The organism is Microtetraspora glauca (assembly GCF_040656155.1).
Taxonomy (GTDB): Bacteria; Actinomycetota; Actinomycetes; order Streptosporangiales; family Streptosporangiaceae; genus Microtetraspora; species Microtetraspora glauca.
On record NZ_JBFALK010000015.1, the window covers coordinates 56,255 to 164,823 of the forward strand.

At 69.9% G+C, this 108,569-nt stretch carries 125 protein-coding genes, 1 pseudogene and 1 riboswitch (2 of these 127 running past the window's edge); of the genes and pseudogenes, 62 read left to right on the forward strand and 64 right to left on the reverse strand.

All coding sequences use genetic code 11. The features are described 5' to 3' along the window. Window positions 1–278, reverse strand: the 5' end (the start) of a protein-coding gene (locus tag AB0I59_RS25950) for a sensor histidine kinase (RefSeq protein WP_358136838.1). Its footprint begins 1,006 nt before the window's first position; only the first 278 of its 1,284 coding nucleotides appear in the window; it begins with the start codon at window positions 276–278; its stop codon lies beyond the left edge, outside the window. A 136-nt stretch (window positions 279–414) separates the two neighbouring features. Between AB0I59_RS25950 and AB0I59_RS25955 the strand changes: the two genes are divergently transcribed. Genes AB0I59_RS25955 through AB0I59_RS25965 form a run of 3 tightly spaced genes read left to right on the forward strand, consistent with a single transcriptional unit; the run spans window position 415 to window position 3,724 of the window. Further along, a complete protein-coding gene (locus AB0I59_RS25955) occupies window positions 415–1,383 on the forward strand; it encodes an ATP-binding cassette domain-containing protein (protein WP_358136841.1) in 969 nt (322 codons plus the stop codon). Next, the gene (locus tag AB0I59_RS25960; RefSeq protein WP_358136844.1) at window positions 1,380–2,951 is read left to right on the forward strand and encodes an ABC transporter permease subunit; all 1,572 of its coding nucleotides are present in this window, start codon (window positions 1,380–1,382) and stop codon (window positions 2,949–2,951) included. Before AB0I59_RS25955 ends, AB0I59_RS25960 begins: the two co-directional genes overlap by 4 nt. Further along, window positions 2,948–3,724, forward strand: a complete 777-nt coding sequence (locus AB0I59_RS25965; protein WP_061254376.1) for an ABC-2 transporter permease — start codon at window positions 2,948–2,950, stop codon at window positions 3,722–3,724. The genes AB0I59_RS25960 and AB0I59_RS25965 overlap by 4 nt, the downstream gene beginning before the upstream one ends. 100 nt (window positions 3,725–3,824) lie before the next feature. Here AB0I59_RS25965 and AB0I59_RS25970 read toward each other — a convergent pair whose 3' ends face one another. From AB0I59_RS25970 to AB0I59_RS25980, 3 genes are all read right to left on the reverse strand, one after another. Further along, entirely contained in the window at window positions 3,825–4,253 is a 429-nt protein-coding gene (locus AB0I59_RS25970) for a DUF6069 family protein (protein WP_358136847.1), read from the reverse strand. 370 nt (window positions 4,254–4,623) lie between these two features. Beyond that, window positions 4,624–5,739, reverse strand: coding sequence for a sensor histidine kinase (locus tag AB0I59_RS25975; protein WP_358136850.1), 1,116 nt, complete (start codon window positions 5,737–5,739; stop codon window positions 4,624–4,626). Beyond that, on the reverse strand, window positions 5,736–5,900 hold the full coding sequence (locus tag AB0I59_RS25980) for a helix-turn-helix domain-containing protein (RefSeq protein ID WP_435831072.1): 165 nt from the start codon (window positions 5,898–5,900) through the stop codon (window positions 5,736–5,738). Before AB0I59_RS25980 ends, AB0I59_RS25975 begins: the two co-directional genes overlap by 4 nt. Before the next feature lie 139 nt (window positions 5,901–6,039). On the opposite strand from AB0I59_RS25980, the gene AB0I59_RS25985 reads away from it, so the two are divergent. From AB0I59_RS25985 to AB0I59_RS26000, 4 genes are all read left to right on the forward strand, one after another. Then, complete coding sequence (locus AB0I59_RS25985) at window positions 6,040–7,557, forward strand: DUF1349 domain-containing protein (RefSeq protein ID WP_358136853.1); 1,518 nt, start codon at window positions 6,040–6,042, stop codon at window positions 7,555–7,557. A 157-nt stretch (window positions 7,558–7,714) separates the two neighbouring features. Beyond that, on the forward strand, window positions 7,715–8,074 hold the full coding sequence (locus AB0I59_RS25990) for a hypothetical protein (RefSeq protein WP_358136855.1): 360 nt from the start codon (window positions 7,715–7,717) through the stop codon (window positions 8,072–8,074). A 73-nt stretch (window positions 8,075–8,147) separates the two neighbouring features. Continuing rightward, a complete protein-coding gene (locus tag AB0I59_RS25995; protein ID WP_358136858.1) occupies window positions 8,148–9,413 on the forward strand; it encodes a sensor histidine kinase in 1,266 nt (421 codons plus the stop codon). Continuing rightward, entirely contained in the window at window positions 9,410–10,057 is a 648-nt protein-coding gene (locus AB0I59_RS26000; protein WP_358136861.1) for a response regulator, read from the forward strand. Before AB0I59_RS25995 ends, AB0I59_RS26000 begins: the two co-directional genes overlap by 4 nt. Before the next feature lie 18 nt (window positions 10,058–10,075). On the opposite strand, the gene AB0I59_RS26005 is transcribed toward AB0I59_RS26000, so the two are convergent. Next, window positions 10,076–10,675, reverse strand: a complete 600-nt coding sequence (locus AB0I59_RS26005; protein WP_358136864.1) for a TetR/AcrR family transcriptional regulator — start codon at window positions 10,673–10,675, stop codon at window positions 10,076–10,078. 77 nt (window positions 10,676–10,752) lie between these two features. Here AB0I59_RS26005 and AB0I59_RS26010 point away from each other — a divergent pair, with 77 nt between their 5' ends. From AB0I59_RS26010 to AB0I59_RS26020, 3 genes are read left to right on the forward strand one after another with little or no spacing between them, the layout of a single operon-like run. Continuing rightward, on the forward strand, window positions 10,753–10,896 hold the full coding sequence (locus tag AB0I59_RS26010; RefSeq protein WP_358136867.1) for a hypothetical protein: 144 nt from the start codon (window positions 10,753–10,755) through the stop codon (window positions 10,894–10,896). Then, the gene (locus tag AB0I59_RS26015) at window positions 10,893–12,017 is read left to right on the forward strand and encodes a YbfB/YjiJ family MFS transporter (RefSeq protein ID WP_358136870.1); all 1,125 of its coding nucleotides are present in this window, start codon (window positions 10,893–10,895) and stop codon (window positions 12,015–12,017) included. The genes AB0I59_RS26010 and AB0I59_RS26015 overlap by 4 nt, the downstream gene beginning before the upstream one ends. 48 nt (window positions 12,018–12,065) lie before the next feature. After that, window positions 12,066–12,731 (forward strand): alpha/beta fold hydrolase, encoded by a 666-nt coding sequence (locus tag AB0I59_RS26020; protein ID WP_358136873.1) that lies wholly within the window; start codon window positions 12,066–12,068, stop codon window positions 12,729–12,731. A 74-nt stretch (window positions 12,732–12,805) separates the two neighbouring features. Here AB0I59_RS26020 and AB0I59_RS26025 read toward each other — a convergent pair whose 3' ends face one another. After that, window positions 12,806–13,405, reverse strand: a complete 600-nt coding sequence (locus AB0I59_RS26025) for a TetR/AcrR family transcriptional regulator (RefSeq protein WP_061254398.1) — start codon at window positions 13,403–13,405, stop codon at window positions 12,806–12,808. Between the two features lie 78 nt (window positions 13,406–13,483). Here AB0I59_RS26025 and AB0I59_RS26030 point away from each other — a divergent pair, with 78 nt between their 5' ends. Next, complete coding sequence (locus tag AB0I59_RS26030; RefSeq protein WP_061254401.1) at window positions 13,484–13,969, forward strand: FBP domain-containing protein; 486 nt, start codon at window positions 13,484–13,486, stop codon at window positions 13,967–13,969. 48 nt (window positions 13,970–14,017) lie between these two features. Here AB0I59_RS26030 and AB0I59_RS26035 read toward each other — a convergent pair whose 3' ends face one another. After that, window positions 14,018–14,929: an SDR family oxidoreductase gene (locus AB0I59_RS26035; RefSeq protein ID WP_358136877.1), complete on the reverse strand. Its 912-nt coding sequence runs from the start codon at window positions 14,927–14,929 to the stop codon at window positions 14,018–14,020. Further along, window positions 14,926–15,537 carry a TetR/AcrR family transcriptional regulator gene (locus tag AB0I59_RS26040; RefSeq protein WP_061254788.1) on the reverse strand — a complete coding sequence of 204 codons (612 nt, stop codon included), beginning with the start codon at window positions 15,535–15,537 and terminating at the stop codon, window positions 14,926–14,928. Before AB0I59_RS26040 ends, AB0I59_RS26035 begins: the two co-directional genes overlap by 4 nt. A gap of 209 nt (window positions 15,538–15,746) precedes the next feature. Between AB0I59_RS26040 and AB0I59_RS26045 the strand changes: the two genes are divergently transcribed. Next, window positions 15,747–15,908: a zinc-binding dehydrogenase gene (locus AB0I59_RS26045; RefSeq protein ID WP_435831074.1), complete on the forward strand. Its 162-nt coding sequence runs from the start codon at window positions 15,747–15,749 to the stop codon at window positions 15,906–15,908. Between the two features lie 141 nt (window positions 15,909–16,049). On the opposite strand, the gene AB0I59_RS26050 is transcribed toward AB0I59_RS26045, so the two are convergent. From AB0I59_RS26050 to AB0I59_RS26060, 3 genes are all read right to left on the reverse strand, one after another. Continuing rightward, entirely contained in the window at window positions 16,050–17,249 is a 1,200-nt protein-coding gene (locus tag AB0I59_RS26050) for a hypothetical protein (RefSeq protein ID WP_358136879.1), read from the reverse strand. Beyond that, a complete protein-coding gene (locus AB0I59_RS26055) occupies window positions 17,246–17,773 on the reverse strand; it encodes a SigE family RNA polymerase sigma factor (protein ID WP_358136882.1) in 528 nt (175 codons plus the stop codon). The genes AB0I59_RS26050 and AB0I59_RS26055 overlap by 4 nt, the downstream gene beginning before the upstream one ends. 199 nt (window positions 17,774–17,972) lie before the next feature. After that, complete coding sequence (locus AB0I59_RS26060; RefSeq protein WP_061254408.1) at window positions 17,973–18,665, reverse strand: TetR/AcrR family transcriptional regulator; 693 nt, start codon at window positions 18,663–18,665, stop codon at window positions 17,973–17,975. A 53-nt stretch (window positions 18,666–18,718) separates the two neighbouring features. On the opposite strand from AB0I59_RS26060, the gene AB0I59_RS26065 reads away from it, so the two are divergent. Continuing rightward, window positions 18,719–19,879: an FAD-dependent oxidoreductase gene (locus AB0I59_RS26065; protein WP_358136884.1), complete on the forward strand. Its 1,161-nt coding sequence runs from the start codon at window positions 18,719–18,721 to the stop codon at window positions 19,877–19,879. A gap of 164 nt (window positions 19,880–20,043) precedes the next feature. Here AB0I59_RS26065 and AB0I59_RS26070 read toward each other — a convergent pair whose 3' ends face one another. After that, complete coding sequence (locus tag AB0I59_RS26070; RefSeq protein WP_358136887.1) at window positions 20,044–20,760, reverse strand: penicillin-binding transpeptidase domain-containing protein; 717 nt, start codon at window positions 20,758–20,760, stop codon at window positions 20,044–20,046. A gap of 125 nt (window positions 20,761–20,885) precedes the next feature. On the opposite strand from AB0I59_RS26070, the gene AB0I59_RS26075 reads away from it, so the two are divergent. Next, window positions 20,886–21,125: a hypothetical protein gene (locus AB0I59_RS26075; RefSeq protein ID WP_358136889.1), complete on the forward strand. Its 240-nt coding sequence runs from the start codon at window positions 20,886–20,888 to the stop codon at window positions 21,123–21,125. An 80-nt stretch (window positions 21,126–21,205) separates the two neighbouring features. On the opposite strand, the gene AB0I59_RS26080 is transcribed toward AB0I59_RS26075, so the two are convergent. The 5 genes from AB0I59_RS26080 to trpB form a co-directional block, all read right to left on the reverse strand. Continuing rightward, on the reverse strand, window positions 21,206–21,541 hold the full coding sequence (locus AB0I59_RS26080; RefSeq protein ID WP_358136892.1) for a transglycosylase domain-containing protein: 336 nt from the start codon (window positions 21,539–21,541) through the stop codon (window positions 21,206–21,208). Continuing rightward, window positions 21,541–21,795 (reverse strand): serine hydrolase family protein, encoded by a 255-nt coding sequence (locus tag AB0I59_RS26085; RefSeq protein WP_358136894.1) that lies wholly within the window; start codon window positions 21,793–21,795, stop codon window positions 21,541–21,543. The genes AB0I59_RS26080 and AB0I59_RS26085 overlap by 1 nt, the downstream gene beginning before the upstream one ends. A 340-nt stretch (window positions 21,796–22,135) precedes the next feature. Beyond that, window positions 22,136–22,891: a GntR family transcriptional regulator gene (locus AB0I59_RS26090; RefSeq protein ID WP_358136897.1), complete on the reverse strand. Its 756-nt coding sequence runs from the start codon at window positions 22,889–22,891 to the stop codon at window positions 22,136–22,138. Window positions 22,892–22,900: 9 nt separating this feature from the next. Then, window positions 22,901–23,698 carry a tryptophan synthase subunit alpha gene (trpA, locus tag AB0I59_RS26095; protein ID WP_358136899.1) on the reverse strand — a complete coding sequence of 266 codons (798 nt, stop codon included), beginning with the start codon at window positions 23,696–23,698 and terminating at the stop codon, window positions 22,901–22,903. Beyond that, a complete protein-coding gene (gene trpB / locus AB0I59_RS26100) occupies window positions 23,695–24,852 on the reverse strand; it encodes a tryptophan synthase subunit beta (protein ID WP_358136901.1) in 1,158 nt (385 codons plus the stop codon). The genes trpA and trpB overlap by 4 nt, the downstream gene beginning before the upstream one ends. A gap of 309 nt (window positions 24,853–25,161) precedes the next feature. On the opposite strand from trpB, the gene AB0I59_RS26105 reads away from it, so the two are divergent. From AB0I59_RS26105 to AB0I59_RS26115, 3 genes are all read left to right on the forward strand, one after another. Beyond that, the gene (locus AB0I59_RS26105) at window positions 25,162–25,842 is read left to right on the forward strand and encodes a hypothetical protein (RefSeq protein WP_358136903.1); all 681 of its coding nucleotides are present in this window, start codon (window positions 25,162–25,164) and stop codon (window positions 25,840–25,842) included. A gap of 103 nt (window positions 25,843–25,945) precedes the next feature. Next, window positions 25,946–26,383 carry a glutaredoxin domain-containing protein gene (locus AB0I59_RS26110; RefSeq protein WP_061254427.1) on the forward strand — a complete coding sequence of 146 codons (438 nt, stop codon included), beginning with the start codon at window positions 25,946–25,948 and terminating at the stop codon, window positions 26,381–26,383. Window positions 26,384–26,468: 85 nt separating this feature from the next. Then, a complete protein-coding gene (locus tag AB0I59_RS26115; protein ID WP_082776712.1) occupies window positions 26,469–26,876 on the forward strand; it encodes a tyrosine-type recombinase/integrase in 408 nt (135 codons plus the stop codon). Here AB0I59_RS26115 and AB0I59_RS26120 read toward each other — a convergent pair. From AB0I59_RS26120 to AB0I59_RS26130, 3 genes are read right to left on the reverse strand one after another with little or no spacing between them, the layout of a single operon-like run. After that, complete coding sequence (locus tag AB0I59_RS26120) at window positions 26,774–27,151, reverse strand: GntR family transcriptional regulator (RefSeq protein WP_061254428.1); 378 nt, start codon at window positions 27,149–27,151, stop codon at window positions 26,774–26,776. The genes AB0I59_RS26115 and AB0I59_RS26120 overlap by 103 nt on opposite strands. Then, window positions 27,148–27,963 carry a hypothetical protein gene (locus AB0I59_RS26125; RefSeq protein WP_061254430.1) on the reverse strand — a complete coding sequence of 272 codons (816 nt, stop codon included), beginning with the start codon at window positions 27,961–27,963 and terminating at the stop codon, window positions 27,148–27,150. The genes AB0I59_RS26120 and AB0I59_RS26125 overlap by 4 nt, the downstream gene beginning before the upstream one ends. Further along, a complete protein-coding gene (locus tag AB0I59_RS26130) occupies window positions 27,960–28,325 on the reverse strand; it encodes a Tn3 family transposase (protein ID WP_358136906.1) in 366 nt (121 codons plus the stop codon). Before AB0I59_RS26130 ends, AB0I59_RS26125 begins: the two co-directional genes overlap by 4 nt. Before the next feature lie 155 nt (window positions 28,326–28,480). Between AB0I59_RS26130 and AB0I59_RS26135 the strand changes: the two genes are divergently transcribed. From AB0I59_RS26135 to AB0I59_RS26150, 4 genes are all read left to right on the forward strand, one after another. Next, a complete protein-coding gene (locus AB0I59_RS26135) occupies window positions 28,481–28,858 on the forward strand; it encodes a DUF2089 domain-containing protein (RefSeq protein WP_228640279.1) in 378 nt (125 codons plus the stop codon). An 83-nt stretch (window positions 28,859–28,941) separates the two neighbouring features. Then, a complete protein-coding gene (locus AB0I59_RS26140; RefSeq protein ID WP_358136908.1) occupies window positions 28,942–29,115 on the forward strand; it encodes a hypothetical protein in 174 nt (57 codons plus the stop codon). 11 nt (window positions 29,116–29,126) lie between these two features. Continuing rightward, complete coding sequence (locus AB0I59_RS26145; RefSeq protein ID WP_061254439.1) at window positions 29,127–29,549, forward strand: SHOCT-like domain-containing protein; 423 nt, start codon at window positions 29,127–29,129, stop codon at window positions 29,547–29,549. A 625-nt stretch (window positions 29,550–30,174) separates the two neighbouring features. Beyond that, window positions 30,175–30,327: a hypothetical protein gene (locus AB0I59_RS26150; RefSeq protein WP_358136910.1), complete on the forward strand. Its 153-nt coding sequence runs from the start codon at window positions 30,175–30,177 to the stop codon at window positions 30,325–30,327. A 113-nt stretch (window positions 30,328–30,440) separates the two neighbouring features. Here the strand turns inward: AB0I59_RS26150 and AB0I59_RS26155 are convergent, their stop codons facing one another. After that, the gene (locus AB0I59_RS26155; RefSeq protein WP_061254441.1) at window positions 30,441–30,878 is read right to left on the reverse strand and encodes a VOC family protein; all 438 of its coding nucleotides are present in this window, start codon (window positions 30,876–30,878) and stop codon (window positions 30,441–30,443) included. A gap of 251 nt (window positions 30,879–31,129) precedes the next feature. Between AB0I59_RS26155 and AB0I59_RS26160 the strand changes: the two genes are divergently transcribed. Further along, a complete protein-coding gene (locus AB0I59_RS26160; RefSeq protein WP_358136912.1) occupies window positions 31,130–31,345 on the forward strand; it encodes a recombinase family protein in 216 nt (71 codons plus the stop codon). Window positions 31,346–31,566: 221 nt separating this feature from the next. Here the strand turns inward: AB0I59_RS26160 and AB0I59_RS26165 are convergent, their stop codons facing one another. Continuing rightward, window positions 31,567–31,743 carry a Tn3 family transposase gene (locus AB0I59_RS26165; protein ID WP_358137228.1) on the reverse strand — a complete coding sequence of 59 codons (177 nt, stop codon included), beginning with the start codon at window positions 31,741–31,743 and terminating at the stop codon, window positions 31,567–31,569. Between the two features lie 132 nt (window positions 31,744–31,875). Between AB0I59_RS26165 and AB0I59_RS26170 the strand changes: the two genes are divergently transcribed. The 4 genes from AB0I59_RS26170 to AB0I59_RS26185 all read left to right on the forward strand — a co-directional run bounded on the left by AB0I59_RS26170 (window position 31,876) and on the right by AB0I59_RS26185 (window position 34,108). Then, window positions 31,876–32,019, forward strand: a complete 144-nt coding sequence (locus tag AB0I59_RS26170) for a hypothetical protein (RefSeq protein WP_358136915.1) — start codon at window positions 31,876–31,878, stop codon at window positions 32,017–32,019. Beyond that, window positions 32,016–32,339, forward strand: coding sequence for a hypothetical protein (locus AB0I59_RS26175; protein WP_358136918.1), 324 nt, complete (start codon window positions 32,016–32,018; stop codon window positions 32,337–32,339). Before AB0I59_RS26170 ends, AB0I59_RS26175 begins: the two co-directional genes overlap by 4 nt. A 100-nt stretch (window positions 32,340–32,439) precedes the next feature. Next, window positions 32,440–33,240 carry a hypothetical protein gene (locus AB0I59_RS26180; RefSeq protein WP_358136921.1) on the forward strand — a complete coding sequence of 267 codons (801 nt, stop codon included), beginning with the start codon at window positions 32,440–32,442 and terminating at the stop codon, window positions 33,238–33,240. Further along, complete coding sequence (locus AB0I59_RS26185) at window positions 33,230–34,108, forward strand: AraC family transcriptional regulator (protein ID WP_358136924.1); 879 nt, start codon at window positions 33,230–33,232, stop codon at window positions 34,106–34,108. The genes AB0I59_RS26180 and AB0I59_RS26185 overlap by 11 nt, the downstream gene beginning before the upstream one ends. Window positions 34,109–34,115: 7 nt before the next feature. Here AB0I59_RS26185 and AB0I59_RS26190 read toward each other — a convergent pair whose 3' ends face one another. Genes AB0I59_RS26190 through AB0I59_RS26220 form a run of 7 tightly spaced genes read right to left on the reverse strand, consistent with a single transcriptional unit; the run spans window position 34,116 to window position 40,672 of the window. After that, complete coding sequence (locus AB0I59_RS26190) at window positions 34,116–36,173, reverse strand: xanthine dehydrogenase family protein molybdopterin-binding subunit (RefSeq protein ID WP_358136926.1); 2,058 nt, start codon at window positions 36,171–36,173, stop codon at window positions 34,116–34,118. Next, window positions 36,170–37,120 carry an FAD binding domain-containing protein gene (locus AB0I59_RS26195; RefSeq protein ID WP_358136929.1) on the reverse strand — a complete coding sequence of 317 codons (951 nt, stop codon included), beginning with the start codon at window positions 37,118–37,120 and terminating at the stop codon, window positions 36,170–36,172. Before AB0I59_RS26195 ends, AB0I59_RS26190 begins: the two co-directional genes overlap by 4 nt. Further along, window positions 37,117–37,626, reverse strand: coding sequence for a 2Fe-2S iron-sulfur cluster-binding protein (locus AB0I59_RS26200; protein ID WP_358136931.1), 510 nt, complete (start codon window positions 37,624–37,626; stop codon window positions 37,117–37,119). Before AB0I59_RS26200 ends, AB0I59_RS26195 begins: the two co-directional genes overlap by 4 nt. A gap of 34 nt (window positions 37,627–37,660) precedes the next feature. Further along, window positions 37,661–38,854, reverse strand: a complete 1,194-nt coding sequence (locus AB0I59_RS26205; RefSeq protein ID WP_358136934.1) for a low temperature requirement protein A — start codon at window positions 38,852–38,854, stop codon at window positions 37,661–37,663. Then, the gene (locus tag AB0I59_RS26210) at window positions 38,851–39,432 is read right to left on the reverse strand and encodes a class I SAM-dependent methyltransferase (RefSeq protein WP_358136937.1); all 582 of its coding nucleotides are present in this window, start codon (window positions 39,430–39,432) and stop codon (window positions 38,851–38,853) included. Before AB0I59_RS26210 ends, AB0I59_RS26205 begins: the two co-directional genes overlap by 4 nt. Next, the gene (locus tag AB0I59_RS26215; RefSeq protein WP_358136939.1) at window positions 39,429–40,370 is read right to left on the reverse strand and encodes an alpha/beta hydrolase fold domain-containing protein; all 942 of its coding nucleotides are present in this window, start codon (window positions 40,368–40,370) and stop codon (window positions 39,429–39,431) included. Before AB0I59_RS26215 ends, AB0I59_RS26210 begins: the two co-directional genes overlap by 4 nt. Then, window positions 40,367–40,672, reverse strand: a complete 306-nt coding sequence (locus tag AB0I59_RS26220; protein ID WP_358136941.1) for a putative quinol monooxygenase — start codon at window positions 40,670–40,672, stop codon at window positions 40,367–40,369. The genes AB0I59_RS26215 and AB0I59_RS26220 overlap by 4 nt, the downstream gene beginning before the upstream one ends. Window positions 40,673–40,820: 148 nt before the next feature. Between AB0I59_RS26220 and AB0I59_RS26225 the strand changes: the two genes are divergently transcribed. Next, window positions 40,821–41,390, forward strand: coding sequence for a ferritin-like domain-containing protein (locus AB0I59_RS26225; RefSeq protein ID WP_358136944.1), 570 nt, complete (start codon window positions 40,821–40,823; stop codon window positions 41,388–41,390). Here AB0I59_RS26225 and AB0I59_RS26230 read toward each other — a convergent pair. The 4 genes from AB0I59_RS26230 to AB0I59_RS26245 form a co-directional block, all read right to left on the reverse strand. Further along, window positions 41,353–44,088: an AAA family ATPase gene (locus tag AB0I59_RS26230; protein ID WP_358136947.1), complete on the reverse strand. Its 2,736-nt coding sequence runs from the start codon at window positions 44,086–44,088 to the stop codon at window positions 41,353–41,355. The two genes, AB0I59_RS26225 and AB0I59_RS26230, sit on opposite strands and share 38 nt — an antisense overlap. Window positions 44,089–44,728: 640 nt before the next feature. Further along, a complete protein-coding gene (locus AB0I59_RS26235) occupies window positions 44,729–45,070 on the reverse strand; it encodes a DUF4158 domain-containing protein (RefSeq protein WP_358136949.1) in 342 nt (113 codons plus the stop codon). Window positions 45,071–45,195: 125 nt separating this feature from the next. Next, the gene (locus tag AB0I59_RS26240) at window positions 45,196–45,639 is read right to left on the reverse strand and encodes a DUF4158 domain-containing protein (protein WP_358136952.1); all 444 of its coding nucleotides are present in this window, start codon (window positions 45,637–45,639) and stop codon (window positions 45,196–45,198) included. Further along, on the reverse strand, window positions 45,639–45,797 hold the full coding sequence (locus tag AB0I59_RS26245; RefSeq protein ID WP_358136954.1) for a hypothetical protein: 159 nt from the start codon (window positions 45,795–45,797) through the stop codon (window positions 45,639–45,641). The genes AB0I59_RS26240 and AB0I59_RS26245 overlap by 1 nt, the downstream gene beginning before the upstream one ends. A gap of 329 nt (window positions 45,798–46,126) precedes the next feature. Here AB0I59_RS26245 and AB0I59_RS26250 point away from each other — a divergent pair, with 329 nt between their 5' ends. After that, a complete protein-coding gene (locus AB0I59_RS26250; RefSeq protein WP_061254450.1) occupies window positions 46,127–46,384 on the forward strand; it encodes a Tn3 family transposase in 258 nt (85 codons plus the stop codon). 161 nt (window positions 46,385–46,545) lie between these two features. On the opposite strand, the gene AB0I59_RS26255 is transcribed toward AB0I59_RS26250, so the two are convergent. Continuing rightward, window positions 46,546–47,367 carry an MBL fold metallo-hydrolase gene (locus AB0I59_RS26255; protein WP_358136957.1) on the reverse strand — a complete coding sequence of 274 codons (822 nt, stop codon included), beginning with the start codon at window positions 47,365–47,367 and terminating at the stop codon, window positions 46,546–46,548. Next, window positions 47,361–47,993, reverse strand: coding sequence for a dihydrofolate reductase family protein (locus tag AB0I59_RS26260; RefSeq protein WP_358136959.1), 633 nt, complete (start codon window positions 47,991–47,993; stop codon window positions 47,361–47,363). Before AB0I59_RS26260 ends, AB0I59_RS26255 begins: the two co-directional genes overlap by 7 nt. Window positions 47,994–48,032: 39 nt before the next feature. On the opposite strand from AB0I59_RS26260, the gene AB0I59_RS26265 reads away from it, so the two are divergent. Then, window positions 48,033–48,563, forward strand: a complete 531-nt coding sequence (locus AB0I59_RS26265) for a winged helix-turn-helix transcriptional regulator (protein ID WP_061254456.1) — start codon at window positions 48,033–48,035, stop codon at window positions 48,561–48,563. A gap of 348 nt (window positions 48,564–48,911) precedes the next feature. On the opposite strand, the gene AB0I59_RS26270 is transcribed toward AB0I59_RS26265, so the two are convergent. Continuing rightward, a complete protein-coding gene (locus AB0I59_RS26270) occupies window positions 48,912–49,577 on the reverse strand; it encodes a DUF4097 family beta strand repeat-containing protein (protein ID WP_358136961.1) in 666 nt (221 codons plus the stop codon). A gap of 238 nt (window positions 49,578–49,815) precedes the next feature. Here AB0I59_RS26270 and AB0I59_RS42140 point away from each other — a divergent pair, with 238 nt between their 5' ends. Beyond that, on the forward strand, window positions 49,816–50,571 hold the full coding sequence (locus AB0I59_RS42140) for a helix-turn-helix domain-containing protein (protein ID WP_061254461.1): 756 nt from the start codon (window positions 49,816–49,818) through the stop codon (window positions 50,569–50,571). A 261-nt stretch (window positions 50,572–50,832) separates the two neighbouring features. Here the strand turns inward: AB0I59_RS42140 and AB0I59_RS26285 are convergent, their stop codons facing one another. Further along, window positions 50,833–51,090, reverse strand: a complete 258-nt coding sequence (locus AB0I59_RS26285) for an alpha/beta hydrolase family protein (protein ID WP_358136964.1) — start codon at window positions 51,088–51,090, stop codon at window positions 50,833–50,835. Window positions 51,091–51,569: 479 nt separating this feature from the next. Here AB0I59_RS26285 and AB0I59_RS26290 point away from each other — a divergent pair, with 479 nt between their 5' ends. The 4 genes from AB0I59_RS26290 to AB0I59_RS26305 all read left to right on the forward strand — a co-directional run bounded on the left by AB0I59_RS26290 (window position 51,570) and on the right by AB0I59_RS26305 (window position 57,381). Continuing rightward, window positions 51,570–52,274, forward strand: coding sequence for an alpha/beta fold hydrolase (locus AB0I59_RS26290; RefSeq protein WP_358136966.1), 705 nt, complete (start codon window positions 51,570–51,572; stop codon window positions 52,272–52,274). Window positions 52,275–52,356: 82 nt separating this feature from the next. Beyond that, window positions 52,357–55,131: an ATP-binding protein gene (locus tag AB0I59_RS26295; protein WP_358136969.1), complete on the forward strand. Its 2,775-nt coding sequence runs from the start codon at window positions 52,357–52,359 to the stop codon at window positions 55,129–55,131. A gap of 246 nt (window positions 55,132–55,377) precedes the next feature. Continuing rightward, entirely contained in the window at window positions 55,378–55,827 is a 450-nt protein-coding gene (locus AB0I59_RS26300) for a cupin domain-containing protein (protein WP_358136971.1), read from the forward strand. A 210-nt stretch (window positions 55,828–56,037) separates the two neighbouring features. Beyond that, window positions 56,038–57,381 carry a hypothetical protein gene (locus AB0I59_RS26305; protein WP_358136974.1) on the forward strand — a complete coding sequence of 448 codons (1,344 nt, stop codon included), beginning with the start codon at window positions 56,038–56,040 and terminating at the stop codon, window positions 57,379–57,381. Between the two features lie 90 nt (window positions 57,382–57,471). On the opposite strand, the gene AB0I59_RS26310 is transcribed toward AB0I59_RS26305, so the two are convergent. From AB0I59_RS26310 to AB0I59_RS26325, 4 genes are all read right to left on the reverse strand, one after another. Then, a complete protein-coding gene (locus AB0I59_RS26310) occupies window positions 57,472–57,711 on the reverse strand; it encodes a Tn3 family transposase (protein WP_061254473.1) in 240 nt (79 codons plus the stop codon). A gap of 220 nt (window positions 57,712–57,931) precedes the next feature. After that, window positions 57,932–58,366 (reverse strand): dihydrofolate reductase family protein, encoded by a 435-nt coding sequence (locus tag AB0I59_RS26315; RefSeq protein ID WP_358136977.1) that lies wholly within the window; start codon window positions 58,364–58,366, stop codon window positions 57,932–57,934. A gap of 33 nt (window positions 58,367–58,399) precedes the next feature. Further along, entirely contained in the window at window positions 58,400–58,594 is a 195-nt protein-coding gene (locus AB0I59_RS26320) for a dihydrofolate reductase family protein (protein WP_358136979.1), read from the reverse strand. A gap of 619 nt (window positions 58,595–59,213) precedes the next feature. Beyond that, window positions 59,214–59,801, reverse strand: a complete 588-nt coding sequence (locus AB0I59_RS26325; RefSeq protein WP_358136982.1) for a TetR/AcrR family transcriptional regulator — start codon at window positions 59,799–59,801, stop codon at window positions 59,214–59,216. Between the two features lie 111 nt (window positions 59,802–59,912). Between AB0I59_RS26325 and AB0I59_RS26330 the strand changes: the two genes are divergently transcribed. The 5 genes from AB0I59_RS26330 (at window position 59,913) to AB0I59_RS26350 (ending at window position 63,706) form a co-directional block, all read left to right on the forward strand. Next, window positions 59,913–61,673, forward strand: coding sequence for a glycoside hydrolase family 20 protein (locus AB0I59_RS26330; protein WP_061254477.1), 1,761 nt, complete (start codon window positions 59,913–59,915; stop codon window positions 61,671–61,673). A gap of 167 nt (window positions 61,674–61,840) precedes the next feature. Then, window positions 61,841–63,007, forward strand: coding sequence for an ROK family transcriptional regulator (locus tag AB0I59_RS26335; protein WP_061254479.1), 1,167 nt, complete (start codon window positions 61,841–61,843; stop codon window positions 63,005–63,007). A 78-nt stretch (window positions 63,008–63,085) separates the two neighbouring features. Further along, the gene (locus AB0I59_RS26340; RefSeq protein WP_358136985.1) at window positions 63,086–63,466 is read left to right on the forward strand and encodes a recombinase family protein; all 381 of its coding nucleotides are present in this window, start codon (window positions 63,086–63,088) and stop codon (window positions 63,464–63,466) included. Further along, a complete protein-coding gene (locus AB0I59_RS26345; protein ID WP_358136988.1) occupies window positions 63,357–63,581 on the forward strand; it encodes a recombinase family protein in 225 nt (74 codons plus the stop codon). Before AB0I59_RS26340 ends, AB0I59_RS26345 begins: the two co-directional genes overlap by 110 nt. Then, window positions 63,515–63,706: a hypothetical protein gene (locus AB0I59_RS26350; RefSeq protein WP_358137250.1), complete on the forward strand. Its 192-nt coding sequence runs from the start codon at window positions 63,515–63,517 to the stop codon at window positions 63,704–63,706. Before AB0I59_RS26345 ends, AB0I59_RS26350 begins: the two co-directional genes overlap by 67 nt. A gap of 65 nt (window positions 63,707–63,771) precedes the next feature. On the opposite strand, the gene AB0I59_RS26355 is transcribed toward AB0I59_RS26350, so the two are convergent. The 3 genes from AB0I59_RS26355 to AB0I59_RS26365 are packed head-to-tail and all read right to left on the reverse strand — an operon-like array spanning window position 63,772 to window position 66,718. Further along, the gene (locus AB0I59_RS26355; RefSeq protein WP_061254480.1) at window positions 63,772–64,986 is read right to left on the reverse strand and encodes a Tn3 family transposase; all 1,215 of its coding nucleotides are present in this window, start codon (window positions 64,984–64,986) and stop codon (window positions 63,772–63,774) included. After that, window positions 64,905–65,933, reverse strand: a complete 1,029-nt coding sequence (locus AB0I59_RS26360; protein ID WP_061254482.1) for a Tn3 family transposase — start codon at window positions 65,931–65,933, stop codon at window positions 64,905–64,907. The genes AB0I59_RS26355 and AB0I59_RS26360 overlap by 82 nt, the downstream gene beginning before the upstream one ends. An 8-nt stretch (window positions 65,934–65,941) precedes the next feature. Then, complete coding sequence (locus tag AB0I59_RS26365) at window positions 65,942–66,718, reverse strand: DUF4158 domain-containing protein (RefSeq protein ID WP_061254483.1); 777 nt, start codon at window positions 66,716–66,718, stop codon at window positions 65,942–65,944. 224 nt (window positions 66,719–66,942) lie between these two features. Between AB0I59_RS26365 and AB0I59_RS26370 the strand changes: the two genes are divergently transcribed. Beyond that, window positions 66,943–68,427, forward strand: a complete 1,485-nt coding sequence (locus tag AB0I59_RS26370) for an MFS transporter (protein ID WP_061254485.1) — start codon at window positions 66,943–66,945, stop codon at window positions 68,425–68,427. A 118-nt stretch (window positions 68,428–68,545) separates the two neighbouring features. Here AB0I59_RS26370 and AB0I59_RS26375 read toward each other — a convergent pair whose 3' ends face one another. Beyond that, entirely contained in the window at window positions 68,546–69,031 is a 486-nt protein-coding gene (locus AB0I59_RS26375; RefSeq protein ID WP_061254487.1) for a ricin-type beta-trefoil lectin domain protein, read from the reverse strand. A gap of 149 nt (window positions 69,032–69,180) precedes the next feature. On the opposite strand from AB0I59_RS26375, the gene AB0I59_RS26380 reads away from it, so the two are divergent. Beyond that, complete coding sequence (locus AB0I59_RS26380) at window positions 69,181–70,065, forward strand: GNAT family N-acetyltransferase (RefSeq protein WP_082776714.1); 885 nt, start codon at window positions 69,181–69,183, stop codon at window positions 70,063–70,065. A gap of 36 nt (window positions 70,066–70,101) precedes the next feature. Beyond that, window positions 70,102–70,389, forward strand: coding sequence for a hypothetical protein (locus AB0I59_RS26385; RefSeq protein WP_061254489.1), 288 nt, complete (start codon window positions 70,102–70,104; stop codon window positions 70,387–70,389). 146 nt (window positions 70,390–70,535) lie between these two features. On the opposite strand, the gene AB0I59_RS26390 is transcribed toward AB0I59_RS26385, so the two are convergent. From AB0I59_RS26390 to AB0I59_RS26405, 4 genes are all read right to left on the reverse strand, one after another. Beyond that, complete coding sequence (locus tag AB0I59_RS26390; RefSeq protein ID WP_358136994.1) at window positions 70,536–71,132, reverse strand: SAM-dependent methyltransferase; 597 nt, start codon at window positions 71,130–71,132, stop codon at window positions 70,536–70,538. A gap of 348 nt (window positions 71,133–71,480) precedes the next feature. Beyond that, window positions 71,481–72,407, reverse strand: coding sequence for an NACHT domain-containing protein (locus AB0I59_RS26395; protein ID WP_358136997.1), 927 nt, complete (start codon window positions 72,405–72,407; stop codon window positions 71,481–71,483). 231 nt (window positions 72,408–72,638) lie between these two features. Then, window positions 72,639–72,974 (reverse strand): hypothetical protein, encoded by a 336-nt coding sequence (locus AB0I59_RS26400; protein WP_061254494.1) that lies wholly within the window; start codon window positions 72,972–72,974, stop codon window positions 72,639–72,641. A gap of 226 nt (window positions 72,975–73,200) precedes the next feature. Beyond that, window positions 73,201–73,431 (reverse strand): hypothetical protein, encoded by a 231-nt coding sequence (locus AB0I59_RS26405; protein WP_061254496.1) that lies wholly within the window; start codon window positions 73,429–73,431, stop codon window positions 73,201–73,203. Window positions 73,432–73,610: 179 nt separating this feature from the next. Here AB0I59_RS26405 and AB0I59_RS26410 point away from each other — a divergent pair, with 179 nt between their 5' ends. After that, complete coding sequence (locus AB0I59_RS26410; RefSeq protein WP_358137001.1) at window positions 73,611–74,855, forward strand: sensor histidine kinase; 1,245 nt, start codon at window positions 73,611–73,613, stop codon at window positions 74,853–74,855. Then, window positions 74,852–75,535 carry a response regulator transcription factor gene (locus AB0I59_RS26415; RefSeq protein WP_061254791.1) on the forward strand — a complete coding sequence of 228 codons (684 nt, stop codon included), beginning with the start codon at window positions 74,852–74,854 and terminating at the stop codon, window positions 75,533–75,535. Before AB0I59_RS26410 ends, AB0I59_RS26415 begins: the two co-directional genes overlap by 4 nt. 18 nt (window positions 75,536–75,553) lie before the next feature. Here the strand turns inward: AB0I59_RS26415 and AB0I59_RS26420 are convergent, their stop codons facing one another. The 4 genes from AB0I59_RS26420 to AB0I59_RS26435 form a co-directional block, all read right to left on the reverse strand. Continuing rightward, window positions 75,554–76,837: an MFS transporter gene (locus AB0I59_RS26420; protein WP_061254499.1), complete on the reverse strand. Its 1,284-nt coding sequence runs from the start codon at window positions 76,835–76,837 to the stop codon at window positions 75,554–75,556. A 167-nt stretch (window positions 76,838–77,004) separates the two neighbouring features. Continuing rightward, window positions 77,005–77,301 carry a hypothetical protein gene (locus tag AB0I59_RS26425; RefSeq protein ID WP_061254501.1) on the reverse strand — a complete coding sequence of 99 codons (297 nt, stop codon included), beginning with the start codon at window positions 77,299–77,301 and terminating at the stop codon, window positions 77,005–77,007. 161 nt (window positions 77,302–77,462) lie between these two features. Further along, window positions 77,463–78,116, reverse strand: a complete 654-nt coding sequence (locus tag AB0I59_RS26430; RefSeq protein WP_358137004.1) for a CHAP domain-containing protein — start codon at window positions 78,114–78,116, stop codon at window positions 77,463–77,465. 14 nt (window positions 78,117–78,130) lie between these two features. Continuing rightward, window positions 78,131–78,268: riboswitch (cyclic di-AMP (ydaO/yuaA leader) on the reverse strand. Between the two features lie 592 nt (window positions 78,269–78,860). Next, window positions 78,861–79,784 carry a quinone oxidoreductase family protein gene (locus AB0I59_RS26435; protein WP_358137230.1) on the reverse strand — a complete coding sequence of 308 codons (924 nt, stop codon included), beginning with the start codon at window positions 79,782–79,784 and terminating at the stop codon, window positions 78,861–78,863. Between the two features lie 112 nt (window positions 79,785–79,896). Between AB0I59_RS26435 and AB0I59_RS26440 the strand changes: the two genes are divergently transcribed. After that, window positions 79,897–80,340, forward strand: coding sequence for a MarR family winged helix-turn-helix transcriptional regulator (locus AB0I59_RS26440; protein WP_061254507.1), 444 nt, complete (start codon window positions 79,897–79,899; stop codon window positions 80,338–80,340). 276 nt (window positions 80,341–80,616) lie between these two features. Here AB0I59_RS26440 and AB0I59_RS26445 read toward each other — a convergent pair whose 3' ends face one another. Further along, window positions 80,617–81,024, reverse strand: coding sequence for a cupin domain-containing protein (locus tag AB0I59_RS26445; RefSeq protein ID WP_358137007.1), 408 nt, complete (start codon window positions 81,022–81,024; stop codon window positions 80,617–80,619). Between the two features lie 51 nt (window positions 81,025–81,075). Between AB0I59_RS26445 and AB0I59_RS26450 the strand changes: the two genes are divergently transcribed. Further along, the gene (locus tag AB0I59_RS26450) at window positions 81,076–82,092 is read left to right on the forward strand and encodes a helix-turn-helix domain-containing protein (protein ID WP_358137010.1); all 1,017 of its coding nucleotides are present in this window, start codon (window positions 81,076–81,078) and stop codon (window positions 82,090–82,092) included. Here the strand turns inward: AB0I59_RS26450 and AB0I59_RS26455 are convergent. Then, window positions 82,032–82,333, reverse strand: a pseudogene (locus tag AB0I59_RS26455) (epoxide hydrolase N-terminal domain-containing protein). The gene AB0I59_RS26450 and the pseudogene AB0I59_RS26455 sit on opposite strands and share 61 nt — an antisense overlap. Window positions 82,334–83,344: 1,011 nt before the next feature. Between AB0I59_RS26455 and AB0I59_RS26460 the strand changes: the two are divergent. The 8 genes from AB0I59_RS26460 (at window position 83,345) to AB0I59_RS26495 (ending at window position 91,907) form a co-directional block, all read left to right on the forward strand. Continuing rightward, window positions 83,345–83,857: a TlpA disulfide reductase family protein gene (locus AB0I59_RS26460; RefSeq protein ID WP_358137013.1), complete on the forward strand. Its 513-nt coding sequence runs from the start codon at window positions 83,345–83,347 to the stop codon at window positions 83,855–83,857. Between the two features lie 42 nt (window positions 83,858–83,899). Further along, window positions 83,900–84,292 carry a S26 family signal peptidase gene (locus AB0I59_RS26465; RefSeq protein WP_358137233.1) on the forward strand — a complete coding sequence of 131 codons (393 nt, stop codon included), beginning with the start codon at window positions 83,900–83,902 and terminating at the stop codon, window positions 84,290–84,292. Beyond that, window positions 84,285–84,803: a MauE/DoxX family redox-associated membrane protein gene (locus tag AB0I59_RS26470; RefSeq protein ID WP_358137016.1), complete on the forward strand. Its 519-nt coding sequence runs from the start codon at window positions 84,285–84,287 to the stop codon at window positions 84,801–84,803. The genes AB0I59_RS26465 and AB0I59_RS26470 overlap by 8 nt, the downstream gene beginning before the upstream one ends. A gap of 68 nt (window positions 84,804–84,871) precedes the next feature. Then, window positions 84,872–86,680 carry an ABC transporter ATP-binding protein gene (locus tag AB0I59_RS26475; RefSeq protein WP_358137019.1) on the forward strand — a complete coding sequence of 603 codons (1,809 nt, stop codon included), beginning with the start codon at window positions 84,872–84,874 and terminating at the stop codon, window positions 86,678–86,680. Between the two features lie 582 nt (window positions 86,681–87,262). Then, window positions 87,263–89,494 (forward strand): MMPL family transporter, encoded by a 2,232-nt coding sequence (locus AB0I59_RS26480; protein WP_358137021.1) that lies wholly within the window; start codon window positions 87,263–87,265, stop codon window positions 89,492–89,494. Between the two features lie 111 nt (window positions 89,495–89,605). Continuing rightward, a complete protein-coding gene (locus tag AB0I59_RS26485; protein ID WP_358137023.1) occupies window positions 89,606–90,781 on the forward strand; it encodes a sensor histidine kinase in 1,176 nt (391 codons plus the stop codon). Between the two features lie 15 nt (window positions 90,782–90,796). Next, window positions 90,797–91,480 (forward strand): response regulator transcription factor, encoded by a 684-nt coding sequence (locus AB0I59_RS26490; RefSeq protein WP_358137026.1) that lies wholly within the window; start codon window positions 90,797–90,799, stop codon window positions 91,478–91,480. 208 nt (window positions 91,481–91,688) lie between these two features. Next, window positions 91,689–91,907 carry a hypothetical protein gene (locus AB0I59_RS26495; RefSeq protein WP_358137029.1) on the forward strand — a complete coding sequence of 73 codons (219 nt, stop codon included), beginning with the start codon at window positions 91,689–91,691 and terminating at the stop codon, window positions 91,905–91,907. Between the two features lie 74 nt (window positions 91,908–91,981). Here the strand turns inward: AB0I59_RS26495 and AB0I59_RS26500 are convergent, their stop codons facing one another. The 3 genes from AB0I59_RS26500 to AB0I59_RS26510 all read right to left on the reverse strand — a co-directional run bounded on the left by AB0I59_RS26500 (window position 91,982) and on the right by AB0I59_RS26510 (window position 94,225). Continuing rightward, window positions 91,982–92,281 (reverse strand): hypothetical protein, encoded by a 300-nt coding sequence (locus AB0I59_RS26500; protein ID WP_061254520.1) that lies wholly within the window; start codon window positions 92,279–92,281, stop codon window positions 91,982–91,984. A gap of 93 nt (window positions 92,282–92,374) precedes the next feature. Continuing rightward, the gene (locus AB0I59_RS26505; RefSeq protein ID WP_358137032.1) at window positions 92,375–93,721 is read right to left on the reverse strand and encodes a serine hydrolase domain-containing protein; all 1,347 of its coding nucleotides are present in this window, start codon (window positions 93,719–93,721) and stop codon (window positions 92,375–92,377) included. Between the two features lie 171 nt (window positions 93,722–93,892). Continuing rightward, window positions 93,893–94,225: an ArsR/SmtB family transcription factor gene (locus AB0I59_RS26510; protein ID WP_358137034.1), complete on the reverse strand. Its 333-nt coding sequence runs from the start codon at window positions 94,223–94,225 to the stop codon at window positions 93,893–93,895. 99 nt (window positions 94,226–94,324) lie between these two features. Between AB0I59_RS26510 and AB0I59_RS26515 the strand changes: the two genes are divergently transcribed. Beyond that, complete coding sequence (locus AB0I59_RS26515) at window positions 94,325–95,221, forward strand: LLM class F420-dependent oxidoreductase (RefSeq protein ID WP_061254525.1); 897 nt, start codon at window positions 94,325–94,327, stop codon at window positions 95,219–95,221. A gap of 162 nt (window positions 95,222–95,383) precedes the next feature. Here AB0I59_RS26515 and AB0I59_RS26520 read toward each other — a convergent pair whose 3' ends face one another. Together AB0I59_RS26520 and AB0I59_RS26525 are read right to left on the reverse strand one after the other, a co-directional pair. Continuing rightward, on the reverse strand, window positions 95,384–95,839 hold the full coding sequence (locus AB0I59_RS26520) for a response regulator transcription factor (RefSeq protein WP_358137037.1): 456 nt from the start codon (window positions 95,837–95,839) through the stop codon (window positions 95,384–95,386). Beyond that, window positions 95,836–96,783 (reverse strand): sensor histidine kinase, encoded by a 948-nt coding sequence (locus AB0I59_RS26525; protein WP_358137040.1) that lies wholly within the window; start codon window positions 96,781–96,783, stop codon window positions 95,836–95,838. The genes AB0I59_RS26520 and AB0I59_RS26525 overlap by 4 nt, the downstream gene beginning before the upstream one ends. Window positions 96,784–96,830: 47 nt before the next feature. On the opposite strand from AB0I59_RS26525, the gene AB0I59_RS26530 reads away from it, so the two are divergent. The 3 genes from AB0I59_RS26530 to recD2 are packed head-to-tail and all read left to right on the forward strand — an operon-like array spanning window position 96,831 to window position 101,224. Further along, the gene (locus AB0I59_RS26530) at window positions 96,831–97,691 is read left to right on the forward strand and encodes an alpha/beta hydrolase (protein ID WP_061254532.1); all 861 of its coding nucleotides are present in this window, start codon (window positions 96,831–96,833) and stop codon (window positions 97,689–97,691) included. After that, complete coding sequence (locus AB0I59_RS26535) at window positions 97,681–98,937, forward strand: acyltransferase family protein (protein WP_358137043.1); 1,257 nt, start codon at window positions 97,681–97,683, stop codon at window positions 98,935–98,937. The genes AB0I59_RS26530 and AB0I59_RS26535 overlap by 11 nt, the downstream gene beginning before the upstream one ends. A gap of 58 nt (window positions 98,938–98,995) precedes the next feature. Then, window positions 98,996–101,224: an SF1B family DNA helicase RecD2 gene (gene recD2 / locus AB0I59_RS26540; RefSeq protein WP_435831078.1), complete on the forward strand. Its 2,229-nt coding sequence runs from the start codon at window positions 98,996–98,998 to the stop codon at window positions 101,222–101,224. 47 nt (window positions 101,225–101,271) lie between these two features. Here recD2 and AB0I59_RS26545 read toward each other — a convergent pair whose 3' ends face one another. Further along, window positions 101,272–102,027 (reverse strand): ArsR/SmtB family transcription factor, encoded by a 756-nt coding sequence (locus AB0I59_RS26545; RefSeq protein ID WP_061254536.1) that lies wholly within the window; start codon window positions 102,025–102,027, stop codon window positions 101,272–101,274. 204 nt (window positions 102,028–102,231) lie between these two features. On the opposite strand from AB0I59_RS26545, the gene AB0I59_RS26550 reads away from it, so the two are divergent. Beyond that, window positions 102,232–103,497, forward strand: coding sequence for a L,D-transpeptidase (locus AB0I59_RS26550; RefSeq protein WP_358137050.1), 1,266 nt, complete (start codon window positions 102,232–102,234; stop codon window positions 103,495–103,497). A gap of 224 nt (window positions 103,498–103,721) precedes the next feature. Further along, window positions 103,722–103,985 (forward strand): hypothetical protein, encoded by a 264-nt coding sequence (locus AB0I59_RS26555; protein ID WP_358137053.1) that lies wholly within the window; start codon window positions 103,722–103,724, stop codon window positions 103,983–103,985. Between the two features lie 119 nt (window positions 103,986–104,104). Here the strand turns inward: AB0I59_RS26555 and AB0I59_RS26560 are convergent, their stop codons facing one another. Beyond that, window positions 104,105–105,097, reverse strand: coding sequence for an alpha/beta fold hydrolase (locus AB0I59_RS26560; RefSeq protein WP_358137056.1), 993 nt, complete (start codon window positions 105,095–105,097; stop codon window positions 104,105–104,107). A 59-nt stretch (window positions 105,098–105,156) separates the two neighbouring features. Between AB0I59_RS26560 and AB0I59_RS26565 the strand changes: the two genes are divergently transcribed. Beyond that, the gene (locus AB0I59_RS26565; RefSeq protein WP_061254543.1) at window positions 105,157–105,726 is read left to right on the forward strand and encodes a helix-turn-helix domain-containing protein; all 570 of its coding nucleotides are present in this window, start codon (window positions 105,157–105,159) and stop codon (window positions 105,724–105,726) included. 106 nt (window positions 105,727–105,832) lie between these two features. Further along, window positions 105,833–106,687, forward strand: a complete 855-nt coding sequence (locus AB0I59_RS26570) for a hypothetical protein (RefSeq protein ID WP_358137060.1) — start codon at window positions 105,833–105,835, stop codon at window positions 106,685–106,687. A gap of 227 nt (window positions 106,688–106,914) precedes the next feature. On the opposite strand, the gene AB0I59_RS26575 is transcribed toward AB0I59_RS26570, so the two are convergent. Together AB0I59_RS26575 and AB0I59_RS26580 are read right to left on the reverse strand one after the other, a co-directional pair. Beyond that, on the reverse strand, window positions 106,915–107,403 hold the full coding sequence (locus AB0I59_RS26575; protein ID WP_358137063.1) for a pyridoxamine 5'-phosphate oxidase family protein: 489 nt from the start codon (window positions 107,401–107,403) through the stop codon (window positions 106,915–106,917). Window positions 107,404–107,458: 55 nt separating this feature from the next. Further along, window positions 107,459–108,569: the 3' portion of a DHA2 family efflux MFS transporter permease subunit gene (locus AB0I59_RS26580; RefSeq protein WP_061254547.1), read on the reverse strand. The gene runs 362 nt beyond the window's last position; the window shows 1,111 of its 1,473 coding nt (coding positions 363–1,473); its start codon lies off the right edge, out of view; the stop codon is at window positions 107,459–107,461.

Genomic DNA, 108,569 nt, shown 5'->3' on the forward strand with positions numbered 1-108,569 from the left:
GTGGCCAGGCCGAGCAGGCCGAACGCCACGACGTACAGCACGGCGCCGGTGGACTCGACCGGTGGGGGTGTCCCGGCGTGCGCGATCGTCTCGCCCACCGGTCTGCTCACGGCATGCCCGAACGAACGCGCCAGCGGCGAACTCCGGGCGTGCACGATCGCCTCCGTCAGCGCGAGCACCGCCAGCAGGACGCCGGCCACGACAGGCGCGTGGGGAATCGCGGCGCTCCGCCGCCACCTGGCCGCCCATCCGCCGCTTCGGTCACCCGTTCGATCCACGCAGGCCATTGTCGCGGCCGTCCCACCGTACTGGCATCCCTCGCGTGAGGGATGGGACGTCACTCACACCAGCGATCGTGAAGATGGCTCGGTGGTGTGACGACCGCGCGTAACGCCGTTACCTAATCTGCCTGGCGTGGAAGCAACCATCGAAGTCATCGGGCTGCGCAAACGATTCGGCCGGACCATGGCCCTGGACGGGATGTCCTTCAGGGTGACGCCGGGGCAGGTCACCGGCTTCGTCGGCCCCAACGGCGCGGGCAAGTCCACCACGATGCGGGTGATCCTCGGCCTGGACGCGGCCGACGAGGGCACCGCGCTGGTCGGCGGGCGACCGTACCCGAGCCTGCGGAACCCGCTCAGCCACGTCGGGGCGCTGTTGGACGCCGCGGCGCTGCAGCCGAGCCGCACCGGCCGCAATCATCTGCTGTGGCTGGCCCACTCCCAGGGGCTGCCCGCCAGGCGGGTCGATGAGGTGATCGAGCAGGTCGGGCTGCGATCCGCGGCCCGGCGGAAGGCCGGTGGCTACTCGCTGGGGATGCGGCAGCGGCTCGGGATCGCCGCGGCGCTCCTCGGCGATCCACCGGTGCTCATGCTCGACGAGCCGGTCAACGGCCTGGATCCCGAGGGCATCGTGTGGATCCGCGGCCTCCTGCGGTCGCTGGCCGCGGAGGGCCGCGCCGTCCTGATCTCCAGCCACCTGATGAGTGAGCTCCAGGACACCGCCGACCATCTCGTGGTGGTTGGCCGCGGCCGGGTCGTCGCCGACACCAGCGTGGCCGATCTGATCGCCACCGCCTCCAGCGGCCGGGTCACGCTGCGCACCACGGCACGATCGGAGGCGATGACGGCGCTGGCGCACGCCGGCGCCACCGTCGCCGCCGGCGACCGCGACACGATCACCGTCTCCGGACTGGAGGCAGAGCGCATCGTGACGCTCCTCAACGCGAACGCGGTGCCGTTCTCCGAGGTCGCGGCCCATCGCGCGACGCTTGAGGATGCGTACATGGATCTCACCAGGGACGCGGTCGAATTCCGCGCCGCCACCGGAGTCACCACCGGAACCGCCACTGGAGCCGCCGCTGGACAGGAGGCGGCCCGATGAGCAGCGGCACCGCCACCCCTTACCGCTCGGGCCTGCGAACCGGGCGCGACGGCTTCGCCCAACTGATGCGCGCGGAGTGGACCAAGTTCCGCACAGTACGCGGCTGGCTGATCGGCATGATGGTCGCGGCGCTGGTCATCGTCCTGCTCGGGCTGCTCTCCGCGTCGGGAAGCCAGACATCGTGCGGTGGTCCGAGTGATGTCTGCCCCGCCGTTCCGGTGGGGCCGGGCGGTGAGGCGGTGGAGGACAAGTTCTACTTCGTGCACCGGTCGCTGGCCGGCGACGGCGGCATCACCGTCCGGATGACCTCCATGACCGGTCAGATCCGCCTGCCCGACATCACCCCGGGGACGCGGCGAGTCGTGCCTGGGGTCGAACCGTGGGCGAAGGCCGGCGTCATGATCAAGGACGGCACACGGCAGGGGTCGGCCTATGCCGCGACGATGATCACCGGCGGGCACGGGGTGCGGATGCAGCACGACTTCACCGAAGATGTGGCCGGTCGTCCGGGCGGTGTCTCGGCGGCTTCCCCGCGCTGGCTGCGGCTGACCCGCTCAGGAGAGGAGCTCACCGGCTACGAGTCGGCCGACGGCGCGCACTGGACCAAGGTCGGCACCGCCCGGCTGGCCGGGCTGCCGGCCACGGTGCAGGTCGGACTCTTCGTCGCATCCCCGGGTGACCTGACGGTGAAGCAGACTGATCTCGGCGGGAGCACCGTGCAGAACCGCTTCGCCGAGGCCACCGCCGCCTTCGACCAGGTCAGCCTGGAGGGCAAGGTGTCCGGCGGCGCGTGGAGCCGCGACGACATCGGGGTCACCCGGGAGCCCGACGGGTCGCCCCATCATCCGGGCGGAGTCGTCGAGTCCGGCGGCACCTTCACCGTCACCGGGGTCGGCGACATCGCGCCGCTCGCGGACGGCCAGACCATCGAGAGCACCCTCACCGGCGTGCTGACCGGCCTGATCGTGGTGATCGTGGTGGCGGTGCTGTTCATCACCGCCGAGCACCGGCGAGGCCTGATCCGCACCAGCCTGCTCGCCAGCCCACGGAGAGGCCGGGTGCTGGCGGCGAAGGCCGTCGTGATCGCCGCGGTGACCTTCGTCGCCGGGCTGGCCGGGGCCGGTGTCGTGGTCCCGCTCGGCACGTGGATCCTGCGCGCGGGCGGCAACTACGTCCTTCCGGTGAGCCTGCTCACCGAATCGCGCGTCGTAGTCGGCGTCGCTGCGCTGCTCGCCGTGGCCGCCGTCTTCGCCCTCGCCCTCGGCGCCCTGTTCCAGCGCAGCGCCGCGGCGGTGACCGCCGCCATCGCGGCGATCGTCCTGCCTCACATCCTGGCGACCGCCTCCGTCCTGCCCGCGGGCGCGGCGCAGTGGCTGCTGCGGCTCACCCCGGCCGCCGGTTTCGCGATCCAGCAGAGCATCCCGGAGTACCCGCAGGTGATCGGCCACTACGTGCCGCAGGCGGGCTACTATCCGCTGGCGCCGTGGGCCGGCTTCGCCGTGCTGTGCGGCTACGCCGTGCTCGCTCTCGGCCTGGCCGTCTTCATGCTGCGCCGGAGGGACGTATGAGACGGGAACTGCGCGCGGAGTGGACGAAGCTGCGCACTGTAGCCGACACCGGCCGGCTGCTGCTCGCCGTCATCGCGCTGACCGTGGCGTCGAGCGCGGCGGCGGCCGCGACCGTGTCCTGCCCGGCGGCGGGATGCGACCACGACCCTGCCAAGATCAGTCTCATCGGGGTTCAGGTGGGCCAGGCGGCCGTCGCCGTCCTGGCCGTCCTGGCGATCACCGGTGAGTACGGCACCGGCATGATCCGCACCACCCTGGCGGCGATGCCGCGCCGGGGCACCGTACTGGCCGCCAAGGCGACCGTCCTCACCGGCCTCACATTGGCCGCCGGCGCCGTCGCCGTGCTCGGGTCCGTGCTGGCCGGGTGGCTCATCCTGCCCGGAAACGGTTTCACCCCGGCTCACGGCCACCCGTTCCTGTCCCTGTCCGACGGGCCGACGCTCCGCGCGGCCGTCGGCTCGGTCCTCTACCTCGTGCTGATCGCCTTACTCAGTCTCGGCGTCGCCGCCGCCGTACGGGACTCGGCGACGGCCATCGGGGTGGTGTTCGTCCTGCTCTACGTCTTCTCGATCCTCCCCTTCATGATTTCCGACCCGGACTGGCAGAGGCTGCTCTGGCAGATCTCGCCGATGAACGCGGGACTCGCCGTCCAGGCGACCACGAATCTCTCCAGCCTGCCCCTCAGCCCATGGGCCGGTCTCGGTGTGCTCGCCGCATGGGCCGCCGCGGCTCTCCTGGGCGGGGGATCGCTGCTGCGCGTACGCGACGCGTGAGCGACACGCCTCCGCCGTCCGGGTCACCCCTTCAGGAGTTCACCCAGGCTGGCGATGGTCAACCGCCGTGCGCGATGACGGCGGGGCCGGTCGGGAACGGTCACCAGGCCTTCGCCGAGCGCCCCAGGCCGGGGATGAGCACCGCGGCCACGATCAGGTGCATTCCGCCCAGCGCCACCATGCCCGCGGTGTCGACGGCGGCGAGTGGTCCGGTCAGCGACAGCGCGAGCGCCACGATCGCGATGACCGTCCAGGTCCGACCCGGCCGCTTCAGCAGGCGTTCCAGTAACGCGAGCAGCGCCCAGGCCGCGAGACCGGCGACCAGGCTCGCCGCGGCGACCGAACCCGCCCCGACGGACTGGATCGCCCCGTCGAGTCGGACGGTCAGTCCGATGCCGGCCACCGGGCCGACCAGCGTCCAGAGAACGAGTGCCGCGACCGTCGCACCGGCCACGGTCAGTGCCCGCCGGATGGCGGTGCGGCCGGTACGCCCCGGTACGGCTTGAGTGGAAGTGGTTTCGCGTAACACGCCTTTTCCTCTCTCTACTTGGAGGACGGGCGGGCCTTCTCGTGGCCATCCACTGATGGCGTCTGCGGCCGGTCCCGTGTGGTTCACGCGCAACAGCGTCGCCGTCGAGAGGTGGTCGCCGCATCGGACGCGTGGCCGCGGCGAGTTCGACCCCGGTAGAGCCGAGCTACGACTTTGGTCGATGTCGCGCGCATGCCGAGCGGGACCAGCGGGGCCACGCGCGTCGACACCCTGATGTCGCAGGACGTGCCGGCCGAACCCGAGTGGGCCGGCCCGCTCATCCCGGCCGACCGGCGCGGCCTGACCCGCTGTTCTGGCAGCACATGCGCCCCGGCCACAGTCGGGGCCCCTACGTGGTCGTCCTCTGACGTTAGGGAAGGTCCGGATGAGATCCGTGCGCGAACCGCACGGTGATGGACAGGCCGCCTTCGGGGCGTGCGCTGGTCGTGAGGGTGGCGTGGTGAGCTCGGGCGACGGCGTTGACGATGGCGAGGCCGAGGCCGTAGCCGTCGCGGCGACCGTGACGATGGGAAGCCAGTTTTTGGAAGGGTTGGAACAGGCGCTGGACCTGGTCGCCGGGGATCACCGGCCCGGTGTTGGTGACCGTCAGGGCGACCTGCGTGCCGGAGGTCTGAGTGGTGATCTCGACGTGTCCGTCTGGGTGGTTGTGGCGGATGGCGTTGTCGATGAGGTTGGCGACGAGGCTTTCGATCAGTTTCGGGTCCCCGGCGGTAACTGCGGGCGCCAGGTGTTCGGCGAGGTCGACGCCTGTCTCCGTTGCTTGGTCGCGGCGGGAGGCGAGCACTCCTTCGACGATGTGGGCGAGGTCGAGGGTGTCCCAGCGGGTGACGCCGCGTTCGCTGGTGGCCAGGGTGAGCAGTGCGTGGACGAGCCGCTCCTGGTGCGCGCCGAGAGCGAGGGCCTCCTGGCAGGCCGAGCGCAGGGTGTCGGTGTCGGCGTCGGGGTCGGCGAGAGCGACCTCAAGGAGGGTGCGCAGGCCGGCGAGAGGGGTGCGCAGCTCGTGGGAGGCGTTGGCCACGAAGTGGCGTTGGGCGTCGAAGGAGGCTTCAAGGCGGGCGAACAGGTCGTCGAGGGTGTGGCCGAGTTCGGTCAGCTCGTCCGTGGGCTCGCCGAGGTCGAGGCGCCGGTGGAGGTTGCCGGCGGAGATGATTTTGGCGGTGGCGGTGATGGCGCGCAGCGGGTGCAGGAACCGGCCGGCGACGTACCAGCCGAGAGCCAGCGCGATGGGAATCAGAACGACCAGGGCGACGGCGGATCCGGCGAGGAGTTGGGGCAGGCTGATCCCGGGCCCGGTTTCGGTGACCGTGGTCGATGAGGGAGGGCCGTTGGGTCTGGCTGCCTGGATGCTGGCGAGCGGAATGTCGACGAGGACGAGCACGAAGACTCCGGCGGCGTAGATGCCCGCCGCGTAGGCGAGTGCGAGCCGCTTGTGCAAGGACCTTCTGGCGAGCCGCCGGGTGGTCATGACGGTCCGATGCGGTAGCCGCCTTCGCGGATGGTCTCGATCACGGGAGGGTCGCCGAGCTTGGCCCGTAACCGGTGCATGGTGTGCTTGACGGCGCTGCTGAAGGGGTCGGCGGCCTCGTCCCAGAGGACCTCGAAGTCTTCGACGACGAGGACCCTCACCGCCGCCCACCGCCGGTCGTCGTGCGGGCGGGTCGGCCGGGTTGAGGTGCCATGTCTTCACGATGCCAGATGCCCGGTTCCAGCCGGGTCGCAGCGGCTGCGACCCGGTTGGAACCGGGTGCTCCGTACAACCGTCGGCATGAATCCATTCACGCCTTACCGATCCAGCCAGCGGGCCGAGCGGGACGGCTTCTCCCAGGTGCTGCGCGCGGAGTGGACCACGTTCCGCACCGCGCGCGGCTGGGTGCTCGCCATGGCGTTCTCCGTGCTGGTCACCGTGTCGCTCGGACTGCTGATCGCCGGGGGCGTCCGCAGCACGTGCGTGACCGGGAAGGGTGAGGGCCCCTGCCCCGCGCCTTTGCTGGGACCCGATGGCACGGCGGTCAGGGACAAGTACTACTTCGTGCACCAGCCGCTCAAGGGGAACGGCGGCATCACCGCCCGTGTGTCGGACATGACCGGGCAGATCCGGCTGCCGGACGCCGTACCCGGGGTGCGCAACGTCACGGAGGGGGTGGTGCCGTGGGCGAAGGCCGGGCTCCTCGTCAGGGAGAGCCTCAAGCAGGGCACACCGTATGCCGCCGTCATGCTCACCGGAGATCACGGCGTGCGGATGCAGTACAACTACATCCACGACGTGGCCGGCGGTCCTCACAATGGCCCGCAGTGGCTGCGGCTGACCAGGTCGGGCGACACCATCAGCGGCTACGAGTCAGACGACGGCAAGACGTGGACCGAGGTCAGCACTGTCAAGCTGACCGGACTGCCGGAGACGGTCGAGATCGGGCTGTTCGCCACCTCGCCAGGCGCGCTGTGGGATATGGCGCAAGCCTTCGCCCAGGTCACCGCCACCTTCGACCAGATCACGCCGCAAGTCGCGAACGGTTCGTGGCGCCGCGACGACGTCGGCGTCTCCATGGAGTCCGACGGCACGACCCCGCATCACCCGGGCGGGGTCGTCGAGTCCGGCGACAAGCTCATCGTGACCGGGGGTGGTGACATCGGGCCCGCCACGGTGGAGGGTGGTGTACGCGCCGACCTCATGCTGATCGGCGGGGCCGTGGGGTTGATCCCGGTGCTCATGGTGGCGGTCACGTTCTTCACACGAGAACACCGGCGCGGGCTGATCAGGACCGGCCCGCCGGTCGCGCCGCATCCGGCGCGGCTGCTGGCGGCCAAGGCCGCGGTGGTCGGCGCGGTCGCGTTCGTGGCGGGGCTGGTGACCTCGGGGGTCGTGGTCCCTGTCGGCCTGGCGATGTTGCGTGCGAATCAGAACCCGATCCAGCCGATCACCCTGGCGACCGAGTCGCGGGTGATCGTCGGCTACGCGGCGCTGACGGCGGCCGCCGCCGTGCTGGCTCTGGGCCTCGCCGCGCTGGTCAAGCGGGCCGTCGTCGCCGTCGGGCTGGCCATCGCGCTGGCCGTCGTGCCCTACCTGCTGGCGACCGCGGGCTTGGCGCCGTGGCTGCTGACGATCACCCCTGCCGCCGGGTTCGCGATCACGCAGAGCGTCCCCACGTTCGCGCATGTGGACGTGGGCCCGTCACTGGTCGGGGGCTATTACCCGCTCCCGCCATGGGCGGGTTTGGCCGTGACCTGCGGATATGCCGCCTTCGCCCTCGGGGCGGCGATAGCCGTACACCGTGCATCCCTCTGACTCCACCGATCCGACTCCACCGATCGGTGGAGTCGCTCCACCGTGTGAGCGAGCGGCCGATTCCACCGCCCGCTCGGAAGATCGGGCGATCCGCATGAGGTGCCTCCGTTGCGACGCTGATTCCCGTCGGCGAACGAAGAGACGGAGGCACACTGAAATGCGCAATGTGGTCTGGCTGATCAGCGGGTACGCCGTGGTCAGCCTGCTGACGCTGGTGGCGATGATCGTGTTCCGGCACGACGCGACGATGGTCACCGCCGCGGTCTGGATCCGCGGCACCATCGTCGCCGCCGCCTCGCTGGTCACGCTGTTCCTCGCGGTCCGGGCGGCCCGCGGCGACCGCCGGATGCTGCTGCGGCTGCGCGTCGTCACCGCGGTCATGCTGGTCGCGATCGTGGTGATCATCGCGCTGCCCGGCACGTTCCCGCTCTGGTTCAAGCTCGAGCAGGGCGTCTGCGGCCTGCTCCTGCTGGCCGTCGTCGTGCAGATCAACCGGCGCCGGGCGGTCCGGCCGTGAGTGCGGTGATCGAGGTGGAGAACCTCCACGAGAGCCGTGGCGGCTAGATTGTCCCGCTGGGAGTAGGTGCGCGATGCAGAGTTGGCAGATGGCCGGGCCGGCGGGCTGGGAACAGCGGTTGCGACCCATGGTCACCGTGGTTCCGTACGTGCTGCTGGCCGTCATGGCCGCCCTGACCATCGCCTTCAAGCACGACCGGCCGGGCTCCCTCGCCATCGACCTCGCGCTCTGCGCGGCGGCCGCGGTGTGGACCCTGGCGCTCTTCACGCTGCGTCCGGCATGGCGCGACCGGATCGGCCTGATGGGTGTCTTCCTGGCCGGCCTGATCCTGTTCGGGCTGGTCATGGTCCTGCGCAATCCGTGGTTCGGCTTATACACGCCGGCGCTGTACTTCTACGCGTACCGGATCATCGGCTGGCCGCGCGAGCTGTACTTCATCGCCGGCGTGGGGGTGGTGGCCGGCACTGCTCAGTCGGCCGGCCTGGACACCGGTTCCTGGGTCGGCCGACTGGAGTACCTGGGGATCCTGGTCGTCAACATCGCGCCGATGTGCCTGCTGGCCTGGATCGGCGAGATCGGCGCGCGGTACTACGCCTCCCGGGAGGCGGCGCTGCGCGAGGCCCGGGAGGCCAACGCGCGGCTGGCCGCGGCGCTGGCCGAAAACGCGGCGCTGCAGGAACGGCTGGTCGAGCAGGCCCGCGCGGCCGGCGTCCTGGACGAGCGGGCCCGGATGGCCCGGGAGATCCACGACACCCTGGCCCAGGGCCTCACCGGCATCGTCACCCAGTTGCAGGCGGCCGAGCACGCGGCCGACGACCCCGCCGCCTGGCGCCGGCACCACGCGGCGGCGACCGCGCTGGCCCGGGAGAGCCTGACCGAGGCGCGGCGCTCGGTGAACGAGTTGCGCCCGGAGCCGCTGGAGACCGGCCGCCTGGCCGACGCCGTCACCGAGGTGGCGGCCACGTGGTCGGCCCGCCACGGCATCCCGGCCCAGGTGACCATCACCGGCGAAACCCGCAGCATGCGTCCGGAGGCCGAGGTCGCCCTGCTACGAATCGCCCAGGAGGCCTTGGCCAACGTCGCCAAGCATGCCGGCACCGCCAGCCGCGTCGGTCTCACCCTTTCCTACATGGACCATCAGGTGGCCCTCGACGTCCGCGACGACGGCCGCGGCTTCGACCCGACCGCACGGGTCGAGCGCGACGGGGGCTTCGGGTTGGTGGCGATGCGGCAGCGGATCGAGGCCTTGTCGGGCACGTTGCAGATCGAATCGGAGGTGGGAGGTGGAACCGGGATTTCGGCCTGCCTGCCCGCCGAGGCGCCGGAGGTGTTTTCGTGAGTGACCCGATCAAGCTGCTCGTCGCCGACGACCACCCGGTGGTACGGGACGGGCTGAGCAGCATGTTCGCCCGCGACCCCGAGTTCACCGTGGTCGGCGAGGCGGCGGACGGGGCCGAGGCGGTCCGACTGGCCGAGGCGCTCGGGCCGGACGTGATCCTGATGGACCTGCGGATGGCCGGCATGGACGGCGTCACCGCGATCGGCGAGCTGGCCCGGCGCGGCGTACCGGCCCGGGTGCTCGTGCTGACCACCTACGACACGGACAGCCACGTGCTGCCCGCGATCGAGGCCGGCGCCACCGGCTACCTGCTCAAGGACGCGCCGCGGGACGAACTGCTGCGCGCCGTACGCGCGGCCGCCCGCGGCGAGGTCGCGCTCTCACCGTCGGTCGCCGCCCGCCTGATGAGCCGGCTGCGCGCCCCGGCGCCGTCGACCGGCCCGTTGAGCCGGCGCGAGCTTGAGGTGCTGCGCCTGGTCGCGGCAGGCCACACCAACCGGGAGGCGGCCGCCCGGCTGTTCATCACCGAGGCCACGGTCAAGACGCACCTGCTCAACATCTACGCGAAGCTTGACGTCAACGACCGTGCCGCCGCGGTCGCGGAAGGTTACAACCGCGGCCTGCTCGCTCCCGAGCGTCCGTGAACCGTCCCCCCGTCTTGTCTAGGCGGGAGGGCTTGTCCGGGAGGCGGTGGACAGCAGGGTGAGGGCGGCTTGGCGGGCGTGATCGCCCGCGCCCACCGCATCCTGATGTGCGGCGACGACCGTGGCGCCCTCAACCAGGATGAGCAGCTGCCGCCCCAGGAGGTGCGGATCGGCGGCTCCGGCTCGTTCGGCGATGCCGGTCAGGAGCTCCAGGTAGCGGTCGAGGTGACGCGCGGTGATGGCGCGTACGGCCTCGACATGGTGCTGGGCGGCCGCGTTCAGCATCGCGCAACCGCGGAACACCGGCTCGTCGTACCACTGCCGCAGGGCGTCGAACACCGCGGTGAGCTGGTCGCGGGGATCGTCCCCGGCGGCGGCGGCTGCCCCGGCCAGCCACCGCGTCACCTGTTCACTGCGCTTGTGGAGAACCGCCTCGATGAGCCCGTCCTTGGTGCCGAAGTGTCGGTAGAGGGTCTCCTTGGACACGCCGACGCGGGCGCATAGCTCGGCGACGCCGACGCCGTCGAGTCCGCGCTCGTACAGCAGCGGCATGGCCGCTTCGACGATGGTGGCGCGGGTGCAGGCCGGGTCGATCGTCGACCCTTTCGCGACTGGCATGAGAGAGATGGTACCGCTCGGTTCGATCGGCTGCTAGCGTCGAGATCGTACCGATCGGTTCGACCTTGGAGCTTTCGATGACAGACCCGCTTGCCGCCCACCCGCCTCGCGACCCGGACATTTCGGCCACCACGCCCGCGATGACCTTCCTCGTCGCCGAGATGGACGTGGCCGGCGAATCGTGGCGGCCGGCCGGGCTCGCGCCCCTGCGGTACCTATGAGGGCGCTGCGGCTGGCTTTCGGCACCGCCTCCGCGCTCGGGCTCGCGCGGTTCGCGTACGGCCTGCTCATCCCGGCCATGCGCGACGACCTGGGCTGGAGCCTGACCGAAGCCGGGGTGATGAGCGCCGCCAACGGGCTCGGCTACCTGGTCGGCGCACTGGTCACGCCCGCCGTCCAGCGCCGGCTCGGCGCCACCGCCACCTTCCGCTGGGGGATGGTTCTCACCGCGGTGGCACTGGCCGCCACCGCGGTTAGTGGTGACTTTCCGGCGCAGCTGGCCGCGCGGGCCGCCGCCGGGATGGCGGGGGCACTGGTGTTCATCAGCGGTGGGGTGATCGCGGCGCGCATCGCGACCGGCATCGCCTCCAGCACGCCCATCGTCGTCTACTTCGCCGGTGCCGGGCTGGGCATCGTGTTCAGCGGCGCGACCATCCCGGCGCTGGGTGATCACTGGCAGTTGGCGTGCGTCGGCCTCGGCGCCGCCGCGGGTCTGGCGACACTGGTCAGCTGGTCCGCCGCACGTACCGATGAGGGTGAAGACGCCCCGGCCGGCACTGTGCGGATGCTTCCGCTGTGGCGGATGGCCCTGGCCTACCTGCTGTTCGCCGCCGGATACATCACGTACATCACCTTCCTGTCCGCCTACCTCGCGGACCGGCACGCGTCGATCGCGCAGGTGACGCTCACCTGGACGGTGCTGGGGCTGGCCGTCGTGCTGGCGCCATTCCTGTGGAGTCGGCCCATCACCGACTGGCCCGGCGGCAGGGCCCTCGCCACGCTGCTCGTGCTCCTCGCCGGTGGAGCGGCGCTCGCCCTGGCGTCCTCGGCACTGCCGGTCGTCCTGGCCTCCGCGGTCGTCTACGGGGCGACGTTCATGAGCGTGCCCGCCGCCGTCACCGCGCTCATCAAGGCGAACACGCCGCCCGCGGAATGGACGGCCACGCTGGCGGCCTTCACCACGGTGTTCGCCGCCGGTCAGACCGCCGGACCGTGGCTCGCCGGGCTCCTCGCCGATCACACCTTCACCGGCGCCACCCTGGCCTGGACCGCCATCCTGTGCGCCGGAGCCGCTCTGATCGCCACGACCGCGAGTCGTTCGCGCGTGGCCGCAACGCCCTGACCCCCGGATTGTTCGACAACCATTTCGACAACCATAAGGAGTACGACTATGGCAACCTTCGTTCTGATCCCCGGCATGTGCCACGGCGGCTGGTGTTTCGACGAACTCGCCGAACGGCTGCGCGCCCACGGACACCGCGCCCACCCGCTGACGTTGACCGGACTCAGCGAACGCGGCCACCTGCTGCATGGCGGAGTGAATCTCGACACGCACATTCAGGACGTGACCGGGGTACTGGCGGCCGAGAACATCCACGATGCCGTGCTGGTCGGCCACAGCTACGGGGGAATGGTGATCACAGGAGTCGCCGACCGCATGCCCGACCGGGTGAACGCCCTGGTGTACCTGGACGCCATGGTGCCCGGGGACGGCGACTCCTGCTGGAGCCTGGTCACCGATCGCGAGCGACAGTGGTACACGGACGTGACCGCGAGCGGCTACGCGGTACGACCACTGCCGTTCTTCGACACCCGGGCCACACCCCACCCGCTCGCCTCGCTGTTCCAGCCGATCCGGTTGGCCGGCGACCTCACGCGGGTCCGGCGCCGGATCTACGCGTACGCCGCCGGGTGGGACGGCGAATCTCCGTTCACCCCCGTATACCAACGGCTGCGCGAGGATTCCGCGTGGACGACGTACGCGCTCGACGGCGGGCACAACCTCATGCGGGACGCGCCGCTGGAGGTGCTGAAGATCCTGCTCGACGCCGGCTGACCTCGCTCACCCGGGATCCGGCAACTCTCCTGCGGATCAGGCGTTGGAGACACCTTCGGACGGCAGGCGCCCCGTCATGGGGCGCGGCCCGCGTCGGCATCGCTCGCATGTGCCGGCCAGTTGCGGAGCGCCACGTCGACGGTGTCGAGCACCCGGCTCCAGGATTCGTCCGCGCCGCGAGGATGATGGCGGAAGCCGCCTGCCTGTTCCAGGCTCACGAACCCGTGGAAGGTGCTGCCCAACAACCGGACCGCGTCGGTCTGGTCGGGCTCCGCGAGTGAGTAGCCCCGGAGGATCGCCCGCGTCATGTCCGAGTGCCGGCGCGCCGCGCTCGCTTCAGCGGTCTCCGGGTCGAGTTCGACCTGCGTCGCCGTGTACCTGCCGGGGTGTTCCTTGGCGTAGTCACGATAGGCGTTGGCGAAGGCGACCAGTGCGTCTTTGCCCGCCCGGCCGGCCAGCGCCGCCGCGACCCGGTCGGCGAGCTCGGCCAGCGCCAGCACGGCCACCCGAACCCGTAGCTCGTGCGCGTTCCTGATGTGTGAGTACAGACTCGCGTCCCTCACGCCGAATCTGCGCGCGAGCTCGGAGACGGTGACGTTCTCCAATCCCACCTCGTCGGCCAGTTCGGCCGCCGCCTCAGCCAGCCGTTCGACGGTCACTCCGGCACGCGCCATGGCACCCTGCTTCCTAGGACTCCTAGCAATATACATAATGAGTTGCTGCTGCAATATACGGTGGATAGCTTTTCGGCTATGAGACCGATTTCCGAGCGCGAGATCCGCGCCTCTTTCGTCAACTGCACCAAGGGCGAGGCCAAACGCCTCGTCATACCCAGGGACCTTGACGCGCGGCCATGGGACGACCTGGACTTCCTCGGCTGGCAAGACCCCTCATTCCCCGGCCGTGCCTACCTGGTCGCCGAGCACGGTGACCGGCTGGTCGGGGTGGCGCTGCGACGGGCCACCCCGCATGCCGGACATGCGCGGCGCAGCATGTGTTCGCTCTGCCTGACCACGCACACCGGCGATGGCGTGGCGCTGTTGACCGCCCGCCGCACCAGCGGCGACGGCAACTCCGTGGGGGCCTACATCTGCACCGACCTGGCCTGTTCCCTCTACCTGCGTGGCAAGAAGGACGTCGGGCCAGGTGGGCGGATGCCCGAGTCACTCACACTCGAAGAGAAGATCGACAGGACCGCGGCCAACGTGACCGAGTTCCTCCAGAAGGTGACCCAGTGATCGACGTCCCCATCGCGCCCGGCCTCGCGCGTTGGGGGTGCGACGCCGTTACAGCGGCTCGCCGAGCGGTCCGTAGTCGGCCTCCAGGGCGGAGGCCCAGTGGGCGGCGAAATCCGGCTGCGTGCCGTCGGCGTCGGTGAACCCGTACTCCTTGTACAGATCCCAGGTGGCCAGCGCCCGCCCGGTCCTGCGCATGATGTCGGGATCCGCGGCCAGCGCGGCGACCGCCCGGCCGAGGTACGCCGGTGTCTCGGAGTGGGCGAAGTTGGGGTCCTTCGCCGCGCCGTCCCGCCAGTTGTCCTCGGTGACCCCGAAGTGGTCGAGCATCGCCTCGGAACGGAGGAAACCCGGCGTGATCGCCACGGCCGCCACGCCGTACGGCTTCAGCTCGGCCGCCTGCGCGACGGCGAGGCGGATCACCGCGGCCTTCGCCAGATCGTAGAAGAACGACCCGCGGTAGCGGGCGGTGTTGCCGTCGGTGACCTCCACGACCAGACCGGTCCGGCACGTGACCATCAATGGAAGCGCGTGACGGCTGGTGATCACATGGGTCTCGACCGCCTGACGCAGCAACCGCAGGCCGGTGTCCAGGTCCTGCTCCCAGAGCGGGTGCTCCCAGTCGGTCAACGGGTCGCCGCCCCACACGGAGTTGACCAGGATGTCCAGCCGCCCATCCTGCTCGGCCGCGATCCGGTCAACGAGGGCGCGGACCTCATCCGGGCGGCTGTGGTCGGTCCGGATCGGGATGCCGACGCCGCCGGCGGCGGTGATCCGCTCCGCCGTCTCTTCGATCGTCTCCGCACGCCCCAGGTCGGAGCGTCCTGCGGCGCTGCTGCGGCCGGTGACGTAGACCGTCGCGCCCGCGGCGCCGAGCTCGACGGCGATGCCCCGCCCTCCGCCCCGGGTGCCCCCGGCCACCAGGGCCACCTTTCCGGCGAGTGGCGGTGCGTCGTACATCATGATTCCTCCCGATCGATGCTGTCGTTCAGGTGAGGGGACAGCACGGTGGCGACCTCCCGCCGGAGCCGCTGCGCCAGCGTGCCCTGACGGTCGAGCGCCCAGGTCAGGCCCGCCCCGGCGACGATCGCCTGTACGGTCCCGGCCAGGGACGCGGCATCGGTTCCGGCGCGAAGCTCGCCCGCCGACACGGCCTCCGCCAGCAGTGCCTCGATCGCTCGACCCTGGGCCAGATGAACCGCCAGGGCGTGCTCGTGGAACTCCGGATCCGTGAGGTCGATGCACAGGAACGCCAGATGGTTGGCGAAGGTCTCGGGCGTGGCCATCTGGGCCATCGACTCCGTCACCAGCGCCTCCAGGGCGGCGAGAGCCGAACGGTGCTCCCGCCGTACGCGCTCGGGCAGTGCGTCGGCGTACTTCGCGGAATGCTCGGCCAGCGCCAGGAGCAGGCCGCGCTTGGACCCGAAACGCTGCACGAGCGTGCCGGGGACCAGCCCCACCTCGCGTGCCACGAACGAGAGGGTGAGCTTCGCGGGGCCCACCCTGCCGATCACCTCGGCCGCCGCGCGCAAGATCGCCGCGTCGTCGATCCCTCGGGGACGTCCTGCCACCACTGCTTCCCCTCATTAATAAATGCCTGTTCATTTATTAAATCGGTCCCCGGGCCGTATCGCAAGCCGGGATGTCCGCCGCGTGGCCGAGGAGCTGATGGTCAGCTCGCACGTCTGGCCACCATCTGGGGCCCCGGTAGCAATCGCGGAAAATCCAACGAAGCTATCACTGACCTGCGATTACTCACTACAAGGGCCGTGCGCGGCGCGTGGGAGGCCGTTCCCTCCCCGCCCTGCGTGAGGTCGTCGGCGAGGCGGCGACCGGCCATCTGACTCTGCCCGTCCGGACGTTCCCTCTACGCGAGGCCGTGGCCGCTCATCACGTTGTCGAGAGCGGCCACGTGCGCGGCAAGGTGGTCCTCATCGTCTGACCCATCGTTACGAAGCAGGATCGCTCATGGCTGAGCTGGGGACCCGCCCCTTGGCGCTGGGCGCGACTCGGAGAAGCACCGGGCCGCGCCCAGCGTGCCGGCCGACGCCGAACGGCGCCGCGCCTGACCCGCTCCCTCCCGTCACAGGGTCCCGGGGAAGCCGGGGAGCACGAGGTTGAACCAGTGCTGCGCGGTGTAGGTGGTGAGCTTCCTGGCCTTGCCAGTCTTGACGTTCACCGCGTAGGCCGTGAAAGGAACGTACGGAGGGTCGAGGCTCGGGGCAGGGGCGTTGACGTCGCTCTCCTTGCACACAAAGGGCCTGGCGAGGGCGGTGATCTCCTGAGGGCCGGTCCAGCTGCGCAGATAGACAAAATTGTCGGTCATGGACAGGCCCCGCACGGGGACCCTCCGGAGCACCTTGCCGGTTTCCGGGTCCAGGTGCACAAGATCCTCACCGCTTCTCAAGCATCCGGTGCCGCGGACCTCCACGCTCTCCACCGCGACGATGCTCTTCCCATCGGGACCGAGCCCGCCGACCAGGTAGTGCCCGGCGACGTCGACGGTCCTCGCGTTGCCCGCCGTGGACGTCTGCCAGAGGTGGCTGATGGTCTGCAGCCGCGTCTTGGGCGCGTACTCGGCCAGAGTGATCGTGTCGCCGCCCGGGGACAGGCCGATGGGGTTCCAGCCGTTCGGCAACGGCCTGACCATGCGCTCGCGCATGTCGAACAGCATGGCCGGGTCCTTCAGCGGCGGTCTCTTGGTGAATGCCACGAAGCGGCCGTCGTCTGACAGCAGGAGATGGGCGATGCTGCCGAGCCAGGCTCTGGGCACCTTCGTCGGGGCCGTCACTACCGCTCCGGAGGCAAGGTCGCGCACCGCGAAGGTGCCGGCCTCGGCGTCGTAGTAGGCGATCTTGCTTCCGTCCCGGCTGATCGCCAGGGGGCTTGTCCGCCCGGAGTCGAAACCGCGCAATGCCTGCGCCACGCGGTAGGTCTTGCCGCTCCGGGTGACCACCCGCCAACCGCCGTCCACGCACCCGGGCGGCACCTTGCCGTCCTCCGGCTGGCAGAGGGTCATATAGGCGTGGCTCAGCGACTTCACCCCGCGTGCAGGCAGGTCGGTCACCGTCCCGTTCCCGGGCTCGGTGGCCGCGTCCGGCTCCGCCGGCAGCAGTCGTACGGCGGCCGTCGCGGCGAGCGCGATGGCGATGACCGCGGCGGCCGCCGCGATCGGGACGACCCTGCGCCGCCGCAGCTCGCGGGTTCTGATCGTGCGCTCGGTCAGGTCCACCTGGGGCGCATCGTCAGCCATGTCGTTCAGCGCGTCTCGAAGCCAGGTCATCGGTGTGCTCCCTTCAGGTCTTCCATTTCGGCGAACTTCGGCGCCAGCTCCGGCGCGAGCGCCCGTAACCGGGCGAGTGCATGGTGGGCCTGGCTCTTGACGGTGCCGATCGAGCAGTTCAGCAGCTTCGCGGTCTCGTGCTCGGTGAGGTCCTCGTAGTAACGCAGGACGATCACCGCCCGTTGCCTGGGCGGCAGCTGCGCGAGCGCCTGCCGCATGGCGAGCCGGACGATCGTGGACTCCTCGCTGGAGTGAGACCGCTCCGGCGGCTCGGCGCTCGGCAGTTCGGTCGTCCTGACCAGCCGACGGCGCCAGGAGATGTACTGGTTGACCAGCGCCTTTCGGGCATATGCCTGAGGGCTGGCGACGTGCGCCAGCTCGGGCCAGCGCCCGAGCACCTTGATCAGCACGCTCTGCAGCAGGTCCTCGGCGAGGTGGGCATCTCCCGTGAGCAGGTACGCCGTCCGCATCAGCGACCGCTGGTGGGCGGCCATGAACTCACGGAAGCTGTCATTGTGGTCCAAGGAAACTCCTCTCGCCCGTTACCGACGTCGGCGAGCGGGTGAAAGGTTGGGCCGGATCGGCCGGGACTCTTTCCAGGTCTTGGTGCACTGAATAGTGATGCCATGTGATGGCTGCGTACTTATGGTCGCCGTGGATCCGTTCCTGGGCAGTCTGGCGGGGTCATGCGGTGCCGGGGATAGGACCTGGAAATCCTGAGCGTCACGCCGACGGCCGGGCGAGTTTGGCGGCGACGGCGTCGAGGACCCAGTCCAGGCCGGTCGCGAAGGACGTCTCGGCGTCCACCTCCGTGCCGTCGTGCACGACCTTGGCCAGCGCGGGGAAGCGGCCCGTGGCCAGCACCCTGCTCACATACGGGCCGTAGGCGCGCTGCCAGTCGCGCTTGGACAGGCCCGTGGCGCGCTCGGCCCGCAGGTTCGCGATCTCGCGCCTGATCGCGCCAGTGAAGTAGGCGCTGACGGTCTCCACGGCGCGCATGACGGTGTCGAGGTCGGCGAGGCCGTCGAGGGCGGCCAGCGTGGCCTCAGTCACGGCGAGGGCGTTCGGGCCCAGGGTCGGACGGCCGCCGAGCAGGTCGGCCAGCCATTCGTGACGGAGAGTGGCCTGCCTGGTGCGGTCGGCGTGGGTGCGCAGCACCTCCCGCCAGTCGCCGGGCTGCTCCTCGGGGAGGATCTCGGCGTGGACCTCGTCCACCATGAGGTCGAACAGCTCCTCCTTGGTGGAGATGTATTGGTACAGCCGCATCGGGCCGACGTCCAGCCGGGCGGCGACCTTGCGCAACGACACCGCCTCCAGCCCGCCCTCGTCGGCCAGCGCGATGGCGGCGGCGACGATTCGCTCCCGGTCGAGCGGCGCGGGGCGAGTCGGCGGCTCCGGCCGGTCCCACACAGTCATGGATACATCGTACTGTTGCGATACACCGTATCGGCAAAATACAGTGTATCCATATGAGACACCGTATCGCCGTGATTGGGGGCGGGCCCGCCGGCCTTACCTTCGCCCGCGTCCTGCACCGGCACGATCACCCCGTCACCGTCCTCGAACGCGATCCCGCCCGCGACGCCCGTCCCCCGGGTGGCACGCTGGACCTGCACGAAGAGCTGGGCCAGCTCGCGCTGGGCAAGGCGGGGCTGCTGGCGGAGTTCCAGGCCCTGTCCCGTCCCGAGGGGCAGGCCATGCGCATCCTGGACACGGATGGGACCGTCCTCCGCGACTGGCAACCCCGTCCGGATGACCGGGCCAATCCCGAGATCGACCGCGGGACACTCCGTGACCTGCTGCTCGGCCCTCTGGACGTTCGGTGGGGGCGGGGCGTGACGGAGGTGGTGCCGGGGACCCGGGATGGCGTGCTGGTCCGTTTCGCGGACGGGCGACAGGCGACGTTCGACCTCGTGGTCGGCGCGGACGGCGCCTGGTCCCGGGTCCGCCCGGCAGTCTCGCCCGCGACGCCGCACTACACCGGCATCACCATGGTCGAGACCTCCCTGGACGACGTCGACACCCGCCACCCCGACCTCGCCCGGCTGATCGGCGACGGTTCCATGGCTGTATTCGGCGTGAACCGCAACCTCGTCGCCCAGCGCAACAGCGGCGGCCACGTCAAGGTGCACGCCCAGTTCCGCGCGCCGCTGGACTGGCACACGAACCTGGACCGGCATATGGGCCTGAACCAGCGCGCAGGCCTGGACCTGGCCGACGTCGAGGCCGTGCGATCAAGCCTGCTGGCTCTGTTCGACGGCTGGGCCGCTCCCGTCCTCGACCTCCTCCGCCACGGCACCGCTTTCGTCCACCGCCCCCTCTACGTCCTGCCCGTATCCCACACCTGGGCCCACGTCCCCGGGGTGACGCTCCTGGGCGACGCCGCCCACCTGATGCCCCCATTGGGGGTGGGCGCGAACCTTGCGATGCTGGAAGGCGCCGAACTCGCCGAGTCCGTCACCGCCGCCCCCGGCCCTGGCGATCTGGACGAGGCCGTCCGCGCCTTCGAGCAACAGATGTGGGCACGGGCCGGCAGGTGGGCCAAGATCACGATGGCCGGTCTGGAACGCCTCGTGAGCCCGGACCCCACCGAAGCCCTCGCCCTCTTCGACGAAGTTCAGCCATCCTGACTGCCAAACGCGAGAGCACCAGCAGCTCGCCACGGCTTCACGGGGCAGCACGGCACCGCCGCGGTTCCTTCTGGCAGATATCGCCCGCCATACGAACTCCGCCACGGGGCGGTGAGACGGGCAACCGAACGGCCGGCGGCGTTAGCGAGCCAGGGTGGGCGGGCTTACCGCGTCGAGACGGCGCCGTACGCGGACCGCGGCGCGGGCCGGCAATCCTGGGAGCACCCCTCGAACCGGGCCGAGTCGACGGGCGTGAACGACGTCGGCGGCACGCCCTTCAGCGCACCGATCATCGTGTCCTTCCAGATCGGCCCGGGAAGCGTGGCCCCGGCCACCGCCCCGTAGTACCGCCCGCCGATCGTCACCCCGATCAGCTTGTGCTTCTGGGCGCCGCGCGGGTCCCCGATGCTCACCGCGGCGGCCAGGTCCGGGGTGAACCCGGCGAACCACGCGGCGGCGTAGTCGTCGGTCGTGCCGGTCTTGCCCGCCGCGTCGCGCCCGATGCCGCCCACCCCGCGCATCGTGCCCTTGGTGAGCACGCCGGTCAGCACCTCGGCCGTGGCGTCGGCGATCCCGGGGTCGAGCGCCTGGCGGCACTTCGGCCGGTACGTGGTGGCCTTTCCGCTTCGGTCGGTGATCCGGGTGATCGCCATCGGCGCGCAGTAGGTGCCGCGCGCCGCGATCGCCGCGTACGCGTTGGCCACCGTCACCGGGTCCATCTCGTTGATGCCGAGCGTGAACGTCTCGTACTCCTGCAGCCCGCGACCGTCCGACCGGCGGATACCCAGCGACTTGGCCGTGGTGACCGACTCGCAGAGCCCCACCCGCTGCTCCAGTTCCATGAAGAAGGTGTTCACCGAGCCCCAGGTGCCGGTCCGCAACGTCTTCCACCCGGGGGAGCCTTCGTCGTTGGTGACCGTGTGCGTCGGGTCGCCGATGGGTCGTGAACGTCGAGTAGCCCGGCGCCCGGTACCCGGCGCCCGCGCTCAGGCCGTCGTCGAGCTTCATGCCCTTCTTCAGCGCGCCGATCAGGGTGAAGGTCTTGAACGTGGAGCCCGCCTGGAACCCGACTCCGCCGCCGTGCGCGGCGTCCGCCACCAGGTTGTACGAGATCTCGTTCCTGGCCGTGTTGTTGCCGTACGGCTTGCTCGCCGCCATGGCCCTGATCGCTCCGGTGCCCGGCTGGACCAGTGCCTGGGAGGCGACGGGGTCGTCGGAGGCGTGCACATACTTCTTGATCGCCTGATCCGCGGCTGCCTGCATGGCCGGGTCGATCGTGGTCCTGATCGTACTTCGGCACGACCGCCGAAGCGCGCCTCGAGATGCTCAACCGCGGCGGCCTGCGCCATGCTCGTAGAAGCGATAGTCCTCGATCGCGACGATCGCCGTCTTCATGACCTCGGCGATCTTGTCGAAGCCGACGACCTCCCGGTACTCCTCGTAGAAGCGTGCGATCTCGCCCCCCTTGGCGTCCTGCACGATCGTGACCTCGGCCGGCGGCGGCTCGACGAGGTCGACCGGCCTGAGGTCCACCGCGTCCGCCGCCGACATGAACCCGGGAGCCGCGCTTCCCCCGGCCGGGGCCACGATCCCCGCCGCGAGCACGCCCGCTGCCGCGCTCGCGGCGGCGAGCCGTACGATCTTCGTTCCCCGACGCGACATCAGAGCCTGCCGAGCCCGCGGGCCGGGACGGTGTCGCTCGGGGTGATGGCCGCGCCATACAGCTGAGCGACGGTCAGGCCGTCCTTGACGTGCTTGTCGGTGACCGGCGAGTCGGGCTTGGGCTCGGCGGACGGCTGCGCCCGTACGGAGGCCGAGGCCGAGACCGTGCCGAGCACGCCACCGGCAAGGAGCGAGATCGTCGATGCGATGGCTTCCCACGCTGCCGTGAGCGGGCGGGTGCGGAGGTTTCGCATGTGATGTCCTTTGCCTGTCATTCGTGAAGGCAGGAGCAAAGCAGACCCGATCAGACGATGTCCAATAGTGATATCGGCACGAAATCAATGTTCAATTCCATATAAATGCTGGTCGCAACACTTCTGGAGAGCCTTGTCAGGGCAGACGGTACGGATGCGGATGTGGCCGCGCTGTGGGCGGCGGTGGAGGAGGTCACGCCCCGGGCGGCGGCGCTGAGCGCGGCGGCCACGGACGCGAGCAAGATCGCTCTTGTCGATAACGGCTGCCCGCCGGTCCCTCGACCCCGAACCCGGCCGGTCTCGCCGCGCTCACTGCCGCGCCGCCGTCCGCCATGGGGCACTAGCTGGTGGCGCGCCAGGTGAGGGAGAGGCCGGTCACGGCGCGTTCGGTGCGGATCTCCATCATGGTGCCCAGGATGGTGGCATGGTCGGACACGACGGGAACGGCGTCGGGCGTATAGGTGATCCTGGTGCTGACGAGCACGGCGCTGCCCTCAGGCTCGTGAAGGCGGCGTGCGGCGGCGGGGTCGAGCAGGCCGGGCCGGACCACCTCGGACGCCCGGGCGACCGCGACTCCCGCGTCGGCGAGCGCCGTGTAGAGGGAGACAGTGGTGAAGTCTCGGTCGCGGATGTGGTCGGCCACCGGCTGGCGGACCCAGGACACCTGGTGAACGGCGGGACGGCCCGCGAACTCGCGGATCCGCTCCAGCCGCAGGGCGGTGTCGCCGGGACGCAGCCGCAGCTCCGCCGCGATCCGGGCGGGGGCTCGGCGCAATGCCCGCCCGGCCACCACGGTGCGCACGTCGTGGCCCTGTTCCCGCAGATCGTCGGCCAGACTGCGGAGCGAGCCGAGCTGGTACGCCAGGTGGGGCGGGGCCACGAACGTGCCCTTGCCGGGCCGCTGCACGATCAGCCTCTCGTCGCTGAGTTCTCGCAACGCCTGGCGCAGCGTCATGAGGGTCACCCCGTAGGAGGCGCTCAGCTCCCGTTGCGGGGGCAGGGCCTCCCCGGGGGAGTAGTGTCCCGACCGGATCTTCGCGGCGAGGTCGGCGGCGATGGCGCGGTATCTCGTCTCGTGCCCGGCGTCGGGGGTCATCGTGGTGCGTCACTCCTGGTCGAGGGCCCGGCGCAGGGTCGCGAGGAAGGCCCGCAGGTCGTCCGGCCCCGCCCCGTCGAGCACCCGCCGCATGACCGCGGCGCCGACCACCACGCCGTCGGCGTACCGGCCGGCCTCCCGCGCCTGGTCGGGCGTGGAAATGCCAAATCCTAGCAAGACCGGCCGGTCGGTGCCGCGTCTGATCCGCGCGGTGAGCTCCGCGGCCGAGGCGGCGAGGGCGGCCCGCTCGCCGGTGGTGCCCATCAGCGACACCGCGTAGACGAATCCCCGGCTGCGGCGCGAGATCTCCTCCAGCCTCGGCCGGGGCGTCGCCGGCGACGCCAGCAGGACCAGTTCGACCCCGGCGGCGGCGGCCACGTCCGTCATCTCGTCCGCCTCGTGCACCGGCAGGTCGGGCACGATCAGACCGCTGACGCCGGCCCGGCGCAGCGCGGCGCAGAACGCCTCGGGCCCGTCATGCAGCACCAGGTTGTAGTAGGTGCTGGCGACCAGCGGCACGCCCAGGTCCCGGACCTCGGCCAGGTCGGCCAGGATCCGGCGGGTGCTCGCCCCCCGGGCCAGCGCCGTGTCGCTCGCCTGCTGGATGGTGGCGCCGTCGAGCGTGGGGTCGGAGAACGGCAGGCCGAGCTCGATCGCGTCCGCGCCGGCTTCGACGAACGCTTTCAGGTACCGCGTCCAGCCGGGCGTGACACCCCCGGTGACGTACGGCATGAGCAGACCGCGACCGGTGTCCCGGCGGGCACGCAGGTGGCGTTCGACCGCGCCCGGGGCCAGGATGTTCGTCACACCAGCTCCTTCAGGGTAGAGATGTCCTTGTCGCCCCGGCCGGACAGCGTCATCAGGACCGTCGATCCGGCGGGCAGGTCGCCGCCGCCCGCCGCGCGGATCACCCAGGCGAGGGCGTGCGCCGATTCGAGCGCAGGGACGATGCCCTCGGTGCGCGCCAGCCGTACCGCCGCGCCGACCGCCTCATCGTCGGTCACCGTGACGTACCGGGCCCGGCCCAGGTCGCGCAGGTGGGCGTGCTCCGGGCCGACTCCCGGGTAGTCGAGCCCGGCGGCGATGGAGTGCGCCTCGACGATCTGCCCGTCGTCGTCCTGCAGGAACAGCGAGCGGCAGCCGTGGAGGACGCCGAGCCTGCCACGGGCCGCCCCGGCGCCGCCCTCGGCCTCGACACCGACGAAGCGCGCCGAGGTGTCGGCGAAGCCGGCGAACGTGCCGGCCGCGTTGGAGCCACCGCCGACGCACGCGACCACGTGGTCCGGCACGCCGGTCCGCAGTTCGGCGGCACACTGCCCGCGGGCCTCGTCGCCGATGACCCGCTGGAACTCCCTGACCATCCACGGGTACGGATCCGGCCCGATGACCGAGCCGACGCAGTAGTGGGAGTCGCCGGTGACGCCCACCCAGTGCCGCATGGCCTCGCTGGTCGCGTCCTTGAGCGTGCGGCTGCCCGTGGTGACCGGGATCACCTCGGCGCCCAGCATGCGCATCCGGAAGACGTTCAACGCCTGCCGCCCGATGTCGCGTTCGCCCATGAAGACCGTGGCCTCGAGCCCGAGCAGCGCGGCGGCGGTCGCGGTGGCCACCCCGTGCTGGCCCGCTCCCGTCTCGGCGATCAGCCTGCGCCGTCCCATCCGTGCGGCGAGCAGGGCCTGGCCCAGCACATTGTTGATCTTGTGTGACCCGGTGTGGGTGAGGTCCTCGCGCTTGAGGTACAGCCGCACGCCCAGCTCCTGCGACAGCCGCCGGGCCGGTGTGAGCGGAGTCGGCCGTCCGGCGTGCAGGGCGAGCAGTTCCGCCAAGGCGCCGCGGAAGCCCGGATCCGCCCTCGCCTCCCGGAACGCCTCGTCCACCTCGCGGCACGCCTCCACCAGGGACTCCGGCGCGTACCTCCCGCCGTACTCGCCGAACCGGCCCCGCGCCAGGGGATCGCCCATCGTCCCGCTCGCCGGGACTGGCTCACGCCATGGCGACACATCTCGCATCCCACACTCACCTCGTTCTATAACTCTTCAGAGAGTTCTATAACAGTGAGTGTGGCATGGACGGCCTGGGACGCGCCACCCCCGGCCGGTCCCGCTCGCCGGCGCGCGTATTGGGGTGCTGTCAAAAAACGTGTCACCAGCCGCGAACGCGCGTGTTCCGGCAGGTCGGCAGGGTGCATACGCGACCACGGCGACGCCGATTACCGACTGCCCGGCGGGAATTCGGATGCGAGGGTCGGTGGGGTGGTGTGTGATCGGGGCATGGTGATCGAGATGGGTGGTCCCGGGGTCGACGGGCTCGATGACATGGTGCGGGTGTTGGGGGAGTGGCAGCACGACGGAGGGCCCGTGCAGGTGCATCCGGGGGATGTGGGGTGGTTCTGGCGCTTCGGTGCGAAGCGGACGGCGGAGGCGACGCGGACCTGGAGTCGGGCCGGGGAAGTTCTGGCGGTCGGGCTGCTGGACGGTGCGGAGTTACTGCGGTTGGCGTTCGCGCCGGAGGCGTTGCGGGACGAGGAGTTGGCGCAGCAGGTGGCCGAGGACGTGTCGGCACCTGAGCGTGGTGTGCTGCTCGAGGGCAAGGTGTACGTCGAAGCGCCGACGGGTGCGCTGGTCCAGGACCTGTTGTTCCAAGACGGCTGGGAGAGTGGCGAGCCATGGACGCTACTTCGGCGTGACCTCGGCGCCCCTGTGCCGGATCCCGGCGTTCGCGTCGAGGTGAGCGGGCCGGAACAGGCGCACGAGTGGGCCGCGGCCCTGCGGCGTCGTTCGACGGGTCGACGTTCACCGACGAGCGCTGGCACGCGATGGCGGCAGGTGCGCCGTATGTCGACGCCGTCGCCACCTACCAGTCGGCCGGCCTCGAGCAGTTGCCCGAGAGGCGGGACCTTTACCGCAACGCTTCCTGAGGCTTCCGGTGCGGGGTCGCGGTGTGGCCAGTGATCGCGAGGCCGGTCTCGGCGAGGCAGCCACCTCAGGTGTCGCACCGGACAGAACCGGAGCAGTGTGATCCGCCGAGCTTGCGCGACCGATAGCCTGTGTCATCGTGGCGCGCGCTCTGACCTTGCCGATCTTGTTCGTGGTGTGCGGCGTCGTCGTGGCGGCCGTGCGAATCGCCGCAGGGTCCCCGGTCGCTGCCGGTATAGCGCTGCTGGTGTTCGTGCTGCTCGCCGGACTGTACTCTCCGCTGGCGTTCCCGAGGTCGATCGGTGCGGCGGAGGCGCAACGCCGCAGCGCCATCGACGGTCGGCCGATCGTCTACTGGCGGGCGGGCTGCAAGTACTGCCTACGGCTGCGGATCCGGTTGGGCCGCGACGCCCGCCGGCTGCACTGGGTCGACATCTGGCGCGACCCGGCGGGTGCGGCGGCGGTGAGGGCCGCCACCGGTGGCGACGAGACGGTGCCGACCGTGGTGCTGGCGGGCCGGCCGTACATCAACCCGGATCCTGGGTGGGTGCGCGAACAACTACCCCAATCCACCTGAAGCGGTCAAATCCGCTCGGCCAGGGTCGGCGGAGGGATTCACCGGCTGGTCCCGCTGACTACGTCAACCCTGACGCGCCCGGGTCGTGCCGCCGCCCGCCGACCTCGACCCGGACTCCGGGCGGGCCCGCCTGTCCTACCGCCGCGCCGTCGAGTGTTTCGAGACCGCCACGGCCGAACTTGCGGGCGGGCCGTGGACACTACACCAGCTGCGCCATTCGGCGCTGACCCACGCCGCTGAAGACCGCGCCAACACCTCCACGTTGCTGGCCTACTCCGGGCACACCTCGGTCGCCTCCCTGGCCCGCTACGCCCGGGTCTCGCCTGCACCTGATCGGCCGCTACGCCGACGTCGCGCGCCCGGCGACGTGACCCCGCGGCTGGGTCACGGTCATGACGAGGCCGATGCTGCCGCGCCGGACGTCAGCGCCGCCTGTACGATGCGGATCGCCTCGCCCGCGTCGATGCCGACGCTGGCGATCACGGCCGCGTAGTCGGCGGCGGCCCGGCGGGCCCGCTCCCGGCCCTCCTCCCCGGCGGCCGACACGAACGAGCCCGCCCGCCCGCGCGTTTCGATCAGCCCCGCTTCCTCCAGCTCCCGGTAGGCCCGGCCGACCGTGTTGACGGCCAGGCCGAGGTCGGCCGCGAGGTGGCGGATGGTCGGCAGCCGGGCGCCCACGGCAAGCGTGCGGTCCTGGATCTGCCGGGCGAGCTGGGCCCGCAGCTGCTCGAACGGCGGCACCGGCGAGGCCGCATCGATGACGATCATCGGACGCTCATGGCCCGCCGGGCCACCGTCGCGCTCGACGGCGTCTTGGCATGGAGCGCGACGCACGTGACCAGGCCCAGGATCAGGTAGGCGACCGCAGCGGCGCTCCACCAGCCGGGCGCGGTGCCGAACAGCAGCACCATGGGCAGCGACCACTGCACGTTCGGCGTGGTGAGGTCGCGGGCGTCCTCGACGCGCATGATGACGTCGGCGGTCAGCGACTCCTCGTCCTCCGCCACGACCGGGCGCCTGAGCAGGTGGCGCAGCTGCATGGCGATGATGGCTGTCACGCCGAGCAGGCCGATCAGCAGGACGACGGCCAGCTGCCGCACGGTGGGGTCGGGAACGGCCAGGGCGCTCCCGACCAGCACCATCGCACCGGCGAACGTAGCGACCGCGAAGACGGCGTACGGCCGGCCGAGCACGGCCCGCCAGCCGGGCTGGATCAGATGGGCGGCCCTGCGGGACAGCGACGCGCCCGCCCGCTGGTCGACGCGTCGCACCCACCAGTCGAGCAGCGACTGTGCCAGCAGCAGCCCAGCCACCAACGCGGTCAGGGCCAGCAGCGGCAGCGGGCGATGCGACTGGAAGCCGCCGAAGGCGGAAGTGGCGGCGAGCGCGCTCGCGATGATCAGCACGGCCAGGATGAGGTGAGCGGCGAGGCGGGCGCGTCTCCGGACCGCCAGCCGGTCGGCCAGCAGCGGGGTCGGGCGGGTGCCGGCCAGGTCGTGCCGGGCCAGCCACTCGCCCGCCAGTCGCAGATCAGCCGCACGCGCCGGCGGGCCGGCGTCCGATAACGGTTCACCGGTCATAGTTCCTCCTTTGTCGCAAGCTTTGTAGCAACATAGTGCGTCATATATTGAGACAAAGTCAACGCTCCGCGGGCTCTCGTCGTCCCGGTGCCGCTGGCGGCCCCGCCCCGCGTGTACCTGGTTGCACGAGTCTTAGCGACGGAGATGGTGGCCAGGTCGTCGGTGTCGACGGTGTGGCCCTCGGCAGCGAGCTGGTTGGCGGCGTCGGTGATGTCGCAGGCGGTGGAATAGATGACGCAGTTGGCGATCAACTCGTTGAACTTGACCACCTTCTCCTGGTAGTCGGGGTCGTTGTGGCCGATCAGCTTGCCGCCGAACTCCTCACCACGGGACTTGCTGCGAGTGACCGGCTCCCTGGTCACCAACCAGGTGCGCGCCTACGACCTGCTGCGGATGTTCGGCCCTGAGGGACCGCCGACCCCGTTGGGATCGCGGCAAGGCCCAGAGAAGGTGCGTTATCAAGAAAATTAAGATCGATATCTTGAAAGTTAAAGATGTGCTGGGTATAACTTTGGATATGACAGAGCAGGCGATGGACTGGCAGGAACTCACGAACCTGACCCGGGGCCAGCCGTTCGTCGTCGAGCGGGTGCGCCTGGCAGGCAGCGGCGTCGCGATCGAGGGCGAGTTCGAGCTACCGCAACTGGCTCAGCTCAATGTCGAGGATCAGATCTTCGTCACGGCGTTCGTGCGGTGCCACGGCTCCATCAAGCAGATGGAACGGATCTTCGGGGTGAGCTACCCGACGATCAAATCCCGACTGAACCGGATCACGCAGATGCTCGACTTCGTGGAGACCGACCCGGCTCCCTCGCGTGCCGACATCATCGACCGGTTGCGCCGCGGCGAGATCACCGCACAGCAGGCACTGTCCGAACTGGAGGGCCGCACGTGATGCCGCAGTTGATGACCGTACGAATCAAACGCCCAAACCGTCGCCGCATCCGGATCTGGGTCCCGGTACTCCCCGTAGCGCTCGTGCTCTCACCGGTCGTGGTCCTGGCCGCCCTCGCGGCGGCCGTGGCCTGCCTCATATACCGCGTCGATGCGGTGCGGGCACTGGGCACCGGTTGGCGCATCGTCTCGGCGTTGCCCGGTACCCGAATCGACATCGAGCACGACCGTACGGCCGTGCTCGTCGCCATCCGATAGGAGAGATTCCGATGAACGAACAGCGCAAGGACATCCTCGACATGCTGGCCGAGGGCAAGATCACCGCAGAGGAGGCGGAGCAGCTCATCGCCGCGCTCGAACACGACCAGCCGCCCGCGGCGTCCAGACTCGACGCCCGGCCGAAGGGCAAGGCGAAATACCTGCGGGTGGTGGTGCACACTCTTGAGGACGGCGAGCCGGGGCGGGTCGACGTGCGGGTGCCGCTGCAGCTGCTGCGGGCCGGCGTACAGCTGGCGGCCCTGATCCCGCCACAGGCACTCGATCGGGCCAACACCCAGCTGAACCAGTCAGGCGTGCCGTTCGACCTGACACAGCTCAAACCCGAACAACTCGAGGCGCTCGTGGACCACCTCGACGAGATGACCGTGGAGGTCGACCAGCCCGACGCCCACGTGCGCGTCTTCTGCGAGTAGCCGCCATCCACCTGGACGGACCCCCCGAGAGAGTGCTGCGACACCCTCCCCAGACCGCGCCCGCAACAGCAGAGCACGGCGAACGGAACCCCGATCCGCGCAGTCGTCGGGGAGGACCTGTGAAGTTCGCCGAGGAGTTCTCGGATCTACCCGGAGGGTCAGTGGATCAGCCCGAGCGGGAACGGCTGACCAACGCCATCGATCGCGTCACAGGCGACGGACCATGACGATAGAGAGAACGGATATCCGCATAGCGGCCTTTCAGGCCCAAGGGCCTGCGATCCACGTGCATGGCCTGGAGAAGTCAAACACGACGCTGCGGGTGCTGCGCGGCGTGGACTTCGACGGAAAGCGGCCACCTCCTGCATGCGCCATCGGCGTGGTTTGCTCTGAAGGCGTGCCGGCCGGCTGGATGCGCCGGGTCGGCCACCGGGCCCCTTCGAGGTCGCCTGCGCCGACTGTCCCGTTGATCTACACGGTGGCGTGGTCGCGGCCGTACGCATGACGTCTCGGGCGCCCTTTGCCGGCACCTGCCACATCAAGCCGGACACGAAACGCCGCTGGGAGGCGATGAACACGATGGCGCCGGCGATCGCCGTACATGGTTCGCGGATTGGGAGCGCACATGACTACCCCGAACCCGACCGACTCGACCTGGACCGGCATGGTGCCGGTCGAGGACACGGCGCCGGCCGTGACCGACACTGCCGGTCCCGGTGCCCCCGTGGTCTACCTCAATGGCCCTCCGCTCCCGAACGTGTCCCCAGCCGCCAGGTAGGTCTCGTGACGCATGACCCCTTATTGAGTGGGGCCGAGGCTGTGGCGGAGAAGTTCGAGGTCGGCGAAAGGGAATCGGCATAACCGGTCGGACTCTTCGCTCCTGCCTGCCACTCAGGCGAGGCAGAACTCGTTGCCCTCAACGTCCTGCATAACCAGGCAGGACTCGTTCACCTCATCGGCAGGCAGGAGCCGCACGCGTACCGCGCCGAGCGGGATCAGCCGCGCGCATTCGGCCTCAAGGGCCGCCAGGCGCTCCTCACCCACCAGCCCGGTGCCGACCCGCACGTCAAGGTGCAGCCGATTCTTGACGACCTTGCCTTCGGGAACGCGCTGGAAGTACAGCCGCGGACCCGCGCCCGAGGGGTCGCTGCATGCGAACCATGAATCCCGCTGCTCAAGCGGCAGCGTGCGATTGAAGTCGTCCCAACTGGCAAACCCCTCCGGTGGCGGCGGCGCGACGTACCCCAGCACCTCGCACCAGAAACGAGCAACGCGCTCAGGTGATGCGCAGTCGAAGGTGACTTGAATCTGCCTAACTGATGCTCCCATGGACCAATTATCCCATTGGTTGCCATACGGCCGATCAGAGCAACTGTCCTTGATCCACGGTTGCGACGTCATCCTCAGGGTGTCGGGATTAGAAGGTTTAACGACACCCTCTGATTGGGCCCCGCAAGCCCTCTCGAAAATCGGACATCGAGTGGCGAACCGTGACGTCAGGTGGCCGGTTCCGCGCACGAATTAACGACAGGATTTTCCGACATGAGAATCGGGCTTCAACCCGTCCCGAGGAGAGCCCGGTGCAGATCGTCTACTCCCGCGTCTCCACCGCGACCCAGTCCCTGCTGCGGCAGCGCCACATCCTCACCGAGGCCGGCCTTCTTGTGCGCACCGAAGGCGTCGCCGAGGGATTCCGGCCTGCCGACGGCGTCCTCCTCTTCGAGGACCCCGCCACCACCTCCAAGATCCCCGCCCTCGACCGGTCACCGTCCAGCGCGGGCGGCCGGCCGCGGTAGCGGCCTTCAGCCTCGGCGGCGGCGATCCCCTCGACGGTGAGCTCGTTCTGGATGTCACGCTGGAACTGGCCGACTGCGGCGAGGACGTGCGGGCGGCTTTCCACGAGGGCACCTCGATCGCGGCCCTGGCACCGCCTCATGGGGTAAGCCGGGCGGCCGTGCGAACCGCCCTGGCCGACCTGCTACCCGGCCAGGGCGTCCTTCCTCGGACATCGGCGTGATCAGGCGACCAGGTCGAGGTCAAGGCGGCGGCCCATGTCGATGTCGGTCGTGCCGTAGAGGTTGGCGTTGGACCAGAACAGTGGCGAGAGTCCTCGCTTGTCGGCGTCGGTCATCTTCTTCTGCCAGGCGGGGTCCTTGAGGACGGACTGAACCAGCAAGGTGTTGATGAAGACCAGCGCCGGGCACCGGAGTACGGCGGGGCCGTGTCCCCATTTTCACGCCGTAGCGGCGTCACCCAGGGATACCGAAGACTGTTTGATGGAGGCCTTCTGACCGCACTGGGCCGCGCCGATCTGGACGGTGTGACCTTGGAGGAAGCCTTCGGCGCCATCGCGGGCTGGGACCCGCGGCTTGTCCGCGCCGCGGTCTTTCACCTGCTGTGGTCCGGGCGCCTGGTTACCGAACTGAAGCGTCCGCTCGGCGGCGGCCATGTCGTGCGGTGCGCGCGATGAGCGCCGGGATGGTGCGTTTGGGCGTCGGCACCCGGCTGGTCTATGACGGCGAGGCGGTCGAGGTCATCGAGATGGTCGCCACCGCGGCCGGCAACGAGGTGGTCTTGAAGGACCGGCTCGGGCGAATGCTGCGGATCGCGGTGAAAGAGCTGCTGTTTTCCGACCGTGCGCGCGTCGTCCCTGACGGTCCGGGGCCGTCGCCGGCAGACGAAGAGGACGTGGCCTCGGCCGTTTTGTCGCGGCTCAGCCCCGCTGAGCGGCAGCGGCTGTTGGAGAGGGTCGAACACGTCCGCGAGGTCCGCATGTGGAACGCCACGTAATTCGTGATCGCCGACAGTCCGCACCGGCTACAAATCCGGCAGTGCGGAGTTGGCCCGTCCCGGGGAGCCTCGCCTGGAATACGACCCGGCCTTGCCGCTCATGGCGCGCTACGCGGCGAAGGCAACTGAACTCGGTGTGAAGGCGCGTACGGTTGAGCGCTGGGTACACGACGTCCAACGCGGCGGGGAGGCGGGACTGGCGCCCGCTGTCCGCGTCCAGTCGTCGGTGTTGGAGCGGTGTGACCCGCGCTGGGTGGAAATCGCGGTTGAGGTGATGGTCGAGCACCTGGACCAGGCACAGCCGATGCGCAAGACGGTGCTGGACCGGGCCCGGGCGCGGCTGGTCGCCCGGTTCGGGGAGAGTGTCGTCGAGATCCCTGGCCGGAGCAAGGGTTATGAGGCGTTAGAGGAACTGGAGCGTCAGCACCCCACGTTCCGGTTGAGCACCAAGCGCAACCGCGACATCGCGGCGCGGCCGAAGGCTGCCTACGGCAAGCTGCGGCCCACCAGACCGGGCGAGTACCTGCTGATGGACACCACGCAGCTGGACGTCTTCGCCTTGGACCCGATGACGCTTCGTTGGGTGAACTGCGAACTCACGGTCGCCATGGACTGGTACTCGCGCTGCATCACCGGGTTGCGCCTCACACCGGTGTCCACCAAGGCCGTCGACGCAGCGGCGGTGCTCTTCCAGGTATACCGTCCGCCGAAGGTGCTTCCGCACTGGCCCCCCAGGCGGTCTGGCCCGAACACGGCATCCCCCGATCGGTCCTGGTCGACCAGAACGCGATCGACGGGCCCCTGGCCCGCCGATGATGGGCGGTCCGGCCTCCTGATCGATGGCAGCAGCACGTTGTCGCCGGGTCGTGCCGGGTGTTTGGATGGGGATCATGGCACTTGACGAGCTTCGCGACCTCCTCAACCGCCACGCTCGGCCCGATCTCGCCGCGCCCATCGACGATGTGCTGATCTTCAGGGCCGAGCAGCCCCAGCCGCCGAAGCCGACGACCTACGGCAAGGTGCTGGCCGTCGTCGCGCAGGGTACGAAGCGCTTCGCGCTGGGCGAGCAGATGTACGAGTACCACGAGGGGCAGTACCTCATCGCCTCGGTGGCCCTGCCGGTGACCGCCCACTTCGCCAGGGCCAGCGCGGAGCTGCCGGGGCTGGGTGTGGGGCTGACCCTGCACCCGGCGGCGGTGGCGGACGTGCTGTTGCAGGCGGCGCCGGGTGAGCTGCCGGAGCTCGGCGAGGGGGTGCCGCCGGGACTGGCGGTAAGCACCGCCTCGGCCGAGCTGCTGGATGCCGTCGTCCGCCTGGTGCGCCTGCTCGATAGCCCGCGTGACATCACCGTGCTGGCGCCTCTCATCAAGCGGGAAATTCTGTGGCGGCTGATCACCGGTGATCAGGGGGCGATCGTCCGGCAGTTCGGGTTGCCGGACAGCAGCCTGAGCCACATCGCTCGCGCCATTCAGTGGATCCGCGACCACTACGCCGAGCCGTTCCGGGTGGAGGAGGTGGCCAAGGTGGCGAGCATGAGCGTCTCCACCTTCCATCGCAACTTCCAGGCCGTCACCTCGATGAGCCCGATCCAATTCCAGAAGCGGATCCGGCTGCAGCAGGCCCGGCTCCAGCTCGCCGTGGTCCCGGCCGACATCGCCGCCGTCAGCCGGCGTGTGGGGTACGAGAGCCCGTCGCAGTTCAGCCGGGAGTACCGCCGCCAGTTCGGCATGTCGCCCAGTCAGGACTCGACGCGGCTGCGGGCGCGCTGACAGCCGCTCATTCCTCCAGAACGCGGTCGAGCCGGATCGGCAGGGAACGGTGCCTGACCCCGGTGGCGTGCCAGACGGCGTTCGCGATCGCGGCAGCCGTACTCACATTGCCGATCTCACCGGCGCCCTTGATGCCCATGGGGATGCCTGGTTCGAAGTCGGGCACGAAGTCGGCCTCGATGTCGGGCACGTCGGCGTGGGCGGCGATGTGGTAGCCGGCGAAGTCGGCGTTGACGTGCCGGCCCGAGACCGGGTCGCGGAGACCTTCCTCGTGCAGGGCCATGGACAGCCCGCCGATCATCCCGCCGACGACCTGGCTGCGGGCCGTGAGCGGGTTGACCACCTGCCCGATGGCGAACATGCCGAGCAACCGGCGGACGCGCACCTCGCCGGTGGCCGGGTTGGCGCTCACTTCGGCGAAGATGGCGCTGAAGGCGTGCCGTTCATGGGTGGGCAGGTCGCCGAGCGATCGGCTGGTGTCGACCGCGGCAGTGCCGCGGTAGTCCTGCTCGCGCAGCTTCGCCGCGGCCTCGGCGATCGCCCAGGCCCAGGAGGTGGTTCCCCGGGATCCGCCCGCGCCCCAGGCAGGACCGAGGGCGCTGTCGGAGATCTCGAGGTGGATCCGCTCGGTGCCGACGGCCAGCGCGTCGGCGGCGATCGCGGTCAGCGCGGTGCGTGCGCCGGTGCCCAGGTCGGTGGCGCCGATGGCGACGGTGAAGGTGTCGTCCGGTTCGGCGGTGATGAAGGCCGACGAGGGGAAGGCTCCTGCGCTGAAGGAGGCGGCGGCCAGCCCGGTGCCGATCAGCAGTGCGTCTTCCCGCCGCGACCGCGGCTGATGATCTCGCTGGTCCCAGCCGAACCTGCGCGCGCCTTCCGTCAGGCAGGCGACGAGGTTCCGGCTGCTGAATGGCAGGCCGGACGCGGGCCCGACCTCCGGCTCGTTGCGCAGCCGCAGCTCCAGGGGATCGAGGTCGAGCCGCGTGGCCAGCTCGTCCATGGCGGATTCGAGGGCGAAGGAGCCGGGAGCGGTGCCGGGTCCGCGCATGGAGAACGGCGGCAGGATATCGAGGGGAACCGCGGTGAGCTTCGTCCGGATGGCCGGCGCCGCGTAGAGGGTCTTGGTGAGCTCGGTGCAGCCTTCGAGGTATTCGGCCAGCCGGGAGATCTCGAAGGCGGACTCGTGCCAGATCGCGCGCAGGCGCCCGTCGGCGTCGGCGCCGAGCCGGACGAGCTGGTCGATGGCCGGGCGCATGGCGGTGGCGAGGAAGACCTGGGCGCGGGTCAGCGTGACCCGGACGGGCCGGCCGAATCGCCGGGCGCCCAGCGCGGCGAGGATCAGCTGTGGGCCGCACAGCCCCTTGGAGCCGAACCCGCCGCCGACGTGCTCCGTGCGGACGCGCACCTGGTCGGGCCTCAGGGAGAACAGCGTGGCCAGGACGGCCGCGACGGTGAACGGCCCCTGGTTGGAGTCGATCGCCTCCAGACACTCGCCCTCCCACCAAGCGGTCGCCGAGTGCGGTTCCATCGCGCTGCAATGCTCTTCGGGCGTGCGATAGCGCTGCTCGACCACGACGGCGGAGGCGGCCAGCTCGGCCTCGACGTCCCCGATGTCCACGGGCTCGTCGAAGAAGGCCACCGCGGGCCGGCCCGCTGGATGGTCGGCGGTGAAGGCCGTGTCGTGCGGATCCTCGTCGTAGGTGACCGGCAGTGCGGCGGCTGCCGCCTGCGCCTGCTCCAGCGTTTCGGCCACGACCAGGGCGACGGGCCAGCCGGCGAAGGGCACCGCCGCGTCCTGGAGCAGCAGCAACTGGCCGTCCGGTCCGAAGACGCCTTGCGCCTTTGGATTGAGGCGGGGCGCGCTGGTGTGGTCGATCACGCCGACCACGCCCGGCATGTCCTGGACGGCCGAGACGTCGATGCCGCGGATGCGCCCCCTGGTCACGGTGGACAGGACGATCGAGCCGAAAAGCAGGCCGCGTATCGGCACGTCGGCGGCGTAGCGGGCGGCTCCGGTGACCTTGCCCCGGCCCTCGATCCTGGGGCGGGCGATCCCGACGGCGTTCATGCGCAGACCTCCTCCAAGACCGCGACGATCAGGTTGCGGGCGAGCGTCACCTTGTAGGCGTTGCCGGGCAGTGATTCGGCGGCCGACAGTTCGGCCTCGGCAGCGGCTCGGAAGCCGTCCGTGGTGAAGGGGCCATCCACCAGGCGGGATTCGGCGGTGCGGGCCCGCCACGGGCGCGGGGCCACTCCGCCGAGGGCGATCCGTGGCGAGTCGCCGTCCAGCCCGGCGGCGATGGAAACGGTGGCGAAGGCGTAGGACGCGCGTTCGCGTACCTTGCGATAGCGCGAGCGCGGGGAGACCGCTGAGCCCGGAAGGACGACCGCGGTGATCAGGGCTCCCGGCGGGAGCGCCGTCTCCCGTTGCGGGGTGTCACCATAGAACTCCTCCAAGGGGATCTCGCCCGTGCCGTCGAGGGTCTCGTAGCGGACGATCGCGTCGAAGGCGACCAGGGCCACCGCCATGTCCGACGGATGGGTGGCGGCGCACTGCGGCGACCAGCCGAGGATGGCGTGGTTGTGGTGCACCCCGGTGATCGCGGGGCAGCCGCTGCCGGGTAGCCGCTTGTTGCAGGGTTGGGAGAGATCGGCGAAGTAGGCGCACCGGGTCCGTTGCAGGAGGTTGCCGGCCACCGTGGCCATGTTACGCAGTTGCCCGGAGGCGCCGGCCAGCACCGCCTGGCTCAGTGCCGGGTAGCGCCGCCGTACCTCGGGGTGGGCCGCGAGATCGCTGTTGGTGGTCGTGGCGCCGATGAGCAGCCCGCCGTCGGCCGTCTCGCGGATCCCGGCAAGAGGCAGCCGACGTACGTCGATCAGCCGGTCGGGCGTCTCGACGCCGTGCTTCATCAGGTCGACGAGGTTCGTGCCGCCGCCCAGGTAGCGCGCGCCGGTGCTGCCGGCGAGCAGCGCGTCACGGAGATCGGTGGCGCGCCGGTAGGCGAACTCCTTCATCCCGCCACCTCGATGATGGCGCGCACGATCGCCGGGTAGGCCCCGCAGCGGCACAGGTTGCCGCTCATCCGCTCCCGCACCTCCGAGGCGTCCAGGTGCGGTGGCGAGGAATCGGGGGAGACGTCGGCGGTGACCGCGCTGGGCCAGCCTGCCGCGTGCTCGGCCAGCATCCCGATGGCCGAGCAGAGCTGCCCGGAGGTGCAGTAGCCGCACTGGAAACCGTCACGCTCGACGAAGGCGGCCTGCAGCGGATGCTCGACGCCTTCGATGGTGGTGACCTCCGCGCCCTCGGCGGCGACTGCGAGTGTCAGGCAGGACACCGCGCGCCTGCCGTCGAGCAGCACCGTGCACGCCCCGCACTGCCCGTGATCGCAGCCCTTCTTCGGGCCGGTGTGGCCGAGCTCCTCGCGCAACGCGTCGAGCAGCGTCATGCGGTTGTCGACGGTCAGCCGGTGCGTGACGTCGTTGACTCGCAGCGAGATCGCGCTGCGACGGTCGTTGGTCATCGTCCGTCCTTTCTCGCGGTCGGGGACCACGCAATCACTCGGCTGTGGGGGAGAACGAGCCCCAGAACTGCTGGGTCCTTGCCCATTCCTGCCTGGACTCGGCGGCGATCAGGGCGACCAGCACGATCACCACGGCGCTCAGCCCGGCCAGCGGCGGGAGCACCACGGCGAGCGGCGTCACCGCCAGCACGGCACCGGCCGCGAGCAACCGCAGGCGGTTCACCGCGCCGTGCATGCGCAGCCCGAACAACGCCTGCCCGAGCAGGTAGAGGGCGGCGCCGCCGTGGAGCGCGAGCGCGGAGAACACCCCCAGCGGCCCGCCGTCGCCGAGGTGAGCGACCACGCCCTCGATGCCCAGGGCGGTCAGGAGGATGCCGGCGATGATCGGGAAGTGCCCGTAGGTGTAGGCCTCGACGGCCAGGGTGACCCGCCGTCGGCCGTGCGCGTGGCTCAGCCGGCGTTCGGCCTCCCGGGCGGCCACGCCGAAATACAGCCACCACAGGCACACCGCGGTGGCCATCCCGAGCACGGCCGCCACCAGCAGCGGCCCGCTGACCGCCTGGCCCGCCGCCCCGGCGCCGATCGCGATGAGAGACTCGCCGATGGCCAGGATCATGAACAGGCCGTGCCGCTCGGCCAGGTGCGCCGGACTGTGCAGCCGCCAGGCGCCGCGCCGGGCGGTGAGGTAGATGCCGGCCCAGTCCACCAGGAGGGCGATGGCGAACAGCAGCAGCTGCGTCCGGCCGCCCAGCAGCGCGCCGGGCACCAGCAGGGCCGCGCCCGCCAGCATGGGCAGCCAGCTGACCGCGATCTGGTGCCGCAGCCCGGTGTCATCGCTCGCCGCCTTGGCGAAGACCGTGAGGTGGACCAGCCGGACCAACAGGTAGGCGCAGACCAGCAGGAGTGGAGCGCCCGAGGCGGCGCTCCACGCCTCGGGGATGGCCAGGGCGACCACGAACATCGCCGCCATCGCCACGATCATCCCCGCGCGCAGCGCCCCCTGATCGGCCCGCGAATGGTTGCCCAGCCAGGTGTAGCCCGACCACGTGCCCCACAGCATGGCCAGCGTCAGGATCCCCTGGAGCACGCCGTTGACGCTGCGTTCGCGCGCCATGTGCCCGGTGACCTGCGTGATCGCGAAGACGTAGACGAGGTCGAAGAAGAGCTCGAACGGCGTCGCCCGATGATCCTCGCCGGCGGGGTGCACGCCCTTGCGAAGCGCGGTCATGATCCGCCGACCCGCGGCCTGCGGCAGAAGTAGGCCAGGGCGGGCGGCAGGTTGGCCCAGACCGTCCGGCTCGTCACGACCTCCTCGAACCGTCCCCCGAGGCCCTGCCGTAGCCGCCGGGCCGGCGGCAACCACCGCGTGTAGGTGTAGGCGAACGTGGTAAACGCCCCGTGCGGGGCGAGGACATCGGTGACGGCGGCCAGCAGGTCGTCCTGCGTGCTCGCGGCGAACGCCGCCCAAGGCAGCCCGCTCACGATCACATTGGCCTGCCTGGCCACGAGCACCTCACGCAGCTCCCGGGCATCGGCCACCACCACGTCGACCTGCGGGTAGCGGGCGGCCAGCCGCCGGGCGAACCGCTCGTTGACCTCGACGGCCACATGCCGGCCGCGGCCGTCCAGCCGCTGCTGGATGGCCGCGGTGAAAGCGCCCGTGCCGGGGCCGAGCTCGACGACCACCGGATCTCCGTCCCGCGGCACCGGCGCCGTGACCAGCTCGGCCAGCGTCCTGCCGCTCGGCGCGACCGCGCCGACGGTGAGCGGGGCGCGGAGGAATTCGTGCAGGAAAGCGGCGCTCATCGCACGACCTCCCGGGAAAGGAGCCGCGCGATCCAGTCGTTGCGCGTACGGCGAGCCGCGGCCGAGATCCTGGCCCCTGGATAGAGGGCGTCGAAGCCGTGGCAGCCACCCGCCCAGACGTGCAGCTCTGCCTGCCCACCCGCGGCCCAGATCCGGGTGGCGTAGGCGACGTCCTCATCGCGGAAGACCTCGGCCGTGCCGGCGTCGATGTAGGCGTCCGGCAGGCCGGACAGATCCTCGGCGACCGCGGGCGACACGTAGCCCGGCACCTGCCCGTCCGCCGAGCCGCCGAGCAACGATCGCCAGCCGAACTCGTTCATCTCGCGGGTCCAGACAGCGGGTCCGCCCGAGTACTGGTGGCTGGAGGTGGTGCTGTTGCGGTGGTCCAGCATGGGGCCGATCAGCACCTGCCCGGCGATCGGCGGACCGTCCAGGTCGCGCGCCATCAGGGCGAGCCCGGCGGCCAGGCCGCCACCGGCGCTGGCACCGGCCACGATGATGCCGTCCGGGTCGATGCCCAGCTCATCGGCGTGTTCGGCGATCCAGAGCAGACCCTTGTAGCAGTCCTCGACCAGGCTCGTCCCGGTGGCTTCCGGCGCCAGCCGGTACTCCACGGAGACGACGACGGCGCCGAACTCGTCGAGCCACTCCAGGGGGATGTCGATCTGCGAGAAACGATCCCCCATGACCATGCCGCCGCCGTGCATCCAGTAGACACAGGGCGCCTGACGCGGGCTCTTCGGGCTGAGGATCGACAGCGGAACGGGTGCGGTGATCTCCCGGTGTTCGGCGTCGCGCCCGTCGAGAAGGGTGGCGAGCGGCGTCGGCGGGATCGTGCGGAGCTGGGCGAGCAGCTCGGCGTTGAGTTCCGACGGCAGCGCCAGGTCGGCGAGGAGCGTGCGCAGCTCGGCGTCGAGGGCGGGCCGGTGGGCGTTCACAGGACGGCCTTGCCGCCGACGGGAACCTCATCGGTGTACTGCGACTCGCCCGCCAGCAGCGGCGCGAGCCTCGCGACGAAGGCCTGTGCTTCCTCGCTCGCGAAGAACCCGGCATGGGCCTCGGGGCTGGCCCAGCCCTCGGTGACGTGGATGACGTCCGGATCGGCCGCCGAGCGGCCGACCAGGAAGACGACGCAGTCCTCGTGCGGCAGGGACGGCGCGTCGAGCAGGATCTTGACCACATCGTCGCCCCTGCCGGGTAGCGCGGTCATGGTGGCGTGGAAGCCGTGGGTGATCGACATCTGATCGCTCCTGGTTCGTTCGGGTGCCCCTACCTTCCGCACCCGGGCCGTCACGCCACATCTGTCATGCGACTCCGAGAATTCGCGGCCCCGCCGATTAGGTCATTCGACAGATGCACGGCTGCGCCGGACGCCCGACCATCGATCCGTGACGACTCCCTCAGCGCCGCGCACGCGCGAACTGCGCGACCGAGCCCTGTTCGACCTGGACGACGGGCCGGTCACCCCGTCCAACCGCGCCGAGCTGACCGCAGTCGCGCACCTACTGAACACGCTGCTGGCCAGCCTGGTCGTCTCCTCGTTGCAGTTCGAGCAGCACGCGGTGCTCGTCCGCGCGCCCACGCACCGGCCGCTCGCGGACTTCCTGTACGGCTGCGCAGACCGCGACCGGCTCGGCGCCCGCCGGCTGGCGACCCGCATCGGACAGCTCGGATCCGCCGCCGAGTACGACCCGCAGCACCTGCCCGCTTGGTCGCGCCTCACCTTCCAGACCTTCGCCGAAGGCGACCTCACCGGCCTCGTGACGCAGGACCTCGTCGGCGCCCGGATCCTCGTGCAGACCCTGCAGGAGGCGGTGCGCTGGCTGGGCGCCGACGATCCCACCAGCCGGCGCCTGCTGGAGCGGCTCCTGGAGGACAAGGAGGCCCAGGCCGACGAGCTACGCGCGCAGTACGGCCTGGCTAGCGAGCCTCCGAATCCGACGACAGCGCATCCCTGAGCCCGGCCCGCGTGGTGACCCCCAGCTTGGGGAAGATGCGGTACAGGTGCGCGCCCACCGTCCGGTGCGACAGGTACAGCCGCTCGGCGATCTGCTTGTTGGTCAGGCCACTCGCCGCGAGCTGGGCGATCTGCAGCTCCTGGGCCGTCAGCGAGGCAGTGCCCGCATCGGCTGATCGGTAGCCGATGGCCCGCAGTTCGCGCCGCGTGCGCTCAAGCCACGGCTCTGCGCCCATCGCCGCGAATCCAGCCCGCGCCGCGCCGAGATACCGCCGGGCCTCGGCCGCCGACCTGCTCCGGCGTAGCTTCTCGCCGAGGACGAGCCGAGCTCGGGAGGCGTCCCACAGCCAGCGTTCAGTCTCAGGTGAGGTCAGGAGATGTTCCAGTCGTCCCACCGCCGCGTCGTCCAGGAGCACCTCCGCCGCCGCGTGGATGAGCGCCATCCGAGGCGACAGCCCGGCGACATCGGCGGCTCGCATGGCCTCGACGTGGGCGCGAGCCTCCACCGTGCGCCCGGTCCGCATGGCCGCCTCGACCAGGTCGAACATCACCCAGGTGCAGTGCGGCACGTGTGAGGCCAGGACGCCGGGAGGGCTCATGGCGGCCGCATGCTGGAAGGCTGCGTCGAAATCGCCCCGGCCCAGCGCCACCAGCGTCCGCGGATGCTGGGCGAACAGGGTCGCGGCCGTCACCCCGTGCGGCAGTGCCCAGTGCGTGATCTCGTCGGCGAGCGCGGACGCCTCGTCGAAGCGGCCCTGCCCGGCGGCGACGATTGCCCTGTTGTACAGGAAGTACCACGCGAAGAAGGAGTAGCCGGTGCTGTCGCAGATCCGCTGCCCTTCGAGGGCGAGCTGTTCGGCCTGCGCCCACTGGCCGACGAGGTAGTCGTCCAGGCACAGGTGCATGAGCGCGCCGAGGTGCCGCCGGGGCGCACCGCCCTCCCGGCCCTGCCGTACCAGGCGCCAGGAGGACTCGCGGCAGTCGCCCAGGCGGTCCAGGTAGACCGAGGCGGTGCCGATGCGCATGATTCGGGTGGGGTCGCTCTCATCGGCGAGCGTGCTCAGGATGGCCTGGCTGCTCGACTGCGCCGCCCTGCCCGCGCGGACCGGATCGGGGAAGGTCTGGCTCGCCAGCGCCAGGACATCGGGCGGTCGTGGCTCCAGCCTGCGCAGGGCCCGGTAGAAGGGTTGCCAGTACTCCGGGGCGCTGCCGTACCAGGACAGCAACATCAACGTGTGCAGGGCCTCGATGAGGGCCGCGTCCCCGGCCTGGTAGCCGTGCCCGGCGGTCTCTATGGCGCCGACCAGGAGCCGGTGCGCGGTGGCGACATCGCCTTCCCCGTTGAGCATCAGGAAGGCGGCGGCGTTGGCCGCGTGGAGCGAGCCCGCAGGGTCCGTGCTCGCCAGCCGGGCGTTGGTCAGGAGCGTGCGGGCGTCATGGATGGCGCCACTCGCCTCGGCACCGATGTAGGCGGCCTCCGAGAGCCGCCGGCCCCGGTCGCTGCTCTGCACGCTCAGCTCGGCGGCGCGGATCAGCGCCGCGACCGCCGCGAATGCGTCGCCGCGCAGCATGACCTGATGCGCCGACTCCTCCAGCGACCTGGCCACGCTCTCGTCCGGGCCGTCCGTGGCCGCGGCCAGGTGCCATGCCCGCCGTACCTGATCGCCTGCCAGAGCGTCGGCGAGGGCCAGGTGCGCGTTGCGGCGTTCCTCGTGCGTCGCGCCCGCCACGATCGCCGAGCGGATCAGCGGATGCCTGAACGCGATCCGCGCCGTGGCGTCGTCCACGCGCACCAGTTGCGCCCGCTCGGCCGGTGCGAGCTCCGCGAGCCCATCACCGGTGGCGGTCCGCAGGACGCGGACGTCACCGGTGCCCTCGAAGGTGGCCAGCAGCAACATCCTGCGGGTCGAGTCCGGCAGATCCGCTATCCGGCCCGCGAACATCGCCTGGAGCCGGTCGCTGAGCGGCACCAGCTCGGGGTGCCCGCTGTCCTCGCGCGCGGCGCCCAGCAGGGTGGCCGGTAACTCGGCCAGCGCCAGCGGGTTGCCCTGCGCCAGGTCGAGCAGCCGCTGCCGGATCCGCCCCGGCATCTCCGGGAAATGGGCGTCGACCAGTTGCCCGGCCACCTCGCGATCGAGCGGTTGGACCACCGTCTCGGTGAATCCCCGCGGATCCAGGAAATTCGTCGATCCCGTTCTCGCCGAGATCAGCAGGCCGGCCCTGACGCCCTCCAGGCGCCGCGCGACGAATCCCAGCACGAAGGCGCTGGCCCGGTCGATCCACTGCACATCATCCACTAGCAGGGCTAGCGGCACGTCCTCGGCCGCGGTCTTGACCAGCAGCAGGGCCGCGTTGCAGACCAGGAGGGCATCCGTGGGGGCGCCGACGCCGAGACCCAGGGCCACGGAGAGCGCCTCGCGCAACCCGGGCGGCAAGCGCTCGATCTCGGCGGTCAACGGCAGGAGCAGCTGGTTGAGGCAGGAGTAGCTGATGTCGACCTCGAACTCGGAGCCGGACGCTCGCAGCACCCGCATGCCCGCCGTGATGGCGATCTCGGCTCCGGCGGCCATCAGCGCCGACTTGCCCACCCCGGGCTCGCCCCACATCAACCGCGCCGCGCCCTGCTGCCGGGCTCTGCCGAGGAAGCCGGACAGCTCCTTGAGTTCGGCGTGGCGGCCGAAGAGTTCACCGCTGGTCACGACTGCCCAGCATAACTGCGGCATCACCGCCTCGAAGGGGCTCGTCCCCGCACCCTGCGACATGAAGGCGGGATCGGGCAAGAGGTCGGGACGATTGAGCAAGCGGACTGACGAAGTCCTTCCAGAGTGGGACCAATCGCCATGGGCGCGCCGCGGGGTGGCCGGCGGGAGCGTGGAGAACGGCTCGGTGCGCTGGCGCAGCCGCAAGGTCTACGGCTCACCGCGGTAGGACGCGAGCGGTTTCAAGCGGGCCGACATGACGAGAGGATTCGACACGCCCGCGCGGACCAGCACACCCGACAGATCACGCGGACTCTCCACCAAGCGCAGGTCCAGACGTTGCCATCCGACACAGATCTGCGGATCCTACAGCCCAGTTCGCCCTCCGTGGCCCTGTCATCATCGTTGGCACGCGCAGCGACGGCGACACGATCGCGGCCATCAGTCCTTCCACCGATCAGATGGACACCATCCGCCGCAGACTCTCCGAGCCACCGCACCGCTGAGGATCGACGCAGCGGTCATGCCTCATAGCTCCAGGCCGCCCCGGCACCGCGATACTCCCTGACCGAGATCGGATCTACCCCGGGGCGCATTCTGGCCCGAAACAGCCTCCCCGCCAGGTGGTCGACTTCGTGCGCTACCAGGCGGGCAAGTCCACGCTCGAACACAGAGACGCAACGGACACCCTCAAGAGTGTCGCCTGCAACGCTCCCGGATGCAGCCGCAACTGCTCCGCCAACCGGGCCACCGCCGCGGGCGGCACCGACGCCACATCATCCGGCACGAACCCGAGCCAGGACAACGTCCCCAGCTGGACGGCAAGCCCCAGCTTGTCGCCTGGGCCCCGGCCCCGTCCCGGGTCCACGAACGCCTGATCCGCCGACGTCAACGTGAAATGCTTGATCAACTCCTCCCGGCTGATCTCCGGGAACGACTGCAGCTGCTCCAGCTGCTCGGCCGTGAACATCTTCTGTGACACGAAACCCCACTCAACGCGCGAACCTGGACAAACGGTCCGAACGTAGTGGCAGCGCCTCCGAAGGCGATCACCGGCCCCCGCTTAACCCCAGCTCAGAGGCGTATCCGACGGAAATTCCTACAGGACTACCAGGACCCCAGATCCGCCGCCAGCCCCAGAGCCTTGGCCCGCCGTAGCTTGACGATCTCCTCCAGCAGCGTCTCCAGCCCCAGCCGCCCGGGGTCGGACTTCCCCACGATCCGCTCCACCCTGCCCGGTGGCTCGATCTTCAACGTCCGGCAGCGGGACAGCAGCGCCGCACGCAATCCCTCCTCCGTGAACACCATCGGGCAGATCTTGTCCGCCAGCCACTCGGCCAGCACGTCCTCGTCCGCCCGGGTCGACTCCCGGAACCCCAGCGCTTCGCGCATTTGGGCCCGGTGCCGCTCGATCGACCGGCCCGACCAGTCGTACTCCGCCAGCAACGCCGGCTCGACCTTCACCTGGCCGGCCACGTAGTCCACCGCGGCCTTGGGCAGCTCACCCACGTGCCGCGGGAACCGGCCCTCCTGCTCGAAGAATTTCAGCATCAGGCCGAATCCCAGACGGGTCGCCCCGTCTTGTTCCCCACCAGCTCCCAGTCGCCGTCCAGCAGCGTCCACGCCGCGATCAGCTCTTCCCGCTCCCACTCTCGACGCACCCGAACCCCGCCCCTCCACCCGACCGTCTCCGACACGAACACGATCAAGCAGAAGCCCCACCCAACCAGCCACATTCACCGCTCAGAAACGATCACGAACCGTAATCGTGATCTCTCATTCCGCTACCTGGCGGCTGGGGACATGTTCGGGAGCGGAGGGCCTCAATGGCCAGTTCGCCACCCAGTGGTACTGGCGGCGGGTCATCACTGAACTGGGGACAGCGTGGCGGCACGTTACCTATGGCGAGAGGGCTCGCGGCAAATCGGAGCGTTCGGCGGACTGTTCCTTCCCGTCCGCCGACTACGAGCCCTTGAACACCCTTGCCCGGGAAAGATCGACTTGCGCAAGATCGCCGTAACGGGGACGACATCTCCGCGTGGTCGCCTCCATCTACACCGGCACCGTACGGGCCTACGACGTCGTCACCATGCTCCAGCGCGACAGCCACCCCACCGCCCTCGGCGAGGCGATCGCCAACTACGGCCGGATCTTCAAGACCCCGCACATCCTCCAGTTCATCGACGTGGACGAGACTTACCGCCGCGACATCAAGGACATCCGCAACCTGCAGGAGAACCGCCACTCCCTGGCCCGCAGCGCGGAGAATCCATCTGCACCATCGCCGCCGGAGTGAAGGTCTCCGTCGGTGTCGTCCATAAGACCCTCGCAGACGCCCAGCTCGCCGCCGCGGAGGGCAACCCCCGCCGACCAGCCCGACCACCCTGGAGGACGTCGTGCCGCTGCCGCAGATCCCGACGGTGACCCGCGCGTACTGGCTGTGTCGCACACCGATCGCTAGCGGGGCGCCCCGTCGCGCTCGCCTCTTTGGGCGAGCCGCTGGAGTTGCCGTTCGTGCACGCCGGCCACCCACTCCCAGCCGTCCTTGGCCGATGGGCCGACCCGCGGGTCGCTGAGAGCACGGCCGTCACGCAAGGAGTGCAGGTACGCCCGATCCTGGTCGATCCGGGCATGTACCTCGTCAGCTCCGCCGACGGACCCGTGGCCCGGGACGAAGACATCGACGTCGCCCGCCACGCCCTCCAGCAGCCGCAGCGCGGCGAGGCAGTCCTCGATCGGGTCAACGGCGCCGTTCAGGTCGAGCATGGGAATCAAGACATCAGAGAGCATGTCGCCGGCGACGAGAACCCCGCGTTCCTCAATCAACAGCGCCGCATGTCCCGGAGCATGCGCTTGATGCTCGATGATCCGGATCCCGGGGCCATCCCAAGGGATCTGCGTCGTCTCGGCGGGCAGGCCGGTAATGAGGCCGAGCAGGTCCAGCGGTACCTCCTCGGGGATGCCGACGGCCTTTGCGACCGCATCCACCCCACCCGACAGGCGATCTCGCGCAGTAGCCGCGCAACGTGCGGTGCCGTAACGGGGCGCCGCGCCGAGCCTGGGGTGCCAGAGCAGGTGATCCCAATGAGGATGCGTCGAGAAACCTGCCGCAACGGTCTGGCCCGAATCGGACAGGTCATTCGCGAGGCAGGCCAGTTCGTCGCCCAGCACCCCGGCGTCGATGAGCAATACGCCACCCTGGTCCTGCACGACAACGGCGTTGCTCTGGCAGAACTCGCTCTCGTGGACCAGCACACCCTCCGCGACCTGCCTCAGCACGAGCTCGCCTCCCTTTCATCCCGGATGGCGTAGCGATGCATCGTGACGCCCTGCTCGAACGATCGCTGCTCCAGCAGGTCGAGGTCGATCGGCAGGTCGTAATCGTCGAACAGCGGCCTGCCGAAGCCGAGGATGGCGGGATGGGTGAAGAGCAGCAGCTCGTCAAGCAGCCCAGCCCGGAGAAGCTGCGTCGCGATTGCCGCGCCGCCAACCCCGATGGTGCCGTCGGTCTCGGCCCGGAGCGCGGCGAGCTGCTCGATCGCGTCGTCTCCGCCGATGATCCGGGTGTTGTGATCGGCGCTGTGGCGGGTGCGGGAGACGAGCACCTTGGGCTTGGCGGTCCAGATCTCGCCGTACTCACGCATGACATCTGGCAGCGACGCGTCCTCGCGCGCACGTGGCCAGTACTCCTCCATCGTCTCGTACATGACCCGGCCCTGGACCATCAGGGCGAGCGCCCGCGCCCGGGCATTGAACTCGCGGTGCAGTTCCTCGCCGATGCGCAGCCACTCGCCCGCGCCGTTGTCTCCCGGAACTTGCTCGATCCGCAGGTCGAGGGACACGTTCATCCAATATACGAAGTGGCCCATCATCTCCTCTTCCAATATAGTGGTTGCGTTCTGCAACTACTATATTGAGGACGAAATACCTGTCAAGGAGGAATCGTGGAACCACGGTCCGGGTGTCCGATCAACGCCGCCGTCGAGGTGCTCGGAGATCGCTGGTCGTTGCTCGTGCTTCGCGACGTCATTTTCGGCGACCGCCGCTACTTTCGGGCGCTGCTCACCGGGTCGATCGAGGGCATCGCTTCGAACATCCTCGCCGACCGCCTCGTACGGCTCGTCGAGGCAGGGATCCTCACCCGCGGCACCGCCGCGCGGGGGCAGCGCGCTCGCTACAGCCTCACTGAAACCGGCATCCAGACTCTTCCGATCATCTTTGCTCTCGGCAACTGGGGCCTCGACTGGCGCCCAGGCAGCGACGAGCTCCGGAGCCGGCAGCAGCTCATGCGCGATGAGGGTCCGGCGTTCATCGAGGAGCTCATGGACGAGCTTCGCGTCCGCCACCTCGACGCCCCGCCGAAGCCGCACGACGGTCCAGGCCCGTTCGAGCGCCTCGACGCCGCCTACGCCGCGGCCGGCGATGCTGCATCGGAACGGCCAGTGACGATAGGAGGCGTCCGCCGGGCTCCTTAACGTCACCGGCCGTTCGGTTGCTGCTCAAGCCCCGCGACACGCTGCATCGGCTCGCCGCCGAGAACTGCTGTGCGGGACGAAGAGATAATGCCGGATTCGTTCGATATCAGAGCTGGACGAGGACGATGGCGGAGTGTCAGAAGCTCACGGGGGGGCTGATCGGCTTGCGGCCGCCGCCATCACCTACACGGGGCGGGTGTGGACGCCGATGCCGCCGGCGACGATCAGATTGTTGCCCGTTATGTAGCTGGCGCCGTCAGATGCGAGGAAGGCGACAGCTTCGTTGGGTTTCCGCGATTGCTACGGGGACTTCGATCTCGATCGCGGTGGACCCGGCCGGATCGTCGTTCAGAGGCTGCTGGCGGTGATGTCGCCGTGGGAGGTGGTGGCGCGGATGTCGAGTTCGGCGGTGCCATCGTTCTTGAGGGCGTTGCTGATGCGGCCGTAGCTGGTGCCGGCGTCCAGGGCGGCCGAGACGCCGGCGGCGGCGGCGACCGAAATGTCGCCGGACTGGGTGCGGAGCACGACCGTGCCGCGCACGGCCTCGGTGATCCTGATGTCGCCCCTTGCGGTGCTGATCTCCGCGGGGCCGTTGAGCCGGCCGATCTCGACGTCGCCGTCGATCGCAGTGAGGCGGACGCTCGCGGCCTCGTCGATCTTGATCTGCCGGTACGCGCCCTCGAAGGCCACGTCGCCAAGGCGGCCGACGCCGCGGAGCTCGGAGCTGGCGGTCTTGGCCTCGATGCGCGAGCCGACGGGCAGCTGGACGGTGACCTCCAGGGATCCGGAGGGGCTGAAAAGCTGGTTCTTGGGCTCGGGGGTGTGGATCCGCAGGACGCCGTCGGCGTAGGCGACGGTGGTCTGCTCCGCGGTCTGAACGTCGCGGCTCTTGGAGGGGTTGGCGGGCAGGACCTCGACGGTGGTGTCGGCGCGGTCGGCGGCGATGAACTGGATGCGTCCGGCGGGGATGGCCAGGACGGCGGAGATCGGGGCGGGGGTGTCGAACTTCTGCATCGTGCTCTCCGGTGCTCACTTGTTGTTTCTGTTGCCGGAAACGCTACGTTGCTTTCCAAAATTCGGCAACGCTTCCGTTGCGCTCGATCGATATTTACGCAGGTGAGTCAGGCGAAATCGTTGCAACGGACTTGAGGGTAATGCAACGGCGACCGTCTCGATCATTGCAATGGGTGAGAAGTGAACGCTATGGTGGGGGACTCGGGGACCACCACGAAGGATCACCAAGGAGATCGCGATGCCAGGAGGCAGGCTCACCCAGCAGGAACGCCAGCAGATCGCGCTAGGGCTGGCCGACAGCCTCCCCTACGCCGAGATCGCCCGACGCCTCGACCGTCCGACCTCGACGATCACGCGTGAGGTGATGCGCAACGGCGGCCCCACCGCCTACCGCGCGGACCTGGCCCACCGAGCCACCGAACGCCGCGCTCACCGGCGCAGGCCCGCCTCCTCCCGCGGGCCGGAGTCAGTCCGCCAGCCACACGGACGCGACGCCGAGGCCGTGGCCGAGTACGAGGAGACGCTCACCACCGTCCTCATGGCTTCGGGCCTGCCCAAGATGACGGCCCGGGTGCTGACCTGCCTGTTCACCACCGACGCGGGCAGCCTCACCGCGTCCCAACTCGCCCAGCGCCTCCAGGTCAGCCCGGCGTCCATCTCCAAAGCGATCGCCTTCCTGGAGAGCCAGAGCCTCGTCCGCCGGGAACGTGACGAACGTCGCCGCGACCGCTACGTCGTCGACGACGAACTCTTCTACCAGGCGACGATCGCCAGCGCCCGATCCAACGACCAACTCGTCGAAACCGCACGCCAAGGCGTCGCCATTCTCGGCCCCCGCACCCCGGCCGCCACCCGCCTGGAGAACATCGCCCGCTTCCTCGACTTCATCAGCGAGAGCATCACCCGCGCCGCCGAACAGGCCCGCGAAGTCCTGCACACCAAACCCGAAACAACCTCAAACGGCACCGCACAACCACGTCCAGACCACGGGTAGGCAGCCGTCTCGATAGTCACAGCAGTGAGCAGGCTGGTGACCTCGGCGATCGCCTCCACCAAGGGATGGAAGTAGCGGTAGCAGGCCGGACGAGGTGTCAGGAGAACAGGGCCAGATCATGGTGGGTATTGATCATCTCGGACACCGCGAGCACAAGATCGCCGAGTTTCTCCTCGCGCGCGTGATTGATCGTGGATGACCACGACTCCGCAAGCCCCGTAGTGATCTTGCTATGAGTCGACCTCACCCACGCCGTGCCGGTCAGATGCCGCGGACGACTGCCAGTACGTGCGGCCAAGCGGTGGCCCCCAGCGCCGCGCCGGCCTCGGGGGTGCCGCCATGGTCGAAGCGGGTGGACGGGGGCGGTGCCACCTCACCTGGGAAGACGATCCGGTGGCCGGCATCGGCCCGGGTGATGAGCATCGCTTCGTGCCCGGCCGCCAGGCGCCGGGCCTCCAGTTCGCGGGCGAAGCGCAGGGACGGCCACATCCGGTCGGCACCGCCGGCGATCAGCATCATACGCAGCGGCGCGGCTCGGACCAGGGCTTGGTGGACGCGGTGCCGGTGGTAGAACCGTTCGCACTCACGCAGGGCCTACCGTAGGTGGCGTTCGTTCCAGAGCAGGCAGCGGTCGAGAGGAGCGGACGAAAGAGCACCAGTGATCATTCTGCCGCGATCGGGTCCTTCCGACAGCCGGAACGGGCGCACACCCAGAGAAGTCGGCAAGCCGGATGACCTGCGCGGATGCCATTGTCGACAGGCGCGCTGTTCCATAACCTGCGGATCCTCGCTTGATCATCCTTAGCGGGTCGGCAGTGAGCCGCCGAAGGGTCACGCAGCGCGGCTCAGGGCACGCCGAAGCCTCCACAAACCCCGGCCGCCTTCGCCACCGGAAACTACGTCATTTGACGCAATCAAGGACCTTCGTGCCCGTCTAGCGTTCCGGACATCTCCCCGATCGAGCCCGGGGCCGAATCTCGGGCGAAGGAGGCAATGCCGTGAACGCAGGTCCGGACGTAAAGAACATCGTGCTGGTGCACGGCGGCTTCGTCGACGGCTCCGGCTGGCAGGGGGTCTACGACCACCTGACCGCTGACGGCTACCGGGTGGCCGTCGTGCAGAACCCGACCCTGTCGCTGGCCGGCGACGTCGCCGCGACCCACCAGATCCTCGACGGCCTGGACGGACCGGCCGTTCTGGTCGGTCACTCCTACGGCGGCGTCGTCATCACCGAGGCGGGCAACCACCCCAACGTCGTCGCCCTCGCCTACATCGCGGCGTTCGCCCCCGACAAGGGCGAGTCGGTCAGCTCGCTGATCGCCGACCCGCCGCCCGGCGCGCCGGTCCCGCCGATCCTGCCCCCGGTCAACGGGTTCCTGTTCCTGGACCGCAACAAGTTCGCCGCATCGTTCGCCGCCGACCTGCCCGCGGCGCAGGCCGCGTTCATGGCCGACTCGCAGGTGCCGTGGGGCGTCGACGCCCTCGGCGGCGCGGTCTCCGAACCGGCCTGGCGGACCAAGCCGTCCTGGTACCTGGTCGCCACCGACGACCGCATGATCCCCCCGCCCGCCCAGCGCGCCATGTCCGAACGGGCCGGCTCGACCGTCACGGAGACCCCGGGAAGCCACGCCGTCTACGTGTCCAACCCCGCCGCCGTAGCCGCCGTCATCGCCCAGGCCGCCACAACCGTCACCGGCCAGTAAAGCCACAGCCGTCACCGTCCGTCGGAGATCATGGCGACCGTACGGGCTGGACAGGTTCCAGCACACGAAGGAAGGTCGGGGGATGGACGGGTTCGGCGCGCGCCACAATCCGGCGGCGAATCTGATCGGCCGTGACCCGGAGATCCAGCGACTGCGCCGGTTCGTCGACCGGATCGCCGAGGGGGCGGGGGAGGCGCTCCTGCTGGCCGGTGACCCGGGCGTCGGAAAGACGTCCCTGCTGGACCAGGCCGCCGCCCTCGCGACCGGCTCGGGGATCCGGCTGCTGCGGGCGACCGGCTCGCAGTTCGAGGCGGACATCTCCTACGCCGCCCTCCACCAGCTCCTCCACCCGTGCCTCGACGAGGCGCCCCGGCTGAGCCCCATGCTCGCCGGGGCGCTGAACGTGGCGCTGGGCCTGGGCGAGGGGGCGCCGCCCGCGCAGCTCCTGGTCGCCAGCGCGGTCCTGGAGCTGCTGCGGGCGGCGGCCGACAAGCAGCCGCTGCTGCTCGTGGTCGACGACCTGCCGTGGCTGGACCGCGCGAGCGCGCTCGTGCTCGGCATGGTGGCCCGCCGGCTGACCGGCCTGCCTGTGGGCCTGGTCGCGGCCTGCCGGACCGGCGAACCCAGCTTCTTCGACGTGGGCAACCTTCCGGTCGTGTACGTGAATCCCCTCTCGGAGGAGGCGGCGACCGAACTGCTGACCAGCCGCTATCCCGTGATGACCCCGCGCGTGCGGCGGCGGCTGCTGCACGCGTCGCTAGGGAACCCGCTCGCCCTGCTGGAACTGCCCGTCTCCCTCGGCGACCTGACCACCGCCGCCGGGACCCTCCCGGCGGCGCTGCCCCTCAGCCACCGGCTGCAAACCGTCTTCGCCTCCCGTGTTCGGGCGCTGCCCTCACAGGTCGTCGAACTGTTGCTCCTGGCCGCCCTGGACGGCACGGGCGACCTGCGCCTCGTCCGGGCGATCGACGCCGACCGCGGCGGCGGGGGCCTGTACGCCGCCGAACGCTCCGGTCTGGTGAGCGCCGACGAGTCCAGCGAACGGCTGACGTTCCGCCACCCCCTCATCCAGTCGGCGATCGTGGAGCTGTCGACCAGCGAGCAACGCCGCCGCGCCCACGCCGAACTCGCCGCCCGCCTCGCCGACCGGCCCGAACGGCACGCCTGGCACCTGGGCGAGGCCACCGAGGAACCCGACGAGAAGGTCGCCGCCCTCCTCAAGGAGGTCGCCATCGCCAACCTCCGGCGAGGCGACTCCGTCGGCGCCGTCACCCAGCTGCTGCGCGCCGCCCAGCTCAGCCCCTTGGGGAAGGGCCGCAGCGGACGGCTGGCCGAAGCCGCCTACCTGGGTTCCCTCGTCACCGGTGACCTGCGTGACGCTCCCCGCCTGCTGGAGCAGGCCCGCCTCGCCGACCCCGGCCCCGGCGACCTGCTATCGGTGGCCGGCGCCCGCGCCTTTCACCTCCTCCACGGTGACGGCGACGTCGACACCGCTCATCGGGTGCTGATCACCGCCATCCAGGACCATGACGGTTCGCGCGACGCGGGCGACATCGTCGTCATCGAAGTGCTGTACACCCTGCTCATGGTCTGCTTCTTCGGTGGCCGGGCCGACCTGTGGCCGCCCCTGCACAGCGCCGTCGAGCGCCTGAGGCCGCGCCCGCCGGAGCTCCTGGTGATCCTCTCCCACGCCTTCGGCGATCCGGCCCGCCTCAGCCCGCAGATGCTGGCCCGCGCCGACGCCGCCGTCGCGAGCCTCGGCCACGAGGTCAGCTCCGCCCGCATCATCCGCACCGGCATCGCCGTGGCCTACCTCGACCGGCTCTCCCGGTGCCGGGAGGCCCTCCAGCGGGTCATCCAGCACGGCCGTGAAGGCGGCGCGGTCAGCTCGGCGATCGAGGCGCTGTTCCTGCTCGGACAGGACGCCTTCCACACCGGCCGGTGGGACGAAGCCCAGGAGCTGATCGACGAGGGCCTTCACCTGTGCGAGGCCCACGGCTACGACCTGCTGACTTGGCCGGGCCGCCTGACCGATGCCCTGCTGGCCGCAGCCCGCGGCGACTTCCGGAAGGCGACCGACACCGCCCGGGACATGGACGCCTGGGCCGCGCCCCGCCGCGCCGGGATCATCGGCGCCTACGCCTGCCACATCCGCGGCCTCGCCGCCCTCGGCCAGGCCGACTTCGAGACCGCTTTCCGCAACGCCGCCGCCGTCAGCCCGCCTGGCACTCTCTCCCCCTACGCGCCGCACGCCCTGTGGGTGTTCCACGACCTCATCGAGGCCGCCGTCCACACCGGCCGCGGCGCGGATGCCGCGGCCCACGTCGCCGCGGCCCGCGCCTGCCGCCTCGACCGGCTCTCCCCGCGCCTGCGCCTGGTCGTCCTGGCCGCCGCGGCCATCACCGGCCCCCGGACCGACACCACCGCCCTGGAACAGGCGATCGCCGAACCCGGCAACGACCGCTGGCCCTTCGACCTGGCCCGCATCCAGCTCACCTACGGCGCCTACCTACGCCGTGCCAAACGCACCCCCGACGCGCGCCTGCACCTGGCGAGCGCTTCACAGACGTTCCACCGCCTGGGAGCCATCCCCTGGGCGGAACGAGCCGACCGGGAACTACGCGCCACCGGCGTCAGCCACGCCGGCACCGCGACCGGCCTGGCCTCCCTCACCCCGCAACAACGCCAGATCGCCCATCTCGCGGCGGCAGGCCACACCAACAAAGAGATCGCCGCCCGCCTCTTCCTGTCCCCGCGAACGGTCTCCACCCACCTCTACCAGGTCTTCCCCAAGCTCGGCATCGCCTCCCGCGCCGCCCTGCGCGACGCCCTCGCCGACCCATCAGACTCCATGTGACACCGCTACGGCCTGCACGACCCAGCTCGCGGCCGGGTGCGCGGTGGTGCCCAGCACACGGACACGCCGGATGGCGCGGGTGCTGCGGGCGCGTGAACCGGCAACAATCGGAATATAATGCTATAAAACGCACTCGGATTCATGGATCTGGCGATCGTATGGCTGCTCCGCTTCACGGTCGGAGGTAAGCCCTGGCGGGCGGTCCGCAAGAACGAACAGCACCTTTGACGCTGGAGAACCACAGTCATGAGTGACATCTCCGCCGGCAAGCAGATCAGGATCGCGCGCCGCGACGCTCTCGACGGCGATACGGCGCAGACACCCGGGCTCATCCGCGACGTCGCTTTCGACGCCCGCAACCCGGACGCGGCCCATCTTTCGGCATTCCGGAGCACCGTCAAGCCCGGCGCGGTAACTGGAGCTCACCATCACGGGGACCAGGAGACCGTCCTCTACGTCATCAGCGGTACGTCCCGGTTCCGGTGGGGAGACCGGCTGGAGTACGTAGCCGAAGCGGGTCCCGGAGATTTCGTTTTCATCCCCTCCCACGTCGTTCACCAGGAGATCAACGCCTCCGCCGAGTTCGAGACGGTCTGGGCTGTGGTGCGCTCCGGCGTGGACCCGGTGGTTGTCAATCTCCCGGAGCTTGACGCCTACATCGAGCATGCCGAGATCGAGTACACCGCCCCACAATAGACCGCAGTGGCCCAGCAAGGTCCTCTTCCGCCGGTTCACCGCGCGTGAGCTGCGGCGGCTTCGGGATGTAAGGGCCTGCCATTCCTCAGAATGGCTGTGACATTGCCGATCTCCGCCCGCTACGCCCAGGAAGGCATGCTGACTGCCTGGCAGCGGGCAGACCTCGCCGACCGGATCACCCGGATCCAGGGCCTCTGACAGACTGCCTTGGTGATCACGACCGCTGACTTCCATTCCGGGCTTCGGCCCGTCCCAGTGGCCCGGGATACGCTCCACTACCGCCGCTCGGCGACCGAGGCACTGCGCGAGCTGGCCGAGGCCCGTGCGGTGGCGGAGCTGCTGGAGCTGTCGCACGCGATGTGGTGCGGCCCGGTGTGCGCAAGCACCAGCGGGTGCGGCTACCTGCACTACCCCAGACGCGAACCCCCGCCGGGAATTCCCCGGTCGAGGCGGTCCCCGTACAACAAGGACACCGCCGACCTGTTCTTCCTGATGGGTGGCGGGGGCTATGCGGCCGGTACGGCGAAGACCCACGAGAGGGACCTGTGGCCCGTCCTGCGGGAGGCCGCCGCCCAGGCGGACGCTGGCGAAGGCGCCCGTATCGACTACACGGACTGGGGGCGCAAGAACGACACGACGGCCGCCGACATCGCGATGTACACCTGCCGGGATACCCTCCAGTGGGCGGCCAACTGGTGTGGCGAACGGTATGCGGATCAGCCAGCATTCCTCCACTATGTCGGAGTGTCAACGGTCTGCGACGACCTGTGCATCCCGCCGCTGGACCTGGTCCAGGGCCGGTTCAGGATGTACGGCCGCACGGTCGGCGACATCATCTCCGCGCTGGACGACCAGGGGTGGGGGCACGATGCCGTGCACGCTCTGCTCGCACTCGTCCGCCAGTACCTGTTCCAGTACGCGGAGAAGCTCGACTTCGTGTCCGGCCGTGAGCGCTCCAGCATGCACTCGCGCCTCAACGACTCGGCCGGAGTCTGGGACGCGGTCATCTACCACACGTACTCTGGCAACCCCTACGGCTGCTTGCTCGGGGTCGCCCGGCTATGGGACGCCGGTCCCTGCTCGAACACCTGGCTCACGGACGCGGCCATCTGCGATGGCATCTCCATGGACCTGTGCAAGTCCGCCATGGGCATCTACCAGCTGGACCTCTACCAGCCCACTGCCGACGAGCACCGCGCACAACAGCGGCAGACGGCCTACCAGTCGGTCTATCTCGACCTCATCGACGACCTCGTGGCCAGCGGCGCCCCCGACGCCCTGGTGCACTACGCGCACGCGGGCTTCCTGTTCGTGCAGACCCAGGAGCGCTACCACGAGCGTCGGATCGGCCACCGCATCCCCCTGCGGCCGGCCCTCACCGCGCACCTGAGCAACATCTTCGGCGACGAGCCCGTGGACCCCTTCGTCGAACAGCGCTTCCAAGCACAGCGAACCTCCCGCACCCCACTCGTGGCCACTGCGTTTCCGACCGGCCCGACCGGGCTGGGCACCTCCGCAGCCCGGCTCACCGCTCACGAACCACGGTTACATTGACCCCCGAGGCCGAGTACCGGCTGCGACCGCCGCGAGGCGACTGACCAGAGCGGTGGCGCGCACGCTGACCAGCCTTCTGGTCGGTGAAGCTCAGTCTTGCCCGTCGTCGTTCTCGTCATCGGTGTGCGGGTCACGCAGCTGCCGCAGGCCCGGCTTGATGACCGGGGTCAGGCCTACGTTGCACGCCTCGGACAGCAGCACAACGCACAGGCTGGTGGCGAAGCCCTCCATGCCGGAGCCGGCGCCGGAGATGTGCGTGAACGCCTCCGGCATGCCCGTCAGCTCGGCGACCTCCAGCAGCAGCTCGGGAAAGTCGACCTTCGTAAGCATGCCGTTGACCAGTGACCAGTTGCCTGAACGGCGGCATGAACTTGGGTTCCTCCGCTTTGCCGAGCTTGGCCAGCTTCAGCTTCCCGCCTACCACCTCCAGCGCCGCGTTCCCCGGCAGCCCGGCGGCGACCTGGACGTACGCGGCGTGCAGCGCGGAGGCGAGTTCAGCGAGGTGTCTGGCTGGCTCAGGCATTGGTCGGATCCTGGACGGCCTTCGCCGCTACCGGTGGCGAGGAGTACTGGGGAACACGTACTCGAGAGCCGCCAACCTGGCTCCACGATGTGGCCGGCTAACGAGCCAAATGGTTACCTTCTCGGCTCGTACCGCATCGCCACCGCCCCCGAGGCGAACTCCAGCCGGCTCACGAGCTTCAAGTCGACATACTTCGACAGCCCCCCCCAACAGTGTCGGCCCGTGGCCCGCTAGCCGGGGGTGCACCACGAACTCGTACTCATCGATCAATCCCAGCTCCGCCAACGCCAGCGGGAGCGTCACGCCTGACACGAACAGTCCCTTACCCGACTCCTGCTTGAGCTGCTGAACGGCCTTGCCCAGATCCCCGCGCACGAGCTCCGCGTTCCAATCGACCCGCTCCAGGGCGCTTGACACGACGTATTTCTTTGCCGCATTGATCATCTGGGCGAAGGGTTCCATACAAACAGGTCTCGACCCCGTCGGCGCCGGCGGTCACCACGCTGCCTCCATCATTTCGTATATCACCCGGCCGAAGAGAAGTGCATCGGCCTGGTTGAGGTTCTCGGTGTGGTGACGATGCAGTTCTTCGTCCGGGGGAATTGCACGATGGTCGCAGCACCCGTCCAATGTGACGTTGATGGAATACCGAAGGGGTCGCGTTTCGCTCGCCTCGTCGCGTGTGGTCATGGGCGTGGTCTCATTCCGGCTGGCGGATCCGGTCTGATGAGGAACGAAAACCGCAAGCGGTGCGTCGCCTCGGTTATGGCCAGCAGCATACTGGGTGCCGCCCCGGTTATGCCGGACGCGTATTTGGCCCGGACGCGGTACGTGCGGGTCTGCCGGTATGGCTTCGAGTAAGAGAACCACGCGGCTCACCATCTCCACCAAAAGGTCGGGCGAGCATCAGCCTGCCGTACTCAACGTCGCCGCATAGCCCCCGAAGAACTTACGGGCACGACCATTAAACGCGCCCGAATCCGGCCGCAAGAATGAGCGTCTACCGCACCCAGGAGGAATACGAGCGCCGACACATGGGCGAATGCGTCCGCCTCCCGTGGCGGCGACGGCGGCCCCCCACTCGGGTCCGCGTCACCAGCCGCAAAGTAGCTCTGCGTGACGGCCGTTGAACGATGTGCCAGTGCCGTGATCGCGTCAGCGGCGGACCGATAGCGTTCGTCCGTAGCTGGGAGGGGTCACGTAGGGGGCGGCACATGGCTGAGGTGTGGCAGGCGCTGGCCGCGGTCGTGGGCGGTGTGCTGCTGCTCTGGCTGGTACTTCTCGGCTTCCTGGCGGTGACAGCGTTCGGTCAGGTCCTCGCGGACGGTTCTCCTGGCACGAGCGTGGCCAGGAAGGCCCGGAACAGCTCGCTGATCGCCACGCCTCGGGGGTTGAGCAGCCATTGGAGCTGCAGACCGTCGTTGACCGCGATGATCAAGGGTGCGGCCTGCTCCGGGGTCAGCCCCCCCGGCAACCGGTCGCCGTGTTCCGCACGCAGGTTGTCGGCCAGTTCGTGGCGGGAGCGGTCATAGCGGGCGGTGAAGAACTCGTGGGCGGGGTGATCCTCGGCGACGCTTTCCGCCGACAGCACAGTGTAGGAGTGCACCAGTCCACGCCAGTCGAGGTTGAAATCGACCAGCCGGGCCATCGCCTCGGTCGTCAGCCCCAAGTCGGCGACGATCTCCAGGTTGCGCAGATCCCGGCGTTCCAGCACGCAGACGAGGAGGTCTTCCTTGGTCTGGAAGTGATGGAGCAAGGTCTGCTTGGAGATGCCCACCGCCTCGGCGATGGCGGCGAGCGAACCGGCCCGGTAGCCGCGTTCGGCGAAGACCCGCTCGGCGGCGGCCATGATGTCCTCACGCCGCTCGTCGGCTCGCTTCCGTCGCTTCTGCGGCACCACAACACCTCCAAAGTAACGAAAATATAACGCAATCTACCGCTTGGTCGATACATTGGAGATGCTGTCACAGACACCCGATTCCGTGCCAGATCGCATCGAGGGAGTCTGATGATCGAGCTGTTCCCCCGCCCCCGGCTCCTGACCGTCGCCGGCGCCGGCGCCGCCCTCTCCGCTCCGATCGCCGAGATCCCCGACGCGGGCCTTCCGGATCAGGGCTTCACCATCGACACCAGCGGCCCGGAGATCGTCCTGCGGTACGCCGACGACGCCGCACTCCGCTACGGCCGGGAGACCCTTAAGCAACTGCGCGCCCAAGGCGACGGCGCCTGGCCCGCGGTCCGCATCCAGGACTGGCCCGACTTCCCCGTGCGGGGCTTCCTGCTCGACATCAGCCGCGGCCGGGTCCCCACCATGGAGAGCTTCAGCCACCTTCTGGGCGTCCTACGCCTGGCCCGCTTCAACCAGCTCCAGCTCTACACCGAGCACACCTTCGCCTACACCGGCCACCAGGACGTCTGGCGTGACGCCTCGCCCATGACCGCCGCCGAGATCCGCACCCTCGACGCGTTGTGCGGCAACGCCGGCATCGAGCTGGTGCCCAACCAGTGCACCCACGCCCACCTGGATGCCTGGCTCTCCCACGACGCCTACCGCTACCTCGCCGAATGCCCGGACGGCTGCTCCATCGCCGGCACTTCCTTACCTGCTGGGACCCTCAAGGCCGATGAGGAGAGCGCCGCCTTCGTTCACAGCCTGCTGGCCGAGTTGCTCCCCAACTTCACCAGCCGTCAGATCCACATCAACTGCGACGAGCCCTTCGAACTCGGCAGAGGTGCCGGCGCCGCCCAAGTCGCCGAACTCGGCACCGGCGAGGTCTACGTCCAACACTTGCGACGCCTGATGGAACCCCTGCTCGCCCAGGGCTACTGCGTGCAGTTCTGGGCGGATTTCATCAGCCATCACCCTGAACTCGCCCGCAGCCTCCCGCCTGGCTGCACAGCCGTTGCCTGGACCTATGAGTCCCCCCGGCCCGAGGGCGAGCGCATCCAGATCCCGCCGGACTTCCAGCGGCTCGTCGACGAGCTCGACCTCAACATCGCCTTCGACGGCTTCGCCGAGGCCCTGCGAGACCTACCGGACAGCGGCCTGCCGTTCCTCGTCGCGCCAGGCACCAGCACCTGGAACTCACTCGTCGGCCGGATCGACAACGCGATCGGCAACATCACCGACGCTGTTCGCACCGGCCTGGCGAGCGGTGCTGAGGGCCTCCTACTGTCGGAATGGGGCGACAACGGCCACCTGCAGGCGTTCTGCACCTCCTATCCACCCATCGTGTACGGCGGAGCAGCCGGTTGGTGCCTCGCCGCCAACGCGGATCTCGATCTGCCTGCCGTACTCGATCGGTATGTCTTTCACGACCACGCCCGAGTACTCGGCGGCGTGCTCGACACCGTCGGGCGAGTATGGGACCGCACCGGCCAGCGCTCGTTCAACAGCAGCCCCCTTCAGGCAGCGCTGATCCCTGAGCAGCGGCATCTGATCACACACGACCCCGACACCGGCCTCGTCGAGGCGGTCATCGCGACGTTGGAGCGGGCGCTGGCAGACCTGACCCGAGCCCGGCCGGACTCGCCCGACGGCTCGCTGGCGGTCCGCGAACTCGCCGCGGCCATCGGCCTGGCCCGGCACGGAGCTTGGCGGCTGGGCCGTGCCGCCGGTTTGGTGACCCCCGGCGACGCCGAGATGCGCGCGGACCTCGCCACGTGGATCGCCAAATATCGGGAATGCTGGCTCGCGCGCAACCGGCCAGGCGGGATGGAACGCGGATTCGGGCCACTGACCTCGACCCTGAACTCCTACGCGCAGTGACAACCGGGCCGGGCCCCGACGGCATCGACACTTCCTGAATTTCTGATCTTGAGGTTAGCCCGGTCAGGTCAACATTCGACTGATGACTCTTGGGAGGTGGTCAGGGTGCGAGAGTGCGTTACCGCTTCGGCTGCGCTGAGGCGTTGTGCAGGGTCAGGATTGATCACGTGACCACACAGCCGGGGCGTCCGCGTCTGTTACGTGAGCTGAACGATCGTGCTGCGCTGCAGCTACTGGGTTCGTCGGGAGCGCTGACCCGGGCGCAGGTGAGCGAGATGACCGGGCTGTCGAAGGTGACGGCCAGCCACGTCTTGTCTCGGTTGGAGGAGCGCGGCCTGGTCATCGAGGCCGGCGCGCAAGGGGGCGGACGCGGGCCTAACGCGGTCCTGTACGAGCTCAACCCATCGTGCGGCCATGTGATCGCGATCGAGGTCTACCAGGACACGACGACCGCCGTTCTCGCCGACATCACGGGCAGGCCGCTGGCGCAGACGACGGTCGCGACCGATGTCAGCGCGGATCCGGCCGCAGCGACGCACACGATCGTGCAACACCTGGCTCGGACCGCGAAGATCGATGTGGCGCAGGTGCAGGCGTGCGTCATCGCCCTGCCCGGCGTCATCGATCCGGCGACAAGCCGCATTCACTTCTGCTACGACATGCCCGCCTGGCACGGGGATGTGATCGAAGTCCTCCGCCGCACGTTGCGGTTGCCCGTCACGATCGACAACGACGTCAATCTCGCCGCGATAGCCGAACGCATGCTCGGATCCGCGAGCACGGCGCGCAGCTTCGTGCTCATGTGGATCGGACGCGGCCCTGGATCGGCCGTCATGGTAGGCGATCAGCTGTTACGCGGGGCAGCCGGTGCGGCAGGCGAACTCGGCTGGATGCCCGTCCCCGGCGCGGCCGTCAGCGACGGCGGCTTCGATCGCAGCCGTCATGAGGTAGGGGCAGCCTTCCAGTCCCTGGTCGGCTGGCGGGCGGTGCAAGAACTCGCCGACAGCCACCACGTCGCGGCCGAGAATGCCGCGCAAAGCGTGGCGGCCGCCGCAGGCAGCGCGCGGGGAGCGGCCTTCCTTGACGAATTGGCTCGGCGGGTCGCTTTGGGGGTCGCCTCCATCTGCGCCGTTCTCGACCCTGAACTCGTCGTGCTGGGCAGCGATGTCGGCTCCGCTGGAGGCGACGAACTCGCCGGCCGTGTTCAAAGGGCCGTCGCGGGCATGTGCCTGGCCCGGCCACGGGTGCAGGCAAGCACGATCGTGGACGGACCCGTCGTGCGCGGTGCTCGGCTGGTCGCAGTCCAACAGGCACGTGAACGGGTCTTCTTTTAGAGGTCAGTTCACGCTGGGCTGCCCTCCCGACAGCAGTCCGCATAGACGAACCCGCTCTGGCACCGAATGGATCTGGTCATGGCCTTCGCAGAAATGGTTAGCCGGATCTTCTCCGAGAAGATCTCTACCCGGATCAAGGTCCGGCCGGAGTTCGAGACCGCCCTGAAGCTGTGCACCGACATCAAGGGCGCCGCCCCGGACCAGGCGGTGATCCTGGTCGTGCACGAGATGAAGAGGCTGGCGCGCAACGCCGCCGAGCTAATGACGCTGGCCGCGACCCTGCAGGAAGCGGGCATCCAGCTGGAGCTGCTGACCGGGCCGCTGGTCGGCGTCTATGACCCCCAAAGGGATGGGCTCGATACTGTTCGCCATCTTGGCCGTCGGCGCCCAGCTGGATCGCAACTACATCCGCGAGAAGACCCTGGAGGGCCACCAGGCGGCTGCGGCCAAGGGCAATAGCTCCCGCGCGCTCCACACAGCGGCCGGCCGAGGGTCTTCGATGAGGACATGCTCACCTTCGCCCTGGCGCTACGCGACAAGGGCGTGCCGGTGCCCGACATCGCCAAGAAGCTGACCATCAAGACAGGGATCAACACGGGCAAGAACCCCTCCCTGGCCTCGGTCTATCGCGCCCTGGCTGAAGCCGATGCCCTGATCACCCGCCCCAGCCCGATGCCCACCGGAGGAGTGGGTGCCTGAGAAGGCGGTGAAGACAGCTTCGGCCGGTAACGCAGTCATAGGGGCCGCCGTGGTTGCGCAGCGGTTCAGGCGGGCTGGCCGGCCGCCAGCTCTGGCTTCGGGCCCGGCCCGAGGTCAGGGCCGAGGTCTGGGCTCTCCAGGTCTGGGCCGAGGTCGAGCCGTTTGCTCATGTCGAGCTCGAACTTGCCGTACAGGTTCAGATGGGTCCAGAACAGGGCTGATAGGCCGCGCCGGTCGGCGTCGGTGAGCTTCTTGCTCCACTTCGGTTCGGCCAAGACGATCTGCACCATGCGGGTGTTCAAGTAGACGATCGCGGCCTGGACCAGGTGGAGCGCCAGCGCGGACACTTCGACGCTCTCGCGGTCGTCGCCGGTGAGGTCGCCGGCCTTGCCGTAGAAGATGTCCTTGTTGGCGGAGTTCCAGTTCTCCACCACGTTCAGGCCCTCGTGGATCTCGCGGCGCAGCTCTTCGGCGGCGAGATAGTCGCAGATGAACACGGTGCGGATCACCCGTCCGAGTTCCTCGATCGCCCGGTAGGTGGAGTGCTTGGGGCCGCCGCGGGTGAAGCGGCGCAGCATCTGGTGGGCCTCGGCGGTGTGCAGCCGCAGCGCGGTCGCGTACTTGATCATCTGGTCGTACTGGTTGGCGATCAGCTCCCAGTCGATCGTCTTGCCCGACAGGACGCTCTCCAGTTGCGGCCAGGCCTCCGCTTCGGTCAGGCCCGGCCGGTACAACCGAGCCGAGCCGACGTTCTTGAGCCGGGGCAGCAGCTTGAAGTCCAAAAGGTGCGAGAAGGCGAAACCCACGATCGAGGCGCCATGGGTATCGGTGTACTGCCGGTCGATCTCCGCGCTGGTCAGATGGCGCAGCAGGCCCTCGATCATCGAGGCGACCTCGGAGTCGGTGGTGGAGCGCACCTGGGAGTAGATGCACACGTTCTTACGCTCGACGTGCCAATACACCATGATCCCGGCGCCGCCGTAGCGCTGGTGCCACTCGGTCATGAAGTTGGCCGACCAGGAGCCGAACTTGCGCGAGTCCGACGCGCACGCCGTACCGGGCCCCCACAACGTGGAGTCGCGCACCTCCAACGTCTTGTTGACCACGGCACGGATCGCGGCGCGCAGGTTGTCGCGGTTGACGAACAACCGCCGGACACGACGCAACGCCACCTCGGTGTCGGCCTCCATCCCGGCCATCACCGCGGTGCCGTCGGCGACCCGCTTGATGCCCATGTTGGTGCCCAGCCCGAACGTGCACAGCAGCAGCCGGCGGCGCAAAACCTCAGGGTCGGTGACGGTGCGCGTGCCACCGAGGTGAACTCGGAGGTGAACTTCGTGGCGTGGTCGACGTTCTTGATCAGGTCCAGCAGGTCGATCACGCCCCAGCGGCGGGCGATCTCGGCCTTGAGCGCCTCCAGGTTCTCCGGCTCGACCTGCTTGCCCAGGGACGGGACGTTGATCCACGGTTCCCCTTGGCGCTTGGTGATGCCCACCCCGCCGGTGGTGCTCTTCTTCAACCCCTTGTTCAGCCGATCCAGCGCCGCGACGTGCCGCCTCTGCAGGTCGGCGATGAAGTCGGCCGGATCACGGGGCTTGGACAGCGCCTCGTAGTGCACGTCCCGGTTGTCCTCGAAATCGGGCGGCAGGTCATGGTCGGGGTTGCGCCAGATGTTGGCGCCCTCCACCCAGATCTCCCGGCGCCGGATCGCCTTGCGCAGCGCCACCAGCACGCACAGCTCATACGGGATGCGCTCGATGAGGCCGGTGTCGGGGTCGAGGATCGCATCACGCCAGTCCTCGGGCACCACGTGCTCCACCGGCACCGCCTCGGCGGCGGCGTAGAACTCGGCATCGGAATCGGCGTAGCGCTCCAGCAACTCCAGCGCGTCCATCACCGGCTTGAAGACCTCGTTGCTGGAGCGGAACCGCACCGCCCGCAGCAGCTTGGGCAGGCCGCGCCGGTAGTGGTGGGAGTAGGAGCCGCGCAACTTGGTCCGCACCCGGGTGTTGAACACCTTCTCGTTCGCCTTGGCCTCGGCGATGATGTCCTCCAGGGTGCCCTGACCCACCACCGGATACAGCGCCTTGCGGACGATCTCCTCCGGCAGCTCCAGCGCCGCGGTGGCCAGCTTCACCAAGATGTTGTTCTTGCCATGGACCCGCCGGAACTCGGCGTTGAGCTCGCCCTCGACCTTCTTCTCCGCCCGCACGCTGATCTTGTGCACGAGGTGGATCAGCAGCTCGACCAGGCGTCGGTGATCTCAGCCTGCCGCACATGGCACAACGCGGCCAGCAACGTGACGCGCACCGGCACCTCGGCCGCCTTGAAGTCGGAGGGGTACATCTTCATCGCCCGCGCCCGCCACCCGGCCACCACCTTCTCGGAGACCTCCGCAAACAAGGTGGCCGGCAGGCCGATCGCCTCGACCCGGCCCAGCTTCACGATCTCGGCCAGCAGCGTGTCCAGCTGGAAGGAACCGGGGTCCTCATTCAGCTCTTGCAAGAACGCACGCCGCCCTCCCTCGTGGGCAGCGGCGGCCTGGCTCTGTCCCTCCGGCTCAGCAGCGGCCTGCGCTGAGGCCGAGTCATCAGAGGTTGCAGCGGGCGGCGGAGGAGGCGCGGTGATGAGCTCCTCCAGCTTGCCCACCGCATCGAACGACAACCGGTTCAGGGTCCTGTGGGTGAAGTTCCGCTCGAACAGCGTCTCGGCCGCACCCAGGACGCGTTCGATCCGGGTCGTCTTCGGCGGCTCGATCCGGTCCTCTCGACAGCGCGTCAGCAGCGCCCCGCGCAGCCGATCCCGCGACATCTCCACCGGGCAGATCTTGGTGGCCGGCCAGTCGGCGAGCTTGTCCTCATCGCCCACCGTCGGCTCCCGGAAGTCGTGAAACTTCCTGATCTGCGCCCGGTGGTACTCGATCGTGCGCCCCGACCAGGCATAGGAGGAGAACAAGGCCACCTCCACCTTGACCTGCTCGGCTAGTAGACAAAACCTGACCGCATCGTCCAATGATCGTCATACAGAGTTACTTTGCGGCTGGTGACGCGGACCCGAGTGGGGGGCCACGGCGTCGGGGATCCGGCACCAGCGCGGGGACGAACCCCAGCTCCGCGGCCGCCTCGGTCGTCGTGGTCATGACACCTCCTCGCCCGGGCCTGGTTGACGATGGTTCGCTGCACGAACTAATCTCGTTCGCATTCCGAACAATTCGATATACGAACTAAAGGGGTGCCATGACCACGAGCACTCGACCGAATGGCGAGCCCGCCGCCCCACAGGCGGACGGCGCGCCGCGGGACTCGGGCGCTGACGCCACCAGGACCCTGATCGCGCTGGTCACAGCCGTGTTCGCTTACGCCCTCATGCAGACCGTGGTGGTGCCCGCCCTGCGACTGCTGGAGCGCGAACTGGACACCACCCCGGCGTGGTCCACCTGGATTCTCAGCGCCTTCCTCCTGTCCAGCGCCGTCCTGACGCCGCTTCTCGGCCGCGTCGGCGACCTGTACGGCAAACGGCGGGTGCTGATCGCCGTGCTCGGCGTGTACGGGGTCGGAATGATCGGTGCGGCCGTCGCCCAGAACATCGGCCAGCTCATCGCCGCCCGCGTGGTCCAGGGGGCCGCCCTGTCGGTGGTGCCGCTGTCGATGGCGATCCTGCGCGAGGCGATGCCCCGCCGGCGGCTGCCGTTCGCGATGGGACTGGTCTCCGGCATCGTCGGAGCGGGGGCAGGGGCGGGCCTGGTGATCGGCGGCTTGCTGGCCGACCACCTGCCCTGGCGGTACCTGTTCGTACTGGGTGCGCTGCTCGCCGCGATCAGTCTGCTGATGGCGCTGCGATGGGTGCCGGAGAGCCGCCACACCGCGGCCGGCCGGCTCGACCTGCCCGGCGCGGCGCTGCTCGGCTTCAGCCTGGTCGCGATTCTGCTCGCGCTCACCCAGGGGCCGTCCTGGGGCTGGACCTCGGCCCGGGTGCTCGGTCTCTTCGCGCTCGGGGCGCTGCTGTTCGCCGCGCTCCTGGCGGTGGAGCGCGGCAGGTCCGGCGCGCTCATCGACGTCGGAGAGCTGCGGGACCGGCCGATGCTGGTGACACATGCCGCCGCCGCCTTCTTCGGCGCCGGGTCCTACTTCTTCTACCTGGCGATGCCGCTGTTCGCCCAGCAGGTGCCGGGGCCGGGCGGTGTCGGTTTCGCGACCTCCGTCACCGTCGCGGGGCTGCTGATGTTGCCCGGCATGCTGGCCATCATCCCGGCGAGCATGGCCGTCGGCCGGATCGCGACGGCGCTCGGCCCGCGCTGGCCGCTCGCGGGCGGGTTCCTGCTGCTCACCGTCGGTTCGGTACTGCTCGCTCTGTCCCATGCCGACGAGTGGGAACATCTGGTGTTCTACGCGATCGTCGGGGCGGGATCCGGACTCGTCATGGGCACGCTGCCCAAGCTGATCGCCGACCTGGTGCCGCTCGACAGGACCGGCACCGCCAACGGGATCAACAACATCGCGCGCACTGTCGGCAGCGTCGTCGGCAGCCAGCTCGCCGCCGCGGTCATCGCCTCCAGCATCTCCTCCAGAGCCGCCGGAGTGCCGGACTCCGCCTTCACCACCTTGTTCTGGCTGGGCGCGGCCGCCGCCGTCCTCGGGGCCGCCCTGTCACCGCTCGCCGTACGGCACGCGGCCGCCGCTGCATCGTCGGCGCGACCCGCCGAACGGGAACTCCACCCGTAGCCCGTCCCTTCAGAGGAACGGCCCCGGACCTGCGCGGTCCGAGGCCGTGGCGTGTCGATCGTCAGAGCCGGTCAGGATGATCGGGTTCCTCGTCCTGCCGCCGGCCGGGATTCTGCTCTCATGCCGGCTGGAGAGTCCACGACTGCTTGCCGTGGAGGTCAGGGCTGTCTCCCAGCAGGACGGCGGGGCGTTTCGGACCGAAGTCGGTCACGTAGCCGAGCCCCCGCGCGATGGTGACCCGGCCACCGCCGGCATCGCCGACGATCCAGGTGTGCCAGGGACCCGGCTCGCAGGGCAGCGTGGCGACCATCGGAGGATAGATCCGCTCCAGGGCGGTGCTCATGCAGGTGCCGGTGGTCGCGTGCCGGATCATGACGCTGTCGCCGTCGCCGGTGGGCACGAGGATCCACCTGGTGTCGCACGCGCCGGGCAGAACCTTCGAGTTGAATTCGCCTTCTCCGCGCAGGCACGCCCCCTCCGAGTTGACGATCTGGTACGTCCCCGGCCGGACTGGGACGGACGGAGCCGCCGACGCGGGGACGGCGAGGGCGACGGAGATGGCCGCCGCCAGCACGGCAGAGGCGGAGGCGAGACGGATACGCACGAGGAACCCCTTCCTTGTGGCTACTTTGCGTCACCGATTATTACGTAACGCATCCAAAAAGGTCCGGAAAACGAACCGACTGATTACGTGGCGTAGCCGTTTCGAATGCGCTCGCTGGCCGGACTCCCGGCCTGGAAGGATGACCGCCCATGACGGCGATCATGCGGCGATATGCGGATGTGGGCGATCTACGCGCGATGCAGAGGGTGACACAGCGCGTGTGGTCGGTGGACAGCCCTCATCACGTCGGCGACCTGGCCTGGGGCCGCCTGATGTACACGCTCGACCAGGCGGACTGGCCCATCGCCCTGTGGGAGGCCGACGGTCGCGTGGTCGCCTGGGGGTGGGCGCACCTGCCCGACGATCTCCGGCTGCAGGTGGATCCGGCGTTCCCGGAGCTGGTCGAGGAGATCCTGGCCTGGTTCGACGAGACGGCCGCCGGCGGACCGCGCGAGATCAACGTGCTCGACGCTCAGACGGAGTTGCGTGACGCGCTCGTCCGCCATGGATACCGACCGAGGGACGACGCGCCCTACTTCCGCTACCACTCCCGGTCGCTCACCGACCTGCCCGCACCCGCGCTGCCGGACGGCTTCACCGCTCGTGCCGTACGCGGTGATCAGGACGTGGACCGGCGCGTCGCCGTCCACCAGGCCGCGTGGAGTTCGACCGGCGTAACGACCGAGTCCTATCGGGCGATCATGGACGCGTGGCCGTACCGGCCGGAGCTGGACTGGATCGTCGAGGCTCCCGACGGTCGCTTCGCCGCGAACTGCCTGATCTGGTATGACGACGCCCACCGCGTCGGGCTCATCGAGCCCGTCGGCACCGACCCCGCCCACCGCCGCCGCGGGCTCTCCCGGGCGGTGTGCCTGGCCGCCCTCCACGCGCTCCGTCGCGCCGGCGCCACCAGCGCGATCGTCTGCCCGCGCGGTGACGCGGGCTATCCCGTTCCCCAAGCGCTCTACCGCGGCCTGGGATTTCACCCCTACGCGCGTACGCACACCTACGTCAAACTGGGGCGGACCGAGTGAAGCACCCCTCCCACTCCTTCATGCGACGATGCGGACATGACCCATGCCACCGGCTCGCACGTGGTGAAGGGCCTTCAGGAGAGAGCGGCTCGGGCGCTGCCCGCGGAGCACGTCGAGCACGCGGTTGCTTGTAACGATGACGTCCGGCATAGCCGCCCGCGGAGCGGCTCCGCCCCCGCCGCTGCTGTGGCCGCCGAGCAGTCCGCCGCCCGGGTGGTGGGAGAAGCGGCCGTCATGGGCGCGGGGGTGCAGGTCCTCGTTCCAGGCGCGTCCGAGCGGGCCGAGGGCCTTGAACTGGACGCCGCCCGGCCGGGCAACCCGTGACCACCTGAAGAAGCACACCCGCGGGGGTCGTGCGGCCGGCAAGCGCACGGCCCCCGCAACAACCTCGGCTACTTCTTGCGGGTCGCCCCGCCCGTGAACCACTGCACCAGCAGGACCGCCGCATGCACGGCCGCCTCGGAGCGGCGCTAGACCTTGCGGGCGACGCCGCACCAGGAGTTGAGCTTGCGCTTCGGGCCGTCGACTTCCCCATCGGGGCTCCACCGGCCGAGGTCGATGACGCCGGGCCCGACGAGCTCCAGGCCGTCGAAGAACCGGGCCGCCTCGTCCTTCGTGCGGTAGGTGAGAGGCACCCTCAGCTGGCTGTTCAGCCCGAACATGCGCTCCCCGAGTTCGGGGTCGATGTCGTCACTGGTGACGTGGGCGAGGATCACGTAGCTGCCGGGGCAGAGCTGATCCACGTATCCGGCGACCACGCCGTACGGGTCGTCGCTGTCGTCGATGAAGTGGACGAGGGCGACGAGGAGAACGGCGATGGGCTTGGTGAAATCGAGCATGCGCGCGGTTTCAGGGTGCCGGAGCACCGCCGGGTAGTCACGCGCGTCGGCCTCGATGTAGACGGTCTGCGGGTCACCCTGGATAAGGGCCTGGGCGTGCGGGAGCACGGAGGGGTCGTTGTCGACGTACACGGTGCGGGAGCCGGGCGCGACGGACTGCGCGGCCTCGTGGACATTCTTCTGCGTGGGCAGCCCAGAGCCGATGTCGAGGAACTGGCGGATGGCCACAGCTCGTGTAAGACCAGGTCCGTACCGGACAGTGCCCGGCCGCCCAGGGCTCGGTCGGTAGTGGCGTTGGCGTTGAGGTAACGGGCCAGCACGGCAAGCCAGCGGTGCACCCGTTCGGCGTCCGCTCCGCCCGGGGCGGGCCCACGGCGACAGCGGCCGGGATGAGCAGGCCCAGCAGATGATCGCGTACCTCCTCCGGGTTGGTCCCGACCGTGGCCAGCTCAGCGGGGTCACGGACGAACGCCCCCGCAGGGTCGCGTTGGTCGTAGACGATGGTGGCCAGAGTGAGCCGCCAGGGAGTGGACAGGCCTTGGGCCAGCGGCCCGCGCGGAGCGCGCTCAATCGCGGTCAGCACCGGCTCCCACCGGGCGAGATCGACAGTTCGAGGGCCAGGAACTGCCGGGCCTGCCGGCCGTCGACCGGCGCGATCTCCACCCGGGCGGCGTCGTGCGCCCACACCCGCAGCTCCTCCAGCGCCTCGTACTGAGCGGTGCGGCAGGTAAGGATGACCGCGGCCTTAGCGCGTTGGTGCTGGTAGGCGTTGACCGCGAGCAGCGCACGTCCCGCGCGGGAGTCGTAGCCGGGCCGCTCGCCGGTGTCCATCTCGTCCAGCCCGTCGATGACCGGGACCACCAGGCGGTCATCGACAAGGGCGCGGGCCCTCGCTTCGCTGATCTGGTAGACCTGCCGCAGGTGGCGGCGCAGCCACTTCTCGACCGCCTCAGCAGTGGACAGCTCGGTGTCCAGGGAGGCCGCGGAGATACGCACCGGCACCGCATCGCCGGAGCCACGCGCCTCGATCAGGCCCAGGATCAGCTCAACCACAAGGACGGTCTTGCCGGCACCAGGCGCCCCGGTGATCACCATGCGGCGGGGAGACAGCTGATGGTAGTAGTTCACCACCTTGCGCAGGCGGCTGTGCCGACCGGCGCCAGCGGCCGGGCGGGCGAGAGAGGGCCGGAAGTCGAAGGCCACGTCGATGGTCCGGTCGTGGCCGCCCAACAGTTGGCGGCGCGCATCTGTCTCTCGCTTGGCCACGACACGGGCCAGTTGGTCAGCGGCCTCGGCCGGGGACAGCCGCGACGCGCGGGCGGCCGGATACAGCGATGCGAGCGCGACCACCAGCGATACCAATCCGATGATGGCGCTGACCGGGTCGACGTCACCGAGTTCCAGTTGGGGGAGCACGCGGATGCCGACCACCACGAACCCTGCGAATGCCACCAGGGCGAGCGTTCCCCATGCCCAGGCCGCTCTGCGCCTGCCGCCGTTCATGACCCAGATGATGACCGATCGGGCGCATCGCTCACAGATGGAGGAAACGGTCCGGAGCCGACCTGTGACCTTCTCCGAGTGGATCGTCACGGCGGCCCGGCTCGTGCAAGGGCCAGGGGCCTACGTCGCTGGCGAGAATCGTGCCCCTAAGAGATCTCGCGACCTTGAATGGGGGTTCCTTGCTTGTGCAGGCTGAGCGTTTGGTCGAGGATCCTGTCGCGGATGCCGCCTTTACGTCGGGAGCGGGATGCCGTGGGCGCGGAGTACTTCCCGGATGGCCTCTTCGGTGAGCCCGGTGTCGAGGGCGATGGTGGTGAAGGGCTGGCCGGCGGCCTCAGCGGCGCTCATCCGGCCCTGGACGCGGTCGTAGCCGAGCCGGTCGGTGTCAGTGGAGAGCTGGCCGTGCCAGTCGTACGCGTCGTTCGTGCGGATGATTCGGCGGCCGACGCCGAGGTGTCCCCACGGGATCGTGAGCGACTTCGCGTTGACGCGGTACACCTCCCACCACGTGCCGTGGTGGAGGACGAAGTCGCCCTTGGTGAAGTCGGCGGCGGTCCAGATCTTCACCCCGGCGGCTTCGGCTTCGGCGATGATGCCCCGCCAATAGGTGATCTTGCCGGAGAGGCGGGTGGTGACCCGCGTGGGGCGCCTCGGCGATGCGCTGGTCGTACCCGACTGACAGGGCCTCCGGCCCCCACCTGGCCGACGTTTGGCCCCGGGCGTCACCCGGAGCCGTACGCCGCCTGGCCGTGGCCATACGGGAACAGGGCCCTGGTCGGCGCGGTGTGCGCCGTCATGTCGGCCGGGTCCGATCCGCGGCGATGACCAGCACGCCCCCGAGGACCGCCAGGCTCAGATTCGCGTAGAGCTCGTAACCGGCCAGGAAGTCGATGCGCGGGAGGACAACGCGGTTGAAGTAGTTGAGGAAGGAGCCGAACACGGGTTGCACGGCCAGGTGGTCGATGGTTCCGCTGATGCCGGACACGACCAGGTAGAGACCGGCGAGCTGGAGGGCGTGGCGCATGCCGCAACGCTAAGAGGGCGCCGTACGGACGCGGATCGGTCAAGGGGATCTCTCGCCGCCGACCGAAGTCGGTGCCGTCGGGCTCGCGCCCGACCGAAGCATCGGCAGCCGCGACTTCAGTATCGTCCCGTCGCCCGCCGGAGGCGATACCGCCGATCGCACCGTACGCTCGCGGGAGTATGGACGCTTCCCCCACGGCGCCGGCGGCCCGGCGCGGCCTCCGGGACTGGTTCGTGGACACGGGCCTGTTCCTGCTCGCGGTCCTGTACGGCGTCGTGATGTCCGGCATGCGGCTGGACTCTCCACCGTTGCCCGTGCCGTTGTGGCTGTTCAACGTCGACCAGCTCACCGGCGTGCTGGGATGCGCGGCGTTGTGGCTGCGCCGCCGCCGTCCGGTGGAGCTCGCCGTGGCGCTGGTCGTCCTGTCGACGTTCTCCGAACTGGTCGCGGGCGCGATGCTGGTGGCACTGTTCACGGTCGCGGTGCACCGGCCGCCGCGCACCACGACGGCCGTCTTCGGGCTGAGCCTGCTCGCCGCGCTCGGCTACGTGGTGCTCAGGCCGGAACCCGACACGTCGCGCATGCTGCCGTGGCTGCTCGGCGTCACGATCCAGGGAGCGGCGGTCGGGTGGGGCCTGTTCGTCCACCACAGGCGGCGGCTCACCGCGTCGCTGCGCGACCGCGCCGCCCGCGCGGAGACCGAGGCGCGACTGCGGGCGGAGCAGGCGCAGCACCTCGCCCGCGAGGCGATCGCCCGGGAGATCCACGACGTGCTCGGCCACCGGTTGTCGCTGCTGAGCGTGCACGCGGGCGCGCTGGAGTTCCATCCCGACGCGCCGGCCGAGGACATCGCCCGCGCTGCCAAGGTGATCAGAGAGAGCGCCCACCAGGCGTTGCAGGATCTGCGCGAGGTCATCGGCGTCCTGCGCGCCCCGGTGGGGGAGTTGCCGCAGCCCGCCTTCGCCGACATCAGGGAACTCGCCGCGGAGTCGGGCCGGGCCGGCATGCGGGTGGACCTGTGCGAGGAACTCGCTTCGGCCGTCCCCGACTCCACGGGTCGCACCGCGTACCGGATCGTGCAGGAGGCGCTGACCAACGCGCGCAAGCACGCCCCAGGAGCCGAGGTGCGCGTACGCCTGGCGGGGGCGCCGGGGGAGGGGGTGACCGTCGAGGTGCGCAACGCCGTACCCGGCCTCGCCGACGCCCCCGCCGCTCCCCGGTCCCTGACCGACGCGCTGCCAGGCTCCCAGCCCGGCTCCCAGCCCGGCTCCCTGCCCGGCGCGGGATCGGTGCCGGGCGCGCGATCCGGCCAGGGGCTGGTCGGGCTGGCCGAACGCGTCGCCCTGGCCGGCGGGCGGCTGGAGCACGGCCCCACCGGCGCGGGTGACTGGCGGTTGTCGGCCTGGCTACCGTGGACGCCATGACCGCATCCGACCCCCGGCCCGTCGACGTACTGATCGCGGACGACGACCCACTGGTGCGCTCCGGCCTGACGATGATGCTGGGCGGCGCCCCCGACATCCGCGTGGTCGCCGAGGCGGGTGACGGCGCCGAGGTGCTGTCGCTGGTCGACCGGCACACCCCCGACGTGGTGTTGATGGACATCCGGATGCCCCTGATGGACGGGCTGGCCGCCACCGAGGCCCTGCGTGCCCGGCGCGCCGCGCCGGAGGTCATCGTGCTGACCACCTTCGACGCCGACGAGCACGTCCTGCGCGCGCTTCGGGCCGGAGCCGCCGGGTTCCTCCTCAAGGACACTCCGCCGGCCGAGATCGTGGCCGCGGTGCGCCAGGTGGCGCGGGGCCATCCGGTCCTGTCCCCGGCGGTCACCCGGCGCCTCATCGCGCGGGTCGCGGAATCCGATCACGACCGGCGGCGCGCTCGGGCCAGAGACCGCCTGGCGCTGCTGAACCACCGCGAGCGCGAGGTGGCCGTCGCGGTCGGCCAGGGCAGGTCGAACGCCGATATAGGCGCCGTGCTGTACCTCAGCGTCCCGACGGTGAAGACCCACGTCTCCGGCATCCTCACCAAGCTCGACCTGAACAACCGCGTCCAGATCGCCCTGCTGGTCAACGACGCGGGGCTGCTGGACGACGCCGGATGACGGGCCGCTTCCCGCCGCTCATCGGCTGATCGCCTCCTCGCCGCTCTCCCCGTGTACGGCGACGGCCGACCGGCGGGCGGCTGCGCCGTACAGGAGGGTGACGACCACGATGATGAGCGGGAACACGGTGGCGACGGTGAGGCCGGTGCGCAGCCCGGAGCCGCCGTCGTCCGGCAGCACCTCCGCGATCCGCCGCAACACGGTCTCCCCGGTGCCCGCGGCGTCGGCTGCGGCCCCGGCGATCCACGGGCCGACGGCGCCTCCGGCGTCGCCGAATACGGCGAGCATGCCGAACATGGCCGCGCCTCCGAGGGGGAATCGAGCCGAGGCGAGGCTGAAGGTCCCCGGCCACAGGAGGCTGACGGCGAGTCCGCACACCGCGCAGCCGATCAGGCTGATGATCGGGTCACCCGACAGGCACACGACGAGATAGCAGGCGGTCGCCAGCGCTCCGCAGAAGATCATGGCCGGGACCAGCGGGATGCGCTCGCCCCAGAGGCCGTAGACGATACGGCCGATGCCCATGAGGACGGCGAACAGGCACGGCCCGGCCAGGTCGCCCCACACCTTTGAAACGCCCAGCCCTTCTTCCGCGAACAGCGACGACCACTGCGACATGGTCAGCTCGGCCGCGCCCGCGGCGAGCATCAGCACGATCGCCGCGACGAAGGCGGGCGCGCTCAGCAACGCCTTCAGGGACGTACGGTGCTCGTCGGGCACGGTCGCGGGAAGCGGGACCTTCATGAAGGCCACCACGTTGACCAGCGGCACGACGGCCCAGACGAGCGGCAGGATCTGCCAGGCGTCCTGCCCGATCCCGGCCAGCAGGAGCGTGCTGCCCGCCACCACGGCGACCTGGCCCCAGCAGTAGAAGGAGTGCAGCAGGCTCATCTGCGCCGCCTTGCCCTCCGCCGGGCTGGGCAGGGCGTCCACCACGGGGCTGACGAGCACCTCGAGCAGGCCGCCACCGACCGCGTAGACGACGACCGCCAGGCACAGTCCCAGGTACGGGGAGGGGACGACCGCCGGGGCCACCGCCAGCGACACCAGTCCCACGGCGGACAGGGCGTGGGCGAGCACCAGCGGTACGCGGTAGCCGATCCGGTCGGCGTACCTGACCGCCACGATGTCGGTGACGAGCTGGGTCGCGAAGTTCAGCAGCACCAGGCGGCCGAGCATCTCCAGCGGGACCTGGTAGCCGGTCTGGAAGACGATGAACAACAGCGGGGCGAGGTTGTTGACGATGGCCTGGGTGAACGAGCCGGTGTAGCAGGCGCGGCGGGTGTGCTCGAAGGTCGTCATCGGGGGGACGTGCCTCTTCCTCGGACTGTGGGCCGGTGATCAGGCCAATCTCCCACATGCCCGGCTGACCGGACGTCCTGCGGTTGATCACAGAGGTCCGAGCGATGCTCCCCTCGGGCTCCTGATCCTCGACCGATCTCGCGGAGCCCGTTTCCCGATGGTGCGCTCTACAGTTCGACATCCCGTACGACGTCGAGATCGACGAAGCGCGGCGGGGAGTCGCACAACTCCTCCATCCGGTGCGCGAACTCGCTCGTCGCCGGAAGCGTGTTGTTCCGCATCGCCTCCTCATACGAGGGGAACTCGACGATCGACACGTAGTGCTCGGGCCGCTGGTGATCGCGTGCCAGCACCGTGTGCGTGGCCGTGCGCTCGCCCGCCGTCCGGGCGCACCACTCATCCAGGAGACTCTCCACCTCAGGCGCGTGGGAGGTCTCGTACTCGATGACCTGGACGAACCCCATCGGAGCACCTCCTTCTGGCTGGTCTCAGCTTGAGTCGACCGCCGCCGAATGCCCTGTTCAACCCGAATCCGGGCAAATCTCCGGAGAGATCTCGGTCCCGGGATTCCGGACAGCGGAACGCCCCCGGCGGTCTGCCGGGGGCGTTCTCGAAGTCACACCGATCAGGCGGTGTAGACGGGGTAGCCGAAGCCCGTCACCTGGCTCATCGGCCGGGTACGGATCTCGACCTTGCCGTTGCCGGTGTTGCCTTCGACGGTCTTGATCGTCCCGTCGCCGTTGTCCTTGATGACGAAGCCGACGTGGTCGATGCCGTAGATGTCCTTGCCGCCGTTCCAGTCGAAGAACACGACCGCGCCGGGCTTGGCGGTGGCGCCCCAGCGGTGGTTGTCCTGGAACCACTTGGCGTGCTGGACGGTGTAGGCGTCCCAGCCGAGGACCGGCCGCAGGCCCGCCTGATCGCCGACCCAGGAGACGAACATGTCGCACCAGGGGGCGTTGGCGTAGGCGCCGGTGCTGCCGCCGTCACGGGCGACGGTCTCCTTGGCGCGGGGCGAGTTGATGTACCAGTCGTGGAACTTCGTGCCGCCGCCGGAGGCGTTCTCGCTGACGCCGACCTGGCTCTGCGCGATCTGCAGCAGCCGCGTGGCGCTCACCTTGGGCAGCGACGCGGCCTCCTTCAGGAGGGGGCTCATGGGAGCGGACGCGCTGGCGTGGACGGTGTCGGCGTGGGCGGCCGCCAGGGTCGCGGGCACGGCAGCGGTGGCCAGGACGCCGGTGATCAGGGCCGCACGCAGGTAAGTCTTGGGGGCTCGCATTACGGGGGTCTACTCCCTTGCTTCCATGCCGCCTACCGGGTTAGCTGACGGGTTCGGGCGTGGAAGTCGCCCTACGGCACTGATGCCGATTCACCCCAGAAAGGTGGTGGGTCCCCGGCTCCGCGCGAACGCGGACTCGGCGGTCGACGGTCGGTTCCAGTGATGGATGACCGTGTCATCGGTTATGGGGCAGGCACACCTTGCAGAGGTCAGGTATGCGCCGTGTTCCCAAAACGGTAATAGACCGCTTCAAATCGGTCAAGTGAGGACAAACAGGGTCATACCTCTGTAATGATCGGTCAAGAGTGGGGGTGCGGTACCACCATGGCGCCCGGTGATCGCTCGAACGGCGTGGTTTCGCCTGCCGCCAGGGGGATCCTGGCACCGTCGGCGCCCGCGCGAAGCCGACCGGTGTGACACGCCGCCGACCCCGGAAAGATTTACGTACGGATCTTCGCGATCACGCGGACGAGCCTGATTTCACGGGTCCGCGCCGCGACGTCCCCGGTGACGGGACGCTCGCGATCGATGCCGCCATGACCCTGACGAGAACCAGGCAATCGGCAGGCAACGGCTGCCCCTCGACCTGGACGTCCAGCCGGCCGCTCGGCAGGTCACGCGTGCGCCGAAACCACCCGGCCCGTGGCCCGTTTCTGCCGTATTCCGGTGGCGCCCCCGGTAGGCCAAGAAGATCCAGGATGCACCGACCCGGGCGGCCGAGTCTGTCGGATTGCCGTCCTGGTCTCAGGGGACCAGAACGACCTTGCCGAGGTTGCGGCGCGACTCGATGATCTCGTGGGCGCGCGCTGCTTCGGCGAGCGGGATTTCAGCGAATACGCGGGGCCGCAGTGTGCGGTTGCGGTGGAGTTCCCAGAGCTCGTCAAGCCAGCGCGCGTACACCTCGGGCTTGCCCCGGGCGATGGCCGCCATCTGGAAGCCGATGACCGAGGCGCTCCGGACAAGCAGCTCGTACGCGTCGATTGTGCCGCCGCCCGAACTGAAGGCGACCAGACGGCCGCCGGGGGCCAGGGCGCGCACCGCGGGGCTGAGGAGTTCTCCGCCGACCCCATCGATGACGATGTCGACCGGATCGCCCCAGGACTCGTCCCCGTAGAGCACGACCTCGTCGGCGCCGAGGGCGCGAACGAACTCCGTCTTGTCCGCACTGCTGACGGCCGCGACCACACGGGAGGCCCCGCCCGCCTTCGCATACTGCAGGGCGAGGGTGCCGACCGCACTGGCCGCTGCGGTGACCAGGACGGCGTCGCCGGGGTGGGGGCGGCCGGCCTCGTAGGCGCCGCGTGCCACCAGGCCGCTGCGGACCAGGGCCACGGCGTCGACGCCGGTCGCCCATTCGGGAATCGCGGAGGCCATCGCGTGGTGGATGAGGGCCAGTTCGGCATAGGCATGGGAGAAGGAGAGGCCGGTGACGCGGTCGCCCACGGCGAACCCGGTGACGCCTTCACCGACGGCGGCGACGGTGCCTGCCACCTCTCCGCCGAGCGGGACGGGCTTGGCGCCCTCGCGCACCTTCCGTACGGCCGGCAGCGTGACACCGACCGCTTCGGCACGGACGAGCAGCTCACCCGGGCCGGGCTCTGGAACAGGGGCCTCCTCGATGAACAGAACCGCGGGGCCGCCGCTGACCTCATAGCGGACACGACGCATGGACACCTCCGGATGTGACGTCAGCTCGAAGAATCATTGGAATTCCCAATGGACGTTCAACATAGGGGGTAAGTCATTGGGATGTCCAATGATTTTGGGATAGTTTGCTGCCATGACTCCCACCGAACGCCCGCGCGCCCTGGCGCACATCCAGTCCCTGCCGAGCTGGCTGGCCGGCCAGGTCGCGGCGCGCGGCCGGAGCCTGGTCGCCGAGGCGATCGCCGAGGAAGGGCTGAAGCTGCCGCATCACGCCGTGCTCGCGGCAGTGTCCGAGTACGGCCCGGTCGCCCAGGCGGATGTGGTGCGCCGCTTGGGCTTCGACGCGAAGGACGTGGTCCTCCTGCTCAACGACCTGGAGGAAGCCGGGCTGGCGGTACGGGACCCCGATCCGCAGGACCGCCGCAAGAACGCGGTGACGGTGACACCGGCGGGCGCGCGGACCCTGAAACGGTGCGCGGAGCTGGCGGAGCGGGCCAACGCCGCACTCCTGGCGCCGCTCAGTGCGGCGGAAGGCCAACAGCTGGTGGAGCTGTTGGCCCGGGTGTACGAGGGGTAGCGCCGCTCTACGCGTCTTATCGGCTGCCGGGAGCCGCTTCCGTCGTGACGCTGAAGGAAGGCGGCCATCCGCTCCATTGAGGGCTCGAAGCCAGGTGAGGAGAACCCGTACGGCGTGATATCTCGGTTTACTCGCGGGCCGGCGCTCACCCTGACGCGGCGTCGCCGCCGAGAGGACTGGCGCGGGACGCCGCCGAGAGGACTGGCGCGGGACGCCGCCGTACGTTTCCACCGCCTTGACGTTCTCGCCCGGGAACGGTGACAGCCGGGCGCCGGTTCAGCTGAGCGCGTGTCCGGTGGTGGCGTCGACGTGGCCGGGGATCTCGTCATGCCGGTCGCCGACACTCAGCGTTCTGGTCGGCTCGAACAACAGGATCGAGGCACCGCGGGCTGAGCATGGCCGGTGCTCGACTCCGCGCGGGACAACGAAGACCGATCCCTGGGGGAGTTCGACGACACGTTCCGGCTGGTCGTTGCCGGACTCTCCGTCGCGCAGGGCGATGCTCAGCTCTCCCTCGATGACCAGGAAGAACTCGTCGGTGTCGTCGTGGGCGTGCCAGACGTGTTCACCGGCCACCTTGGCGATCCGCACGTCGTAGTCGTTCACTCGGGTCACGATCCGCGGACTCCACAGCTGGTCGAAACCGGCCAGCGCGGCGTGCAGGTCGATGGGCGTTTTCGTCATGTGCCGATCCTTACGGTGGGGGATAGCTGCCGAAAGTGCTAGGAATCGCATATGTCGCAAGAATCCGCGCAGCGGCCGGCCGACGCCTCCATGCGGGTCGTCATGATCGTCGAAGAGGGCTCGAACCCGTTCGAGATGGGAGTGGCCACCGAGCTGTTCGGGCTGCGCCGCCCAGAGCTCGGACTGCCGTGGTACGACTTCACGCTGTGCGCGGCGACCCCGGCCGTCCGCATGCACAACGGCTTCTTCACGATGTCGCGGGTCGCGGGTCTGGACGCGGTGGACCGCGCGGGCACTGTGATCGTGCCCAACCGTCCGGACCCTCAGGTGCCACCGGACCCCGCCGTGCTGGAGGCCATCCGCGGTGCCGCCGCGCGCGGCGCCCGCCTGATGAGCTTCTGCACCGGCACGTTCACGCTGGCCGCGGCCGGTGTGCTGGACGGGCGCCGCGCCACCACGCACTGGCGCTGGGCGGAGGAGTTCACCAGCCGCTACCCCGATGTACGGCTGGATCCGGGAGTGCTGTTCGTCGACGACGGCGACATCCTCACCGCGGCCGGCAGCGCGGCGGCCCTGGACCTCGGACTGCACCTGATCCGCCGCGATCACGGCGCCGATGTGGCGAACGCGGTCAGCCGCCGGCTGGTGTTCGCCGCCCACCGCGACGGCGGCCAGCGGCAGTTCATCGAACGACCTGTGCCGGCCGTACCGGACGCGTCCCTCGCACCCGTGCTCGCCTGGGCGCAGGGGCGGCTGGACCGGCCGCTGACCGTCGCGGAGCTGGCGGCCCGCGCCGCAGTGAGCCCGGCCACCCTCCACCGGCGCTTCCGGGCAGAACTCGGCACCACGCCCCTGGCCTGGCTCACCGCCGAACGCGTCACCCTCGCCTGCCGGCTGATCGAGCGCGGCGAACTCCGGATGGAGGCGGTGGCCCGGGCCAGCGGTCTCGGCACGGCCGCCAACCTGCGCGCCCAGATGCGGCGGCGGACCGGTCTCAGCCCCAGTGCCTACCGGCGGCGCTTCGGCCCCGCCGCCACGGTGGGCGGCCCACGGTGTCCGACGACCTGATCGCCCGCCTGTCCCCGCTCCAGCACGACCACAATCAGCAGGAGCAGGGCATCGGCCTGCGGGGAGCGGACGTGCAGGAAATGCACGTTGGCGTTGTCGATCGTGGTGGTGAACTGCGGAAGCGATTGAGATGCGCCTCCTGTGCCCGCCAGTCGTAGGTGGTGCGCCAGTATTCGGTCACCTCTCTGAGGTAGGCCGCCGGCACTCCCTGGGACCAATCGCCGACCGGACGTCGGGCCACCTGGTCGCGGCGAGACGAGCGGCCAAGTCGTCCACTTCCTGCTGGGGAACGTCCAGGATGAAGGGCCGGATCTCTCGCTCGCCGTGTCCGTTCATTCGGCAGCCTCCTGCTTCGTTGACATCGGCGGCCACACCGCGGTGATCAATATCCCTGAGCTGTCGTGGCGACCCATCGACCACCCGAGCGACGTAGTCGCGGTCGGTTCCGATCCCAACCAGGCCCGCGCCGGCTCGCCGAACTGGCCCACGCTGCCACGCGTGACGAAACGCCGTGACGGAACCCGGCCCCGACGAAGCGCTCATGATCGAATGCAAATCTTCTCTACGACATCAACCGGCGCTCTCCCCTTCGGCGGCGGGGCGCTTCGTCGTCCCAGGTTGCCGAGAATTCGAAGTCGAGATCACGAGCGATATCTCAGCCCCGGGCCCTTGCGCTATCGCAGGTAAGCGGCGTATCCGTTGATTTCCTCATTGCTACCGGACCCCTATGGGGACCCCGTCGTCCCATTCATTTAGGTCAGCGCATGCCATAAGGGACGAGATTTCACACCCGCCTCAAATCGCCGTTTTCATCCCTTGCCGCCCAATTTACCCAGTGAGATGATCGCTCCGACGGAAGGTGATCCAACTGATTCTTTCGGCCCGGCCGATTCAGCCAGAAAGGAAGCAATCCAGTGCAGCGCTCATTGGCTCGTCTCCGAGACGAACTCCTGTCGGTGGTTCTCCCGAAATCCAACGCCGCCGCCGTGACGTGCCGTACCGGCAACAGGTGGTGCAGCTACTGTTCGTCCACCTATTCCAAGCTGTTGGTCAACACCATCTGTACGAACGACTCCGGACAGTCCTCCGTCATCACGACCGACTACGGCTGCGGCAGCTGCTGACGTGGACCGGCCCGGTGTTCTCCGGGTGATCTGACCACCGGAGCGTCCGGCATCGCGGTGCCGACAGGGACCGCGATGCCGGCGTCCGGAAATCCCCTCCACTCCGTCGAGCGAATCGGGGCTCATCCGTGATCGCGTTACAGATCTGTCTGCTGTTGCTGACGCTGCTCAACCTGGCGTTCACCCTGGGGATCGCACGGAAGATCGGGCGGGGCGCGGGAGTGCCGCCCGTTTCCGTCGAGCTTCCCCCGCTGAGCTCACCACCGGGAAGCTCCGTAGGCGACTTCTCGGCCACCAGCACGCAGGGGACGACCGTCAGCCGTGACACCCTCGAACTCGGCACGGTTTTCGCCTTCCTCTCGCCGACCTGCGAACCCTGCCGGGAGGCCATGCCGGCTTTCCTCTCCTACGCGGCCGCGAACAAGGGGAGCGTCGTGTCCGTACTCTCCGGCGACTACGATCCAGAGGTCAGGGCCACGCTGGAGTCCCTGGGGCCGGTTCTCGTCGAAGTGCCGAACGGGCCGGTGGCGAAGGCGTTCGGTGTCATCGGCGTCCCCGTGTTCGTCACCGTGGGAGTGGGGACCGTGCTGGCCACCAGTTCGGAGATCGGCCCGCAGTCACGGCTCACCATTCCCGCGTGATCTCCTGCCGTGGAATTCGCTCACCTGATTCTTGTCTCGTCGGTGTTCTGCCTGGCTTTCGTCCTTGGTGTGGTGCGCCGGAGGTTCGGTGTCGTCCAGGTTCACGGGGTGAGCATGCATCCGCATCTGACCACGGGTGACCGGGTCATCGTCGCTCGGCGTCCGGCGGCCTGTGCGCGCGGGGACGTCGTGGTGATCAGGCATCCCGATCTGCCGGGGCAGGCCATCAAGCGGGTCGCGGCGGTGGCGGGCGACCGGTTGCCGGGCGGGCGGGTGGTGCCGCCGGACCACCTGTTCGTCCTCGGCGACAATCTGCCGTCCAGTCTGGACTCGCGTCATTTCGGGTTCGTCCCGATGGATCGCGTGGCGGGGCGCATGGTGCGGCGGCTGGCAGGGTCTATCCCGCCCGTCGTAGGTGAGGACCGAAATGGCTGAGGTGTTCAGCGGGACCCTGCTGGTGGCCGTTTTCCTGACCTCGGGCGTCGGGAAGGTGATCAATTACTCGTCGTTCGAGGAATCCGTCCGGCAAATGCGGTTGCTGCCCGCCGGGGCCGTACCGGTGGCCGCGGTCCTGATAATCACCGCCGAACTGGTCACCGTACTGTCGATAATGGCCGGCCTGGTGAAAAGCCCGGGGATCCTCATGGTCGGCTTCGCCCTTGCCGCCGTGCTCTGCGTGGTGTTCGGCCTGGCGATCGCCACCGTGATCCGCCGGGGCAACGCCGTTTCCTGCAACTGCTTCGGCCGTCAGGCGTCGCCGTTCTCCGCCCGGCACATCGTACGCAACACCCTCCTCGCGGCAGCGGCCGTCGTCGGCATGCTCGGTGCCGGTGCCGGTGCCGGTGCGGACTCCTGGACCACGGAAACGGGGATCACCGTCGTGGCGGGATTGTTCCTGTCGCTTCTGGTCATTCTCCTGGACGACCTGGTTGATCTCTTCGCCTGAATTCCCTCCGAGAACCTGAGCAAAGGACGCGACGACCCGTGCTGAAATCACTGCGAGACGGTGTCCGCATGACCGGCAAGGCGTTCACCCTGGCCTGGCAGGCGCGGCCGCGGCTCGTCATCCTGGCGGTGGTCATCGCGGTGACCACCGCCGCGGTCCCCGTCACCGTCGCCTGGCTGACCAAGTTCATTCTCGACGCCATCGTGCTGGGCCTCCCGACCAGCACGCTGCTCGTTCTCGCGAGCCTGCTCGCCGCGCTGGGGCTGGTCGCCAAAGCGGTGGCGGAAGGCGCCCGCTACTGCCAGGCAGAGCTGGACCGGTCGATCGCCCTGCAGGCGCAGAGCCGGCTGTACGGTGCACTCAACCGCCTGCCGGGGCTCGCGCGTCTCGAGGACCCCGCCTTCCTCAACCAGCTGCGGCTGGCACAGACGATGGGCGGTCGCACTCCAGGCCAGATCCTCTCCGGCTTCCTGTCCATCTCCACGGCCACGCTGGGCATTCTGGGCTTCGTCGGTTCCCTGTTCTCGCTCAGCCCGATCATGGCGTCGGTGATCCTGGTCAGCGTGGCACCGGCCCTGCTGGCGGAGATCGCGCTCTCCCGGCGCCGCGTCTCCATGCACCTGCGGCTGGGCCCGCGCGAACGACGGGAGATCTTCTACGCGCAGCTGATGACCGACGCCCAGGCCGCGAAAGAGGTCCGGCTGTACGGCATCGGCTCCTTCCTGCACACCCGGATGGTCGCCGAGCGGCAGGCGGCCAACGCCGAGAACAGGGCGCTGGACAGGCGTGACCTCACCACCCAGTTGGCGCTCGGCGGGCTGTCGGCGCTGATCGCGGGAGCCGGCCTGGTCTGGACGATCATCCGCGCCCACCACGGCGCCCTGCTGATCGGCGACATCTCGATGTTCATCGCCGCCGTGGCCGGCCTGCAGGGCCAGCTCGCCGGTCTTGTCGGCGAAGTGGCGCGAACCCACGGGCAGATCTCCCTGTTCAAGAGCTTCCTGGCCGTCGAAGGCGCCGAACCCGACCTCGCCGTGGCGGCCCGTCCCGCACCGGTTCCCCCGCTGTCCCAGGGCATCCGGCTCCAGGACGTCTGGTTCCGCTACAGCGAGGAGCATCCCTGGATTCTCCGCGGCGCCTGCCTGGACATTCCGGCCGGGACGTCGATGGGGCTCGTGGGCCTCAACGGCGCGGGAAAGACCACGATTGTGAAGCTCCTGACCCGCATGTACGACCCGACCTCCGGGCGTATCACCTGGGACGGAACCGACCTGCGCGACGTCGATCCGGGCGAGCTGAGGGCCAGGATCGGTGCCGTCTTCCAGGACTTCATGGCGTACGACCTGTCGGCTCGGGAGAACATCGCCGTCGGCCGACTGGACCTCATGGGCGACACGCCCGCCATCGAAGCCGCCGCCCGCGAGGCGGGGATCGACGAGAAGCTCCGCTCCCTGCCCCGCGGCTACGAAACCCTGCTGACCCGGCTGTTCATCGACGAGGACAACGAGGACGGCGACGCCACCGGGGTCTTCCTCTCCGGCGGCCAGTGGCAGCGGATGGCGCTCGCCCGCGCGATGCTCCGCCGCGAAAGCGACCTGCTGATCCTGGACGAGCCCAGCTCCGGCCTGGACGCGGAGGCGGAACACGAGGTCCACACCCGCATCGCGGCCCTGCGCAGCGGCCGGACCAGCGTGCTCGTCTCCCACCGGCTCGGCGCCATCCGCCATGCCGACACCCTCGCCGTCCTGCAAGATGGCGCGTTCGCCGAGGTCGGCGGCCACGACGAACTCATCGCCAGAAACGGCCTGTACGCCCGGCTGTTCCAACTCCAGGCATCCGGCTACCGCGACCCGATCGACACCACAACGACCATCTGACTTACCCGGAAACCGGCCTGGGGGCAGGCGGGCTCGCTACCGCGGGTGGCCGAAGGGCCCGAGCACGTCATCATCCACGACCATCGACCCTCCCGCACGACGCCGGTGATGAACGTGGTCACGACCTTGTGGACGGCTTCAGCCTCCGGCGGGGTGCCTTTCCTGTCGGCTCACAGGGGGTCCCAGTAGCAACGGAACAGAATCCAACGAACCTGTCTCTGACCTAGGCATATTCGAACTTGAGGGACTCCTGACGATCTTTGCTACTACGGTTCGCACTGGTTTCGGTGCGGTCGTGGCGGTTGTGGGCGTTGGCGGTTCAGTTCTTCTCCGATGAGCAGATGGAGCGGCTGCGGTCGTATCCGGAGGGGCTCGGCCAGGCGGTGAGGACGTGACAGACCGGCCCGCCATGCGTTCGGCCGCGGCACGGCTGCGGGCGGCGGGTACTGCGATTTCAGTAGGCCAAGTGCCAGCAACCGCATGACGACGGGACAGGCCGGCGGCCGACAGCCTGGCGAGGTACCTCTCTCAATACCTGGAGACCTCCGTCCCGTGGCTACTTTCCTTTATCGACTCGGCCGTATGGCCTTCCGGCGACGCTGGTACGTCACCATCGTCTGGCTGGCGATCTTCGGCGCTGTCGCGTTCGCCTCGACCACCGCCGGCGATCCTCCACCCGATACCGGCTCCATGCCGGGCATCGAGGCGCAGAACGCCTATGACCTGATGGGGCAGCGCTTCCCGGGCGCCTCTGACGGCGCCGACCGGGCCACCGCCAAGATCGTCTTCGTCGCTCCCGATGGACAGAAGATCACCGACACCGCCAACCGGGCGGTGATCGAGAAGCTGGTCGCCGAGGCGCCGGCGGGCAGCAGCCAGGTTGCCGGTGCGGTGAGCCCGTTCCGGGCGGGCACGGTCAGCGAGGACGCCTCCACGGCGTACGCGAGCATCACCTACAAGGTGCCGTCCAAAGAACTCACCGACGACACCAAGACCCACCTGCGGCAGGCCGTCGACGAAGCCCGGAACGCGGGCCTGACAGTGGACGCCGCCGGGTCCGTGCTGGCCTCCTCCCCGGCAGCGGGCGGCCTCAGCGAGGTGGTAGGCATCGTGATCGCCGCCCTGGTGCTGCTGGTCACGTTCGGGTCGATGGTGGCCGCCGGGCTGCCACTGCTGACCGCCGTGCTCGGGGTCGGCATCAGCATGGTGGCGATCATGGCCCTCGGCTCCACTCTCGGGTTGTCGACGACGAGCAGCAGCCTGTCGTCCATGCTGGGACTGGCGGTCGGCATCGACTACGCCCTGTTCGTGGTCTCCCGCTACCGCGAGGAGCGAGGCCGAGGGCACATGCCCAGGCAGGCGGCCGGCCTGGCCGTGGGCACCGCCGGCTCGGCCGTGGTCTTCGCCGGGCTCACCGTCGTCATCGCCCTGGCCGGGCTGTCGGTGGTCGGCGTCCCGACGCTGACCAAGATGGGGCTGAGCGCCGCCGGGACTGTCCTGGTCGCGGTGCTCATCGCGCTTACCCTGGTGCCGGCGCTGCTCGGCTTCTTCCCCAACGCCGTCCTGTCCCGCCGGGCACGCAAGAGCGTGACCAACCGCACGACCGGCCACGCGACCGGCCACGCTGCCGGTGACCTGCCTGGCAACGCGGCGACCGGCAACGCGGGGACCCGCTGGGCCCGGTTCGTGCTGCGCCGCCCGGTGGCCGTGCTCGTCGCCTCCCTCATCGGCCTGGGCGCGCTGGCCATCCCGATGCTGGACCTGCAACTGGGCATGCCAGGCGATGAGACCAAATCCACTGAGACCACCGAGCGCCGCGCCTATGACGAACTGGCCGATGGCTTCGGCCCCGGCTTCAACGGCCCGCTGACCATCGTCGTGGACGCCGGCAACGCCGGCGAGCCCGAGACGGCGGTGCAGACCATCGCCGGCAAGATCGGCGCCACCGAGGGGATCGTGTCGGTCTCCGAAGCCCATTTCAATCTGGCCGGCGACACCGCGATGTTCACCGCCACCCCGTCCACCGCCCCCACCAGCCAGCAGACCATGGACCTGGTCGACCTCATCCGCGAGCAGCGGCCGGCGACCGAGGCCGGGACGGGAGCGACGTTCATGGTCACCGGCACCACGGCCGTCAACATCGACGTCGCGCAGAAGATGCAGGGCGCGCTGGTCCCGTATCTGGCCGTCGTGCTCGGTCTGGCCTTCCTGCTGCTGATGGTGGTCTTCCGTTCGCTGCTGGTGCCGCTCAAGGCCGCCTTCGGCTTCCTGCTGTCGGTTCTCGCCTCACTCGGCACGGTCGTCGCGGTCTTCCAATGGGGCTGGGGCGCCGGCTTGATCGGCCTGCAGCAGACCGGCCCGATCATCAGCATGATGCCGATCATGGTGGTGGGCATCACTTTCGGCCTGGCCATGGACTATGAGGTGTTCCTGGTCTCGCGGATGCGGGAGGCATATGTCCACGGGGACGAGCCTCGCCAGGCGGTGGTCACCGGGTTCCGGCACAGCGCCCGGGTCGTCGTGGCGGCCGCGCTCATCATGATGGCGGTGTTCTCCGGCTTCGTCGGCGCCGGACTGTCCATGATCAAGATGATCGGTTTCAGCCTGGCCGTCGCCGTGCTGTTCGACGCCATCGTGGTCCGGATGGCCTTCGTCCCCGCCGTACTGGCCCTGCTCGGCGAGCGGGCCTGGTGGCTGCCCGGCTGGCTGGAACGGCTGCTGCCACGCGTCGATGTGGAGGGCGCCGCCCTGGCGTCCGAGCCGGCCGACCCGGTCGCGGCCTCGACGACGGGCCGGGAGCCGGTGCGCCGCTGACCGGCCACCGCCCCCGGCGGGCCCGTCCGCACACTCCGCGGACGGGCTCCGTTTGGCATCGAAGCCCCAGGTCACCGACCATGGGCACACAGCAACCGACCGGAGCACGCGATGACCCTCAACTGGCGTCAGTACGCCACAGACCACCCCCACGTCGTCGAGGCGACGCTCGTCGCGCTGCTGTGCGTCGCCTCCGGTCCGCTCTCCCTCTACGCCAGCCGCCCCTACGCCCACGGCCTGGACTGGGCCTCGGCCATCCCGCTGGCCGTCGCCGCCTGTCTGGCCCTGTTGTGGCGCCGCAGCCATCCCCGGACCGTGGTCGTGGTCACCGCGGTGTGCGCGGCCGCCGCCGCAGGCGTCGGCTACCTGCTCACCCCGCTGCTGCTCGCCCCGGTCATGGCCGCGCTCTACGAACTGGCCGTACGACTCCCTCGCCGGGCCACCCTCGGCTACTGCCTGGCCGCCACCGCGATGATCGTCCCGACGGCGCTGTTCGGTGACCGGTTCGACCACCCCTGGCCGCTGACCACCATCAATCCCATCTTCTGCCTCATCCTGCCGGTCGTCGCGGGCTCCGTGACCCGCCTGCGGCACGCCTACCTGCAGGCCGTCCAGACCCGCGCCGAGCACGCCGAACGCACCCGCGAGGAAGAGGCCCGCCACCGCGTCGCCGAGGAACGCATGCGCATCGCCCGCGAACTGCACGACGTGGTCGCCCACCACCTGGCCCTGGCCAACGCCCAGGCCGGCACCGCCACCTACCTGGCCCGCACCAGTCCCGGCCAGGCTCAGCACCTGCTCACCGACCTGGCCGCCACCACCTCCTCGGCGCTGCGCGAACTGAAGGCCACCGTCGGCCTGCTGCGCCAGGCCGACGACACCGACTCCCCGCTGGAACCCGCCCCCGGCCTGCGCCACCTGCCGGACCTGACCGCCACGCTCGCCACCGCGGGCCTCGATGTCGACGTCACCATCGAGGGCGAACAGCAGCCGCTGTCGCCGGGCGTGGACCTGACCGCCTACCGGATCGTGCAGGAGGCGCTCACCAACGTCACCCGGCACGCCGCCACCCGCGCCGCCCGCATCCGGCTGTCCTACGGCAGCGACCGGCTGACCATCATGATCACCAACAACGCGGCCCCGACGCCGCCCCCCTCCGCGCAGGGCCACGGCTTCGGCCTCATCGGCATGCGCGAACGCGCCCACGCTGCGGGCGGCCACTTCGAGGCGGGACCCCGGCCGGAAGGCGGTTTCACCGTCACCGCCGATCTCCCCATCCTGCACTGACCCGGGACGACCCTTGTGACCATCCGCATCCTGCTCACCGACGACCAGACCCTGTTGCGCGCGACTTTCCGCATGCTCATCGACGCCAACCCCGACATGGAGGTGGTCGGCGAAGCGGTCGACGGCGCCCAAGCCGTGGCGCTGGCCAGGACCCATCGCCCCGACATAGTCCTGATGGACATCCGCATGCCCCACGTCGACGGCCTGGCCGCCACCACCACGATCTGCGCCGACCCGGACCTGGCCGCCACCCGGGTGCTGATCCTCACCACCTTCGAGACCGACGAATATGTCGCCCAGGCCCTACGCGCGGGAGCCAGTGGCTTCCTGGGCAAGGACGTCTCGGCCGAGGCGCTCCTGGACGGCATCCGCACCGTCGCCGCCGGCGACGCGCTGCTTTCCCCCACGGCCACCCGCTCCCTCATCACCCGCTTCCTCGCCGCCCCCGGGCCGGGGACGGCCACCGCGCCTGATGAGCGGCTGGCCGCGCTCACCCCACGGGAATGTGAGGTGATGGCCCTGGCCGCCGAAGGCCGGTCCAACGACGAGATCGCCGAGTTCCTGGTCCTCAGCACGCTCACCGTCCGCACCCACATCCAGCGCGCCATGACCAAACTTCACGCCCGCGACCGTGCCCAACTCGTCGTCATCGCCTACCAGACCGGCCTGGTGCGCCCGCCACCACACTCTGCCCCCTGACCGCCCCCACTCGCAGAGGCCGCGTGGTGACGTGTCCCGCTGTATCGACCGCGACAAGATCTCTACCCGCCTCAAAGCCCGGCCCGAGTTCGAAAAGGCCCTCGCCGCCGCCCGGCAGATCAAGGATCAGCGTGGGAACGAGCGTGTCGATGTCGGCATCCGCCGCGATGCGGCCCAGTTCCGTTCGGTGGCGAGGTAGGAGCCGATCATGGCCGCGGCTTCCGTCCAGGACCGGGACACCGGTGGGCCTGACCGGACCCGGCCCCACTATCCCGAAGCCATGGTGGACCGGATCGTCGCCGGCAACCCGGACCGGACGTCCTCGACGTCGGAGCCGGTACCGGCATCGACGCCCGGCGTGGCAGTGGCGCGGCTCGGTGAAGGACAATGCCGCAGAGGTGCCGCGCGAGCACGCGGCACGGGCTGAATCCCTGGCCCTCAGGCCGGAGCGCACGTCGAGAGTCCGGTCACCGCGGCCGACGATGGCCGGACTCGGGCGACTCAGCGCTTGCGCACCTCGTCCAGGATCAGTTGCAGCATCGCGGAGGACGCCTTCTGGTTGCCCTCGAGGCGGTCGAGCCGGACATCCATGGCGTCGAAACGCCGGTCGACGCCGTCGAAGCGCTCGTCCACGGACTTGAACCGCTCATCGACCGCGTCGAAGCGCTGTACGGTCTCCCGGCGGAAGTCTGTCATCTCGCGCCAGATGCCGCTGACCGCGAGGTTCGCGGCGTCCGCCGTGTATTGCGCGCGCACCACCGCGTCCTCGACGGCGGCCACCCGCTCTTCCAGACTCTTCATGGGTCGTCTCCATGGGGGATGGGGATTGGGAGGATGTCCTCCCGGCTGGAGCACCATATCGTGCACGCTGCGTCACAGCAAAACCGCGAAGCGTTACCGCCATCCGTCCTTGTCCACGCCGCCGGGGACCGGCCCCGAGGGGGCGTAGGGCTCCCGCGTGAAGATGAACGTGTTGAGATCCAGATGCACGCCCTCGGGCGAGTGGACGACCCGCAGGGCCTCTCCCGCGTAGTAACCGTCGAGGCCGAGCCAGGTGCCGTCCGGCTGGGCGACGAACCGGGAGGCACGGCCCTGTCCACCGGCCGGGGTGAGCGAGAGCCCCCGCTCGGGCAGCACCCGCAGGAGGTAGGCGCTCGGGCCCCAGTACCACGGGCCGGTGAGCGCGAGCAGGTCCTCGTCCGCCGAGCCGGGAACCCACTCGGCGGGCAGCGGCGGCTCGTGCGCGGCGAGGATGTCCAGCAGGTCCTTGGCAAGCGACGCCCGCACCCCGGAGGTCGTGTTGGCCATGAACAGGACGCCCACGTCATCGGCCGGATCCGCCCACACGGTGGCCAGGAAGCCGGGCATCGACCCGCCGTGCCCGGCCAGGCGGCGGCCGTTGTGCCTGGCGAGCTGGATTCCCAGGCCGTATCCGCCGAGCCAGGCGTCTCCGTCGTCCACGGTCGCGGGCTCGCGCATCTCGGCGAGGGTCGCCGGGCGCAGTACGTCCCCCGTGTGGCCGCCGACGAAGGCCGCCCACCGGGCGAGATCCGCCGGGGTGGACCAGAACTGCCCCGCCGCGGCCATGGCGCCGTGGTCGTGCTCCGGCTCGGGCAGCAGCACGTCGGCCCACGGGTGCACCGCGTACCCGGAGGCGTGCGGAGCGCGCGGACGCGGCGTGGTGTCGCGCATGCCGAGCGGTTCGAGCACCTCCTCGCGCACGACCCGCGTCCAGGGCATGGCGCGCTTGCGGGCGAGCAGCTCGCCGAGCAGGCCGAAGCCGAGGTTGGAGTAGTGGTAACGGCGGCCGGGACGATGCCGGGTGATCTCCGGGCCGAGACCCGCGATCAACTCGTCGGCCGGGGCTCCGGGGGTGCGCTCCCACCAGGCCCCGGGCGGCTCCGCGGTCAGCCCGGCCGTGTGGGAGAGCAACTGAGCGATCGTCACGTCACCCGCGGGGGTGCCGGGCACATGCTTGGCGAGCGGGTCGAGGAGGTCGAGCACTCCCTCGTCGCGCAATCGCATGACGGCGACCGCGACCATGCTCTTGGTGATCGAACCGATGCGGTACTGCGTGGCAGGAGTGGGCGGCTCCCCGTCGACCCTTCCCCGGAAACCGAACCAGGCGACCTCGCCCCTCCGGACCAGTGCGGCGGCCAGTGACGGCACTCGTGACTCCGCCTGCTCGACCGCGAGCCTGTGCAGCAGCGCGCGAGCGGTACGTTCCTCGACCTTCGACATGGGACCAAGGCTAGCGGCGAGATCCGACTGACCCGGGCGGCATCGGCGGGAAACCGGCGTCTCGCCGTCGCCGTCCTCTGCCGTCCGCTGTCGTCCTCACCTGCGCCGTCCTCGCTCCACCCGCCTTCGCCCCACCCGTCGTCGCCCCCATCTGCCGTCACGCGTCTGCCGTCACCTCGCCTGCTCGCCGCCCTCCGCCCGATCCTTCGCAGTCTCGCCGTCCTCGGACAGGACGAGGTCGAGCAACCCGGGGAACCGCGCGCCGAACTCCGCCGCCCGTAGCCGGTTGGTCCTTCGGGTGCCCTCGTCGCGCTGTTCGAGCAGCCCCGCCTCCCTGAGCACCGCGAAGTGGTGGCTGAGCGTCGACTTGCTCACCGGGATGTCGAAGGTGCCGCAGGCCCTGGTCCAGTCAGGGGATTCCGCGACCTGCCTGAGGATCAGCCGGCGAACCGGATCGGCCAGAGCGTGGAGAGCGGACTGCAGGGTCGTCTCCTGGGGATGCACGTGGGTGAGGGAACGGCCTCGCGCCGGACCCCCACTGTTCGATGCACGTCGAACATCTGTGTACTGTTCCATCTCGATCGAACATTCTAGGAGGCGTGGATGGACGCGAAGCGGACCCGGCTCGGCAGGGTGGGTGTGTGGCACGCGGCGATCGGTCGCATATCGGCGGACTCCGCCAGGGACGCCGTCGCGGAGATGGAGGCGCTCGGTTACGGCACGCTGTGGTTCGGCGAGGGTTCGACGACCAAGGAGGCCTTCACCAACGCGGCGATCCTGCTCTGCTCCAGCCAGAAGATCACGATCGGCACCGGGATAGCGAACATCTGGGCCCGTGACGCGACGGCGATGGCCTCCGGCGCCGACACGCTGGCCGAGGCGTTCCCCGGCCGGTTCGTGCTCGGCATCGGCGTCAGCCACGCCCCGCTCGTCCAGTCGCGCGGTCACGACTACCGGCGGCCGGTGGCGGCGATGGCCGCGTACCTCGACGCGATGGACCAGGCGGGCTACGACGCGGTGGCGCCCACACATCCGGCGCCGCGCCTGCTCGCCGCGCTCCGCCCGAGGATGCTGGAGCTGGCCCGCGACAACGCCGACGGCGCCCACCCGTACTTCGTGCCCGTCGAGCACACCGAGCGGGCGCGCGAGGTGCTCGGGTCCGGCCCGATCCTCGCGCCCGAGCAGGCCGTCGTACTCGAACGCGATCCCGACACGGCCAGGGAGTACGCCCGCGAGCACATGGCGCCCTACCTGGCGCTGCCGAACTACGCGAACAACCTGCGCACCTTCGGTTTCGACGACGACGACCTCGCGGACGGCGGCAGCGACCGGCTCGTGGACGCGATCGTGGCCTGGGGAGACGTCGACGCCATCCGGGAGCGCGTGACGGCGCACGTGGACGCGGGGGCCGATCACGTCGCCATCCAGCCGCTCGCGCCCGGCGGCAGGCTTCCCCTGGACCATCTGAGGGAGCTCGCGCCGGCCCTGCTCTCGCTCTGAGACGGCGGCGTCGGCGAGCTCGGGACGGACGTCACGCCGAGGGCCCCCGCGGCGTTCACCTTGGCGTGACTCCCCGTTCGTACGCGGCCCCGGGCGGGGTGAGCGCAGGTGCGATCCACCTCCACGCGGGGTCACCGCCGGGCGGTGACGGGTCGCCTCGCGTCACCGAGACGCTGACACCAGGCCCGCCTCGTAGGCGATGATGACGAGCTGGACACGGTCGCGGGCGTCCAGCTTGGTGAGCAGTCGTGACATGTACGCCTTGACGGTGGCGACGCTGATGACCAGGTCAGCGGCGATCTCGGTGTTGGACATGCCGCGTCCGACGAGGGTCAGCACCTCGCGTTCCCGTTCGGTGATCCCTTCAAGCGTGCGCGGCGTGGGGGCGGGCGCGGGGCGGCGCGCGGTGATCAGCCGGGTGGCGTCGATGCCGTCCATGCCTGGCATCCGGATGTCCATCACCACGACATCGGGGTGGACGTCCTCGGCCAGACGGACCGCTTCCGAGCCGGTTCCGGCCTCCCCGACGAGTTCGAGGTCGGGGGCGTCCGCGATGACCATCCGCAGCGCGGCACGGACCAGAGGCTGGTCGTCGGCGAGCACGACGCGGACGGTCATCCCACTCCCGCCGGTAGGGGCAGCCGGGCCGCCACCCGGAAGCCGCCCTCGGGACGCGGCGCGGCGGAGAACTCCCCGCGCAGCATGCCGACCCGCTCGCGCATCCCGACCAGGCCGTAGCCGCCGGCCATGGCGCCGCCGCGGCCGTTCCCGTTGTCGAGGACCTCGATGGAGACCTCGTCGTCCCCGTAGTCGACGGACACCTGGCAGGCGTGGGTGCCGGCGTGGCGCACAACGTTGGTGACCGCCTCCTGGATGATGCGGTAGGCGGACACGTCGATCTCCGGAGGGAGCGGACGCAGTTCGCCCCGCCATCGCACGTCGACGTGGACACCGGCGTCCGTGGTCGTCTCGGCCAGCCGGTCGACATCCGCCAGGCCGGGTCTCGGGTGGAGCGGCTGTGGTGCCTGTTCCTTTTCGGCCTGACGGAGCGCGCCGACCATCCGGCGCAGTCCCGACAACGCCTCTCGGCCGACCGTCTCGATCTCGCCCAGGGCGTCGCGGGCGCGTACCGGCTGGGTTTCGATGACCCGCCGTGCCGCACCGGCCTGGAGGGCGATGACGCCGATGCTGTGCGCGACCATGTCGTGCAGCTCGCGTGCGATCCGGAGTCGTTCGTCGGCGATCGCCCGGGCCGTGGCCTGGGCGCTCAGGGTGTCGGCGTGCTCTCGCGACTGGCGCACCGAATTACCGACCAGCCACGCGATGACGGCCGTCATGGCCACCGCCAGCTCCGCCGAGGTGCCGATGACCCAGCCGAAGAACAGCCGCGTGGTGAGATAGCCGGCGAGTACGGCGAGCGCCATGGCGACGGCGACGATCCCGGTCCGGCGCGGGCGGCTGGCCGCGATGAAGTAGAGCGCGACGTCGGCCGCCAGGAACTGGGCCATGGGGATCTCTCCCACACCCAGGGGGACGGGCGCGATGGCGGAAGCGGCCAGCACCAGAGCCAGAGCCGGGTGCGGCCCGCTCTTCGGCGGTCCCCGCGCCCGTGCCCGCCGCCTCCGCCGCTTCCGTCCCGCTGCGGGCGGCGACCCCCGTGGTGCTGGCCGAGCGGTACGCCGCCGGCCGTGACGCCATCCGGGCGGCCGAGCGGACGGCGTCCGGCGGCGGTCACCGGTGGCGGGCCGCGATGCTGCGCGCCATGGCGGATCCGGCGCGGCGGTTCCTGTTCTTCGACGGCCGTGATGGCGGCCGCGCCGCCGAGGTGTTCGGCGACCTGACCGGAGCCGAGCGGATCGCCGTGCTGGTTCCCGGCTCCGACACCGACCTCGACAGGTACGGATATCTGCGGGGTGGCTCGCTGCGACTGCTGCACAAGCTCGGCGGCGGGTCGGCCGTCATCGCCTGGCTCGGCTACCGGACTCCGGGCACCGTGAGCCTCGCGGCGCTGACCTCCGGCCGGGCCGAGGAGGTGGCCCCTGACCTGCGCACTTTCATACGGGAGCTGAGCGCGGCCAAGCCCGCCGCGCGGATCTCCCTGCTGTGCCACTCCTACGGCAGCGTGGTCTGCGCCCGGGCCGAGTCCGGGCTGGACGTCGCCGACATCGTCCTGTACGGCAGCGCCGGCGTCGGCGTCGACGACGTCGCCGCGTTGCGCACCCGGGCGACCGTCTGGGCGGGCCGAGGCGCCGCCGACTGGATCAGCGATGTGCCGCACACCCGGTTGCGTCTTCCCTTCGTCACTGTCGGGTTCGGGGCCGACCCCGTGTCGCCGGAGTTCGGCGCCCGGGTGTTCGCGGCGGGCGTCGGTGGGCACAGCGACTACCTGAAGGGCGGTTCTGTGGCCTTGGAGAACATCGCCCGGATCGTCTCCGGGCAGGCACCGTCGGAGGCGGGACGTGGTGCGTGACCTCGTCCAGCGGATCGCCGCGGCGACCCCGCGCGACCTGATCAGGCGCATCTCCATCCCGCGCGACCTCGTCCAGCGGATCGCCGCGGCGACCCCGCCAGAACGTGACCGCGCGGTCGACGCGCTGCGCGCCCTGGCCGTTCTCGGTGTGGTGCTCGGCCACTGGCTGGTGACCGCCCTGATCCTCGACAGCGGCACCGTGCGGACGGCCAGCCCGCTCCGGTACATGCCTCAGCTCGCCCCCGCCTCCTGGCTGTTCCAGACGCTGGCGATCTTCTTCCTGGTGTGCGGGCAGACGGGCGCGAGAAGCCACGCCACGGCCCGCGCGCGCGGCACGACCTACCGTCGGTGGCTGGTTCGGCGGATGGCCCGGCTGTCCCGGCCGGTCACCGCGGTGCTGGTGGTGTGGATCGTGACAGCGGTCGCGATGCTCGCCTCAGGGGCCGACCCCCGGACCGTGCGCACGCTGGTGAAGCTGGTGTACTCCCCGCTGTGGTTCCTGCTGGTCCTGGCGGTGCTGACGGCGGCCACCCCACTGATCGCCCGGCTGCATCCGCTGTGGCCGTTCGCCATCGTCGCGCTCGTCGATCTGGCCCGGTACTGCTCGGCCCGGTACGGCCTGGACGGCCTCGACACGCTCGGCTCGGTCAACGTGGCGGCGGGGTGGCTGGTGCCGTACAGCCTGGGTGCGGCCTGGGCCCGAGGGCGCCTGTGCGGGCGAGCGACCGGATGGACGTTGCTGCTCGGCGGGGTCGCCGCCACCGCCGCACTCATCCTGTGGGCGCGCTACCCGGTGGCCATGGTGGGCGTGCCCGGCGCCGCCGTCTCCAACCTCGACCCGCCCACGCTGGCGGCCGTCACCTTCGGACTCGCCCAATGCGGGGCGGCTCTCCTACTTCTGGGGCCGCTGCGGCGGGCACTGCGCCGCCCCACCGTCTGGGCGGCCGTGGCGCTGGTCAACCTGTCCGCGATGACCATCTTCCTCTGGCACCAGACCGCCATGATCGCGGTCACCGCGATCGGCATGATCACTGGCGGGCCACTCCCTGGCCTGCACACCGTCCCGAACGGGCCCGGCTGGGTCCTCGCCCGCCTGGCGTGGCTACCGGCGTTCGCGCTGGCCCTTCTGATCTGCGTGGCGGCGTTCCACATCCACGAGCGGGGCCGGCCCGGGAAGCGCGGCCGTCCCGGGACCGTACACGAGCGTCCGCCCGCCGAGCCGTCACGCGCTCGCCAACCGGCATAGCCCCGTCAGGGACGCTCCCATGGCGCCCGGTACGGCCTGGAGCTGTGGCTGCGGGAGAATGCCAGCCATGACGAACCCTCCCGGCAACCCTCCGGGCGCGGTCCTCGAAGCCGTACTTGAACGCGTGACGTACGCCAACGAGGAGACCGGCTACACGATCGCCCGAGTGGCGACAGAGCGCTCGGGGAACGAGCTGCTCACTGTGGTGGGCCCGCTGCTCGGTGCGCAGGTGGGCGAGTCGCTGCGGCTCACCGGCCGGTGGACCTCCCACCCGCGGTACGGCAGGCAGTTCGAGGTGTGGTCGTACACCACGGTGCTGCCCGCGACCGTCCAGGGCATCCAGCGCTATCTCGGCTCCGGGTTGATCAAGGGGATCGGCCCGAAGATGGCCGAGCGGATCGTGGACCACTTCGGCACCGACACCCTGCGGGTGATCGAGGAGGAGCCCGGCCGCCTGGTGGAGGTGCCCGGACTCGGGCCCAAGCGCACCAAGATGATCGGCGCCGCCTGGGAGGAGCAGAAGATCATCAAAGAGGTGATGATCTTCCTGCAAGGGGTCGGGGTCTCCACCTCGATCGCGGTGCGCATCTTCAAGCAGTACGGCGACGGCTCGATCGACGTGGTCAGAAAGGAGCCCTACCGGCTCGCCGACGACGTGTGGGGCATCGGCTTCAAGACGGCCGACACGATCGCGCAGGCGGTCGGCATTCCCCATGACAGCCCGGAACGGGTGAAGGCCGGCCTGCGCTACACCCTGTCGCAGGGGGCCGACGACGGCCACTGCTACCTGCCCGCCCCCAACCTGGTCTCCGACGCAGTCAAGATCCTCGACGTTCCCGCCAAGCTCGTCACGACCTGTCTGGAGGAGCTGACCGCCGACGACTCCCGCGAGGCGAGCGTCGTCCGGGAGGAGATCCCCGCGGCCGAGGGCACGGTCCCCGCGATCTACCTGGTGCCGTTCCATCGGGCCGAGGCGTCGCTCGCCGGAACGTTGCGCGGCCTGCTGGCCACCTCGGGAAACCGGCTGCGCGCCTTCGAGGACGTGGACTGGCCGGTCGCGCTGGAGTGGCTGCACGGCAAGACCGGCGCCGAACTGGCCCCCGAGCAGGCCCAGGCCGTACGGCTGGCGCTGACCGAGCGGGTGGCCGTGCTGACGGGCGGACCCGGGTGCGGCAAGAGCTTCACCGTGCGTTCGATCGTCACCCTGGCCAGGGCGAAGCGCGCCAAGGTCATCCTGGCCGCGCCGACCGGCCGGGCGGCCAAGCGGCTGGCGGAGCTGACCGGCCACGAGGCGACCACCGTGCACCGGCTCCTGCAGTTGCGGCCGGGCGGCGACGCCACCTTCGACCGGGACAACCCGCTGGACGCCGATCTGGTCGTGGTCGACGAGGCGTCGATGCTCGACCTGCTGCTGGCCAACAAGCTCGTCAAGGCGGTCGCGCCCGGCGCGCATCTGCTGTTCGTCGGCGATGTCGACCAGCTGCCCTCGGTCGGCGCGGGCGAGGTGCTGCGCGATCTCCTCGCGGCGCCGGACATCCCGCGGGTACGGCTCACGCAGATCTTCCGGCAGGCGCAGCAGTCGGGCGTTGTGGTCAATGCGCATCGCGTGAATACCGGACAATCACCACTGGTCCGCGAATTCCCTGACTTCTTTCTTTTCCCCTGTGAAGAACCGGAAGAAATCGCCGCGTTGACCGTGGACGTCGTCGCCCGCCGCATTCCCGGTAAGTTCGGGCTCAACCCGCGCCGGGACGTGCAGGTGCTCGCGCCCATGCATCGGGGGGCGGCCGGGGCGGGCGCGCTGAACATCGCGTTGCAGGAGGCGCTCACCCCCGCGCGGGAGGGCATGCCCGAGCGCCGGTACGGCGGGCGGGTGTTCCGGGTCGGCGACAAGGTCACCCAGCTCAGGAACAACTACGACAAGGGCGCCGCCGGCGTGTTCAACGGCACCGTGGGCGTGGTCACCGGGATCACGCCGGAGGAGAGCAAGCTGACCGTCCTGACCGACGAGGACGAGAACGTCGACTACTCCTTCGACGAGCTGGACGAGTTGGCCCACGCGTACGCGGTGAGCATCCACCGGTCCCAGGGCAGCGAGTATCCCGCCGTGGTGATCCCCCTCGCGACCAGCGCGTGGATGATGCTGCAGCGCAACCTGCTCTACACGGCGATCACCAGGGCCAAGAAGCTCGTGGTCATCGTGGGGTCCCGCCGGGCGCTGGGCCAGGCCGTACGGACAAAGGGGGCGGGGAGGCGGCACACGGGCCTGACCCACCGCCTTCTGTGATCGGCGCAGTTCCCCGGTGGGTCTCGGCGGTTTCCGGGGTGATGCGTTCAGGCCGTGTCGGCGCGGCCCGACGACGACGTCATGGGGGTCTCCATCGAGAGCTTCAGGGCCACGACGTCGATGTCCAGCACCCGTGAGAAGGCCTCACCGCCGGTCGGTCCGATCCCGAGCGCGCGTCCCGAGCCGATGCGCGTCACCCAGCCCTCGTTCAGCGCGTGCCGGCAGAGGGCGGCTCCCGCCGCTCCGGCCAGGTGCGGGCGGCGCTCGGTCCAGTCGAGGCAGAGCCGGGCGAGCGGCCGCCTTCCCGTCGTCGCGGGCGGCTCGCCCAGCAGGTCGGCCAGCCAGGCTACCCCGGCCTCGGTGAACGCGATCCCCGCGTCCCGTTCGAGCAGCCGCCTGCGGGTCAGCGCGTCGGCGACGGCGACTCCGAGGCGTCCGGCCATGTGGTCGTAGCACGTGCGGGCGAACGTGAGCGCGCGGCGCGAACCGGTCGCGCGCAGGGTCGTGGGTGGCGGGTCGGCGGGCGGGTCATGGGCGGCCATGTCCTCGATCAGTTGCGCGACCGCGACGTCGGCGAGCCGTACGTAGCGGTGGCGTCCCTGGTGCTCCTCGGCCAGCACGCCTCCGGCGACCAGTCGCGAGAGGTGCTCGCTCGCCGTGGAGGGGGCCACTCCCGCGTGCCGGGCCAGCTCTCCGGCCGTCCACGCGCGCCCGTCGAGAAGCGCGAGACAGAAGGCGGCGCGGGTGCCGTCGGCGAGCAGTCCGGCCAGACGGGTCAGCGCGATCCGGGGAGCGGTGGTCACCCGTCCATCATCGGTGCGCCACGTTGCGGCGAGCGCCGAACTATCGCACCGTTCTGACGCTGATCATGATTTTGTTTGACGCGCACTTTACCGCCTGTGCACTAAGTACCGGCTATTGCGTGACGAAAGTGTGACCTAACTCTCCATAAGACCGAGTACAGATGGGGTTAGTCCTAATAGAGTCTTGTGTTGCACTTTGCCATCATGGGGGAGACGTTTGTGTTCACCGCTAACACGCGCATGAGGTTGCCGCTTGCCGGGCTTGCCGCGGCGACGGCCGTCGTGCTGTCCGCTTGTTCGGGAGGGTCGGGCGCCGGGGGGACGTCCGGCACCTCCGGTTCTGACGACACGGGGGCGACCGCCGCCGCCGCGCCGACCATCAAGATAAGTCCGGTCAAGGGCAGCGCGAAGGTGCGCCCGGACAAGACCGTGGTCGTGACGGCGGCGAACGGCGCGCTTGAAGAGGTCACCCTGGAGTCCGACGGGGAGCAGGTCGAGGGCGAGTTCGACGAGACGCGCAGCAAGTGGGTCTCCAAGCGACCGCTGAGGCCGTCCGCTAATTACACGGTGTCGGCCAAGGCCAGTGGTGACGGCGGACCGACGACCGCGACCAGCCAGTTCACCACGCTCAAGCCGAAGGTCGAACTCGCCGTCGCCGACGTGACCCCGGGCGTCAAGGGTGAGACCGTGGGCGTCGGCATGCCGATCATGGTGACGTTCAACCAGGCGGTGCGGGACAAGGCGGCCGTCGAGGCCGCCCTCGAGGTGAAGGCCCAGAAGCCGGTGACCGGCGCCTGGCGCTGGATCAACGACAAGCTGGCGATCTACCGGCCGGCCAGGTTCTGGCCCGCCCACCAGACCGTCACCTTCACCGCGCATCTCGCCGGTGTGAAGGCCGGCACCGACACGTACGGCGTCGAGGACCACACCACCAAGATCAAGATCGGTGCCGCCTGGGTCAGCTACGTCAACGTCAAGACGCACATGATGGTGGTCAAGCGCGACGGCAAGACCGTGCAGACCATGAAGATCAGTGCGGGCAACGGCACGACGCGCGAGTACACCACCACCAACGGCATCCACCTGACCATGGAACGCGGCAACCCGGTCACGATGATCTCTCCGGGGAAGAAGGAGGGCGACCCCGGCTACTACAAGGAGATCGTCAACCACGCGGTGCGGATCTCCAGCAGCGGCGAGTACGTGCACAGCGCGCCGTGGTCGGTGGGCTCCCAGGGTCGGGCGAATGTCAGCCACGGCTGCATCAACGCCCACCCGACGCAGGCCAAGTGGTACTACGACAACTTCCACCGCGGAGACGTCGTCAAGATCGTCGGCACCAACCGCGCGCTCGAGTGGAACAACGGCTGGGGCTTCTGGCAGATGTCGTTCAGCCAGTGGAAGAAGGGCAGCGCCCTGAAGTCCCAGGGTCAGGGTCAGGGTCAGGAGCAGGAGCAGCCCGAGGGATAGTCCCGGGGACACCCTCCCACGCTTCACCGGCCCTGGTCAGCCCCCAGCGGGGATGGCCAGGGCCGTTCCGTTTCCAGGGCGGCCGCACGCTGCCGATCGATTCATCCGAGGAGAACCCGGGGGTGAGTGCCGGGTGCTCGCCCTTCCCGCGCCCTGATTGAGGTGGCGACCGTCTGGTGTGCGGGCCTTGGCCCGCCCCGGGGGTCATGGTCACCCCGGCGAGGATGAGCCCGGCGATCGCGCTAGCGATCACCTCCCCCTCACTGCGGCTGCTCATCGCCCAGCTCACCCAGACACTGCCCGGCCCGCCCCCCGAAGTCCGCCACGAGCGGCTCACCATGGCCCGCCACCTCATCGTCAACATGTGCGTAGAACGCGAACGCGCCCTCGCCGACCGCACCCCCGTCCGCCAGCCCACCTGGAACGCCCTGGCCACCACCCTCACCGACGCCATCGCCGGCCTCTGGCAGGCCCCCGTCACCGGCTGACCCCCGCCCCTGAGACGTCTGCCCGACTCATCCTCGACTCCGACGGTGCCGAAGGTGACGAGGGTGTTCCAGACAGCTCCGGGCCGGGAAGCGACGCCGCCGTGGAGCCGCTGTCCTGATCAGCTGCCGAGTAGGTCGTGGATCGCTTGGAGAACGGCGTCGGGACGGCGGAATATGACGGAGAGGTGTCCCGCGTCGTCGATAACGCGGTTCTCGCCGTGCGCAACCGATTTGGCCAGCGCGGTGTAGAGCCGCGTCTTGGCTTCGGCCTCCTCGTGGAGGAGCGATGGGGGTATGCCCTGGGTGACCGCTTCTTTGAAGGGGTCGATCGCCGTGGCGGTGAGCACGATCAGCGGGACGTCGGGCATCGGTCCCGCGTCGCGTACTTCGTCATGGAGTCGGTAACGGTTGGCCGCCTCTTGGCCGCCGATCCTCAGCCATTCCAGGCTGACATGGCGTTCGATCAGCGGCTCTCTGATCTCTTCCGGCCAGTCGGCCATCTCCCGTGCGAACAGAGTGCGGTAGAACTGGATGATTTCGTCGGGCAACTCGTCAGGCACCGCATCGCCGGGGTCCCATGCCTGATACAGCTCGTTCAGTTCCTTGGGCATGTAGGAGTCGTAGTCCTCGTGTTCGGGCTCCACCAGGACCAACCCCGCGACCTCGTCGGGGAAACGCTGCGCATAGTGGCGTGCGTAGAGGCCACCGAGAGAATGACCGACCAGCAGGTAGGGGGCGGGCGCGCCGGCGACCCGCAGCAGCTCGTGCAGCTCATCGGTGACCTGGGTGGAGGTGCGTGGCAGCTCGGCCCGGTCACTCCATCCCGTTCCGGCCCGGTCGTAGAGCACGCTCGTGGTGAGTTCAGCGGCCCTCTGTTGAACGGCGAAGCCGTCCATTCCGGATGAGCCGGCCCCGGGTAGGAACACCACCGCCGGGCTCCCGCTCCCGGACTGGTGGAGGAACAGTCTCCGATCCCTGACCTGGTAGTGCCGTCCTACCGGCGGCGTCGCCTCGGCCGTTTGACGTCGCATCGCTGACTCCTTCACTGTCGGCGCCCACTTGGCGGAGACGTTGGCGGAGACGAGGGTGCACCTTTCGGGACTGCCACCCATGGCCGCGCCACCTGCTTTTCCAATTTTAGGAACGGTACCAGATATGGGATCATAGATGCGTGGACACCCTTGATCTGCTCCTGCACCCGGTCCGGCTGCGCATCGTGCACGCCATGTCCGGCGGTCGCACCCGCACCACGTCCGACCTGTGCGCCGGAGTGCCCGACGTTCCCAAGACCACGGTGTACCGGCACGTCGGCCTGCTGGCCGAGGCGGGAGTGCTGGAAGTCGTCGACGAGCAGCGCGTGCACGGCGCCGTCGAACGCCACTACCGGCTACGCCGCGAGCGTGCGGGGATCGACGCCGACATGGCCGCGTCGATGTCCCTGGACGAGCACCGTCACGGATTCGCCGCGGCCATGGCCGCCCTGCACGCCGAGTTCAACGCCTACCTCGACCGGGACGGGGCCGACCCGACCGCCGACTCCGTGGGCTACCGGCAGGGCACCATCTGGCTCACCCCGGGCGAGCTCGCCGAGATGATCGACGAGCTGCGCGGCGTCCTAGCCTCCAGGGCGGGCAACAACCCCGCGCCCGACCGCAACCCCCACCTCCTGAGCATGATCCTTTTCCCGACGGAGGAACCACCGCGGCACAGGGCCGGCCAGCAGGCCGACGACCACCCCTGAGTCCGCACTGAACAGTCCGGTGATGGCCGATTTCGACAAGACACCGATCCCGAGCCCCGAGCAGGATGAACCCGTGAACGTAGACCTTTCCGCGGTAGCCGCATTTATGGCCGCGCATGCGCGGGTCCTGGACCGCCGCCGTTTCGAGGTGGTGCTGGGCCGAACGGACGCCGCCGCCGTGCTGGCCGCCTTGGACGGCTACCGCAACCCCGGCGGCGGCTACGGCTGGGGGCTGGAGCCCGATCTCCGTTCCCCGGAGAGCCAGCCCGGGGCCGCGCTGCACGCCTTCGAGGTATTCGAGGACATCGCGCCGGCCACCGCCCCGCAGGCCGCGGCGTTGTGCGACTGGCTGGAGTCCGTGTCCCTGCCCGATGGGGGCCTGCCGTTCGCGCTGCCCTTGACTGTGGCCGCGGGCACGGCCCCCTGGTGGAAGGGCGCCGACCCCGCGGTGTCGGCGCTGCAGATCACCGCTGTGACGGCGGCCGCCGCCTGGCGTGTCGCCGCCCACGATCCGGCCGTGGCCGCTCACCCCTGGCTGGAGCGGGCCACCCGCTACTGCCTGAGCACGATCGAGGCGATCGACCGGGCACCTTCCGCCCACGTGCTGGCCTTCGCGGTGCGGTTCCTGGACGCGGTGCACGACAGCCGCCCCGAGGCGGCCGATCTCCTGCGGCGCCTCGCCAAGCACCTTCCCGCCGACGGCCGGGTGCGCGTCGAGGGCGGCACCGAGGAGGAGAGGCTGTATCCGCTCGACTTCGCCCCTTACCCCGACCGGCCGGCACGGGACCTTTTCGCCCCTGAGATGATCTCCGCCGATCTCGACCGCCTGGCCGCCCTGCGACAGGACGATGGCGGCTGGATCGTCGACTACGCCACGATCTCGCCTGCGGGTGCCCTGGACTGGCGCGGTCACATCACCGTCCGCGCCGTCGACATCCTCCGGCGGAACGGCAGGATCTGACCCGTAGGCGTTGACGCGGCGCGCCGGTCGGTGGCACCGGTGCCACCGACGTCGGTGGGATGTCAGGGGCGATCCCGGCTACTACAAGGAGATCGTCGACCACGCGGTCCGCATCTCCGGCAGCGGCGAGTACGTGCACAGCGCCCCGTGGTCGGTCGGCTCCAGGGCCGGGCCAACGTCTGCCACGGCTGCCCCTCGCACGTGGGTGGGCGAAATCACCGCCATGGTCAGGCTTCATCGGCGATGTCCAGGGCCGTTCCGTACAGGCGGGACACCCGGATCCTGATCACCACGCGCCGGTCCGCCACCAGCTGCTCGAGGAACGCCGCCTCGTGCGCGGGATCCTCGAACCCAGGGGTCAGGGCGAGCAGTTCCCGCCCGACCGCGTCACCGGGCACGGTCGTCACCTCGGATATCTCGGCCTCACCCTCGGCGACGGCGAAAGACCAGACATCCGGGCCGTTCACGTGCAGCGCGACATGGGGATCGCGTCGCAACTGGCGCACCTTGAGGCGGTCGGCCGTGGAGGAGATCCGCACCACGCGCTCTTCGGGATTCCAGTGGTAGACGACGGTGGACAGATGCGGGTGGCCGCTGCTCCTGACGCTCGCCAGCACTCCGAACCGCTGCTCGCGCAACAGCCGGGACAGTTCGTCCGGTGTGAGAGCCCGGGGCGTGGGTCCGGCGCCCGGCTTGTGCTCTACCGCGTCCGTCACAGTCGCGTCCTCGGTCGTGTTCATGAGATGGGCCTTTCTGTGGTGGTGGAGGAGGTCAGGCGACCGTGGAGCGGGCCGACGCGTCTTTCCCCGTCTCCGGCGCGGGGGCGGGCCGCCGAGCGGGCTGACGCAGTACGGCGAAGGCGACGAGGAAGGCGGCGACGAGTAGTCCGGCACCGACGGTGAAGGCCAGGTGGTAGCCGCTGGTCAGCGCGGCGGCCTGGCTGGAGCCACCCGCGAGCAGGCCGTCGGTACGGGAGGCCGCCAGCGTGGACAACACCGCCACGCCCACGGCCATGCCGATCTGCTGGGTGGTGTTGAACAGCCCCGAGGCGAGCCCGGCGTCGTCGTCCGCCGCACCGGACATCGCCAGGGTCGTCAGCGCGGGGAGGGCGAGTCCGAAACCGGCCGCGAGCAGCATCACCGGGAGGAGGTCGGTGAGGTAGTTCGCGTGCACGGGGACGCGGGCGAGCAGCCCGAGGACTCCGATCAGCAGCACCAGTCCCGCCAGGAGGACGTTCCGCTCGCCGAAGCGGGCGTTGAGCCGGGCGGAGACGCCCAGCGACACCGTGCCGATCATCACCGCCGCCGGGAGCATCGCGAGGCCCGTCCCGGTCGCGCCGTACCCGAGCACCTTCTGCAGGTAGAGGGCGACGAGGATCTGGAACGAGAACAGCGCGGCGACCATCAGGACCTGGACCAGGTTGGCCGCCGAGACGCTGCGCGACCGGAAGATCCGCAGCGGCATGAGCGGGGACCTCGCGGTGGCCTGGCGGACGAGGAACGTGGCGAGCAGGACGGCGGCGAGGGCGCCCGTGCCGAGGGTGGGCGCCGAGATCCAGCCGTGCTCCTCGACCTTGACGACCGTGTAGATGCCCACCATCAGTCCGGCGGTGACCAGGAAGGCGCCGACGACGTCGGCTCCGGCGGCGAGGCCGAGCCCGCGGTCCGCGGGGAGTACGGGTACAGCGACCGCGATCGCCGCGAGCCCGATCGGCAGGTTGATGAAGAAGATCCAGTGCCAGTCCAGGACGTCGGTGAGTACTCCGCCGAGCACCTGGCCGATCGAGGCGCCGGCGGCGCCGGTGAAGCTGAACACGGCGATGGCCTTGGCGCGCTCCCTCGGTTCGGTGAAGAGCGTCACCAGGATGCCGAGGCCGACAGCG

Bases quoted from the DNA above. Each gene is read 5' to 3' on its own strand.
- AB0I59_RS26125 (WP_061254430.1), bottom strand. From the start codon at position 27,963: ATGACCGGTGAACCGTTATCGGACGCCGGCCCGCCGGCGCGTGCGGCT.
- AB0I59_RS26185 (WP_358136924.1), top strand. From the start codon at position 33,230: ATGGCACTTGACGAGCTTCGCGACCTCCTCAACCGCCACGCTCGGCCC.
- AB0I59_RS26430 (WP_358137004.1), bottom strand. From the start codon at position 78,116: ATGCGAGCCCCCAAGACTTACCTGCGTGCGGCCCTGATCACCGGCGTC.
- AB0I59_RS42140 (WP_061254461.1), top strand. From the start codon at position 49,816: ATGCCAGGAGGCAGGCTCACCCAGCAGGAACGCCAGCAGATCGCGCTA.
- AB0I59_RS26330 (WP_061254477.1), top strand. From the start codon at position 59,913: ATGATCGAGCTGTTCCCCCGCCCCCGGCTCCTGACCGTCGCCGGCGCC.
- AB0I59_RS26495 (WP_358137029.1), top strand. From the start codon at position 91,689: ATGGCCGCGGCTTCCGTCCAGGACCGGGACACCGGTGGGCCTGACCGG.
- AB0I59_RS26515 (WP_061254525.1), top strand. From the start codon at position 94,325: ATGGACGCGAAGCGGACCCGGCTCGGCAGGGTGGGTGTGTGGCACGCG.
- AB0I59_RS26350 (WP_358137250.1), top strand. From the start codon at position 63,515: ATGCTCACCTTCGCCCTGGCGCTACGCGACAAGGGCGTGCCGGTGCCC.
- AB0I59_RS26085 (WP_358136894.1), bottom strand. From the start codon at position 21,795: ATGCGAAACCTCCGCACCCGCCCGCTCACGGCAGCGTGGGAAGCCATC.
- AB0I59_RS26295 (WP_358136969.1), top strand. From the start codon at position 52,357: ATGGACGGGTTCGGCGCGCGCCACAATCCGGCGGCGAATCTGATCGGC.
- AB0I59_RS26090 (WP_358136897.1), bottom strand. From the start codon at position 22,891: ATGACCCCCGACGCCGGGCACGAGACGAGATACCGCGCCATCGCCGCC.
- AB0I59_RS26180 (WP_358136921.1), top strand. From the start codon at position 32,440: ATGGCGCGCTACGCGGCGAAGGCAACTGAACTCGGTGTGAAGGCGCGT.
- AB0I59_RS26065 (WP_358136884.1), top strand. From the start codon at position 18,719: ATGAGACACCGTATCGCCGTGATTGGGGGCGGGCCCGCCGGCCTTACC.
- AB0I59_RS26470 (WP_358137016.1), top strand. From the start codon at position 84,285: ATGGCTGAGGTGTTCAGCGGGACCCTGCTGGTGGCCGTTTTCCTGACC.
- AB0I59_RS26220 (WP_358136941.1), bottom strand. From the start codon at position 40,672: ATGTCGATCACCCACGGCTTCCACGCCACCATGACCGCGCTACCCGGC.
- AB0I59_RS26060 (WP_061254408.1), bottom strand. From the start codon at position 18,665: ATGACTGTGTGGGACCGGCCGGAGCCGCCGACTCGCCCCGCGCCGCTC.
- AB0I59_RS26135 (WP_228640279.1), top strand. From the start codon at position 28,481: ATGACAGAGCAGGCGATGGACTGGCAGGAACTCACGAACCTGACCCGG.
- AB0I59_RS26385 (WP_061254489.1), top strand. From the start codon at position 70,102: ATGACCCATGCCACCGGCTCGCACGTGGTGAAGGGCCTTCAGGAGAGA.
- AB0I59_RS26300 (WP_358136971.1), top strand. From the start codon at position 55,378: ATGAGTGACATCTCCGCCGGCAAGCAGATCAGGATCGCGCGCCGCGAC.
- AB0I59_RS25995 (WP_358136858.1), top strand. From the start codon at position 8,148: ATGCAGAGTTGGCAGATGGCCGGGCCGGCGGGCTGGGAACAGCGGTTG.
- AB0I59_RS26475 (WP_358137019.1), top strand. From the start codon at position 84,872: ATGACCGGCAAGGCGTTCACCCTGGCCTGGCAGGCGCGGCCGCGGCTC.
- AB0I59_RS26345 (WP_358136988.1), top strand. From the start codon at position 63,357: ATGGGCTCGATACTGTTCGCCATCTTGGCCGTCGGCGCCCAGCTGGAT.
- AB0I59_RS26405 (WP_061254496.1), bottom strand. From the start codon at position 73,431: ATGCGCCACGCCCTCCAGCTCGCCGGTCTCTACCTGGTCGTGTCCGGC.
- AB0I59_RS25990 (WP_358136855.1), top strand. From the start codon at position 7,715: ATGCGCAATGTGGTCTGGCTGATCAGCGGGTACGCCGTGGTCAGCCTG.
- AB0I59_RS26370 (WP_061254485.1), top strand. From the start codon at position 66,943: ATGACCACGAGCACTCGACCGAATGGCGAGCCCGCCGCCCCACAGGCG.
- AB0I59_RS26425 (WP_061254501.1), bottom strand. From the start codon at position 77,301: ATGGGGTTCGTCCAGGTCATCGAGTACGAGACCTCCCACGCGCCTGAG.
- AB0I59_RS26190 (WP_358136926.1), bottom strand. From the start codon at position 36,173: ATGAACGCCGTCGGGATCGCCCGCCCCAGGATCGAGGGCCGGGGCAAG.
- AB0I59_RS26030 (WP_061254401.1), top strand. From the start codon at position 13,484: ATGAGACCGATTTCCGAGCGCGAGATCCGCGCCTCTTTCGTCAACTGC.
- AB0I59_RS26035 (WP_358136877.1), bottom strand. From the start codon at position 14,929: ATGATGTACGACGCACCGCCACTCGCCGGAAAGGTGGCCCTGGTGGCC.
- AB0I59_RS26415 (WP_061254791.1), top strand. From the start codon at position 74,852: ATGACCGCATCCGACCCCCGGCCCGTCGACGTACTGATCGCGGACGAC.
- AB0I59_RS26075 (WP_358136889.1), top strand. From the start codon at position 20,886: ATGCCCTTCTTCAGCGCGCCGATCAGGGTGAAGGTCTTGAACGTGGAG.
- AB0I59_RS25975 (WP_358136850.1), bottom strand. From the start codon at position 5,739: ATGACCACCCGGCGGCTCGCCAGAAGGTCCTTGCACAAGCGGCTCGCA.
- AB0I59_RS26480 (WP_358137021.1), top strand. From the start codon at position 87,263: ATGGCCTTCCGGCGACGCTGGTACGTCACCATCGTCTGGCTGGCGATC.
- AB0I59_RS25985 (WP_358136853.1), top strand. From the start codon at position 6,040: ATGAATCCATTCACGCCTTACCGATCCAGCCAGCGGGCCGAGCGGGAC.
- AB0I59_RS26025 (WP_061254398.1), bottom strand. From the start codon at position 13,405: ATGGCGCGTGCCGGAGTGACCGTCGAACGGCTGGCTGAGGCGGCGGCC.
- AB0I59_RS26450 (WP_358137010.1), top strand. From the start codon at position 81,076: ATGTCGCAAGAATCCGCGCAGCGGCCGGCCGACGCCTCCATGCGGGTC.
- AB0I59_RS26200 (WP_358136931.1), bottom strand. From the start codon at position 37,626: ATGACCAACGACCGTCGCAGCGCGATCTCGCTGCGAGTCAACGACGTC.
- AB0I59_RS26410 (WP_358137001.1), top strand. From the start codon at position 73,611: ATGGACGCTTCCCCCACGGCGCCGGCGGCCCGGCGCGGCCTCCGGGAC.
- AB0I59_RS26205 (WP_358136934.1), bottom strand. From the start codon at position 38,854: ATGACCGCGCTTCGCAAGGGCGTGCACCCCGCCGGCGAGGATCATCGG.
- AB0I59_RS26120 (WP_061254428.1), bottom strand. From the start codon at position 27,151: ATGATCGTCATCGATGCGGCCTCGCCGGTGCCGCCGTTCGAGCAGCTG.
- AB0I59_RS26555 (WP_358137053.1), top strand. From the start codon at position 103,722: ATGAGCCCGGCGATCGCGCTAGCGATCACCTCCCCCTCACTGCGGCTG.
- AB0I59_RS26015 (WP_358136870.1), top strand. From the start codon at position 10,893: ATGAGGGCGCTGCGGCTGGCTTTCGGCACCGCCTCCGCGCTCGGGCTC.
- AB0I59_RS25960 (WP_358136844.1), top strand. From the start codon at position 1,380: ATGAGCAGCGGCACCGCCACCCCTTACCGCTCGGGCCTGCGAACCGGG.
- AB0I59_RS26340 (WP_358136985.1), top strand. From the start codon at position 63,086: ATGGCCTTCGCAGAAATGGTTAGCCGGATCTTCTCCGAGAAGATCTCT.
- AB0I59_RS26395 (WP_358136997.1), bottom strand. From the start codon at position 72,407: ATGAACGGCGGCAGGCGCAGAGCGGCCTGGGCATGGGGAACGCTCGCC.
- AB0I59_RS26570 (WP_358137060.1), top strand. From the start codon at position 105,833: ATGGCCGCGCATGCGCGGGTCCTGGACCGCCGCCGTTTCGAGGTGGTG.
- AB0I59_RS26505 (WP_358137032.1), bottom strand. From the start codon at position 93,721: ATGTCGAAGGTCGAGGAACGTACCGCTCGCGCGCTGCTGCACAGGCTC.
- AB0I59_RS26440 (WP_061254507.1), top strand. From the start codon at position 79,897: ATGACTCCCACCGAACGCCCGCGCGCCCTGGCGCACATCCAGTCCCTG.
- AB0I59_RS26020 (WP_358136873.1), top strand. From the start codon at position 12,066: ATGGCAACCTTCGTTCTGATCCCCGGCATGTGCCACGGCGGCTGGTGT.
- AB0I59_RS26105 (WP_358136903.1), top strand. From the start codon at position 25,162: ATGGTGATCGAGATGGGTGGTCCCGGGGTCGACGGGCTCGATGACATG.
- AB0I59_RS26010 (WP_358136867.1), top strand. From the start codon at position 10,753: ATGACAGACCCGCTTGCCGCCCACCCGCCTCGCGACCCGGACATTTCG.
- AB0I59_RS26050 (WP_358136879.1), bottom strand. From the start codon at position 17,249: ATGACCTGGCTTCGAGACGCGCTGAACGACATGGCTGACGATGCGCCC.
- AB0I59_RS26270 (WP_358136961.1), bottom strand. From the start codon at position 49,577: ATGCAGAAGTTCGACACCCCCGCCCCGATCTCCGCCGTCCTGGCCATC.
- trpB (WP_358136901.1), bottom strand. From the start codon at position 24,852: ATGGGCGATCCCCTGGCGCGGGGCCGGTTCGGCGAGTACGGCGGGAGG.
- AB0I59_RS26520 (WP_358137037.1), bottom strand. From the start codon at position 95,839: ATGACCGTCCGCGTCGTGCTCGCCGACGACCAGCCTCTGGTCCGTGCC.
- AB0I59_RS26310 (WP_061254473.1), bottom strand. From the start codon at position 57,711: ATGCTTACGAAGGTCGACTTTCCCGAGCTGCTGCTGGAGGTCGCCGAG.
- AB0I59_RS26435 (WP_358137230.1), bottom strand. From the start codon at position 79,784: ATGCGTCGTGTCCGCTATGAGGTCAGCGGCGGCCCCGCGGTTCTGTTC.
- AB0I59_RS26380 (WP_082776714.1), top strand. From the start codon at position 69,181: ATGACGGCGATCATGCGGCGATATGCGGATGTGGGCGATCTACGCGCG.
- recD2 (WP_435831078.1), top strand. From the start codon at position 98,996: ATGCCAGCCATGACGAACCCTCCCGGCAACCCTCCGGGCGCGGTCCTC.
- AB0I59_RS26005 (WP_358136864.1), bottom strand. From the start codon at position 10,675: ATGCCAGTCGCGAAAGGGTCGACGATCGACCCGGCCTGCACCCGCGCC.
- AB0I59_RS26320 (WP_358136979.1), bottom strand. From the start codon at position 58,594: ATGACCACACGCGACGAGGCGAGCGAAACGCGACCCCTTCGGTATTCC.
- AB0I59_RS26240 (WP_358136952.1), bottom strand. From the start codon at position 45,639: ATGCTGAAATTCTTCGAGCAGGAGGGCCGGTTCCCGCGGCACGTGGGT.
- AB0I59_RS26420 (WP_061254499.1), bottom strand. From the start codon at position 76,837: ATGACGACCTTCGAGCACACCCGCCGCGCCTGCTACACCGGCTCGTTC.
- AB0I59_RS26145 (WP_061254439.1), top strand. From the start codon at position 29,127: ATGAACGAACAGCGCAAGGACATCCTCGACATGCTGGCCGAGGGCAAG.
- AB0I59_RS26150 (WP_358136910.1), top strand. From the start codon at position 30,175: ATGACTACCCCGAACCCGACCGACTCGACCTGGACCGGCATGGTGCCG.
- AB0I59_RS26195 (WP_358136929.1), bottom strand. From the start codon at position 37,120: ATGAAGGAGTTCGCCTACCGGCGCGCCACCGATCTCCGTGACGCGCTG.
- AB0I59_RS26485 (WP_358137023.1), top strand. From the start codon at position 89,606: ATGACCCTCAACTGGCGTCAGTACGCCACAGACCACCCCCACGTCGTC.
- AB0I59_RS26560 (WP_358137056.1), bottom strand. From the start codon at position 105,097: ATGGGTGGCAGTCCCGAAAGGTGCACCCTCGTCTCCGCCAACGTCTCC.
- AB0I59_RS25965 (WP_061254376.1), top strand. From the start codon at position 2,948: ATGAGACGGGAACTGCGCGCGGAGTGGACGAAGCTGCGCACTGTAGCC.
- AB0I59_RS26285 (WP_358136964.1), bottom strand. From the start codon at position 51,090: ATGATGCTGATCGCCGGCGGTGCCGACCGGATGTGGCCGTCCCTGCGC.
- AB0I59_RS26500 (WP_061254520.1), bottom strand. From the start codon at position 92,281: ATGAAGAGTCTGGAAGAGCGGGTGGCCGCCGTCGAGGACGCGGTGGTG.
- AB0I59_RS26175 (WP_358136918.1), top strand. From the start codon at position 32,016: ATGAGCGCCGGGATGGTGCGTTTGGGCGTCGGCACCCGGCTGGTCTAT.
- AB0I59_RS26210 (WP_358136937.1), bottom strand. From the start codon at position 39,432: ATGAGCGCCGCTTTCCTGCACGAATTCCTCCGCGCCCCGCTCACCGTC.
- AB0I59_RS26155 (WP_061254441.1), bottom strand. From the start codon at position 30,878: ATGGGAGCATCAGTTAGGCAGATTCAAGTCACCTTCGACTGCGCATCA.
- AB0I59_RS26445 (WP_358137007.1), bottom strand. From the start codon at position 81,024: ATGACGAAAACGCCCATCGACCTGCACGCCGCGCTGGCCGGTTTCGAC.
- AB0I59_RS26080 (WP_358136892.1), bottom strand. From the start codon at position 21,541: ATGTCGCGTCGGGGAACGAAGATCGTACGGCTCGCCGCCGCGAGCGCG.
- AB0I59_RS26550 (WP_358137050.1), top strand. From the start codon at position 102,232: ATGGGGGAGACGTTTGTGTTCACCGCTAACACGCGCATGAGGTTGCCG.
- AB0I59_RS26315 (WP_358136977.1), bottom strand. From the start codon at position 58,366: ATGGAACCCTTCGCCCAGATGATCAATGCGGCAAAGAAATACGTCGTG.